The organism is Desulfosediminicola flagellatus (assembly GCF_005116655.2).
Lineage (GTDB): Bacteria > Desulfobacterota > Desulfobulbia > Desulfobulbales > Desulfocapsaceae > Desulfopila > Desulfopila flagellata.
Genome location: NZ_CP050698.1, coordinates 1,757,843 through 1,873,185 on the forward strand (window position 1 = coordinate 1,757,843; position 115,343 = coordinate 1,873,185).

The following is a 115,343-nucleotide window of genomic DNA, read 5'->3' on the forward strand; positions in this document are numbered from 1 at the left end:
TGCTGCAAACACTCTACCTTTGCGTACTTCCTCTCATATTTACTGAACAACATTCCTAAGCGGGTAGGTATATTACGCAATAGATAGAAAATGAACGCTATAATCCCATTTTTGCTTCGAGGTTCCTGATTTCCTCTTCGATCCGTTTACGTTCTTCAGGGGTGAGGTTCGGCTGTTGAAGGCTTCGTTGTAATCCGACAAGAATCATCTCTTCGCGATATTCATTGCAGGTGTATTGTGATTTTTCGGGTTCTTTTGTCATAATAATGTCGATTTTACCTGAATAAATGTATTAATCCCGTTGTAAAAGAACCAGACGGAAAAAAACAGAAGAAATGAGCCACAACTACCGATAAGTATTTTGTAATGGGTATCATTAAAGAAATGCTTACCTCTGGCAATGCCGAAAGATACGAGAGCATACCAGCTGAGATCAGCGAGAATATGGCCAATGAAGAACACTCCTACACCAATAAAGCCATACTCCAGGGTCTGTAGAATATAACCGAGTCCGATAGTGGCCCACCATAGCAGCCAGAACGGGTTGATCAGGCTGAGCAGGGCACCTGTAAAGACAAGATTCTTTTTTCTTTCGTTGCTTGCTTCGGTGATGAGTTTCATGGATGGCAGACTACGCAACATCGATATTGCCATCATCAGCAGAATAGCACCGCCAATGGTGGAGATCAGAATAAAGACGAGAGGAAGTTTTAGAAGCGGGGCCAGGCCGGCGGCAAGACCTATAACGAGAAAAAGTTCCAGCAGGCCATGACCAAATATCATCAGTGGACCTGTCCTGACTCCTCGATGGACTGTCTCACTAATAGTAACAGTTAGTAGTGGTCCAGGCATTAGGGCACCTGAAAGTGCAAGCAGAAAGGAAGAAAAGAAAATGGTAGTTAAGCTAATTATCATAAAAGAAGTTTTGTTAAATTCAAGAATGAGCGTACTATAATAAATGGATAGCATCACCTCAAGCTACGTTTCGATTTTGATTTAGCTGACTAATAGAACATGTGTAACAGTTTCGGACCTGTGATTATACATGTTTCTTAACCAGTTGGAATTGTTGGATGCAAATAAATATCTGTAAAATAGGGTTCTCCAGGTAATTCTCTTTGGCTGTTACATGTTGTGATGGTTGAATGGAATGCGTAAGAATCCGTCTGTAGGTAGTAACAAATTTTACCAGTCATACGATACGATTTCTCTGTTTTTGTTAAACTATTCCACGCAAGTGCCTGACTATTAAAAGCATTCGTTCGCTTTTCTGGATTATTGAGAAAAGCCTGGTCATGGTTATTTGCCAGTAATGCTGAATGCTCCTGAGTAAGTGTGGTAGCGAGCAAATACTAACGATCCGGCGGATTATTGCCAATACTATTGAATTTTTCACGCGCTGATTTCGAGCGGTAATATATTTTATTTATGTATTTTGATATCCGGATGTCTTTACGACCTTTTCTGTTTGTAATATCGCTGTGGGTGATTCAATTACCACAGGCAGCTGGCGCGGTGCAAGATCACGAGCTACTGAGTTTTGTTAATCTCGCCATGTTGCAGAGTGACGCAGCTTTTACTGTGCGCGATGAAAAAATTCTGGGTTCGCTTGATATTAAAGTTGCAGAACAGCAGTTTGTTACCCGTATAGTTCCGCTAACAACCGTAGGGTTTACCCAGGGTACAGGCTCTCAGCAACTTGGGGTTGAGTTTCAACGTGATATGGAGGCGGGTACAGAAGTCACCTATGGAGTTGTAGGTAACAGGGTTGAGGAAGATAGTGATTATGTAATAGAAAACAGCCACAGCGCTAAAGCATTTGTTCGGATATCCCAAGGGATCTTCAGAAGATGGGGGCAGGAATATAATCTTACCGGGCTTGATGTGGCGAGACTGCAAAATGGTCTTAATCAGATAAGTGCAGATCATGCTTTGCAAACAATTACACTTGAGACTGTCCGAAAATATTATGCACTTCTCCTGGAAGATCATTTGCTGCAGAAAAGTCATGAAGCACTTGAACGTAGCAAAGAGCATCTTGAATCTGCTAAATCCCGCCAGTCGGTTGGTCTTGTTTCCAAAGTTGATGTGTATCGGGCTGAGCTGGCGGCATTAGCAGCGGAAAATCTCCTGCACAATCAGAAGCGAAGCAGGCAACGTGCTCTGGATGACTTCAGGGAGCAGCTCGGGATGGAAGAAGATAGTGCACTGAATTGGCATGAATCCATACAGAAAATACTCCCTGTTTTACCTGAAGACTGGGAAAAAAATGTAATCGCTAACCATCTGGAATGGCGTAAGTATTTGACAAATGTGGAGATTGCAAAACGTGAGATGTATAAGGTGAAGCGTGATCTTTTACCTGATGTAGATGTAAGTCTTACGCTTGAGCAACGAGGCGATGGTGACAGTATTGAAGAGGCGATTGCGTTGGATGACACCAACTGGTCTTTTCAGGTTCAGATGAATTCGCCAATTAATTCTGTAATGGAAGAAGCAGCAGTAACTCGAAAATCTATGGAGCAGGCAAAACTTCGTCGTGAAGGCAAGGCATTGCGGCGCAAGATAGTACGTGAGGTCAGGGATGGCCTAGATGATCTCAAGACTGCGGAACTCCAGCATCAGCTTAACCGGCGACAGCTGGAACAGGCTGATCTGGCCCTGGACCTTGCAAAGATCAGGTATGAAAAGGGATTAAGCGATAACCTGGATATGTTGGATGCCGAGGCAGCATTTTCGGATGCGGAGCTGGCAATTTCGAGGTCACTGGTAGCATATAATAACGCTGCAGTGCACCTTGCCTATGTAATGGGAATTCTTGATACTGACTGGTTGCGGATGTCGGTGAGGTGAGTAGCACAGATGGATGTTGGAGCGCTGAAAAAGTATGTGTTTAACTGGTTGATTCTTGGCTTGCTGGTTACTGCAGGACTCTTTTTACTTGGTGTGAAAACGTGGGTGAATCATGGCAGATCTTCTGAGGCTGGAACATTTTTTGATGTTCAGAGGGCTTCATTTAACATGAGTATCACTGAGCGTGGTATTGTTCGTCCGGCTAAAATCTCAGCCATTATATCTGAAATATCAAGTAATCAAGCCAAAATAGTCTGGTTGGTCAAGGAAGGATCTGAGGTCAAAAAAGGGCAGACAGTGGCCTGGTTTGATACTAAACCTTTTCTTGATGAAGTAGCTCGTACAGAGCAGGATTATGGGGATGCACAGGCAAGCCTGGCTGCTGCAAAGAAATTATTGCTGTTACAGAAAGAAGAAGAAAAGGGACGTATCGAAGAGGCTGGCAGAAAAGTAGAGATAGCCAAAATTGAAGCACAGAACATTAACGAAGGTGCAGGGCCTCTGGAGAGAAAACAGGTGGAGCAGAAGCTCAAACAGGCACAGCGCAGCTTCAAACTTGCACAATCTAACGTCCGGGATATGGAGGTCTTACTCAATAAGGGCCATGCTAGTTTGCGGGAGTATGAAAAGGCTGGCGATGAATTTGAAACGGCACGTGAGCAACTCAATGTTGCAAGAGAAGAACTCAATAATTTCGATCAGTATAAATGGCCTAAAATGGTGAGAGAGGCAGAACTTCTTGTCAATGCAGCTGAAAGTGAATTTCAGCGTGTTAACCGGACATCTGATCTGCAAATCCAGACTCGTGTCGGACAGGTGGAAAAGAGTAGGCGAAACGTACAGAACAAAATAAAATTACTGGAACAGGCGAAGAACGACCTGGCTAACTGTACAGTTAAAGCACCAGCAGATGGAATTCTGCTTTACTCTGAACTGCCTCGGGAAAATGGTACGCGCAAGATTCAGATTGGTGATTCTGTCTGGGTTGGTCAGACCTTTTTAGAGGTTCCTGACACTACAGATCTCGTGGTTGAAACGCAGATACGTGAAATTGATGTTGCCAAAATTTCAGAAGGAATGGAAGCAACAATAGAGCTGGATGCATTACCCGGTACTGTGATCCGCGGCCGTGTTGAAAGTGTAGCTTCACTCGCCGAAGATGATAATAACAATAATAACATTCGTAGATTTTATGCCCGCATTCAAATTTTGGAAGGAGTTGACAAAGTGCATGTCGGCATGTCTGCCACCACAGAGATAATCCACAAAAGAATTACCGATGCCATAGTTATTCCGGCTGGAGCTGTAGTGTTTCATAATGATAAAACTATGGTTTACAAGGCTGAGGGAAATGCACTTGAACTTGTAGATGTCGATCTGGGTGCGCAGGGAGTGAGATGGGTGCAGGTGCTTAACGGGTTGGACGAAGGTGATCGCGTGAGTGGTGCTTTGTTTTAATTTTGGAACATCAAGGTATTTCAGTATTCCACATGCATCTGATCATCCCGATGCAACACATTCATTTAATGTTCTCATGAGAACTCATGTTTCTTAAAGCAACTGATATAAGCCGTAGCTACGCGCTAGGTGGAAGGCAGGTCCATGCACTTGAAAAGGTATCTCTTGAGGTTGCTGAAAGTGATTTCCTTATTGTGACTGGGCCGAGTGGTTCCGGGAAATCCACTTTGCTTAATATCCTCAGCGGCTTCGATCACCCAACAACCGGAGATGTCGAATATAAGGGCAATTCGTTATTTATTCCAGGCAAGCTTGATGTTGCCCGCGTCCGTAACAGTTCTTTCGGATTTATCTATCAGACGCCTCACTTGATTGCAGATAAGACTGTGTTGGAAAATGTTGCTTTGGCTTTTCATTACGGGGAGTGGGTCGAACGCAAAGAGGTTGAGCGACGGTGTAGTCAGTTGCTTGATTATGTCGGACTTGGGAATTTAATTGATAGGCATCCTGCAACATTGTCAGGTGGTGAGATGCAGCGGGTAGTTTTTGCCAGAGCACTTGCACGTGAGCCTGACATCATCTTTGCTGATGAGCCAACCGGAAGTCTGGATGAAAATAACTCAAAAAATATACTGGGTATGTTGAAACAACAGACGAGGCAGGGCAGGGCGGTAGTCATGGTGACACACGAAGCAGATGCAATCAGTTATGGTACATCATATCTGTCATTGCAGAAAGCCAGAGCCGGGGTGAGCGAGGTGTCTGGGTGAGTGTCGGTTTGTATCTGCTCGATATTATAGACGCCTTTGCAAGCATTCGCCGCAGACCGCTCAGGTCATTGTTAAGCAGCCTGGGAATTGGGATAGGTATAACGGCACTGATCGCCATGTTGTCAATTAGTGAAGGTGCTAAGCAAAAAACGCTGGCAAAAATCACATCGCTTGGGACAGATACTTTACGGGTGGAGGAATCAACAACGGCAGCACGTTCTGAAAAGGCTACTGTCGCTAATCTGTCATCGGGCCTGACCATGACAGATGTTGAGCAGCTGCGATTATGGCTTGGAGATAATGGCAGTGTCGGTGCCTATGAGCGAAGGGAAAACCGTGTTGTATCAACAGAAATATTATCCTCGAATGCTACCGTAGTAGGTGCTTCATGGCAGTGGTTTGCAGCTGAAAAACTTACTTTGAACTGGGGAAGGGTGTTTGATCCTATCGATGAGAAATCCGCCATGAATTACTGTGTGGTTGGTGATTCAATAGCCAGGGAACTGCATATTGCTCGTGGATCAATCTTGAAAGTTGATGGTATCGCCCTGACTGTGATCGGCGCGCTGAGCCCGAGGGGGAGTTTGTTGACTGAAGGTACAGGCTTGTCTGCACTTAATTTTGATCGGGCAGTTATATTGCCGATTACAGCCCTTGTGGATAATACATCTGTATACGGAGCCCGGAGGCTGGATGGTATGGTGGTGCTGCTGAACAGCAAACTTGAACAGCATATCCTGCAGACAGCAGAGCAGTTACAGCATATGTTGTTGCGCACTCATAGAGGGGTGCAGGATTTTAGAATGGTAGTTCCTTTTACTTTATTGAGTGAAGCACGGGAGAGTCAGCAGATATTCTCTCTGGTGATGGGGGCTATTGCGGGGCTTTCGCTCCTCGTCGGAGGCATTGGGGTTATGAATGTAATGCTCGCAAATATCTCGGAGCAGACACGGGAGATAGGTCTTCGAATGGCTCTGGGGGCAAGCCGGGGTCGTATTGTCTGGCTGTATTTGTGGAACTCGATGTTACTCACTCTGTCAGGAGGAGTCTGGGGAACATTAGGAGGAGTAGTGCTTGCGTATGCTATACAATTTTATGCGGGATGGGATATTGCTTTTTCAGTGTTTGCGATAGTAATGGCCCCGATGTCAGCATTGGTGACCGGGCTTATCTTTGGTCTTCATCCTGCCATGAGAGCGGCCGATCTTGATCCTGCAGTTGCCTTACGAGAGTCGTGACTCAGGAGCCTGGCAGGGAATGACTTTTCTACGAGGATTCGCTTTGCTTGCTTATCAACTAACCTCTTCATTATTTTCAAAAAATATTACTCACATAAGGCGTGTTTCGGGGACTCACCTGAGCTTTGAAATATCTATTTCTAACCTATCCTTTCATTCTGTTTGCCTTATTGGTCATCTCTTTTTTCAGTAGCAGAACCAGGCTGGCTGCTTTAGGGTGTCCTTCTTTCTGTGCCAGTTCCCACCAGTAGAGTGCTTTGTCAAGATCTTGTTGAACTCCTAAGCCTTGAGCATACAGGTGTCCGATACTTATATGTGCATCGAAATATCCCTGGCTGGCTGCAACTTTGTAGCATGTCATCGCTTTCTGGTAGCTTCGGTCAGTTCCCTTCCCTGTATTGTACATAATCCCAAGTAACAGGTTGGCATGGGCGACAATTTTTGCATCAGCATTTTCATGATCCACTATGCGCTGATACCAGTATTTCGCTTTTGAATAATCCTGTTTTACACCGTTACCAGTAGCATAGAGATGGGCTACGTAACTCTGTGCGTTTACATCACCGTGTTGGGCACGATCGAAAATCGGTTTACCGGATATTATGGAAGCGTGGACGGAATGAGTGGAGCACAGCAGGAAAATGAGAGCTACAAGGATATGTCGCAAAGCTGGAGATACCAAAATATAACCTCAAATTCAAATTTTTGGATTATTAACCAGAAGTGCCATTGTCTAGCTAATTTGAAAAATTACAAATGTCTGTAATTCCATAATAAGGTAACAACATATCAATGATCTATATAAGATCAGGAAAAAAACGCAAGGTTTGAGTGTGATTATGCGTATTAAAATACAACCCTGTGGTATCTGTTCTACTTGACAATGAAATTTTTGTATTGTGAGGATAGCATGGCATAACAATGAGATGTGTGATGTGCGACTATTTTCCCTGACTATTCTGGGATGCGGTTAAAAAAATAGTACGGAAATTGAATGGCACGCGATTATCTCATGATTTTGTTTCAATCAATCCTATTTGTCGAGATCAGTCGAACAGAATTAGACATCTGAGGCATGACAGAACTGTAGGACTTTTTAGGGTTAATATGACATCTCGTCTGTTTAGCAGGAATGGTTTTTCGAAGAATGAACAGGTGAAGAGTGAACATATATGGGTAAGATTTCCGGAAACTATATACAAAAGTAACTTTACCTGTCATGTAGTTTTTAACATACTGAAATGCCATACGATTGGCAGGTTGTGATGATGATCTGAAGTGTTCTTTTTGTAGTGTGTTGCGTATAGAAATATTTTCAGTGTCGATTACCTGAGTCTGACTGCTAATTGGTTGATACTCCCTGTGAGAAACTATGTATGTTATTGCATCTGTGCAGTCTGCTTTTGCCGGAGAAGGTTCGAAATTCATTAAGTGTTCAATTAAACAACCCTGTCAGGCGGATACCAAAAAAAATAGCGGGTAGGGTGGACTAGTGGTTTGTGGTGTTGCTATTAAATTGTTGGAGATTTAAATCCGCTGACAGGATGGAGACATTACATTTGAGTCGGTAAGGGACCGAGGAAGGTGGTGGGTGGCCCCTTACCGGGTACTGCGTGGGATCGCATAAGAGCGATATTTATTTTTAGGCTTTTGCCGCTTGCATTTGTTTTTCCTGAGCAGGTTGTGGATCAATCCAAGGCTTGCCAACAGGAAGAACGTCACGACCGAATATCTGCATGAAGATAACGTGTGCCATCATGTACCATGCATTCAGGGCGCAAAGGATAAGTACGTACGCTGCAACTTTGGTCATTGCCGGATATCCGAAATGTGCAAGGTCGAGCAGGATAAATCCGATAAGCAGCAAGGTGAAGGTCGATGCCATTGCACCGTGAATGCGAAGAGCTGCAAACCAGAGAATAGATGTATAGAGAGTCCAGACTACAAGGAACCAGCCTATATCGGTACCACTTGATTTGTAGATGCCGAAATGGTTGAGCATGAAAATAATTGAAAGTGAAATCCAGAATGCGCCGTAGGAAACAAAGGCGCTGTAGCCAAAGTTATTACCAACCTTAAATTCCTGAAAGCCGGCTATCATCTGTGCGAGTCCGCCAAACATGAAGCCAAGGGCTACAATAGGGCCGACGCCGCATAGGCCGAGGTTATGAAGCTGGAGGATCAGGGTGGTCAGGCCGAAACCAGCCAAGCCGACTACTGCAGGGTTTGCCATTGGGGTGCCTTTTGCGTCTGCCATGCTCTATTCTCCATAAAAAAGTTTGTGTGTTTCCTCTTCCCACATGCGTTGGGGATAGGCGCTTAATCATGTGAATTATAAAGCAAGAGTAATGCCAGTATTGATATTTTGTTAAGTGTTGTTAAAACAGGAAGTTAGGGCTGGTGTTCGTGTTGTTGGAGGTTACAACAAAAGTTGTTAGATATTTTTCATTCTGGTTTTTATGCTGATTTAGCACGGTTATACGACATTACAATAAATGTTGTGATTACAACAAAAGTTGTAAGGGGAATAGCGTTACCGGTATTGAGTGAAACACTATTTTTAAATGAAAACATATCGGAAAAGTATCTTTTAATCAGCATATTGGAGAGTAATTGAAGGTGCCGAAGGGGGGAGATGTGTGGTATGTAGAGAATGTGGTTACTCCTTCTTGACGCTGGCCAGGGCAAGGTAGTAGGTGCCTACAGTCAATTCGGCACAGTGATGATGGTCTGATGGCAGAGTTTCGAGATAATCAATAAGTTGAGATGGCGTTATATCCCATGATTTCTCGAGAGGTTTACCTTCAATCAATTGTGCCAGCGCATTGCAGCAGGCATTGGTATTTAAGCATCCCTCTAATTTGAACCTCAGTTGCTTGATGCAGCCGTTGTGTATTTGCAGGTAGATCGTGATTGTGTCCCCGCAATCACCCGTTTTACTGCCATATCCATCTGGTTTATCGATAACTTCCTGTCTATCATACAAGTATGCCATTGTGAGAAATGTGTCTGAATGGTCTTGCCAGAAATCGAATTCTTTTTTCATGTCGTAAGCAATGTGGTTCGTTGAATAGTTATTTGATTATGCTCTTTGTATCTGTTCGTGTTTGTTGAGACTGGGCAGCTGCGTTGCTCATGTAGGTATTTCTACAGATTCAGGGGTTCCGGAGTTGAAATGGATGGGTAACGAGTTACCAGTTGAACAGGTACGGATATCACAAATACGGTGATCCTGCCAGTGTTACATTGTGGATATGGTGTGGGCTTGCAAGATGTTTTGGCCAAATAACAGTGTGTTAGCAGGATGCTTTAAAAGTTGATTGTAATACGTATATTGTGGCTAGTGTCCTGTCATGCCTCAGATGTCTAATTCTGCTCGCCCTTTTCACTTCCTGACTTCGTTACTCCTTCTGTTACATAGCGCTACTATGCTCAATCAGTCGTGCCTTGCAGGAAGAGAAAAAGCTTCGCATTATTACGACATTTGACACATGACATGACACTAGAGTTGTCGGCGTCTACTTCTCCTCAGAAAAATTTTTAAGTCGTTTGCTGAGAGCCTGTTGGGATATGCCGAGAAGTGAGGCCGCGATAGATTGATTATTATTTGCTCTGGTCATCGCTTCTTTAATGAGCATACGGGTAGCTTGTTTGATGCTTGGTAATACATCGCTCTGGGTGAATGAAGGGGAGGTATTGAAGTTGACGGTGTTTTCCGCCATATCAAGTTTGCGCATTCGAGCCATATGTTCGCGAAATACCATGAGCGACAATATTCCGTTTTTGTTTTGCGCCATAGCATCAAAAATCATAGCCTGAAGTTCGCGAATGTTTCCCGGGAAGTTATAGGTTTCCAGTAATGTTATGAGCTCAGCAGGCATTTTAGGAATACTTTTATTTAAAGCGGTGGCGGCAAGCTGTAGAAAGTGAGCACTCAGTAATCCTAGATCTTCTTTACGCTCGCGCAATGGTGGTGCATGGATGCGATGGGTACGTATTCTGTAATGAAGGTCTTTTCTGAAGAGTTTCTTTCTTTGAATGTCCCATAAATCTACGTGAGTTGAAGCAATGACACGCGCGCTGCTTGTTCGGACGTTATCCTGGCCGAGAGGCATATATTCGTTTTCCTGCAAAAGCCTAAGAAGTTTTACCTGTGAAGCCTGGGTGAGGTCACCTATCTCATCAAGGAAAATAGTGCCGCCGTTTGCGCGTTCCAGCAGGCCGCGTCTATCAGCCTCTGCACCTGTGAATGCACCTTTGACATGGCCGAAAAGGGTGTCAGAGAAAACGTTATCGTCAAGGCCTGCAACATTAACCGCCACAAATTCGCCTGACCTCTGACTGAGGTTGTGTATAACGTGTGCGATAAGCTCTTTGCCGGTTCCTGTTTCACCTCGAACTAAAACCGGTTGGTCAGTAGTTGCAATGGATTCGATGTATTGAAAGATTTCAACCATTTTAAGGCTACGCGTTACAATGGTTTTGAACGCATCCGGGTGATCTAGTCGTTCGGTTATATTATCACACTCTTGCAACGTGTTTTGGATGGTTACCTGGCCTGATTGTAATGACTTTTTTACTGCTGAAAGCAAGCGTTCTTCATCCACCGGCTTGACTATATAGTCTGACGCACCTGATTTCATGCAATGAACTGCGGTTTCTGCATCAATTCTTCCTGTAATTATTATGACGGGTATTGACGGGTACAGTTCCGACAGTTTCTCAATAATAATTTCACCTTTTACATGCGGCATATTGAGGTCAAGCAGAACTACACTTGGTTTTCTCTGCTCAATAATCGCCATCGCCTGACGACTGTCGGCACAGGTAATGACATTATTCATGCCAGCCATGTTTAATATGGTGTCTACTGAAAGAAGTATTGCTTCTTCATCGTCAATAACGAGAATCGGGTCGTATGGGTTGAGTGTGCCAGTCATATCATTCTTCCTGCTACTTCGTCCATGTCATAACGTGGCAGTCGCGCCGTGGCGATAGTGCCTTTGTCAGGTTCTGATTTGAAATTCAGCCAGCCATGGTGGTTTCGAATAATTGTATCTGAAATAGAAAGACCGAGCCCTGTTCCGCTGATATCGCGTTTAGTTGTGAAGAACGGGTCTTTTATTCTATCGAGTAATTCCGGAGTCATGCCGACACCCTGGTCTGCTACTTCGAGAATGATTTCTTCTGATTCTTCAAGATAATGGGTGGTAACCCGTATTGGCTTGTCAGGTGAATCTGTGGCCTGGCAGGCGTTTACCAGCAGGTTAATGATAACCTGACCCAGGCGTTGACTATTACCGGGAAGTATAGGCAGATTTTCGTCATACGTCACCTTGAAATCCTGAGTAGCCTTTTTTATTACACTTGAGAGCAGGCCGATGGAAGTCTCAACAACCTGATTAAGGTTGACAGCTTCTTTGAGTTCTGATGGTGCCTGTCGTGAAAATTCTTTGAGTTCTCCTACAATACGCTGGACTCTGGAAACCCCATCCTGTGAGAAGTGAAGGAGTTTTGGCATGCGGTCGCGAAGCTGCATGTACGGCATACCGCCTATCTCAAAATCGGTGTTTTCAGAGTAGTGTAGATCGAGTATTGGTTGAGCAGCGTCCCAGAATCGTTCATATACCTTGAAATTCAACATAACTGAAGAGATGGGGTTGTTGATTTCATGCGCCACGCCTGCAACGAGTGTTCCCAATGCTTCCATTTTGTTGGTTTGCATGAGTTGCTCCTGGCGGAGCTTTGCTTCAACTTCTGCTCGCTTTTTATCTGTAATATCACGGGCAGTTAGAAGGAATGTCGGTGGTCCGCTTGAGCTGTCCATTATTGCAAATGTGGCTTCAATCGGCACGTGATGACTGTCAGCCGAGACAAATTCTGTTTCAAGCATAGAATCGTTGCTGTTGTCAGAATTTGTGCTGTCAATCTTGTGGAGAAATTCCTGTTGATGAGGGGGCGGCAAAATATCGAGAATAGATTTGCCGATAACTGAATCTATAGGATAACCGCAGATTTTACTAAACGACGTGTTAGCGTAGTTTATGCGAAGGTCACGGTCAAGAAGCAGAATCATTTCTTTTGCGGTTTCAGTAAGCAGCCGATAGCGAATTTCGCTTTTTCGCAAGGAAATCTCCATTTCCTGGCGCTTGGTTTCAACACTGGTTCCCTGCCAGATTATATATACAGAGAGTATGGAAATAATGAGGAGGATTCCAAGAAATATATATGTCATGTTTTGGGTTATAGCGGCAACCTGTGCGTGAACATCCTCAACATAGACACCTGTGCCGATGACCCACTGCCAGGGGAGATATTCCTGAACGTAGGAGATTTTCGAAAAAATTCTTGATGGATCATCCTGCCACTGCCAGTGGTAGTTCACATAGCCGGCCCCTTCTGATTTTACGGCGGCAAGAAAATCCTGAAACAGTCTTTGCCCTGCAGGATCAGTTTCGTCGGTGACATCCTTACCTTCGAGATCAGGCCGGTAGGGGTGCATGATCATGCGTGGATATGTATCGTTGATCCAGAAATAATCTTTGTTGTCAGGGCCGTACCGCAGATCACGTAAATGATTGATAGCCTGCTGTTTTGCTTCTTTTTCTGTTAAGGCACCATTCAGTGACATCTTTGCATAATGCTTGACTGAACTCATAGCTGAATTGGAGAGCGCATGGATCATTTCACGCTTTCTCTCCATGAGTTGGTCTTCCATTCTCGGGAGGATATACCCGAAGAAGGTCGCGATAAAGAGAAACATTGAGAGCAGCACAGGGAGAATGATTTTCACGGGGATGACCTGTGAAAATGATTTTTTTCCGTATTTTCCAGGTATTGGCAGGTCCATTCTGTTCTCTTCGTTCACGTATATATTGGTTGTAATACTTATAAAAAACCTACTTATCGTTGGAAGCCCGACACGTTATGCTCTCTATTAAAAAAATATGACTTGGGCATTCAATTGTTCATTTGTGCTTATGTGAAACAATATTTTTCCTGAGATAACATGAGCGGCAAACAGGTGTTCATTCAGGAAACGGGTTTGTACCATGTTGTTAAGCGCTTTTTTTTCATCTTTACAACGTTCTTATAGAAAAAATGCATAAATACATTGAGATAAAATTGACACATTTTGTCACTTTATTACAAAGTGTTTGCTCGGAAGAATAAGAAATTGTTGGATATTTCATAAATATGATTTGTTATAAAATGATTAGAGTAACAATGTTATTGTCATTATTATCCTATTGATATTTGTTGTCAATAAAATATCGTTAAAATAGATATATAGGATCTTTTTTTAAATAATAACACAATTTTTTTATTTGTTTTAAGCGTGTTTTGTCTTTTGAGCGTTAGTCTTTTATATACCTGAAAAAACGTATTTTTTTATCTTGGTGGATTTTGGAGGCGATTGCTGTAGTCTCTTAAAATGTAACAACGTTTAATAAAGTACTTGCCGTATCTATGCGATTGCTGTATACAGATGGAAGTGGTTAGGGTGGACCGGTGGACTAAAATCAGACCAAAAGGGGAGTGATTATGACTAGTTTTGATGCCGTTTTTCAAAGTAGTATCGACAACCCAGAAGAATTTTGGGCGGAAGCCGCAAAAGGTATTACTTGGTACAGATGGTGTGACTCTGTTCTGGATGCATCAAACCCTCCGTTCTACCGCTGGTTTCCCGGCGGTAAAATGAACACATGCTATAATGCCGTTGATCGTCATGTCGAAAGTGGACGTGCAGATCAGACGGCTATCATTTACGATAGTCCTGTAACAAACACCATCAGGAAAATCACCTACAAGGAACTGCAGGGTGAGGTCGCGCAATTTGCCGGGGGGTTGAAAGACCTTGGCGTAGTTAAAGGCGATACGGTTATTATTTATATGCCGATGATTCCTGAAGCAGCTGTTGCAATGCTTGCCTGTGCTAGAATTGGTGCAATTCACTCGGTGGTTTTTGGTGGTTTTGCAGCTCATGAACTTGCAATTCGTATCGATCACGCTCAACCAAAAGTAATTATTGCTGCTTCGGGCGCTATTGAAGGTAAGAAAACACTTGCCTACAAGCCTCTCATCGATGGCGCAATCGAGCAGTCTACCCATCAGGTAGAAAAAGTGGTCATGTTCCAGCGTGACATCATTAAGGCAGAAATGATTCCTGGTCGCGATTTTGACTGGACCGAAATTGCAGCAAAAGCACAGCCTGCAGATTGTGTTGAGCTTGAAGCAACTGATCCTCTCTATATCCTTTACACTTCCGGTACCACCGGAATGCCTAAAGGGGTTATCAGGGATAACGGCGGTCACGCGGTTGCTCTGAACTGGACCATGAAGAACCTGTATGATATCGATCCGGGTGAAGTCTGGTGGGCGGCATCTGACGTTGGTTGGGTTGTTGGTCACTCCTATATTGTATATGCACCGCTGATTCAAGGTTCTACTACTGTCCTGTACGAGGGTAAGCCGATTGGTACACCTGATGCCGGTGCTTTCTGGCGTGTAATATCTGAGCACAACGTCAAGTGCCTGTTTACTGCTCCGACAGCATTCAGAGCGATCAAGAAAGAAGATCCAAATGGTGAGCTTTACAAGAAATATGACATGTCCAAATTTGAATGTCTCTATCTTGCTGGCGAACGTACAGATCCTGATACGCTGCATTGGGCCGAAGATCTGCTGAAAGTACCGGTAATTGATCACTGGTGGCAGACTGAAACTGGTTGGGCCATTGCAGGTAACTGTCGTGGTATCGAAGAATTACCTGTTAAAGAAGGTTCTCCTACTAAGGCATTGCCGGGCTGGAACGTTCAGATTCTCGACAACGATAACAACGTCGTTGAACCGAATACTGAAGGTAACATAGTTGTAAAACTGCCTTTGCCTCCTGGAACACTCACCACCTTATGGCGCAACGAAGAACGTTTCATTAAATCGTATATGACTAACTTCCCTGGCTATTACGAGACCAGTGATGGTGGATATATTGATGAGGACGGCTACATTTATGTAATGGGTCGTATGGATGACGTTATCAATATAGCTGGTCACCGTCTGTCTACTGGTGCCATGGAAGAAGTAATCGCAGGACATCCGGATGTTGCTGAGTGTGCTGTATTCGGAACTCATGACCAGATGAAAGGTCAGTTGCCTGTCGGACTGTTTGTGCTGAAAGCTGGCGTAGACAGAAAAGAAGAAGATATCAAGAAAGAACTGGTGCAGATGGTTCGTGATAAGATCGGACCGATCGCATGTTTCCGCGATTCTGCTCAGGTTGCAAGGTTGCCGAAGACTCGTTCAGGCAAGATCCTGCGTGGTACCATGCGCTCGATAGCCAATAACAAGGAATACAGCATGCCTTCTACCATAGATGATCCAGTCATTCTCGACGAGATCACCGAAACCCTCAAATCCATAGGGTTTCCTAAGGCGTAGTTCAACGTTAGCAGCTACAAATCGTAGCTGAAATCTCACTTATTTCCATAGAAGCAGCCGGTCCCTTAAGGGGGCCGGTTGCCTCCCAAGGGGGTATTTATGAAAATTCATGAATATCAGGCCAAAGAACTGTTCCGCAAATACGATGTTCCGACACCCGAAGGTGGGGTAGCCGATGATGTGGCGCAAGTCGAGAGTATCGCAGAAAAACTCGGACTTCCGGTAGCTGTAAAAGCGCAGATTCATGCCGGTGGTAGAGGAAAAGGCGGAGGAGTTAAGCTGGCCCGAGCGGCTGAAGAAGTGTCCAGCGCTGCAAAAGATATTCTGGGCATGACACTGGTAACTAAGCAGACAGGTCCGGAAGGGCAACTGGTACGCAAAGTTCTGGTGGAGAAAGGCGTAAATATCAAGAAGGAACTGTATCTTTCGATAATTCCTGATCGGGATACTGCCTCAATTGCAATCGTCACCAGTCAGGATGGCGGTATGGATATCGAGGAAGTTGCTGCCAGTACACCTGAGCGTATCATTAAGGTCTTCGTTAATCCGTTGATTGGTATTCAGGGATATCATCTCCGTGAGGTCATGTTCGGCCTTGAGCTTGAAAAAGAGGTAATGAAACCCTTTGGGCAGATTCTGAAGAATCTCTATAACCTCTTTGTTGATTACGATTGTTCAATGGTAGAGATCAATCCATTGATCATTACAGAAGAGAACGGCGTTGTTGCACTGGATGCAAAGATGGATATCGATTCAAGCGCGGTCTATCGCCATCCTGACGTTAAAGCGATGCACGATCCATTTGAAGATGATCCTGCAGAGCTTGAAGCAGCCAAGTTTGACCTCAACTACATCAAGCTCGATGGTAATGTCGGCAATATGGTAAATGGCGCCGGTCTTGCTATGGCGACAATGGACATCATTAAGCAGGCGGGTGCTAATCCGGCAAACTTCCTTGATGTTGGTGGCGGTGCTAATGCTGAAATGGTTGAGAATGGATTCCGTATTATCCTGAGTGATCCTAATGTGAAGGGAATCCTGATTAATATCTTCGGCGGAATCCTGCGTTGTGATGTACTGGCACAGGGTGTTGTTCAGGCTGCAAAGAAAATCGATCTGAATGTACCTGTAGTGGTTCGCATGGAAGGAACAAACGTGGATGAAGGCAGGCGGATTCTTGCTGAATCAGGGCTTAGTCTTATCAACGCTGAAAACCTTGCAGATGCAGCTCAGAAGGTTGCGGATATAGTTGCCTGATTGGCTGGCACGAACAGGCAATCAGGAACCAGGAATCATTACACTGCTGCCGGGAGAACTGGCGTGCAGGATATCATAACCAGTTGAAGGTGCGATATGTCCATTTTTATAAATAACGAAACACGTGTACTTGTTCAGGGCATCACTGGCAAGGAAGGGCAGTTTCATACCCGGCAATGTATAGAATACGGCACCAACGTAGTTGCTGGTGTTACGCCCGGTAAGGGCGGCCAGATGATGGATGATGTACCTGTATTTAATACAGTTGCCTCAGCGCGAAAAAGCACTGGAGCCAATGCCTCCATGATTTTCGTACCACCTCCATTTGCTGCAGATGCAATTCTTGAAGCAGCGGATGCCGGTATTGAGTTGATCGTCTGTATTACCGAGGGTGTACCGGTAATGGATATGCTGAAGGTCAAGAATTACCTTGCCCAGTGCAGCAGCAGACTTATCGGGCCGAACTGCCCGGGTATCATCACTCCAGGTGAGTGCAAAATCGGCATTATGCCGGGACCAATTCATACAGCAGGCGGGCCGGTCGGTGTTGTTTCCCGTTCAGGAACCCTGACCTATGAGGTTGTTCATCAGTTGACTGCTGTTGGTTTAGGCCAAACTACCTGCGTAGGTATCGGTGGTGATCCTGTTAATGGTACAGGCTTTATCGATTGCCTTGAGGCGTTTAATGCAGATCCTGCCACAGAAGCGATTGTTATGGTTGGTGAGATCGGTGGTAGTGCTGAAGAAGATGCTGCAGCCTGGATTAAGGCGAATATGGAAAAACCAGTGGTTGGCTTTATCGCAGGTCTGACAGCTCCTCCGGGTAGACGAATGGGTCATGCCGGTGCAATCGTCAGTGGCGGTAAGGGAACTGCTTCAGCAAAGATTAAAGCGATGGAAGATGGCGGATTATATGTATGTAAGGATCTTGGTCATCTTGGAAGGTTGTGTAAAGAGGCTTTTTCTTAAGGCTGTTTACACTATGATGTCTCCCCGGTGCAAGGGTGGACACCGGTTGCCGGGTGAACAGATCGCAGTAAATCAATAAATAATAAATTCCTAATCGACAGTTGTGGTGTGTGTCTATTTAGCAGGAGATTTTATGTGGAATTTCAGTGCAAGGAGACAGCATGGATACAGGTGAACGGCTCAACCATCTGATGAAGCTGAGAGAAGAAGCTCGTCTTGGTGGTGGTCAGGAAAGAATTGAAAAGCAGCATGCCAAAGGAAGTATGACCGCAAGGGAGAGAATTGACGTACTGCTCGACCCCGGCACCTTTGAAGAATTTGACATGTTTAAATCTCACAGATGTCGTGAATTCGGCATGGAAAAGCAGGTTTTCCCGGGAGACGGTGTTGTCACAGGGTATGGCACAGTAAACGGCAGGATAGTGTACGTATTTGCTCAGGACTTTACAGTGCTTGGCGGCTCTTTGTCAGAAACATTTGCAGAAAAGATCTGTAAAATTATGGATCTGGCCATGAAAAACGGGGCGCCTGTCATCGGATTGAACGATTCGGGTGGCGCACGTATTCAGGAAGGTATTGAAAGTCTTGCCGGATATACTGAAATCTTTCAGCGAAATGTTATGTCTTCCGGCGTTATTCCACAAATCTCCGCAATATTTGGTCCATGTGCCGGTGGCGCTGTGTATTCTCCAGCCCTGACAGACTTTGTGACCATGGTGCAAAATCAGTCGTACATGTTTTTAACCGGACCCAAGGTTGTAAAATCAGTTACCCATGAAGACGTTACCGTCGAAGAACTCGGTGGTGCCAACATGCATGCAAGCAGGAGTGGCGTTTCAGATTACGCTGCGCCATCAGAGATTGAAGCCATCGAATACATCAAGGGCTTGCTCTCTTATATGCCGCAAAACAATATGGACAGCCCACCGCTTGTACCAACTGACGATCCTGCAACACGAAGGTCTGAGGAACTTAACGAGATTATCCCTGAGAATCCGAATGCTGCCTATGATATGAAAGAAGTCATTCTGCAGACTGTGGATAATAGGGAATTTCTTGAAGTTAAAGCCGACTTTGCTCCGAATATCCTTGTTGGTTTTGCACGATACAATGGCATGAGTGTTGGTATTGTAGCAAATCAGCCTGCCCATCTTTCAGGTGTGCTTGATATCGACTCATCTGTTAAAGCTGCCAGATTTGTTCGTTTCTGTGATTGCTTTAATATTCCTATAGTAACATTCGTTGATGTACCGGGATTTTTACCTGGCACAGTCCAGGAGTATGGTGGCGTAATCAGAAACGGAGCAAAAATCCTTTATGCTTTTGCTGAAGCAACCATTCCTAAGGTCACCGTTATTACCCGTAAGGCCTATGGTGGAGCGTACTGCGTAATGTCATCCAAGCATCTACGCGGTGATATCAACTATGCATGGCCTACTGCTGAGATTGCAGTTATGGGTGCTAAAGGCGCGGTTGGCGTTCTTTATGGCAGGCAGGCAAAAAGCGAAATTGATCCTAAAGGTTTTCTTGCAGATAAAGAGCAGGAATATCAGAATACCGTTGCAAACCCATATGTTGCCGCAGAACGCGGGTATATTGATGATATCATTGAGCCTGCGAAAACACGTGAGCGAATAGTTAAAGCACTTGGTTTGCTTCAGAATAAACGCGATACAAACCCGATGAAAAAGCATGGTAATATCCCATTATAGCGGATTCATTAATGTAGGGAGAAACGATATGGTCAAAGTGTTTATTAAACGAAAAGTTGCAGATGAGAGCCTTGTCCAGTTAGTGGGTTTGCTAAAAAAACTACGATCGCTAACGCTGAATCAACCGGGTTATGTCTCAGGCGAAACGCTTAAGCGAATGGATAAAGATGGCGAATGTATGGTCATTAGCACCTGGCGCTCAATTCAGGATTGGAACGACTGGGTACGAAATGGTGAACGGGTGGCTGTGCAGGGTGAGATTGACAAACTGCTCGGTATGGAAACGGAATATGAGGTGTATGGCTGAGCCGGACACGGTGATGTCTACAACTTAAATGAGATTATTGGCGGGTGACTTGATGGCAGATAAAAAAAAGAAAATGGCCGCGGCGTTGGCCGCAGTTAACGCCTATATGCAGCAGGAAGAAGCCGTTGCAGCCCAGCAGACCACTGAATTGCAAAGCGTATCCGCAGAAGTTGGAATGAGCCCTTGGAGTTTTAGCGGCAGGCAGGAAATGATGGCCATGCGGCGGCTGGTTCAGCTGAGAGTTTTTGATCGCTTAAGATAGTTTATATCCAAAAACTACCCTTTGGCTCAAGCTCAGCGTTACGCTTGAAATTTTTATCCTCAGAATATCAGTTATATGCCTGCGGTAAAAATCCCAAGCGTGCCTCGATCTTGAACCAAATGCTAAGTTTTAGGATTAAAACTAGATAGAATTGTCGGTCCCGTAAAACTCGAAAATATAAAAGAGCCTGAGTTAGACGTGTTGTAAAACACGTACCTCTTGCAGATAACCGGGCAATGTTTATAGCGAGTAATTTACGGGGTTGCAAAATTTCAATGTACTACGATCTGGTATAGGAGATAGCACCATGAGCGACAAGGTAAAATTAACCAAAATGAATTATGATGCCGACCGTCCGGCGGCGAAAAATCCAATCAAGATCATGGATCTTTCCCTGCGTGATGGACACCAGTCGCTCTTTGCGACCCGTGGGCGGACTGAAGATATGATCCCTGTAGCGGAAATGATGGATGAAGTTGGCTTCTGGGCCATTGAGACCTGGGGTGGCGCAACATTTGATACCATGCACAGGTTCTTAAATGAAGATCCGTGGGAGAGACTTCGCACATTAAAACGCTATATTAAGAAAACTCCATTTTCTATGTTGCTGCGCGCACAGAACCTGGTTGGTTACAGAAACTATGCTGATGATCTGGCATACGCTTTTGTTGATCGCGCTGCTGAAAATGGTATGGACGTATTTCGTACCTTTGACGCCTTAAACGATTACCGTAACTTTGAGACGGTTGTTAAGCAGATCAAGAAAAGCGGTAAACACTTTCAGGGCTGTATCTGTTACACACTGACAGAACCACGCCTTGGTGGTGAGGTGTATAATTCAGAGTATTATGTCAGAAAGGCTAAAGAACTTGAAGATATGGGCGCTGACTCTATCTGTTTAAAAGATATGGCTGGCTTGATGGCTCCGTATGATGCGTATGAACTTGTTAAGGAACTGAAAAAACAAGTTAAGGCTCCTATTCATCTGCATAGTCATTTCACTTCCGGTATGTCACCAATGACCCACCTGAAGGCGATTGAAGCAGGAGTTGATATTATCGACACATGTATGACTCCATATGCATATCGTACTTCACACGCTGCGGTAGAGCCTCTGGTTATGGCTTTACTTGGCACAAGCCGTGACACAGGTTTTGATATTAAAAAACTTGCGGCAATCAATGAGATTTTTGAGAAGCAGATTCTTCCAAAATATAAGCATCTGCTTGATGATTCCAAAGTTTCCATTATTGATATCAACGTGCTTCTTCATCAGACACCTGGCGGAATGCTCTCGAACCTTGTTAATCAGCTTCGTGAGATGGACGCGCTTGATAAGATTGATGAGGTATATAAAGAACTGCCACGTGTTCGTAAAGAGCTTGGCCAGATTCCTCTGGTTACACCTACCAGTCAGATCGTTGGCGTACAGACTGTAAACAACGTGCTCCATGATACACCTGAAGAGCGTTACAAGATGATTACAGGTCAGGTCAAAGATCTCTGCTACGGTCTTTATGGCAAGACTGCGGTACCTATTGATAAAGAACTGCAGAAAAAGGCGCTTAAAGGCTATCCGCGTGGTGAGACTCCGATCACTTCACGACCTGCTGAAGTACTTGAGCCTGAGCTTGAGAAAGCCATAAAAGAGGTCGGTGATCTGGCGGTCGATATCGATGATCAGATTCTGTATGCCATCTTCCCGGTAACCGGTAAGAAATTCCTTGAATGGAAATATGGCAAGGCAGAAGCACCTGACAGTGTGAAGCCTATAACTATGGAGAAAGTTAAGGCCCGTGAAGCACTGGTGAAAAAAGCTTTGGCTGGTGAACTCATCGAAAAGAAAGAGGGTACACCAGAGAAGACAGATGCTGTCCGTACGTTTAATGTGTTTGTTGATAATGAGTATTTTGCTGTAGATGTTGATCCTGTTGGCGGTGCTCCTGTCTTTGCAGCAGCGCAACCAGCTGTTGTATCCAGACCAGCTGCCCGCGCAGCTGCCGCACCTGCACCTGTAGCTAAGGCTGAGCCAGTTGCCGCACCTGCACAGCCAGTTAGCGGTACTCTTCTTGTTGCTCCAATGCCTGGCATGGTTGTTCGTTTTGAGAAAAAAGTGGGAGACAAGGTCAAGCAGGGTGACACTGTAATGATCCTCGAAGCTATGAAGATGGAGAATGCCCTTGTTGCTCCATGTGATGGCAGCCTTAACGCCTTGAATTTCAGTGTTGGCGACAGTGTTGTAAAAGGCGCACCACTTGCAGTTATTGCTTAGTATTAGTAAATTAGTGAAGTATAGCTAGCTGATATGGCAAATATAACGGGCATGAGATAACCTCTCTTGCCCGTTATCTATTGAGTTTATATCCGAAAACTATTTAACTCTTAGATCAAGTGAAAACTATGCTGATACGCGAACTCAACGGGAAAACACCACAGTTTGGAGAAGACTGTTTTTTTGCGGAGAATGCCACCGTTATAGGTGACGTGGTGATGGGGGATAACTGCTCGGTCTGGTACAACGCCGTCATTCGTGGCGATGTGCATTATATACGCATGGGTAATAAGGTAAATGTCCAGGATGGTGCGGTAATACATGCCACGTATCAAAAATCGCCGACCAATATCGGTAATAACGTCTCAATTGCTCATAACGCCATAGTGCATGGTTGCACAGTAAAAGACAATGTCCTGATCGGTATGGGAGCAATTGTTATGGATGACTGTGTTGTTGAGTCAAATTCGATTATTGCGGCTGGTGCTGTGGTTTCCAAAGGTACGCACGTTGAGTCTGGTTCTATTTATGCTGGAGTTCCAGCTAAAAAGATTAAGGATATCAGTGAAGAACTTATATCTGGTGAGATTGAACGTATCGCGAATAGTTATGTGAAATACTCTGGTTGGTATAAAGAACCTGAAGGTGAATAAAGTGTTTTGAGTATTAGGTTTGGTTGTCTTGTTTGACTGCTATTACTACTTTACCTTTGAAACGTCCTTCTCCAAAATACTTGAAAGCTTCAGCAGTATCGCTTAGCGGGAAACATCTGTCTATAACGGGTCTTACTTTTCCAGATTCAATCAGCGCGTTAAGGCTGTGTATATCTTTGTTTGGTTTATGCATAATTATAGCCAGCTTTTTTCTACTCATCCTGGAGATCAATAATCCAGGAAATACGAGTTGTAAGATTCTGGAAGATTTGCCTCCGACGGTGACATAATTTCCATCAGAGCTTAAAGCGCGCCTGTAATCGAAAATAGAGCGGTCTGTTTTTACATCAAGGATCAGATCATAACATTTCCCATTCTTAGTGAAATCTTCTTTGGTGTAATCAATAAGATGGTCTGCACCCAGAGATTTCATCATATCAAGTTTACCAGTGCAATCCACGCCGGTCACCTCAGCACCAAATGATTTGGCAATTTGGATTGCAAAGGTACCTACACCGCCGCAAGCACCATTAATCAAAACTCTCTGTCCCGGTTTGATCTCTGTTTTATCGCAAAGCCCATGCAGCGCGAGAAGTCCAGCCTGGGGTATTGCCGCTGCTTCTTCAAATGAGATTCCAGGCGGTTTCAGCGTTAATTCATTTTCACAAGCACATACATATTCGGCAAAGCCTCCCCAATGACCTTCACAAAGATCTCCAAACACCTCATCACCAGGATGAAACTGTTGAATATTTGTTCCAACCGCTTCAATTACACCTGCTACATCACATCCAAGGATTCTGGTCTTTTTCGGCCTTAGAATTCCGCTAAAAAGGCGATACTCTAACGGCCTGCCTGTCAACATTTCCCAGTCCCATGAATTAATGGAAGCTGAATGAACTTTTATCAAGACTTCATCGTCTTTGGGCTCAGGCTTTTCCACCTCATTTAATTCAAGAACATCCGGCGTTCCGTATTGTGTATATACAATTGCTTTCATAGTCCTTGTGACTTTCCCACTGAGATTATGACAGGCCCTAATCGTTGTTCAGTCTCAACTCTTTGATGAGCTTCGGCAGCTTTCTCAAGCGGGTAGATTTTGTCTACGATTGGATGTATTTTACCTTTCTCAATCATTTCTTTGAGTATGTGTAATTCTTCTTTCCTTTCTTCGGCAAAAACAAAAATCGCTGTCTTATTTGTAAACATAGATGTCAGAACAGATCTCAGCATGTCGGATATGCGGGGATTTGCAATGAGATAACGCCCGCTGTGGCTGAGTGATTTAATACAACTAGAATAGGAGATTTTAGAAACCATGTTAAAAATGACGTCATAGGTTTTGTCGCTTTTGGTGAAATCTTCCTTGGTATAGTCGATGAAATGATCCGCACCGATTCGGCGGATCATTTCCTCCTTGATAGCACTGTCAACTCCTGTAACTTCAGCACCCATTGCTTTGGCAATCTGTACTCCAAAAGTACCGATGCTACCGCCTGCACCATTGACCAACACTGTTTCCCCATCACGGATATGTGCTTTTCTCAAAAAATGGAGCGCATTCAAGCCACCGAGCGGTACCGCAGCTGATTCGACAAAGTTAAGATTAGATGGTTTGGAAACCAGTGTGTAGCTGGCTGGCACACAAACGTATTCTGCATATGCTCCCAACCGGAACCTGGTAGTACCGAAAACCGCATCTCCCTTTTTAAACTTTACAACGTGTCTGCCAGCGGATTCAATTTCTCCGGCAAAATACATTCCTAAAATGTGCTTTTTGGGCTTTAGTAAACCCATTGCAATTCGCAGCGGCAGCCAAAACCATATTACCGGAAAGCTGAAACTCCTCATTTCACAATCAGACTTTGTTGCCTCTGCCGCATGAACTTTTATCAAAACTTCATCGTCTGCGGGAATCGGCTTCTCGACTTCTTGAAGCTGGAGAACATCCGGTGATCCGTATCTTTTATATATAATAGCCTTCATGAATCATCTTCCATCATTGTCAAGATTATGACGACCTTATTTTGCATTCTGGAGTCTTGTGTAAGCGTGTATAATTTGATGTATTGAGACCGGCTTGTGTGGACAATTGAGTATTGATTTGCGTATCAATACTGCGCAGCACGTGTCTCATGCGAGCGACCCCTGGCTGCCAGATTCATAAGCTGAATAATGCGATCGTAATCGACTGACACTATTCCCAGAGTTCCTGAATCAACTCTCGGCTTAGATTCAGATATTTGTGTTGCATATTCGGATCATTGCAGAAAACTTCCAATGTAATTGTACTGTTGTAGCCGGTTGCCTTTAATGATTTTACTGCACTTTGCCAATTCACGGTTCCTACACCCAGGGGCATATGATCATCGGATCTGGATCGGTTGTCAGAAAAGTGAACATGTTGGATGTGTTCTCCCAGTTCACCACAAAAGACCTCATGATTATCGAAACCGAAGTTTGAGTGTCCGAAATCGAGATGCAGTTTTAAACCCGGTACTTCAGTCAGTAAATTTTTAAAGGTGGAAACTCGGTCAAAAGGGGTTCTGAAATTTTCAAATACCATTGTGAGACCATATGATGCAGCCATTTCGACAATGGGTGCTAATGCTTCAATATGGAATGAAATTAAATCCTTTCTCATAGCTGGCGGACAAAAATAACAGGGATGGATATTCATGACCTTCGCCCCCAAGGCGGAAAATATGCCTGCACATCGCTCCAGTTCGTTAAAGCAAGCTTCTCGCACTCCCTGTATCGGATAGGTATATGGGAGACAGGGATCAGTGTGTCCTGTGATAGATAAACCATAGGTATCAAGTGTTAGACTCAATTTACTACTATCAACATTGCTGGCGTTAGGACCTTCAATGGTTAAATCCAAAAAATCGAACCCGGCTTTTCCACAGAACGTTGCCTCATCGTAGACTGATTTTGACGGGTTGTTCATTATTCCTATTTTCATTTCGCTTTCCATTGGTTGGTGGGCAATAAATTAAGCCAAATAATCATATTTCAGCAAATCTATCTCAGGTTGTTATTAGTATAATGAATCTTCCAATGAGAAGAGGACCAGCTTCAGAACGAAGACAATTTCATTCATTGTGTTCAGGTCAATCACACCCTACTTCTCTCTTGTAACAGAAAAAATTTTCCTCAAAACGCTGCTATAGTTGTTTAGGTGGTTTGAGCGGTTAGCCGTGTTCAAATAGCACGATGGTATGCGCACAGGTCAGAGCTTCTGTAAAATTACTGCTTTGCTAAAAAGTACTTTAGGTCTTTCAATGGCTACAAAACCATAGTCCAAAGCTGTTTTGATAGTTTCTTCAAACGCATTTTTAGAAACATGGAAGGGCGGTTCTACAATAAGGACTTGTCCGTGTGGTTTTAATAACGCACAGATCTCGCTGAAAAACGTTTTTTGATTCGGGATCTCGTGAATCATGTAGAACGCGAGAATAAAATCGACATTTCCTGAGAAACCTATTCTGGTTTGCTGGCATTGATGCAATATGATACGCTTTTCAAGTTCCGTTCCATGAATTTTGGATCGTAATTTTTGAAGCATCCCTTCTTGCAAATCACAAGCAATAACCTGTCCGGATTCACCAACCAATTGGGCGATATCGATAGAGAAAAAACCTGGACCGCACCCGAAATCCAAGACTGTCATTCCTTCCTTGATGTAAGGCCCAAGTATTTTTCCAGGATTTTGTATCCATCTGCGAAATTTGTTATCAAGAGTACCTGCTCTCTCAACTGGACATACACGATTCTTTGTATCACTCACTGGGTTTTTTTTTCTCCAATCGAAGACTAGCACCTTAATCAGCGGAGCTGTCTTCTTCGTCCGCAGAAACACAATTTTGGTGAAGGTATTGTATTACCTCACGATCCAGTGGGAATTGGCCTTGCCATTTCTGAATTTTTGGTCGTTCTTTTGATAGTTCTTCACCAGGTACCATTACGTTCAGACCGAAGGGAGTTTGCACTTCAACGGATTTTTCGGTGGCCACCTCGTGGGAGCCGTCAAGCTTTAAAGCGGCAGTGCCGGAATTGACAATCAGCTTTCGGTTGGCAAGCCGCTCTTCCCGGCGGGGCGAACAGACACTGCGACAGAAACCGCATACAGTGTAGTAGAACCAGTCAGGGTCGAAGACCGCCTGCCGATAGTCGTTAAAGCTATTGTCGCCGGTTTGCATCTGAGGGTCCGCCTTCTGGAGGCTGATGCACAGTGAATCAAGTTCTTGCTTATCTTCGGGTAGTGGACGGCCGAGACGGTAGGGGCTCCAGTTGGACCAAGTCCCGGATAATGCCAAACCTTCATAGCCGGTGCAGCTTATCCAGCAACAGGTGTTTGGCCGCTTGCGGGATATGGTTTCGGTGACGCCGGCGACCATAACTTGCGTCGATGTATTGGGTTGAATCATTTCCACGGGACAGACGAGGCTGCATATTTTGCATTTGTCGCAAGGATGTTCTTCATCAGGTATGGGGGAGTCAGGCGTCAAGTTAGCCGAAGTTAAAACGCTCCCGAGCTCTACCAGCGCACCGTATTCCCTGGTTAGCAAATTACCACTCCACCCCAATCGCCCGACACCGGCAGCAAGGGCTGCATAGCGATGAGAAAAGTCTGGATGAAACTCGGTCATCTCTGTTATATCGGCGGCGTCTTTTTCAGGTCGATAGTTGTTGTTGAGGTCTACGTTGACGGCTTCGTATCCTTCCGAGCGGAGTTGTTCGGTGAGTGCATCACCAATTGTATAAAGCGTCTGAGCGATGACTTTTCGGTTGTCGCAGTGGGGGCGCCATGTCTTTTTGCTAATGAAGTGCTGCACGAGATCAATATCTAATGACAGCGCAAATGAAATAACCGATTTTGCAGTTGGCAAGATATAGCGCGGGTCGGCGGAGGGTGGTCCGTCGGCAAGGAGGTCTGTAGTGGTTATACCAACCAGATCGGCACCGAGGCTCATTGTCAGGGATTTAAGTCTCGTTTCCGTAGAGTCCATAGGATTCTCTCCTTAGATTTACTGTTCACTTCAGCATTTACAACTATGTCATTACATCGGTTACAGATAGTTTCTCTTTAGATGAGCACGTTCACCTTATGTTGATTACCCTATGTAATAATATTTTCTTTAGTTTATCACGGGTCACTAATCTAATACCATATTTATGGGCATGACCCTACCGTGTATGTTCTGAACATCAGGATGGTCTCATGGCGAATTTGGCCCAGGCGCTTTCTCTGGTTGCGTAAGAGAAATGTTGAAGATTGTGATTATTGGTTCAAATTGATTGCCTGCTTGGACGCAATACGGTAATAGAGACCTTCCTTTTGTTCCTGCGACTCATCATTCTTCGGAGTAGGTGATTAGACGCATTTTATGAAGAAGTACTTTCCCTTGAAAAAAAAGGGAATGAGTTTGGAGATAGCATATGACAGATATGAAATGGACTACGGTCAAAAGAAAAAGGAAAGATCCCGGTTCTGAAGAGCAGAGAGTCTCTTCAATGGGAGATCTCTCAGGCGGCAATTCAGGTGTCGGAAAAGTGACTGCGGGGAGTGTTCCGGAAGATAGCGGTTATGTGCGACGGCAGAAACCCAAATCCTCTATGAATCCTAAAGCGGTAACCGCAGAGCAGCAGCAACTGATTCAGAGGTTGTATGTGAATCTGGAGACGATTGCAAAACAGGTGATGACGACAAAACGATCCGACAAGGAGGCACATGAGCATGCCCTTCTGGAGATACGTTCACTCCTCGACAGGATCATCATCATCGACCCTTCACGGTTTGAGAGGCCCTTGGGGGATACTCTTGAGAATGCTATTACCAAAATCTACACGGTTGTAGCCTAGTGTCCTGTCATGCCTCAGGTGTCTAATTCTGCTTGCCCTTTTCACTTCCTGACTTTCTTGTCTGGAGTCTTCGCGATGCTCCGCTTACCTGCAATTTTAGTGCACTGCGATGCACGGATGAAGGAGCATAGCAGCGATATGTAACTGAATGAGAAACGAAGTCAGTGTGCTAAAAGGGCGAACAAGATCCGGTAGGTAAAGGTGTACAGAGTACTAGTGTAACTTAAATAAGTTATTGTTACTAATTTACCTGTCTGGCTAAGATTTCAATGGTAAAAACATTTTACCAACCCGTCAGATACTATCTCAACAGACAACGTGGAGCAAAAAGGGTTTAAGCATTGAGTTACGATTGACTTGCTTCATTGAAATGGGAACAGCTGTATAAATGCCTACCGGGTTGATAGTGAAACGTATAGATGTGTTAGTCCAAGTGGACGATTTTACTAATATACCTTTCAATAGCAATGGCTGCGAGTTGATTGCCCGCTATATTCCAATGTGTATCCCTAGGTCTATAAAGTTGCTGGGGTGAGTTTGAAAAATAATCATACAGGTCGATATTGTTAATATTCAGCTTGTCGAGCTCGTTCGATAGTAATGTGTTAGGACGTGTCATCTCTAATTTGTCGATATCTATATCTGGATAGTAGGCCTCCTTAACATCCCGTAATAATTTGTTATTAATTTGCAATTCGTCTGGAATAATTGCAACGACAAGCTTAATGTTATGTTGTTCACATATTTTTCTGATTTGTTTTAAGTAATATAGAGCGTTATCCAGTCTCTGGAGCAAGTCTTTGTTCTCGGGCAAATAGATAGAACTCCGATCGAATTCTATTTTCAGGTACTGTTCATGATCGAAACTCGGACAATGGTCACAATATCTGGCATTTCCATGAATGTTTTCGTCTTGGTATTTATGGCGCAAGTTAATCATATAATGAAAAAAAGAGGCCACAAATGAAGATTCGTAAGGTTTTCTCTTTTTGCTTTCATAAAAATCATTTCCTATGAAAAATGATAACAAAACCATATCAGGTTGAAGCTCTAAGCCCTCGTTTACAAACACTGAAAAATAATCTTTAGGGCCAATGGAAGGAATACCCATATTCAATAGCTCGATGTTGCTATTGATCAGTTTTAATTTGGATTCAACAAGAGTTAGATAATTGTATTCATATGGTACAACTCCAAATGAGAACGAATCGCCAATACCAATAAGTCGGTATTCGTCTTCTTTTTTTTCAAGGAATTCTTTGTCTTTAAAGCCACGAGAGTTAAGTGTAAAACCCCAGTCATCTGCGAAAGGTTTTCCTCGGAACCTGTCATACGATCCACTATAGAAAATATGCGATGGGTAGAAATGATTATATATACGTAGAGCAATTTCCCCCATAAATGCTGTGATCAGCAGTATCACAACAGATTGAAGAATAATGAATCCTATTTTTTTATAAATGTGTTGAATATTCAGAACAAATTGCCTCTTTTCACTAACGGTTTATGATTACCGGCGGCGACGCAAAGTGTTGGTCACCACCGCAAATTTAGATTGTTGCTTTTCAAATTTGCATAAACGTACTTTGTGGAGGCGCATTAGCGTGTTAGGTTTATGCGGTTCTGTCTCGTAATACAGTGTGTTTTCTTCCAGGTTACGTTCTTATCACAATTGTTGTCTGCACCATTAGCCCTTTATCTATTGTTCTGATATCAATTGATTTTCTTCAATAGCGGGTTCGGGTTGAGCAATGGTAGATATGAGTTTTTAAGGGGAGTTCGAGTCTGCTGAACCGATGCCAGGTGATTTCTAAACGTGCGGGCGAGTTTACCTCCCCGCCATGAAGTGAGGGGAAGAGCACCATACGTATGTTGATAAAGTGTCAGGATTTCGGCATGTAATTCAGGTTTGGGTTTAAAGGTTGGTTCCTGGTACTTTCTCCATGATTGCCATGCAACTACTGCGGCCTCAGCATTGTTTTGTTTACAGGCTCGAAGCAAATTTCGTTCGGCCACTCGTTCTGGTGGGTGCAATAATTTCCAGCGTTCTCGTGCCCAACCTGCAAGACGATCTCTCTGCCAAACGACCAGGCTAATAGTAATAGTCAATGCTGCCGTCAGTACAAATAGCAGGAAGTGGCTGGGGACAGACGATTTCCTGCCCCCTGAGGTTACCGAAGACGGTGCTACATCGACGGCTATAGCGGGCAGGGTTTTTGACTGCAGTGTGCTGGTAACAGGATTCCACCAAACATACGTGAGAGCAGGGAGAGACACTGTACCTGGTTCAGTTAGTAGATACGTAAGAGTATCTTCTCGTTTTCCAAGAAAATCACCTCGCTCCAGTTGGTCCGCTGTTGCCGAGTCACTGAGATAGACTCGTACTCCTTCTGGTGCAGTGGTTGACGGAGGCATGAAGGCCATACCGGGAATCTGCGGTGCCTGCTGAGAAATGGAGCGTTTGAAAATATCTCCAACCTGAGCAGGACCGGGTTGTGGCTCCCATGACTCTGTTATGTCAAGGGATTCGGTGGTGATGAGGTATTCAGCAGGATCACTACCAGGCGGGCGTTGTATTTCCACTTTCCAGCCGGACACCTCTGCCTGGACATCTACGGTCGGACCGGTAAAGCCTTCCTTGTGAGAAAACTGGACACCAAAGGCGGGAATGTCGAGCACTCCTGTTTTCTGAGAAAATAATGCAAATTCATGTTTTTGCACAAACCAGCTTTTACCATCGATTTCTTCAGATTCGACGATCGGATTACCGATCTTCATTACCAGGGTAGCTGGAAGTTCGGGCAAAGCAAAATAGGCTGTACCATCAAATGAACCTGGAGCCCGCAATTCGACATAAAACTGTAGCCGCTGTCCAACCCAGGCCTTGGGAGTCGGTACGGTCAGGGCTACCGGTATACCTGTCGCTCCAGTAGTTGTCGCCCATACCAGACAACCCATTATCAGCCAAAGAACGTGTTTCATTTGACTCCCTCTGCCGATTGGGCTGTATGTTGAAAAGCGAATTTTGCCTTAAGAAAATCAGCTGGTTTGGTTTGCACACGTCGTAGCCATAGGGCCTGTATTTCGATGTCGGAAAGTGGTTTGTCTCCTTCTATTTGCGTGTCCTGTCCAAGATTTTCTGCTTTTTTGTCGAAAACGACCTTGTCTGCTCCTATCTTCTGGTCACCCATATCACCGCCTTCTGATGTGGTCATAGCCTTTCTGGCAATTGCGAGAGCTCTATTTTCACTTGCGGCAAGTAAATCAGGTCGTTTTTTTAAAGCCTCATCGTAGCGGGCAATGGCAGTTTCGTAATCTCCATGCATCAGCAGCGAATTCCCTTCATTGTATTGCGCCTCGGCAGTGTTGATACGGGAAAAGACCTTGGCGGCCTCCTGAAAATCACCTCCACGGTATAAGGCAACTCCCTGACGGAAAGGATCTTGGAAATATTCAGCTGCCTTGTTGAATTCTCCATGTTCATAGTATCGCTGGCCCAGTTGATCGGGTGTAAACCACAGACTGTTCCAGGTAGCTGCGAGGATGATAAAAAATTCTTTCATAGGGCTTCACCCCCGCTTTCCTCTCGCTGAAATAATAGCAGTGCTGCTGCAGCCAGCAACGGCACAAGCCAGTAACCAGCCTCCTGCCATCGCTCGCCTTGATTTCCAGTTTTCCCAACATGAACCTTGGCAGCACGGCGGATAATGGTTGCGACATCCTTACCGGTGACATCAAATGGTTCGACATGAGCCTTGAGTGTTTTTGCGGCAGTACGCAGAGCACTATCTTGTGAAGAGTCGGGACTATTGATAGCAAGAATCTGGAGCGGAAATGTAACTTTCTGCTGGACAGATTGCAGAAGAGCAGAGTCGGTAGTTATAGAATCGGCCAGGATAACGACACTTCCTCCCTGCTGTCCATCGGTAAGCACGCGGACAGCCTCTATGAGTGCGAGGTCAAGACGGTCGCCGGGTACCGGCATTATTTCAGGACCTATTTCAGCAGCCATGGTAGCAACTACACCTGTATCACGAGTAGGTGGAAGCACGAGATGTGCAGAACCGGAATAGGCGATCAGGCCGAGCAGCTTGCCTTTGCCGGCCTCTGCCAGATCAGCGATTTTCAATTGGGCCCGTTCCAAACGGGAAGGTGCTGGATCGGGCTGCATCATGCTGTTATCGGCTTTCAGGATAATCATCAACGGTGTTGCGTCATCGGTGAAGGGACTTGGCGCAAGGCGCCAAGTCGGTCCGGCAATGGCGATGACAGCAACTAGCCAGACTGTCAGCAATCCCAGAGCATCATAACGTTTTTTCGATCCGCGTTCGACGATCAGTGCGTTGAGTAAATCCGGGGCAATCTGGGCGCGCCAGCCGCGAAGTGGATCAGCGTATCGCAACCACATCCACCACACGCCAACAGCAAGAGGTATGAGCAACAACCAGACAGGTCGAATAAAATGAAAATTGGCTAAATCAGCTGTCATTGTAGCACCTCCAGTCGTCCTGTCCGGGGATCAACGTGAACCGTGCCCGGGGCGGCAGTTGCAGGCGTGCTGAGCCTTGCAGTACGCGTAATCACCGAGAACTTCAACGCCAGAGAAATCAGCAATGCGGCTAACACGGGCCAGTAATACAGATCGCTGCGTGGCCGATAGCTGACAACATTTACTTCCCTGGTCTCAATCGTGTCGAGTTCGTCATAAATCCCTTTGAGCTGTTCCCGGTCAGCGGCAAAAAAGTAGGAACCGCCGCTGGTCTGGGCGACTGAACGAAGAGTCGCCTCATCGAGCTTTTCTTCACCTACTGTGCTCGGATCACCGATTGCCACGGTGTGAATGCGGATACTCTCTCCCTTCGCAACCCGTGCTGCCTCGACCGGGGGCACAAGACTGGCAGTGTCATTACCATCAGTTAAGGCAATGATGGTCTTGGCGGGCATCTCACTCTTTGCAAAAAGTGTTACGCCAAGACCAATGGCGTCTCCAAAGGCGGTACGCGGCCCTGCCATGCCAATGGCAGTTTCATCGAGCAGTCTCCTGGCAAGGCTGAGATCGGTAGAGAACGGTACCTGCAGGAACGGTGCATCGCCAAAAACGACCAACCCTACGCGGTCCCCCTTTCGATGGGTGAGGAAATCACCAAGCACTTCCTTGACCGCGCTGAGGCGATCTATCTTTTCCCCTGCACTATTGCTGAAATCCTCCTGGCGCATTGACCCTGAAAGATCGACGACAAGAAGTAAATCACGGGTCGGTTGCTCACTGATCACTGGCGGCTCCAACCACTGTGGATGTGCCAAAGCGGTGAGTACCAGCAACCAGATCAGCGAGGGTATCAGAAGACTATGCCAGTTCTGCCGGATTGTGCGTGGAAGTGACGTTCCTGCAGCCGCTTGCCGTATACGGTCTCCGAACGGTACCCGTACGGCGATCTGTCGTGTCCGTCGGGGCGGCAGGAGCAGTCGCACAAGCCATGGTAATGGCAGGAGCACGAAAACCCACAGTGAGGAGAAAATCAGCATATCGGGTACACGCTAATATTATTTTGGGAATACTACGTTCCAGTCATTTTTCATGTTTACAACCGTCCAGCCCCTGGCTCTGGCTTCATCAAGCCCCTTATCCAGACGGCCGATATGACTTTTTCGATCATAGGCCCACTCGCGTTCGGCGTCGGTATGGTGAACATACAGACAGAAGTTCGGCCCTTTGCCGGCTGCGGTCCATTGCAGCATTTGCAGGTCACCATCGGAGTTACCGAATGCGGCAATGGGTCGCCGGCCGATATGCTGATGAATGCCAACGGGCTTACCTGCTTTGTCATCGATGAAATTGATTTCCGGCAGCCGTACAAGCGCAGGTTTGTCGTCAAGAAACTCAAACTTGGTCTTGATACTTGAACCAATGACCTGCTCTGGCGGGATACCGTAGACCTTCTCCGTCCAGGGGCGCATAAATTCAATACCGCCGCCTGAAACGATGAAGGTCTTGAAACCTTCCTCCCGCAGATAACTGAGCAGCTCAAGCATGGGCTGGTAAACCATCCCGGTCAAAGGCTGCTTCGATACGGGGTGTCTGGCGGTTGTCAGCCAATCCTTAACAAGCTGTTCGAATTCTTCGGTGGTCATGCCGGCATGGGTGGCCATGACCATTTCCAGCAAATCATGCTCTCCGCCCGCAAGAGCTTTTTTCATGTCGCCTTGAAGTACCGAGGCAAACGGTTCTTTCGTTTGCCATTCCGGATGTTGCGGGGCAAGTGCTTTGATCCGGTCAAAGACAAAAAATGCCTGGAAATACATCGGCTGTTCAGCCCAGAGCGTACCGTCATTGTCAAAGGTGGCAATACGCTCCGCGACCGGAACGAAGTCATCAGAACCTGCCGTGCTTACTCTGGTAACGAAGTCAATAATGGCCTCTTTAGCCTTGCCGTCGTTCCAGGAAGGTAAAGGATCAGCACCATACGTAATTGAGGTGCTGAAAATCACCATGAAGGTAACTACACTGAAAAAACGTAACGTTCGTTTCATGAAATGTTCTCTTTGGGGCATGGGTTTGCGGTTGTCGTTGATTCGGCTTCATAAACAGGTACATGATGACTGGTAAGCCAGCGGGTGGCATATAAGCGCAACAATTCCAGATCAGTATCAGCAGCAGATGGTGTATATATCCCGAGACTCAGTTGATTCCGCACGGTATCCGGCATAGGCTCAGAACATTGTGCTGCCAGCCAGTCGGGCCAGTCCGGACCGCTCTTGGCAGCGATCAGTCGACGCGGCGCAAAAGCCAGAGCGGTACGGCGGAGAACTTCGGCAATCTCGTCAGTATGCTCACAGGATTGAAGCAGGTGCAGGGCTTCACGTCGGTAACCATTGGCGTTCCATCGTTTCCAGGAATGCCGGCAAATCCAGAGAAGTGCCAGGATCAGCAGGGCTGACACAATGTACCAACCGGGAGCCGGTGGCCAAAACGGTACTGAAGAGGGGGGTATGAGATCATGAAGGTTTTCGAGACTTGTCGGATCGGCTTTCATATGCTGCGTGACCTTTGTTGAAGATGGGCGCCAAAAAGGTCACGCAATTGATCAACTGGTGATAATGCGGCCGAAATAGGAATGACAGGCACACGCAGGTTACGAAAGATCTCCATCCACAGGTCGAGACGGTCAGTAAAGGCCTTCTGGAAAGAATCAGTAAAGGCCGATCCCGTGGGAAGTTCGTAGGTCACATCACGATCAACCGCGGTCATCCCGGGATGTATATGAAGATCTGCCCCGAGCGGATCATATATGCCTACAACCAGAACATCATTGTGGGCTGCCAGCCCTGTAGCCAGTTTCTTTGTTGTCTCGTCAGCCCCGTCGAGATCGCTGATGATTACTACCAGATGATCATGGGTGGCGCGTCGCAGAGCTGCATTAAGGGCATCATTGAGTGTAACAGTTACAGCTGCAGGTTCGTCTGGTTGATCTACGAGTAGCGTATTCAGTCGAACGACTTCGTGTAGCAGGCGTAGAACCCTGCTCTGGCTGCGATGGGGAACCAGCTCAATTATTTCATTATCGTTAAATACAATTCCACCAACCCGATCGTTTACTGCCAGAGTGCGCCAGGCCGCAAGTGCGGCAATCTCGGCAGCTACCACAGACTTCATGGCACGTTGACTACCGAAAAACATCGAACGACGCTGATCCACTACGACAATCACCGGACGTTCACGCTCCTCGGTATAAACCCGCACATGTGGCGAACGTAAGCGCGCAGTAGCCCGCCAGTCGATGGTGCGTATGTCATCGCCCTGCTGGTACTGTCGGAGTTCCTCAAAGGCCAGACCACGTCCTCGCAAGCGGGATGCATGACGCCCGGAGAGCAGTGAGGTTATGGGCTGGCGGGGCAGAAAGCTGAACCCTCTGGCCTGGCCACGCAGCAGCATCAGTTCTTCCAGTGAGGTTTGCACCCCTGGCCTGTGTATTACGGAGGTCTGTTCGATGGTACGTTTCATTGGATCACTTTACTTCAGATGGGCACTACAGCCTTCAGCATGGCCTCAATTACGTCTGTTCGGGTTTTGCCGGCAGCCTCCGCTTCATAGGAGAGGTGGATGCGATGGGCCAGACAGGCCGGTGCAACAGCACGAATGTTCTCCGGCGAAACAAAGTCCTGCCCCTGCAACCATGCATGGGCACGGGCAGCTGCGTCGAGAGCGAGTGTGCCACGTGGACTGGCTCCAAGGCGGATCCAACGGGGGAGGTTGCCCTGATAGCGCTGAGGTTCGCGGGTGGCGATAACCAGATCTACGATATAGCGCTCTGCTGGTTCGGCAACATGAATAGCGTTCACTTCCTTCCTTGCGGCGAAGATGACGTCTTCGGATATCTTTGTCCCTGTCTCGGCGGCATCTCCAGCCCTTTCGCCGCGCACCAGTCGAAGGATAGCTGCTTCGTTTTCCGCAGGGGGGTAAGGCACGTTTACATAGAGAAGAAAACGATCCATCTGGGCCTCAGGCAGCGGATAGGTGCCTTCCTGTTCGATAGGGTTCTGGGTGGCAAGAACCAGAAAGAGTCTGGGTAATTTGTGGGTGGTGCCGGCGACTGTGACCTGACGTTCTTCCATCGCTTCGAGAAGAGCTGCCTGGACCTTGGCCGGGGCACGGTTGATCTCGTCCGCAAGCACAAGATTGCCGAAAATCGGGCCTGGTTGGAAATCAAAACTGCTATTTTGTTCCCTGTAGATTTCCGAGCCGGTCACATCAGAAGGCAGGAGATCCGGCGTAAACTGTACCCGGCGGAATTCGCTTTCCACCAGCTTACCGAGTGTCTTGATCGATCGGGTTTTGGCTACCCCGGGCAACCCCTCCATAAGGACATGCCCATCAGCGAGAAAGGCTATGAGCAGACGTTCGACGACGGTTTCCTGGCCGATAATGGCCGCGTTCATTGCAGTTGCTATCTGTTTAAATGCTTCACGAGGATTCATTGGGCATCTTGAAAGAGGTTATGCCATTGAGACGTGAGGTCCACACCCGTTTAAACACGGGTGTGGACAGGATGACTGAGATTTTTTTCCAGGCGCGAGGCTACCTGTCGCCAGCACCTTTGGTTACCGCCTCCATAACCTGATCGAGGTTGAAACTGCCAGGTTTTTGGCGTGGAGGGAACTCTTTAAAGCTCTGTAGCCACTGGCCGACATATGCTGCAGCAGGGGCGAAGACGAACATATGTTCGACAAACCACCTGTCATATCCCATGCCGATCTCGTGAGCGTGTTCGAAGGGATCCATACGCAGATTCGTCAGCATAGGGGCGCGCAGTTTGGTGAAAGGCTCTTGCCAGACTTTTAGGCCATCGGAGTCCTGGCGCAGGAACGTGACCTTCCATGCATCATAACGCAAGGCTGCTGCACTGCCGTCATCGGTCCAATAGATGAATTCTTTTCGCGGCCATTGCTCTTCACCCTTGATTGCCGGCATCAGGTTGTAACCATCGATATGGACTTTATAGTTCATATCCCCGGCTTTTCTGCCTTTCAACAGATCGTCCTTAACAGTCGTATCTCCCACAGCGGCCAGCAATGTCGGGAGCATATCCTCGTGCGCACCGATATCGTTTATGATGGTACCTGGTTTGATAACCCCGGGCCAGCGGATCATACATGGCACCCGGTAGCCACCTTCCCATTGCATATTTTTTTCGCCGCGGAACATGGTTGTACCGCCGTCTGGCCACGAGAAAGACTCAGCCCCATTGTCGGTGGAATACATAACAATGGTGTTGTCTTCGATGCCTAATTCTTTCAGCTTATCGAGCACCTCTCCCACCATTGCATCGTGTTCAACCATACCATCGGCATAAACACCCAGGCCCGTCTTGCCTTGCGACTCTTTTTTGAGGTGAGTAAATATGTGCATACGAGTGGAATTCCACCACAAAAAGAACGGCTTGTCAGCTTTTACGGCTCGGTCCATGAAGTCCAATGCTTTTGCATTCATTTCTTCATCTACCGTCTCCATACGTTTTTTGGTCAGGGGACCGGTGTCCTCTATCTTGCCATCGGCTGTCGAGCTGATGACACCCCGAGGACCAAAGCGTTTCTTAAATTCCGGACTTTTCGGGTAATCTGGATTCTCAGGTTCTTCTTCCGCATTGAGATGATAAAGGTTACCGAAGAATTCATCAAAACCGTGGGCCGTAGGCAGCATCTCGTCACGGTCACCGAGGTGGTTTTTGCCGAACTGGCCTGTCATGTATCCTTGAGCCTTGAGCAGTGTGGCGATGGTCGGATCTTCCTTCTTCATGCCCTCGGGGGCACCAGGCAGACCGACCTTGGTGAGGCCGGTGCGGATAGGCGACTGACCAGTGATGAAGGCTGCACGTCCGGCGGTACAGCTTTGCTGGCCATACCAGTCGGTAAATAACGCGCCCTCCTGGGCAATGCGGTCGATGTTCGGTGTTTTGAAACCCATCATGCCCTGGTTGTAGGCGCTGACATTGAACTGGCCGATGTCATCACCCCAGATTACGACAATATTTGGTTTTTTCATTGTGGCAGGGGCTGCTGCCTCTGCCCAAGTCGGTAAGACACCGGCAGACAGTGCAATGCTCCCAGCCATACAGCAACCCACAAGCGCACTTTTCGTGGCGTGTGACCTGAAGATTTTGTGCAACGAGAATTTTTGAATCCTACTCATTCTGTCCTCCTTCTATGTGTGGGGGGAAGGGATGCTTTAGAACATCTTTTCTTCGTTGTTACAGGTAGTAGCGAAATCGATTTGATATGTATTTACTTTTGATATTACGAGTAATAGTCGGTATGTCCCGCTGTATGTCGGGATCTAATCAATGTATGCTGCGGCAGAGACAGGTCAGGCGTTTTTGCCGACTAAGGTTCAGATCAATCTATTTTTCTGACATTTTCACCAGCAGAGGTTCAATTGTGAACAGTGGAAACATTGGTGTGGAAACGTCCATTTTAAACGAAGGTGGACTGCTTTTGTGTGTCAGATTAGACCATCAGTTGAGATTGCATCTCCTTATCTAATTGTACAAAAACTGTTTCCAATGTAAGCCTGACATGTAAATGTATCACTCGAATATAGGTAAAGACAAGAAAAAGTGTTATCGAGCAGGTAGGTAGATAATCTACAAATCTCTCATTGAATTGTTTGCTGTCGATTGGGGTCGGTCTACAGTAAATTGCATGAATTAGAACAAAGAGCTGTAGGAAGAGGGTTGAGTTTTTCCTTAGATTGTCTTGGTGGAAAACACCCGTTTTATACACATAATTATTGTAATTCAATCATGTTAACATGGTGAGTTCTCAAGCAGAACAAGCATTGTTCAATACAATGAAAGGATCTTACAACAGGCAAAGAGGACACTCAGCAAATAGCTATACACCTCCAGCGGAATTGGAAGCGGAATTAACGTGAAATGTGGTTTAACCTCGCGACCACCATTTTAGGGAAACATCAAATTAAGATTTCTCATCAATATAGTGGGCCAAAAAGATCAAGTTGGGTCAGGTAGAGACGCATATCGAAATCTAATTGATGGTAATCAGGTTCCATATGTTTGCAGAGTTTGTAAAAGGCTTTGTTATGATCCTTTTCTTTGAGATGGGCGAGTTCGTGAACGACAATCATTCGAAGGAAAGGTTCCGGTGCATTTCTGAAGGTTGAGGCGATACGGATCTCGTTTTTTGCCTTTAACTTGCCTCCCTGTACCCGTGATATAAATTTATGTACACCGAGAGCCTGGTGCTGCATCTTGATTTTAGGATCAAAAAGCACCTTACTGAGTGGCTGTGATTTCTGCATAGAGATATTTTTTATCGCTATAACGTATTCGTAGAGCGCTTTGTCTGTACGAATCTCATGGGGGGAAGGATACTTCTTGAGCAATAGCTTGTGTAATGTATTCTCTGCAATCAGGCGTTGCACCTGATCTGTGAGATGGTCTGGGTATCCTAATAAATATTGTAATTCCTTCACTTCTTCACCTGGCTGAAAGTCTGTTTTGCAATGGTTGTGAACGGCTGAATGCATTCTGAGTCTCACTGCCCAAAGTAAACATTTTGTCAGAAAATAGAAATACAGAACCTGCATTTATCCCGGTGGTTGAGGGAATGCGTTATGGGTTTACATATATTCTACTAATCCAGTGAGAGACGAACAGCGTATAAGATCATCAGCTTGTTCAGTTGGATTCTCGATGCTACACAATCCGTGATACCTATTGCATGAGTAAATTCATCTCAAGTTTTCTGCTATTTCACATCTTCTTAATACCTTAATAGAGGTATTACTTTACTTACTAAAATAGTAATAATTATCAATGATCTGCCTGCTGGTTTTAGGCTTCTGAAAAAAGATTAGGCTCAGCTAAAAAAACACATTGACCTATTTTTTTACTGAAGGTATAAACTGTCGCAAGATTAGGGGTGCCTAAAAAGCAAACTAAGAAAAGAGAGAGGCAATTTTATGGGCAATGATATAACCGGGCGGAAGAAGGATTGTGTAGTTCCCGGGCATAAGTACATATGGGATATACCGGAAAAGTTTCATGTCACAATTCTGGCTGTTTGCCTTAGCGAAAATGAGCTAACTCGTTTAGGAGTTATTTCCGGTGGCCGAAATGCAATGAACTCCTGCAAGCTCGAGAGTCTTATGCTGAGCGCAGAGGGAGTGCATGTGCATTCAGCAAAAAGTGAGAATATCCAGCAGGTGCTTGATGCCAAGTTCAAGCTGAGTCTGCTTCGTTTTGGTAGTGCTGCTTCTACGCATGATTTGGAAAAATTATGGCAAGCTTCTATGATCGCAGGTGAATTTCGAGGGGCATACTGGGCAGTTATGACTCACCATCGTACTTCATTGAAAATGCAGGAAAGCATTAGTCAGCAAGTCAGTGTTTTCTCTATTTTGAATTGTTGTATGCATCAGCAACAAAAACGAAAATCGTGCGATTTACAGAGAAAGATGAATGTCATGGGAGCAACGCTTCTTGAGCATCAACGGCAGTATCGGACTACCGTTTGTCGTTAATGCTCACAAATAGCAAATCTGAAGAATGAACTATCGGCGGCAGTGTACAGAGCTGATCGACTTGAGCGACATCTTGAGCTTGTGCGCTATAGAAGTAATCTCCTCGAAAAAGATGATTCACAGCATAGAGATTCTCAAATAACTCCATGAACGATACCGGAGAAGATATTGAATGGATACATATGTACTTTTGTAAGATTCTAAGCACGATAGGGGGCAGACAATATATAGATTTCGGCAGATTTTCTGATATTGGCGGCGTAATGATAAATGATTCAGCATAACGGACAGCAGGAAAATGAGTATAAAGCTTCGAATGATTCTGGTTTTAACCGCAACTATCAGTATCCCTGAGGGGTATGCCCTTTACCTGCTTGAGAGTGGCCGGGTTGATATGCTTAAATCATTTCTTTCTGTGCATCTCGCATTGTCACTTGCCTTTCTTGGACCCATTTCAAGATTTTGCAGTTACCTGATCGTTGGCCGGGAAATTTCAGCGATGTTTATGTTTTGTCACAATATAAAAATGGGACATTACGATATGGCATTTTCTCTTGCGAACGAAGAAGAGGACGAGCCGGAAATAGTAAAGCTTAAACGTTTGTTGAACTGGATGGCGCATAGTCTATCGGTTCGTGAGAATACGCGACAGCAGCAACTAGGCAAAAACGAAGAGTTGAAAAAACATTTCCAGAAGTTGTCGATGAAAGATGAGTTGACTCAATTGTATAACAGGAGATTCTTCAACTCAAATATGCAACTTCTTGTGAAAGAATCGCTTAATTCCGGAAAGAGCCTCAGCCTGATGTTGATAGATGTAGATAATTTCAAGAAGGTCAATGACACTCTTGGCCACCAGAAGGGCGATGAGCTATTGATCATGCTGGCTGATACGATGTTTACCTCTATTCGTTCTGAAAATGATATTCCGTTCAGATATGGAGGGGATGAATTTGGAATCATACTTCCAGGGATAAGCGGTGCAGAAGGAATCACCATTGCAAGCAGAATTAAGGCGGGTTATGGCGAGTCAGCTCCGGAAATCACCTCACTCAGTATTGGTGTCGCCACTCTGTGTCATGACCTTAAAGATGTCGAGAGCGGGATGAAAGAATTGATCCAGCGAGCGGATGAGTGTGTATATATGGCGAAGAGCAAAGGGCGCGATAGCATAGTGATTGATGGTAGGGAGATGGAGGGATTGCAACAGTTTGCATTAGAAAATGCCTGATTTGGTTGTCAGGTGTCGGTAGGTATATAGTATAAAAATTAAACCTTTTACGTATTGTAGGAATCAGCACCATGCAGAATACCATGGTAGATCGAGTAACCCAGGATGAACATTCAGGTATCAAACTTGAGTCATCGTATATTTTTGCGGAGCAATTGACCGCAGGCTTCAGTGATGAATTGCCTGAAATCAGAATGGATGAGCTTATTGAAGTTATCCTGACCGTGCTTGATGCCCGTGACCCATATACCTTCAGTCATTCCCTCAGAGTGACAGAGATAGCAGTACTTATTGCAAGAGACATGGGGCTCCATGAAGATCGTGTACGCATGATCCACGAGGCTGCGTATCTTCACGATATAGGTAAGGTTGGTATTCCGGACCGGGTGCTTAACAAAGCGGGTCGTCTTACCCGGGAAGAGATGCGGTATATGCAGGCGCATCCGCGCATCGGTTATAATGTGCTTTCTAGGTTACCGTTATTTAAAGATATTGCAGAAATTGTACTTTGCCACCATGAACGGTGGGATGGGTTGGGGTACCCGGCCGGAATGCAGGGCGAAGAGATTCCTCTGGAGTCGAGAATTATTGCGGTTGCTGATGCCTTTGATGCTATCACCTCTGATCGTCCTTATCGAAAGGGACAGTCGCTTGAATTTGGTATTCAGGAGATTCAGCGGCACCGGGAAGATCAATTTGGACCGAGAGTTGTTGATCATTTTATGAACATCTCCAAAAAAATTCCAAAGGTGATAGATACGCTCTCAGACTCCACATGCCCAAATGCCTTTGACGGTCATGATGACCTCATGCATTCACGAAGGCTTTTGTAAAAGAAAATGTAACTATTCAGCAGCACCCCACCTGCCCCCGATCGGGACGCTTCGCATAGGCATACTATAGCCAATCGTCCCGCTTGAGGCCATCTGGAGCACTGCTAAACAGTTACGGCCTACAGAAAAGGGTACGTATGAGGTCTTGACTGAATAGTTACAAGGAAATCATGATTAATTGTCAGGATATTGCAGCATATTGGTTGTGATGCCCTGACAATTTTATTGTATCAAATTTACCTATTAAGTTGCAGAATCAACCATACATTTCCATACACAAATCAAAAATGGTGAGAACATAATCGGATCAATCGAAATTGCATATGTATAGATAATTACGATGATTTGCTAGCTCTATATATTTCTCCATCAACACCTGTTTCTCCCTTACTTTCTACTTTCACATTTCGTTCATATTTCCTGCTCAATTGACGGTTACTTTTTACAGTATCGAGGCAGCAGGTGCCTGAAAAAATTTTATCTTCATATGTATATTTAGGGGCAATACCCTGAAAGGAGACACATATCATGAACAACTTCGGACAAGTGAAAGTAACCGTAATTTTAGCATTACTTGTATTAATGCCGCTTACCGCATGCGCAGAAAACAACAGTCGTGACCGTAAAGGCCCGCAGGGACCACCACCCGAGGCGATTCAAGCCTGCGAAGGAAAGCAGGAAGGTGACGCCGTTTCATTCAAAGGCCGGCGCGGAGAGACGCTCAATGCTACCTGTAGCATGGTTAAAGAACAACTTGTAGCTGTTCCGGAAGGACATGGTAGTCGCGAGTAAAACAGGAAAATCCTGAGTTGACCGATTACACATTTTTCTCCCTCCCCCTAAAAAAGAAATGTGTAGTTGGTCGGTATTTAATGGAGCATGCGGAGTAGAAAAAAAATGAAACCGTTAGCACAGGTGATAACCAAAGCGGAAAGGCAGCCGGAAGATTGGATCAACGCAAAACAGACGTTGTGTAATGAAGATAATCTGTCACTGACTGGTGAAACCAAATTAAAAATTCTGGTAGTTGATGACTGTGATAACGTCAGGGCAATGATTGAATCATTTCTTCGATATCTGGGTCATAAAGTGGTGAGTGCACATGATGGTTTGATGGCATTAGAGCGCTTTCACCATGATAGCGACTCATTCGATCTTGTAATGACAGATATCAATATACCTGGAATAAACGGCAATGTCCTGGCAAGGCATATACAAAATATCAATGACAGTGTGCCTGTTATTGCTGTGACAGGTGACATTGAAAGTATCGGAATGGGTTTCGATAGCGTTGTCATCAAGCCTTTTCAGCTGGCAGATATAGAAACTGTGATTGAACTTGTTATACCTGACTTCCCCTTAAAAACGCCTGCGCTTTTAGGCTAATTAGTTCAACTTACTTATATAACGATTATGGCAATTGAAAATATACAAGGGTGCATTGGTTGCGGTACCTGTGTTGCGACTTGTCCGACAGATGTCATTAGACAGGACTCCAGGACTGGAAAAGCGCGCATACAATATCCGCAAGACTGCCAGATATGTCATCTCTGCAGGATGTACTGTCCTGTTGATGCAATCACAATCACGCCGGAAAAATCAATTCCGGTCATTGTTTCATGGGGCTGAAAATGATGAGAAAGACGTCATATGGTTTTGTTATGCGATCTCTGTTGCTTTATGCAGGGATGCCATTGCTTATACTAATTCTAGGAAACTACCCGGATAGAGCGCTCTACAAGGAGATAATCTCAGTTATAAATATTCTTGCCTTCTGCCTGCTGACGGGACAGATTTACTGGTCGAGAGTCAATGATTTTGCCGTAGAGTCTCTGCGGGCTCGAAACCTGATATCTTTGCACAATATCGTTGGTTACATCTGTGTTGGTGTACTTTTTCTGCATCCCTTTTTACTTGTGCTGCCCCGTTTTTTCGAGAAGGGCATTAGTCCTGGCGAAGCTTTGTTTACACTACTATCGACGTTCTCAAGTAAAGGTGTGGTTCTCGGCATCATCGCCTGGCTACTTATGCTGGTAATTGGAACAACCTCAGTTTTTCGCAGAAAATTACCTCTGCGGTATAAAGACTGGCGGGCATTTCACGGGCTGCTCTCGGTACTCTTTATCATCGTAGGGACCTGGCATGCTATCGACTTAGGCCGTCATGCCGGAGTTGCCATGTCCTGCCTGTTTATCATTTTTACAGGCGGAGGCGTTGTGTTACTCCTTATTACAGAATACGCAGCAGGAAAACTCAAGAAACCGGAATTGAACAATGAATCATGTTGATAAAGTAACTAACCTGTCCCGAAGACATTTTATGTCAGTAGCCGGGGGCGCTGCTGGTCTTGCTGCATTATCAGCTTTTGGACTCTCTGCAGCGAGAGTAGAAAGCAGTCCCAACATTTCTACAATCGATATTGACGCTATCAAATCCAAAAACACTGATACAGATGTGCTGGTCGTCGGCAGCGGTATGGCAGGGCTGTTTGCTGCAGTAAAAGCCCATGATGCTGGTGCCAGGGTTGTGATGGTTTCAAAGGGCAGGCTGGGTACTTCCGGTCAGACCCCTTTTGCCAGGGGGATTTTTGCCTATGATCACCAAAAAGAGAAGATGAGTATTGATCAGTTTGTAGCTGGCGTTTCGCATTCAGCTATCGGCACAAATAATCCGGTATTTACCAGGCAACTGGCAGCCCATTCACTGGATCGTGTTAATGAGTTGAGGGAGTGGGGGTTTTTCGATTCTCCCCTCTACCATAACTCGTTTTCAAAGCCGATTGTTGAACGTGAAATCCCGATAATTGAACGGGTGATGCTGACACATCTCATAGAAAAGAACGGTAGAATTAACGGAGCCGCAGGGTTTAGTCTTGATGAGGGCACCATACATTTCTTTTCGGCCAAAAGTGTCATTCTCTGTACTGGAGCGGGTGGTTTTAAACCTAACGGATTTCCTATATGTGATCTTACCCATGACGGAACAACGATGGCATATAAAATCGGGGCCAAAGTAACAGGTAAAGAATGGAATGACGGGCATCCGTCAAATCGAAAAAATCCGGCTTCGGTCTTCAGTCAATGGGGTGGCATGCTTGAACGACCGCCTGGAACAACTGAGATTAGCATACGCCATGATTTAGGTGTTGACCTCAATTATGGCGTATACAAGAACGGTCCGCAGACGAAAGAATCGGGTCGACCAATGTTTATACAGGAAAAAGTTGCTGGAGGGCCATACAGGCCTGAAGGATTTGATAAGCCTGCAGGCCCTCCTGGGCCACCTCCAGGGCAGGATAACGACCGGAGACCACCGGGCCCGGGTGGCGGTAAAAGTGGAAAACCACCGGGAATGGGCGGTGTCCCATCCGGAGGTGCATCTGCAGGAATGTCGATTCACAAAGCTGAAGGCCTTGTACCTATTAATGCCAGTGGAGAATCGAACATTCAAGGTTTGTATGCAGCAGGTGACGCACTTGGCTCGCATATGGCAGGTGGGATTTATACACAGATTGGTTCATCACTTGCAGGGTCTGCTGTTCAGGGTGCTATTGCCGGTGAGGCCGCTGCCAGTGCAGTTCGAGATATGGGATTGCCGCTTATTTCAACTGCTAAACGACGTCAGGTTGAGGCTGAGATTATTGCTCCCTTAAAACGGGAAAGGGGTTATAGCCCGGCGTGGGTTACGCAGACACTTCAGTCCACAATGATTCCTAATTTTGTTCTCTATGTGAAAAAGGAACGACTGCTTACTGCAGCTCTTGCCTACATAGAAGAACTACGGGATAGCCATCAGCCGATGCTGATCGCCTCTGATATGCATGAATTGAGGCTGGCCCACGAAACTGAAAGTATGATCCTGAATGCGGAGATGAAGTTGCGCGCTTCGATAATGCGTAAAGAAAGCAGATGCAGTCATTATCGCCTGGATTATCCTGATGTGGACAGAAAAGAATGGGATTGCTGGATTAACCTTTTCAAAGATTCAGACGGGAATATGGCACTTGAAAAACAATTTTTTGATCAATGGCCTTCATAATTTCTTTCTGTCTTAAGAATGCAGTTTCGGGTTAACACGGATTTCAGGTTGCCTGTCACTCTTTAGCTGCAGGACGTTCCGCATTAAACATTAGTATGCCAGAGTCTGTTAGTATGAAGGCTCTGGTTGTATCATTTCTGCACAATTCATATTCAACAATAACAACATACTCCTGGCTGCAACCGGATATTCCATACTTATGTCTGCAGGTAATGACCCGTTACTCAGATTGTCATCGCACATTTTAATAATCATATTTTTAATTACCACCGAAACTCAGCCACATGATGTTAGGCGTAAGGCGATAGGAGTGAGGAGTCAGCAACATCATTCGGCAAATCATCTCAAATATGTTGTAAAATAAGATAATTACTATGTATGGACGTTTTCCTGTTTATTACGCCTCACGCCTCACGCCTCTCTCCTCACCGTTCGAAGCTGAGGATTAGTGGTAATCAGAATAATATTTATACATAATTCCAAACGCTTGTGTTTGCGGACACATTCACCATGAAAATGGTTTGGTTATTGGCGGGCAGATATCAGGGGGGATGAGAAAATGATGTCCAACTGTGCTTGATCTATGGTTATCAGTATGTCAGGCATGTGGTATACTTGTAGACGGGTGAGTGCTGTTTACCAATGTTACACAATCGATATGTAAGCCTTCTTGATATATAAATCCCGATGTTCTGAACTGGGGTGATGCCATGCATGCTATTCTTTGTGGTGACTATTTTTTGCGGTGTTTGAAGTATGGATGGATTGTGCTGGTAATCCTGTCGGCTGTATTTTGCTATAACCCGGGTGCAGCAGAAGAATCAGTGAAGATTGGGGTGCTGGCACAACGGGGTGAAGAGCAGTGTATGAAAAACTGGCAGCCGACTGCAGATTACCTGAGTAGTCGTATCCCAGGTCATAGGTTTGAAATTGTTCCTCTCGGATATTCGATTATTGCTACGACTGTCGCTAGTGGAAAAGTTGATTTTATTTTGACCAATTCTGCTATGTACATTGAACTTGAGCAGAAATATGGTGTCAACAGGATTGTCACGCTCAAGGAGCGGCGGCAGAACAGACTCTATTCCAGTTATGGCAGTGTAATTTTTACCCGAGCCTCAAAAAAGGATATTCGTTCGTTCAATGATCTGAAGGGCAGGTCAATAATGGGTGTCTCGGAAGATTCACTTGGCGGATGGATGATGGCCTGGCGTGAGTTGAAGGAAAATGGCATCCGACCATCGCGGGACTTTACCTCGCTCTCTTATGGAGAAACCCATGACGATGTTGTCTATGCGGTGCGGGACGGTGTTGTTGAAGTGGGGATTGTTCGCACCAACAGCCTTGAAGTTATGGCTGAAGAGGGCTCAATTGTTTTAAGCGATTTTTTTGTGCTTCCGCCACCGCTAACAGTCCCCAGACCGCTTCCTTCATATCTTACTACTACACGTGAGTATCCAAATTGGCCTATGGCAGAGGTACGTGGCACAATTGATAGTCTGGCAGAAAAGGTCGCGGTTGCTCTTCTTGCAATGCCTATGGAGTCCCAGGCAGCAATGGCCGCCGGGTCGGGAGGCTGGACGATTCCTCTCAACTATCAGCCTGTGATGGATTGTATGATGGCGCTGCATGTAGGGCCATATGCTGATCTTGGAAATGTTACCATCTCGGATATGCTGCGTAGTTATGGTCCCTGGTTTGTCGTGGCGGCGTTAGCATTCAGTTCTCTGGTAGCTTTCTCTGGCGTGGTATTGAAATACAATCGCAGGCTTCGAGGGGCTCATATCTCACTGGTGCGGGAGATGGAGATGCACAAAAAGCTAGATAAAGAGCTTGAAGAGGCCAAGGATCAGGCGGAGGCTGCGACACAAGCAAAGAGCCGTTTCCTGGCAAATATGAGCCACGAAATCCGTACCCCGATGAACGGAATTATTGCTGCCACTGATCTGGCACTGGCCGAAGAGGTCTCACCTGAGGTGGGCCAATATCTTCAGATCGTTCAGAATTCATCTGGGGCGTTGCTTGGAATCATCAACGATATTCTTGATTATTCAAAAATAGAGGAGGGCCAGCTGGAACTGAAAGAGCGAGTCTTCCGACTTGATGAGATGTTTGACAGGGTAATGGATCTGTTTGTGAATCAGGCAGCTGATAAGGGGCTCGAGTTGCTGGTCGATATAGACAGGAACACTCCAAGAATACTTCTCGGAGATTCTCTTCGTCTCCAGCAGATCCTCACGAACCTGATCAGCAATTCCATTAAATTTACAGGATCAGGCGGTATCATCCTGGTAAGTGTTAAAGGAATAGAAATTGCGGAGAAGCCTTTGGGAGCAGATGCGGTCATGCTCAGCTTTTCAGTAAAGGACACCGGTACAGGAATTTCTCCCGATTATATGCCCCTGCTTTTCACCCCGTTTTCTCAAGGAGATTCTTCTTCAACCAGGCAGTACGAAGGCACAGGGCTGGGGCTGTCAATCTGTCAGCGTTTCGTTAAAATGATGCACGGGGAGATCTGGGTTGAGTCTGTGCTCGGGCAAGGGAGTACATTCTCGTTTACAGTCAGGCTGGTGCAGGCCGGGACAGTACCTGAGGGAAGTTTTGCGCTACCAGCAGATATAAGTGGCCTCAATGTGCTTGTGGTGGATGACTGTGCTGATAGTCGGGAAATTTTGAATCGAATGCTTACTTCGCTGGGTTTTCTCGTTGAGACTCTGTCGTCTGGAATAGAGGCATTGGATCGACTGAAAGATGACACGAAGGGTGGAAAGGTTGATCTGGTACTTATGGATTGGAAGATGGCAAAGATGGATGGAATTGAAACATCGAGGAAAATACGACAGGATTTAGGGCTGTCGCTGCCAATTATCATGATGACTGCCTTTGCCAGGGAGGTACATAAAACTGAGGCGGAACGGGCTGGTACTAATGGCTTTCTCACAAAACCTATCTTCCAGTCAACCCTGTTTGATGCGATTATGGACGCTTTTGGCAAAGAAGGAAAGCGCAAACGCGGAGGCAAACGGGATTTTACTACCCGAGCCTCGATGTATAAAAAACATCTGAAAGGCTATCGCATGCTGGTGGTCGAGGATAATCTTACCAACCGTCAGGTGGCTCAGGCGATTCTTGGCGGAGCGGGTATAGAGGTCAGCATGGTATTCAATGGCAAAGAGGCGGTGAAGGAAGTTGGGCGTGAACCCTATGATGCTGTGCTTATGGACGTACAGATGCCGGTAATGGATGGATATGAAGCTACACGAGCTATCCGCGCAATGCCGGGATTTGAGCAGTTGCCAATTGTCGCTATGACAGCGCATGCAATGAAGGGAGATGAAGAAAAATGTTTCGAGGCGGGGATGGATGGCTATGTGGCTAAACCGATTAATCAGGATCGGCTTTTTCATACGCTCTGGCATCTTTTACGAAACAGAAAGAAGGTGGCAGAGACTAGCCTGGAGAACGCGGCATTACTACAGTCGACTGACCTGCATGAGTTTGCCGAAAGGAAAGCAAAAGCTGTTGACGGTATTGTTCCGCTCATGTCTCCTGATGACCTGCCGGGAATAGATGTCGCTTCTATTCTGGAGGCAACGGGCCTGACCTGGCAGGCATTCAGTATGATTCTTGCCGGCTTTTACGGCGATAATCTGACAACAGCTGGAGGAATACGGAAATTACAGGAGCAGGATGATGTCGAAAATTTGGCGCTAATAGCTCATAGCCTGAAGGGGAGTGCTGCAAATATTGGTGCTAAGGAAATACAACAGACCGCGGCGCTGCTTGAGCAGGCCTGTAGTGGAGAGATTGTAGCGGATATTACTGGCGATCTCAGTTCGCGTCTTGCTACTCAGCTGGAAGGATTGCTGGCCCTGCTAGAACCTCTGGCGGGGCAGGCGGTAATTGAGCCGGTTGCAGGGTCTGCAGAGCTTGAGAATAGTGACCCTGAACCACTTATTGATGCGCTTTCCGAGGCAATTGAGCGGGCAGACCCTGAAGATATCAGCAGTTTCACAACTGAAATCCTTCACAGACTTCGCGGGCACGAGGAGGTCGAGCCGGAGCTTTTGAAGATGCTTGACAACCAGACCCGGCGCTATGATTATGATCTGGCAAACGAAACGATTCAACAGATTCGGGAATCCCTGGAGAGAGTGTAATGACAGCAACAGAGCCGCTTGTTCTGATCGTTGACGATAACGCTACGAATATAGACCTGCTTGTAAGCACCCTGAAAGATGACTATCGGTTAGGGATCGCAAAGAATGGGGAGAAAGCACTTGCCTATGTACAGAAATACAAACCGCAGCTCATTCTGCTCGATATCATGATGCCGCAGATGGATGGCTACGAAGTATGCAGGCGACTCAAAAGCAATCCGAAAACTGCATCGATCCCCCTTATTTTCATTACCGCCAGGAGTGAGACGGAAGACAAGACCAGAGCCTTTGAGATGGGAGCGGTAGATTATATCACTAAACCTTTTCATGCGGCAGAGGTGAGGGCCAGGGTACAGACACATATAGCTCTTGAAGAGATGAAATCGAGGCTTCGATCCCAAAACGAGATGCTTGAACATGCGGTAGAACAGAAGACCCTGGAGATAAAAGAAATGCTCTTTGGCTCTATATACTCAATGGGGCTGATGGTTGAGATTCGTGATCCCTACACCGCTGGTCATCAGCAGCGAGTTGCACAATTGGCCTGTGCAATCGCTGCCAAAATGGGCTTGTCGCAACGAGTTACAGAAGGAATTCATATTGCAGGTCTTCTACATGATGTAGGGAAAATCAGGGTGCCTGTGTCTATTCTTAACAGGACCGGCCAGTTGCTTGATGCAGAGATGGAGGTGATAAAGACCCATCCGCAGATTAGCTTTGAGATTCTTAAAAACATCCCATTTCCATGGCCTTGTGCTCAGATGGTTTTTCAACACCATGAGCGAATGGATGGTTCGGGCTATCCGCTTGGGCTGCGTGGAGACGAGATGCTGCTTGAATCACGTGTTCTCTCGGTTGCAGATGTTGCAGAAGCGACCATCTCCTATCGACCCTACCGACCGGCTCAAGGAATAGATACGGCCTTAAACGAACTGCGTGAGCATCGCGGCAGCAGGTATGATTCGGAAGTGGTTGACAGTTGTCTGGAGCTGTTTGAAAAGGATGGTTTTCAATTTGATCTAGGTGCGGAGAAATCGTTTCCTATCCTCTGTGTTGCGTCAAAGGAGACGATAAAGTCAAGTATGCCTTCAACGTATAAATCATAAAATACACTCTTTCGAATTGGCACAGGTTACTGATTTGCAATCGTAAAAAGATCAGATACAGATCTCAACCGGTTCCAGCAATAATCTGCACCCGTTTTATACACCTCAATTACCTGAGACGCGATGTTTTCAGGTAATTGTTGCCTTTCTACGCTTCACCTGCTGACATCACAGCGACTCCCGAAGCACGATTCATCTATTTTCCAAATTTGTGCTATACTTTTACAGTCCCCATCATTCACATGGAACGTCCATGTGAGTGGTAAGCATAGATGTAAGGAGCACGGGAGATGTTGAGCGTAGTAGTCCCTATTTCCCTATTTCCACTTACATCAACCAACCTGCAGGGTGAAGATGATTGATGTGTGTTGATATACGATTACGACACGACATCACTCCTCAATTACGTATCACTGCAGACTGAAGATTTGTCAAAATATCTATAAATATTCAATGCATATCATGACTCTTGTTTCCTCGATACCACGTCGTATCTTGATGTTTTTGATCACAGTTTTCCTTTTTCAGGCACAGTTCAACTCGTATGCCGAGGCAGTTGTAAGGGTTGGCCTGAATTATCCAGAGACCGGGCCGTATTCTGTACAGGGGCTCGATCAACTCAGGGCTGCTACTCTCGCTATAGATGAAATCAATGCAGCGGGCGGTATTCTCGGTAGACAAATCGAACTTGTCACCAGAGACTCAAGGTCAATGGTTGATGAGACCTATAAAAATGTCGCAGAGCTCATCGACGATGAGAAGGTTTCTATGGTGTTCGGAGGATCGGCAAGCAATGTGGCGATTGCTGCAGGTGATGTAGCCAAAAAAAAGCGTACGCTTTTTTTCGGAACTCTAACCTATTCAAATGCAACTACAGGTTCTGAAGGGAACAGATATACCTTTAGGGAATGCTATAACTCCTGGATGGGAGCGAAAGTGGTTGCTAACTATCTGAATAGCAACTTCCCGGCAGATTCAAAGAAATATTTCTATATAACAGCGGATTACACGTGGGGACATACCACGGAAGAGTCGATGCGTCATTTCACAGGCACTACTGACAATGCTGTTCATAAAGGAATACGTACCCCTTTTCCCGATGCAACCGATAAAGATTTTAGAAAAGCAATCGCATTTGCAAAGATTATCAATCCCGATGTTCTGGTACTCGTACTTTTCGGTCAAGATATGAGTAAAGCCATTCGACAGGCAACCATAGAGGGGCTTAAAGCAAAAACTCAGATTGTCGTCCCCAACCTGACCCTTGGTATGGCGGAAAACGGCGGCCCTAAGGTAATGGAAGGTGTCATCGGTGCCCTGCCATGGAGTTGGGCCATTCCTTACCTGTATGATTACGAGGGAGGAAAACGATTCGTCGAGAACTTTGTTCAGCGTTACAGCAGGTATCCAGGTACCTCGGGTGCGTCCGCCTATACCATCCTATATGAGTACAGGGATGCAGTTGAGCGAGCCGGTACCTTCGCAACGGCGAATGTGATACGCGCCCTTGAAGGCCATAGTTATCAGCTTTTGAAAGATAAACAAACATGGCGTGATTTTGACCACCAGTCGATCCAGACTGTGTATGCGGTGAGATGTAAACCTGAACCTCAGGTGCTCAAAGATACATTCAAACTCGATTATTTTGAGGTAATTGACTCTCTTCCAGGCGAACAGGCTGCTCAGACCAGGGAGCAATGGAACGCTGAAAGAATAAAAGCAGGCAGGCCGACGCAACTTGAAAAGCTTGATGATTGATAAGGTAGTAAGGTGCTATAAATGATAGGTTATGGTTTTAGCGACATCTATTCCGCAAGTCTGAAGTATAAAATCCTGTTCGGGTTTCTGTTCTCAATGCTGCCTTTGCTGGCTATCGTCGTTATTACACATTTCCCGGCCAGAAACAGCACAACTTCCAGTAGCAATCGCCAAATCACCTTAATTAGCAACAGCGGGGCGGAAAAGCTGGATGTCCTTTTCCGATCGGGTTCAAACACTTTTTCAGAATGGGTGGAAGAGGATGTGTTCGGTATGGCCATAGAGTTTAATGCCCTTGATGAACTCGGCAACCATTTTGCAACACTGCAGGCAAGCCGCCCCGAATTTCTCAGACTTGTTTTGACCGACGCCAAAGGTGTTGTTATTTCGGAAAATCACAGTGCTCGAAGCAGGCAGAGTGCGAAATCAACACAGATTGGTCAACTGATCCCCGAATTCGAATACATTCGCAATAGTCGAAAAGCGTACGCTCACATTGTCCCTTCTGTTGATAATGATAATACCGGGACTAGGGGGCAATTTAGTATTCTGTACAGTTTTCGAACACAAAACTCATCAGGTGAGCATAACGGTTTTTTTCTGGCTTACCGGGATATGGCCGACTTCCAGGAGACCACTGACAGTATTTACTCTGAATTAAAAAAAAGTGGTTTTACTACGAGTCGTGTCGCAATAATGGCTCCCCAAAAAGATGAATTCATAGAATATTCGGCTAAACTTTCACCACAGGAACAACCAATCGCTACCCCGATTGAAACCGTTATTCGTAAGTCTATTGGCGGTGAGATCGGGGTATACACAACAGGTAAACACATAGAGCACATAGTTTACATCCCCCTGAAGCTCAACCCCGGCTTAATAGATTCTGCCGATTTTAGTAGAAACGACCCCGGCCTCTGTATGATTACAGCGGTGGATGAAGGGGAGATCATGTCTAAAGTCAAAGAGACCCTGCTGATGTCTGTAATTATCGGGAGTCTCGGGGTCTTGGCGATCATCACCATCAGCTATTTTACTATCAGATCGATTATCGGACCTATCGGAAACCTCGTAAATGTTCTTCAGCGCTACGGGAGCGGCGATTCTGAGGTACGTGCAGAAGTGAGAAGCCATGATGAGATAGGGTATCTCACCAGGGAATTCAATGCTATGCTGGAGCAGATCAATAGCTCCGGTACAGCTCTTCAGGAGAGTGAATCGCGTTACAGGGTTCTATTTGATGGTCTCAGGCATGCAATCAACAAAAAAAATTACACGTTCAGGTTTCCGGAACAGTCAAGGGATGACGAACTTGCTATATCTCTTAACCGGATGCTGGAAACGCTTGAGAGAGCCGATAACAGGACGCAGGATGAAGATTGGCTGAAAACCGGGCTCACACATCTGAACGAAAAAATTAGTGGAGAACATAAGCTCGAGGACCTGTGTGACAATGCAATCAGGTTCATTGCAGAGTACACCGGGGCAAAAGTTGGTACCTTCTTTGTGCGGAGTGGAGAAGGGAATTATTATGAACTTCTTGCCAGTTATGCATTTCGCTTGAGAAAGGGACTCTCAAACCGGTGTTATCCAGGGGAAGGACTTACGGGGCAGGCAGCTCTTGAAAAGAAGGTGATTGTTTTTAATGATATACCTGAAGATTATATCTGGATAGAATCATCTGTAGGCTCCAGCCCTCCCGTAAACCTCCTGGTTATTCCTCTTATTTACGAAGGGGTAGTCCAGGGGTTGATTGAGCTTGGGACAAGCCATCCCTTCAGCCGAAGAGATCTCAATTTTGCAGAACAGGTTAGTAGTGTCGTGGCAGTAGCTATCAATGGTGCAATCGCCAATGATCGGCTCAAAGAACTGCTTGGTCAGACGCGGGAACAGTCAGAAACCCTGCGCCAGCAGCAGGAGAAGCTGCAAAAAGCCAATGACGAGTTGCAGGACCAGACACAAATTCTTAAGGAATCTGAAGCCCGATTGCAGGTTCAGCAGGAAGAACTGCAAACCTCCAACGAGGAGATGGAGGAAAAGAACCAGCTGCTTGAGGAACAGAAAAAAGAAAACGAGATAACGAATAGAAATTTAATAGAAAAGCAGATGGAGATTGAGGAAAATGCAAGACAACTCCAGATTGCGACCAAGTACAAATCTGAGTTCTTGTCGAACATGTCCCATGAACTCAGAACTCCTCTTAACTCGATTCTGCTCCTTGCCAAGATGCTTTCAGAAAATGACGAGAAGAACCTGACTGAAGATCAGATTGAATCAGCCGCATCAATTCATCGGGGCGGCCAAACCCTGTTGCATCTGATAAACGATATACTGGATCTATCGAAAATTGAAGCCGGCAAGGTGGAGTTGAGCCTCTCTCAAACCAGCCCGGAAACAATAACCACCAATTTTCAGATGGAGTTCAACCATCTTGCCAAGAGCAAGGGGCTGACATTTATCACTGAAGTAGGTGAAGGAGCACCTAACACATTTATCACTGATGTGCATCGCCTCGACCAGATCCTCAGAAATCTATTGGGTAACGCCTTCAAGTTCACGGAGCATGGGACGGTAACGCTGCGCATAGCACGACCGGATGCCGACATCTCTATAAGTAGGGAAGATCTAGATATTAATGAGGCAATTGCCATCACTGTGTCAGACACCGGTCTTGGCATCCCCAAGGAAAAACGAGATGTCATTTTTGAAGCCTTTCGTCAGGTAGATGGCTCGATAACCAGGCGACACGGTGGTACCGGTCTTGGGCTTTCAATCTCCAGAGAGCTTGCCAACCTCATCGGCGGTGAAATTTTCGTAAAGAGTACACCTCAGCAGGGAACGGTTTTTACTCTCTGCATTCCAACTACATTGGAGTCGCCTGATCACTCTGAATCCTTACCTGCCAGTGAACCACATACCCCCGAAGGAGAAGTGATCAGGCAGCCCACCGTCCCCGCTATTTCTGATAATGCTAAAGTCGATAACGATATGCCGATTCCGACAAGAAAGGATAAAGACACACAGATCCCTGATGGTAGGCGGATGCTGATTATAGAGGATGATCGGGAGTTTGCCTCGATCCTCTCAGGTTTTTTTGAGAAAAACGGTTATGAAACGATTATAGCCTCAAACGGTGAGCTCGGAATGAAATACGCTATTGAGCAGATGCCCACCGCTATTATTCTTGATATCGGGCTGCCCGGCATTGATGGCTGGACAGTGCTGAACGAACTCAAGAACAACCTTGATACCAGACATATCCCTGTGCATATAATGTCAGGCCATGACGAATCGTCCGAAGGTCTAAAAAAAGGTGCTGTCGGTTACCTGACCAAACCTGTTGATACCGACGGCCTGAAATCAGCTTTGGGCAAGATAGAGCAAGTCCTTGATGCTTCCGTAAAAGAGTTGCTGGTCGTTGAGGACGACGACGACCTGCGCTCAAGCATCCTTAAGGTGATGAACACTAAAGATGTCCATGCAACGACTGCAGAAACAGGCAAGGATGCCATTCGACTTTTGAAGGAAAATCGTTTCGACTGTATGATACTGGACCTTGGACTCCCTGATATATCAGGTTTTACCCTGCTGGATAATATCGAAAATGATACAACAATATCAAAGCTGCCTATAATCATCTACACCGGTAGAGACCTGACCCGGGATGAGACAGAAAGACTTGATAAATATTCTAATTCCATCGTTTTAAAGAGTGCATTCTCTATGGAAAGATTGCTGGATGAAACCTCACTCTTTATGCATAGAGTTGAGCAGGATATGCCCGAATCGCATCGAAAAATCATTCAGGAGATCAGAGACAAGGACAGTGGCCTGAAAGATAAGCAGGTACTGCTTGTGGATGATGATATGCGAAATGCCTTTGCTCTGAGTAAATTCTTAAAGAGCAAAGGTCTCAGTGTAACCATCGCTGACAACGGGAAAAAAGCATTGGAACTACTTGAAACTGAAGTGCTTCCAAACATCGTACTGATGGATGTTATGATGCCTGTGATGGATGGATATGAGGCAATGAAAGAGATTCGAAAAAGGGGCGAATGGAGGGATCTGCCTATAATTGCCCTGACAGCAAAGGCCATGGATACGGACCGTGAGGAATGCATCCGTTGTGGAGCAAACGATTATCTGTCAAAACCAATTGATACGAAAAAGCTCCTCTCAATGCTGCGAATATGGATGTATTAAACAGATGCAACCTGCAGGCGAATATACAAGAAACTGCTGACCGTGATGATGGATAATCAAGAGATTGAAATAACGCTGCTGCTAGATGCAATGCGACTTCGGTATGGATATGATTTTACCGGTTATGCAAGGGCTTCCCTTACACGCAGGATCAACAAGGGCCTTGAAGAGAGTGGCTTTTCAACTATATCAGAGCTAATCCCAAGGATCATTTACGATAAGGATTTTTTTACAAATTTTGTGAAACACCTTTCTGTACATTTCACTGAAATGTTCCGCGACCCGGAGTTTTATAAAACTCTGCGGGAAAATGTTATTCCATACCTCAACACCTATCCGTTTGTAAAGATCTGGTCGGCCGGCATCTCAACAGGTGAGGAGGTCTATTCGCTAGCAATTCTGCTTAAAGAAGAAGGCCTTTATGACAAGGTGCAGATCTACGCAACAGATTTTAGTGATATTGTTCTGGAGAAGGCAAAAAAGGCAATCTATCCGAAAGATCTGATTAAACGATCAACATCGAATTATCAGGAAGCTGGGGGGAAACGATCATTTGCAGATTATTATCATGCTGACTATGAATCGGCAATTTTTGATCGGTCTCTTAAGGACAATATCGTTTTTGCCAACCATAATCTTGTCACCGACAGCGTCTTTGGGGAGATGAATCTTATTCTCTGTCGGAATGTGATGATCTATTTTGGCATGGATCTGCAGGGACGTGTGGTGAAACTGTTTTCTGATAGTTTGAGGAATAACGGTTTTCTCTGCCTCGGAACCAAAGAGACTCTTGATTTTTCGGAAGTCAAAAAAAATTTCGTCACTCTGGTTAGCGGACAGAAAATATACCAGAAAAAGAGGTTGGATGAGTGTCGTGATGCGGAATGAATTCAAAGCTGTGGTAATCGGGGTCTCTGCAGGTGGTCTTAAAGCGCTTCCCGTAATTCTGGGCGGGCTTCCTGAGTATTTTCCGCTGCCTGTTGTCATCGTTCAGCACCGTATGGCTTCTTCTGACAACTATATAATCAGGTATCTGGGAGACCGCTGTAGTTTGACGGTAAAAGAAGCTGAAGAAAAAGAGAAGATGAGTGCAGGTAATGTCTATTTAGCACCTGCCGGTTACCATCTTCTCATTGAGAAAAATACAACCTTCTCTCTGTCGCTCGATGATCTCGTCAGTTTTTCACGGCCATCAATTGATGTACTCTTTGAATCGGCGGCTGCAGCTTTCGGGCCGAAACTTATCGGTGTCATTCTTACAGGAGCAAATACGGATGGAAAGGCTGGAATACATTGCATTAAATCCTGCGGAGGGATGACGATTGCACAAGATCCTGAAACTGCAGAGGTTAGCATTATGCCGCTTGCAGCCATATCAACGAAGTCGGTTGATTTTATTCTGACACTGGACGACATTCCGCTATTTTTGAAAGAAGTACTGGAGGGAAGAAATGACGTCACTCGATGAGAGGCACAGAATACTCATTGTTGATGATATTCCGGAAAACCTCACTGTCCTTGAGAAAATACTCAGCGAACTCGAAGTGGATATAGTTCGGGCAGGGTCAGGAAATGAAGCCTTGAAGGCTACGCTTTACAATGATTTTTCCATGATCATACTGGATCTTATGATGCCTGGAATGAACGGAGTAGAGGTTGCTGAGATGCTCAAGCAGGAGCCTGGAACATCCGATATTCCAATAATTTTCGTAACCGCCATGGACCGGGATGAGGCATTTGAGCTTAAGGCTTACGGCAAGGGAGCTGTTGATTTCATCTACAAACCTTTCAATAAATTTGTACTGATCAGCAAGGTAAGGGTTCTGCTTGATCTGTACTCAATGAAAAGAAATCTTGAATCGGCGTTTAGCAGACAGGAGACGGAACAACCCAAGATTCTTGTGGTTGATGACACCCCAGATAATATTCTGGTGTTCAAGAAACTCCTCACCAAGCTCGATGTGGAAGTCGTCGCAGCCCGTTCAGGCAATGAGGCGCTGGCCGAGACTCTGTATAATGATTTTGCGGTTATTTTTCTTGATGTGCAGATGCCTGAGATGGACGGCTATGAAGTTGCCGAGATATTAAAGTCTGATGAAAAAACTGCAAATATTCCTATTATCTTTGTTACTGCCATTGATCGTGAGGATGCCAAAGAAATACAGGGATATGATACGGGAGCTGTCGATTTTATATTCAAACCGTTCAATGAATATATTCTGCTCAGCAAGGCACGGGTATTTCTCGATATTTATAAATTACGAGCGGGGCTTGAGTCTCTTGTGCAGGAGCGAACTACAGCCCTTAGAATGAGTAACAGAAAACTGCGGAAGGAGATACTCGAAAAAGAGGCCACGGAAAAAACGCTGCTCCATACTCAATCATACCTTAGCAGTATTTTGAACTCGATTCATTCCGTGCTTATTGGTGCGGATTCCAGCGGTGTTATTATCGACATGAACAAAACCGCAGCAAAAATTTCAGGTGCAAGCATCAGGTATGCAAAAGGGAAAAACATCTCCGAGATCTTCCCCTTTTACTCGACAATAATAGATGAACTGCTGCTCCAGGTAAGAACTGATGAACCTGTTGAGAAGACAGGTGTTACTGTGATGATAGGTGACTCTGAAAGGGTTAATAATTTTGCCGTTTATCCATCAGTTGGTGAGCTTAGCGATCATGTGGTTATCAGGGTAGATGATGTCACTGAGGCAAAGCAGATGGAGGTAGAATTGCAGCAGCGACGTCATATTGACTCGCTTGGGCAACTCGCTGGCGGTATAGCTCATGATTTTAACAATATGCTCAGTGCCATCATGGGAGCAGCCGAACTGTTACGGATAAAGATTGGTGATAATCCCGACTTATCTAAACAGATCGGTAGTATAGTGGCTTCGGTCGAACGTTCTGCCGATCTGACCGGGAAACTCCTTAGCTTTGCCAGAAAGACCGGCAGTGAGAAAACCTCACTTGATATACATCGGTTGATCAAGGACACCGTGATTATTTTGCAGAGGAGTATAGACAAGCGGATCAATATTGTTGTTGAACCCAAAGCTGTCTGCAGCATTATTGATGGAGATGATTCAGAGCTCTCAAACGCTCTGCTTAATCTAGGGATCAATGCCCGGGATGCTATGCCCGACGGTGGAACACTCACTATTTCAACTGAGAATCGGATTATTAAAAGTATCAAGGATAGTAAGGATTTTCAATTGAAGAGAGGGAAATATGTTGAGCTGAAAGTTAGCGATACCGGTACAGGAATGACTGAAGATGTAAGGAAGAAGGCCTTTGAACCATTCTTTACCACCAAACCACAGGGCAAAGGAACCGGGCTTGGTCTTGCAAGCGTCTACGGTACCATCAAGTCCCATCATGGAACCATAAGCCTTAGGAGCAGACCTGAGAGCGGAACGGCTTTCACTGTTCTTTTGCCGGTTAATGAACGGGCAGAAATCGTCAACGATCTGGGCAGCAGTGAAACCGATATTGAAAAGATCAACGGCACAGTGCTGTTGGTTGATGACGAGGATATTGTTCGAACTGTAGGTACTGAGCTGCTTCAGGAGTTGGGACTGGATGTCATCACGGCCAATAACGGTCGTCGGGCAATCGATATCGTCAAAGAAAAGGGGGATTCGATTGTTTTGATCCTGCTTGATATGATTATGCCGGAACTCAATGGTCGTGATTGTTACAGGGAAATCCGAAAGATCCTGCCTGATGTCAACGTTATTATATGCAGTGGATATGCTCCGGAAGAAATGATCTCAGATCTTTACATGGAAGGCATACGCGGGTTCATTAGAAAGCCCTTCAGATTATCGGAGCTCAGTAAAGTTATAAAAACCAGTCTTTCTTCCCCCTCAACCTGATACATATCTTTTATCGTATCTGGAAATATACCAGTTTCAGGAAGAACGTTTCACATTATGTTGCTGAATCATTCGAGCAATACGTATGATTACACCAACTGATTCCATTCATCCCAGCAAACATTCCACACTATTATAGCCTGCAACCACCTACTGCTGATCATGTTCAATGGGTAATGTAACCATCTGGTATATCTTCCTGAAGTAATTGTAGTTAACGATTAACGCCTCATCTCTCTTGGCACTGTTGCAACTAAGCTTCTTGGATTGATTGTGGGACAATGCATGCCGACGAATTAAACACATATGAGAATAATGTAATAAAGCGTATCAAAATTTACATTTTTGTAAATTTTCGCTTTTAAAATTACGTAAATGTAAAATCCCCTTTCGGGAGAATGGGTGAGAGCCGTCGTGATCAACGTTTTAAAACTTCCAGGAATTGTTTTAATTGTTTGAATTTATATGATTAATTTCGTGGTTGCTATCGTGTTGTATATTTTGGAGTCTCGGTTCTCGCTTGCCTGCGAATTAAAATTTGGGCAGTAACGCTGATACAGTGCAGAAGGCTAATTTTAGGATGGGACCTAACTCACTTTGCTGAGTACTGTTGCAATTAAGCACGTGGATTGACTTATGGGAGATTGTGTGTCGGTGAATAAGTGGATTTGAGGATTGAGTAATTGAGAGTGTTGAAAATTTCGTTAACAGTAATTAGCTCAACAATTATTGCGTAAATGTAAAATAATCTACAATGGAAAATGCGCGGAGATTTCATGAACAACATCTGAAATTATCTGGGAATTTTTTAAGTGTTTGAAATACGGTGATTAATGGTGGGGTGGTTGCGCGGATCTCTCCGGTAATAATCAATATGGCATATAAATTGATATACATGGTTCAGCTTGTAGGAATTCTGCACAGCATGTGTGTCCGGGATCGTTCAGGCTGAATTGAAAACGATTATTACACGAAGGGTTAGGGCGTATACGTTACTAATTTACCATTAAAAATTACTACCCGGAGTTGCAAAGTTATGTTTGAGTCACCGTATTTACTTTTCCTGGGAGATGCTCCCGATAGTCTTGCAGCCAAAGTCGCGCAGGGAATATACGACTGGAGACCGGAATCTGTTGTTGGCCAGTTTCGGATGGAAGGCTGTAAAGCCGATCTCGGAATTACAGATATGTCGATTAAGGATGCTGTTGAAGCCGGAGCGAAAACTCTGGTCATAGGTGTTGTGAATCGTGGTGGCATAATTTCCGAGACATGGAAATCGGTTTTAGTCGAGGCATTGGAAGAGGGCATGGATATAGCATCCGGTCTGCATAACCTGCTCCGGGATGAAAAAGATCTGGTCAAAGCAGCAGAAAATTACGGACGAACATTGTATGATGTGCGTATTCCGACACTCCAATATCCTATTGCAAACGGTAAAAAGCGCTCAGGTAAAAGGTGTCTCGCTGTCGGTACGGACTGCTCTGTAGGTAAAATGTACACAGCTCTTGCAATGAACCGGGAAATGCAGAAACAGGGACTCAAATCAACCTTCAGAGCCACTGGACAGACGGGCATTCTGATTGAGGGGGAAGGTGTTCCGCTTGATGCAGTTATTGCTGATTTCATGGCCGGAGCTATTGAATGGCTGACTCCTGATAATGACCCGGATCATTGGGATTTAATTGAAGGGCAGGGCAGTTTGTTTCATGCCTCCTATTCCGGTGTCACGATGGCCCTTGTTCATGGAGGACAGCCGGATGCACTTATACTCTGTCATGAACCAACTCGTGAGCATATGCGTGGCTTGCCTGATTATCAGCAGCCAGCATTGGAGGATCTGCGTGATGTAGCTTTACGATTGGCGCAGGTTGTGAATCGTGACTGCAAGGTCGTGGCAATTTCAGTAAATACACAACATATGGATGAAGAAAAATCGTTGGCATATCTTGCTGAAGTTGAGCAAAAGATGGGCATCCCTACAGTAGATCCATTCAGGCAGGGGGCTACCCGTCTTGTTGAGGCACTTATATGAAAATTTCGGTTTACAAAGATGTGTTCAAGCTTGCCCGAGTTTTCACTATTTCCCGTGGTTCACGCACTGAGGCCGTGGTTGTTCGGGTCGAGGTTGAGCTGAATGGCTTTACCGGCCGTGGTGAATGTGTTCCTTATGCGCGTTATGGTGAGACTGTCGAGAGTGTGATGGCTCAGATAAACAGTGTGCCGCTTCCGGTTACCCGAGAGGCACTTCAAGGCGCACTGTCGCCTGGAGCAGCAAGAAATGCGGTAGATTGTGCACTGTGGGACCTGGAATCCAAAACAACCGGAATACCGGTCTGGCGTCTTGCCGGACTTGATGAGCCGGGACCTGAAATTACTGCGTATACACTCTCTCTTGATTCACCCGAAAATATGCGTGAACAGGCTGCTGTTAATAAAGAGCGGCCGCTGCTTAAAATCAAGCTTGGTGGTGAAGGTGATATTGCGCGCATAGAAGCTGTACGCGAAGGTGCACCGGATGCCCGCATAATTGTCGATGCAAACGAGGGCTGGACAGCTGATATCTATCATCAGCTGGCACCTGTGCTGGTACGCCTCGGAGTAGAGATGGTTGAACAGCCTTTTCCGGCAGGTGATGATGAAGCGCTGCGTGATATTGATCGTATCCTGCCGGTGTGTGCCGACGAATCCTGTCATGACAGGGCGTCATTGCCAACTCTTAATGGCAAATATGACATGATCAATATCAAGCTCGACAAGACCGGTGGTCTTACTGAAGCCCTGGAACTGAAAAAATCAGCGATGGCTGCAGGCTATCAGATTATGACAGGATGCATGGTGGGCTCCTCGCTTGCAATGGCGCCGGCAGTTCTTGTAGCCCAGTCTGTAGCGGTAACCGATCTTGATGGGCCGTTATTGCTCGCCGAAGACAGGCTCCATGCGTTGCAGTATGACGAAAAAGGTGTTTATCCCTCAACAAATGCATTATGGGGATAGAAGGGCTATTAATACATTAATGTCCTGACTTGTCAGGACAAAATTTGCTGATAAAGGATGATTATGAGCCGCACAGTATATGTTAACGGTAAGTATGTAGCGGAAGAAAATGCACAGGTTTCGGTCTTTGATCGTGGCTTTTTATTTGCAGATGGTGTGTATGAGGTAACCGCAGTTGTCGGTGGTAAGCTGGTCGATTTTCAGGGCCATGTCGTACGGTTGGAACGATCATTGGGTGAGCTCGGTATGGGCATGCCGTTGACAGGTGAGGAACTGCTTGGAATTCACCGGGAGTTATTGAGTCGTAACAATGTGGATGAAGGGCTGGTGTATATCCAGATTACCCGTGGGGTGGCTGATCGTGATTTTGCTTTTCCTGAAAATGTTCCGCAGAGCGTTGTACTTTTTACCCAGAATAAATCGCTCACCTCAGAAAAACCTGGTCTACGCGTAATCTCCGTACCGGATATCCGTTGGGGGCGTCGTGATATCAAGACAGTGCAACTGCTTGCACCCTCTATGGCCAAGATGATGGCAAAGAAGGCAGGTAAAGACGATGCCTGGATGGTGGAGGATGGCTACGTAACCGAGGGAACTTCGAACAACGCCTATATTGTGACGAAAGAGGGTGCTATCATAACCCGCAACCTTTCGACCTCTATTTTGCATGGAATTACCCGTGCTGCTGTATTGAAACTTGCAGCCGAGCTGGAAATGAAAATTGAGGAACGTCCATTCACCATTACAGAGGCCCAGGAAGCAAAGGAAGCGTTTGTGACAGCGGCTACAGCTTTTGTCTGCCCGGTTGTCGAAATTGATGGAGTTGAGCTTTCTGGTGGGATTGCAGGCCCTATCGTGAAACGATTAAACGAACTGTATATTGAAGAAAGCAGGAAGTCTTCGATATAGTTTATGCGAAGGAAATCCCCAGTGCCCCTGGAGGCTGTCCGAGGATAGGGGTTTTGGTCAAAATCGAGACATTTTCAAAAAATAAGCACAACCATATAGATGATATGGTGAGCATTATTTTTTGAAAATTCGGAAGAGTTTGAGCAGATAGCGTAGACTTCGAAAGGACACTCTCCGACAGCCTCCTAGGCGTCTTCGTACTCTTCGTCGTCCAGTGGAAAGAGGAAGCCGCACTCTTCACAATTGACGCGGTTCTCTATGGTTTCAACCACATCACCTGGAAGAATAGTGGTATGATCACACTCCGGGCACTCGAAATGGGTCTCGGTAATCTCTATCTCTTCGGCAGCAGCGCATGCTGCACACAGCACATCCTCATCATCAAATTCCCCGTCATGGTTAAACATGATAGGAACACCGCATTGTGGACATTCAATCATTGACATCAGACTAACTCCTCTATGTAGAATTGTATTCTCATCCTGTTTGGCGAGGCAGGAATGTACAGGTTTCGGCTGATTTGTGCAATGATCTTAAAATCCCCATTCTTTAGCGTGGTATTTCCCCAGATACTCAATGTGTTAATAGGTGCATCAGCGATCTTTGAGGAAAGGTAATCTTTTCAAGGGGTATCCTGCTAAAAGATTATTGTTTGCCTCCCGTATTTCGCCCTATGTTCAAGTTTTTTCACATTGCTGATAAATCATGCTAAACTGTTTTTATCGTTAAATTCTCTATTGTTTATCAAAAAACAGATATACAGAGCCAGCAAAAAAGCACACGCGTTTGTCAATTTAGTCGTGCTTCCGATGATCTCCCCCTGACAGGAGATAGAGATCGCCGAGAATCAACTTATGATGAAAATCCAAACCTATATAAGAGTATGTAAAGGAGTTGTTTTTACCCTGTTGGTTCTTATTGCCTCAGTAACGCATATCTCTGCAGAACAGTTCGAGCTATCGGACAAAGAACGTGAGTGGCTCGATAATCATCCTGAGATTCGTTTGGCAGTTGATATTAACTGGGCACCATTCGAGTATGTGGATAAGAATAACACCTATCTCGGTATGGCAGCCGATTACATCTCGCTCGTAGAAGAGAAAACTGGCATTACTTTCAAGATCGACAAAAATCGAAAATGGCCGCAGATGGTTGAGGCGGTTAAAAATAAGGATCTTGATGTGTTCTCCTGTGTGGTAAGAACGCCGGAAAGAGAGCGTTATGCAACGTTTACATATCCCTATCTTTCATTTCCTATGGTGATCATATCTCGCGATAGCGAAGGATTTATCGATGGGCTCCAAAGCCTGGTCAACCAGGAAAAGCGCGTTGCGGTTGTTGAGAGCTATGCCTCTCATGATCTTATAAAGAATAACCATCCGGATCTGGAACTGATGCCGGTGGATAGTGTCAAGGCAGGACTTGATGCCGTTTCGCAGGGAACCGCATATGCGTTTGTTGGTAACCTTGCTGCGGTAAGTCATGTTATGCGTGAAAAGGGCATAACGAATTTAAAGGTTTCTGGACAGACAGCATATAGATTTGATCTATCGATGGCTGTACGCAACGATTGGCCAGAACTCGCATCAATTATACAGAAAGCGTTGTATGACATTGAACCGAGTGTGAGGGATGAAATCTTTAATCGCTGGATTCGGCTGAAGTATGATGAACAGATTGATTATCACATGATCATGTATGTCATCGCCGGATCATTGTCATTATTGGCAGCAATATTGCTATGGAACAGAAGGCTTCAGTATGAAATTCAGGCAAGAAAAGCACTGGAAGAAACACTTAATCAAAATAAAGAAAGTTTATCTAGAGCGCAGGAAATTGCACATATAGGTAATTGGGATTGGGATATTGTTACCGGAAATCTCTTTTGGTCCGATGAGATATTCAGAATTTTCGGCTTGCAGCCACAGGAAGTTAAGCCGACATATGAAGCATTCATTTCAGCAATTCATCCAGCTGATCGGGAAAAAGTTAAGAAAGAGTTTAAAGAATCGTTAAATGATACCGGATATAAATATGTTATAGAGCATCGGGTAGTGCAGCCTAACGGGGAAAAACGGTTCGTTCGTGAAATTACCACGGTCAGACGCGATCAGAATGGTAAACCGGTAATGATGCGGGGAACAGTTCAGGATATTACTGAGGCTCGTGAGGTTGAGGAAAAACTACATCTTTCTCACCTGGTTATTAAGAATGCAAGCGAGTGTGTTTTTATTACTGACAGGCATAACAAAATTATTGATGTTAATCCGGCTTTTGAAGCGACCACAGGCTATACCCTTGATGAGGTGCTTGGGCAGGACCCGAGTATTAATCAATCAGGACGTCATGATGAGGCGTTCTACATAAAGATGTGGGTTACCATAAATAGTGAAGGATGCTGGTCAGGGGAAATATGGGATCGACGTAAAGATGGGGAGATTTATCCCAAGTGGTTGAATATAAATACCATCAGGAATCTTGAGGGTAAGGTAATTCACTATGTTGGTATTTTTACAGATATCAGTCGCCAGAAAACAACGGAGGATGCACTTGAGAAACTTGCCTTTTTCGATCATTTAACCAAGCTTCCCAATCGTGCTCTGTTCAGGGATCGTCTGAATCATGAAATGTCTTTGGCTGAGCGTAATTCAACCCGGTTGGCAGTCTTCTTTATAGATCTGGACCGGTTTAAGTATGTCAATGATACATTCGGTCATGATATGGGTGATGAGTTGCTCATAGAGGTAGCTGGCCGTATCGTGAGTTGTGTCAGAAAGAGCGATACAGTAGGTCGTCTTGGTGGCGATGAGTTTACAATTATTGTACCGCACTTCAAGGATATCGAATCTGTAGGAGGTGTAGCGTTACATGTCATTAACAGTCTTCAAAAACCGTTTCCGGTAAAAGGAAACGATTTGTTTGTCGGGGCAAGTATTGGTATCGCTATTTATCCTGAAGATGGCAGTGATTATGAAAACCTCACTAAAAATGCTGATCTGGCCATGTATCAGGCCAAAGAAGAGGGGCGAGGGATATATCGTTTTTATTCAGAAGAGATGAATACGCGTAATGCGGTGAAGCATGCCTTAGAGATGGATCTCAGGCAGGCGTTGATCGAAGATCAGTTTCTTCTCTATTATCAGCCAAAGATTAATCTTGAAAACGGTAAAATTTCAGGTATGGAGGCGCTGATTCGCTGGAATCATCCCAAAAGAGGTCTTGTACCTCCATTTGAATTTATCCCTCTTGCCGAGGAGTCCGGCCTGATAGTCAGTATGGGCGAGTGGGTTATGGAAGAAGCGTGTCGGCAGACACGTGAGTGGTTGAATCAGCTTGATGATAGCCTGCGGGTGGCAGTAAATCTTTCTGCAAAACAATTTCAGGATCCTGAACTTTTCAATAATGTGTCTGATATCTTACTCAATACAGGCTTGCCTGCCAATTGCCTTGAGTTCGAAATAACTGAAAGCACCATTATGGATAACCCGAATCTTGCAATTGATACGATGAAGAAAATCCGAGATATCGGTATCCATATATCTATTGATGATTTTGGGACAGGGTATTCATCGCTCAGTTACCTTAAACGTTTTCCGCTTCACTCACTCAAAATTGATCAATCCTTTGTGCGAGACCTGACACTTGATTCGGATGATGCAGCAATTATTGAGGCGATAATCTCAATGTCGCATGCGCTTAAGTTGAGTGTTGTTGCTGAAGGCGTGGAGACTAAAGAACAGCTTAACTTTTTAAAAAGTAAAAACTGTAACAGTGTACAGGGATATTATTTCAGTAAACCGCTTGATCCTGAAACGTTTATTGAATATCTCGAAAAGTACATGAGCGAGACTAAAGCACATGATTTGCCTGTTGGGGAAAAATGACAGTGTCGCGCTAAACGCTATTATATGAGCAAAAGAATGACGATGCGCAAAGCACTGCAGTATTATGATGTAAGTTAGTTTCTATGCCTATCACATGCTCTGAGCTTTTTGGCAGTTGTTTTGGGAGACAATATCAATATCTGCGATAGTGATAATCCCCGGAGTGAGCAATAGTAGTTTGTTCAATCAGCACGAGCGTCTGTAATATCTAAAATAAAATTTCCGAAATACCTTGAGTGCTTTAGAGAAAACAGCATGATTGTGCGTTGATATATGTGCAGTCACTTCTTGACTGGAGTACTACATTTATGGATAATTAAATAAAGTGGTTACATCCCGGTAGCATTATCAGCCGAACATGGATACGCGTGAAGTAGTCTCTCTGCTTCACCGGGAGGACAACCAATGGCAGGGCCCTTACCGGAAAAGTACTCGGAAGAGTTGACATTCTTCCAGCATCATAATCAGTTGCTGACGGCTATCAGGGAACACAGTTTGTGGGATCCTGAAGTGCAGAACCCTTCTTTCATATTTCAACATTGCTGCAATACGATAAAGAGTGCATTTGAATGCAGTTTTGTCTGGGCTGGTGATATTACGGACGAGCAATGTCGGCTTTCAATTATCGCCTCATCACCGGCGGCTACCCCTCAGGATTCTTCAATTCAGCATTATATTGCAGGGCTGCTTATTAGGAAATTTAACTGCGATTTCAGTGCTTTTACAGAACCGTTATATCTCTATCTCGATGCGGAAGAAGTCGAGCAGTTTACCGCTGACAATCACTATTGCCTTGCCTGGCCGGTAGCGTACAGGCACCGCACATATGGTTTCGTGGTTATGCATTGCCAGCAGAAAGAGATCATTTGTGAGCTGAAAACCGAATTGATCAGCCCGGTGATTGACGATATAGCACTTGCCCTCTACTCACGGGACACGGCTCTTAAGCTAAAAATAGAGAGGGATTATAATAAGGAAATAATCGATACTATTCAGGCGCTTATGGTGACTATATCGCCATGCGGTACAATTATTTCGTTTAACAGGATAGCAGAAAAAATCACTGGATATACCGAACGGGAAACGGTTGGTAAGTACTGGGTAGATATCCTCAGTGATCCTGATAACCGTCAGGAGTTTCAACAGCGGTTTTCAGATACTTTAAAAGGTGACCAACCGGACATTAATTTTAAGGCACCGTTACTCAGCAAGGATGGCTCTGCACGGTATATAAACTGGCATGGTTCGATCCGTCATAATATTGAAACCGGTAAAGTCGGGCTGGTTATGCTTGGTATTGACGAGACGGGCAATATGGCTGCAGATCAGCAACTTCAAATGCTTACGGCACGTTGGGAGAAGATATTCAACTCGATCCAGGATCCGGTACTGGTGGTGTCGCGCGAGAACATTATTCTTGATGCAAACCCTGCAACCTGTGCAGCAACCAAAAAGCATCGTGATGAGGTTGTCGGCAAAAATGTGTGTGACATCCTGCATGGTGGTCATGGCGGCGGGGCCGGGTGCCCGCTTGAGGAGAGTATAGGCAACCAGAAAACCAGGATTTCTGAAACGGAGCTACATGGTTTTCATGGGAGTTATATGCTGACCGTCACTCCCTTGTTTGAGGAAAATGGTGAGATCAACGCAACATTGCTGGTTGCGCGTAATTTAACCCAGGAAGAGGTTGTGAGAGCCGAGGCAATCAGGGTATCCCAGCTGGCTGCGATCGGTGAACTTGCTTCCGGGGTAGCGCATGAAATCAATAACCCGATAAACACCATTATCAACTACGCACAGATAATCTTAGATGATCCGCAGGACGGAAGTGTGGATAAAAGCCTCGGCAATATAATAGATGAGAGTAAACGAATTGCCGGGATCGTCTCAAATCTGCTCGATTTCGCCAGATGCAGGGAAGAGATGGTTGGACCTTCTGATGTCTGCAGAATTATTGCAAACAGTCTGCAATTGGTGGCACATCTTCTTAAAAAAGACGGGATAACCTGTTCGGTTACACTCCCAGATTCATTACCACAACTTCTTTGTAATGAGCAGCAGCTACAGCAGGTTATATTAAATCTGATAAGCAATGCACGCTACGCGCTTAATAGTCGCTATCCGAAGCCATGTCCCGAAAAACGTCTCGAGATAGCTGCCGGGATTGTTGTTCAGAATGAGGGCTCCTGTATTCAGATAACGATTACCGATCATGGCAGTGGAATAGCTGATGAAATACAGGACAGGCTATTTGATCCATTTTTTTCTACTAAACCTAAAGGAGAAGGAACGGGGCTCGGACTCAGCATCAGTCATGGACTGATTCGAGAGCATGGCGGTTCTATCAGGGTGCAGAGTAACCCGGGCAAGTGGACACGGTTCATAGTTGAACTGCCTGTGAGATCTGATTGAAATACGAGGTGAAAAGAATGACCCTTGAGAAAAATACAGATGCAGCAATTCTTATTGTTGATGATGAAGTTAGCCTGAGAAATACCTTTCGTATTTTTCTCCAGCGAGCAGGGTATGAAAAGGTAGTTACTGTTGGATCGTTTGATGAGGGCGTCGAGGCTGTTTCCAGCCAATTCTTTGATTGTATTATCTGTGATATTGTCCTTGAGCGTCACTCAGGAATTGACCTGTTGAAGCGTTTTCGTGAGCTTGGTGTGAAATGCCCGGTGGTTATTATTACAGGATATCCTCATATTGAGACTGCATCTGAAGCGGTTCGCCTCGGCGCATTCGATTATCTGCCAAAACCAGTGGATAAAGAAGCTCTGTTAAGAACTACCAGGCTTGCGATTCAGCAATATCGGCTGGAACAGGGAAAGCAGGAAGCAGAACTTTCTCGCGAAAAGTACCGACGTTTTCTGGAGACGCTTTTTAGAAGCGTCTCAGACAGTATCCTTTCTGTCGATTTACAACTCCGGGTGCTTAACGTAAATCAGGCAGCATTAAATCTCTTTAGTAAAATGCAACGAAGGGTGCATGAGGGGGACAGGCTGACAGACCTCCTCTCCGGCAGTGCTATGCAGCGATTACTGTTACAGGTGAAAGAGGTTCTGGCAAGTGGTATAGAACTCTCCGACCACCGGATGGAGTGTATGCTGGAGGGTTGCTGCATCGTGTTGAGCGTCTGCATCTCTCCGCTTGAAAGTGGTACTGGCGAGATGGTCGGATGTGTAGTGGTGTTTCGGGATATATCCGCTGAAAAACGGTGCGTTCATAGCGAACGTGATAGGTTTCATAGATTGATTGGTGCCAGCTCTGTAATGCAGAATGTTTATCTGATGATTGAAAATATCGGCAGGGTTGATACTTCAGTCCTGATAACGGGAGCAAGCGGCACGGGTAAGGAACTCGTGGTACACGCGCTGCATCAGCAGAGCCCCAGGCGCGACAAACCTTTGGTTATGGTCGATTGTACGACGATCCCGGATAACCTTATGGAGAGCGAACTGTTCGGCCATAAAAAAGGTGCATTCACCGGTGCTGGTGAAAATCGGATCGGTCGAATTCTACAGGCGGACGGGGGGACACTTTTTCTTGATGAGATAGGCGATATCTCTATGACCATGCAGTTGCGTCTGCTCCGCTTTTTGCAGGAGAAAACGTTTTATCCTGTTGGTCGTGACAAGCAGATACATGTTGATGTACGTGTTATTGCAGCGACTAACGCTGACCTTGCTGAGAAGGTGGCTAGTGGGAAATTCCGTGAAGATCTCTATTACCGGTTATTGATTATAGAGATAAAGCTACCCCTGTTAAAGGAGCGGGAAGGAGATATTCCTCTATTGGCGCATGCCTTTTTGAACACGTTTTCCGCGCAGATGGATAAACGCATAACAGGAATATCCGAACAGGCGATGGTGCTTCTCTGCAATTATCCCTGGCCCGGAAATGTACGGCAGTTAGAACATGTGATAGAACGTGCCTGTGTGCTGTGTACGGGGGCAACGATCTCTTTGCAACATTTGCCTGGCGAGATTACGGAGAGCAGTGTCCTGCTGGATGCAAGCGAAGCCGCGAGTCGTGCGGGAGCCGAAATCCCCGACCTGAGACAGTCGCCGGTAGTAATCTGTAACTATACACTTTCACGCCAGGAACAGTTGCTCATGGAGAGAATTGTAATTGCATTAAAGAAGACAGGGGGGAACAAAGCAAAGGCAGCACGAAGACTGAATATCGACCGTTCCACTCTATACCGAAAAATTCGTGAACTGCATATAGATGAAGAGATGTTTACCTGTTAAAACGTGACGATTTTGCCTGAGAATTCCTATTCTCGGGCAACCTCCACATATGTCTCCTGAGCTTAACTCTTCTATTTAGCCGGATATGTTTCTTATATTGCGTATATCCTACATAAGTGTTGCCACACAACTGTTGTAGAATCCTCTACTTCTGTTGCAAACTCCTATCTTTGTAGTATTTCTCCTTTCTTATCTGCTCGTTACATATGTTATGATATCGAATGCTTGCGACGTGTTTTGAGGCTCTTTGAAATGTTGGCATAGCATATGCTATTTAATAATTCATCAGGATAGGTAGGTTGTCGACAGCTATTTAATTTGGCTATGGATTCTGAATATGAGTGGATTGCAACAGCAGAAATTTAAAACACTCTTTACACATGAGCATGCTTGCATTGCTTATCTGTTCGCCAAGCGCTGGCCTGCTGGATTTATCTGTCCGTTTTGTGGTCAGCTGCAGAGAGAGATCGCTCCGGCCTATACAGTAGTCTGTAGATATTGTCGTAAACACACCTCGATTACCGCTCATACCCTGATGCATGGCAGTAAGAAAAACCTTGTCTCCTGGATGCGGGTTGTCTGGCAGTTCTGCTCCCGGGATGAGGGTATAAGTGCCAGAGAGATCCAGCACCTTATGGCTCTTACCAGTTATCAAACTGCCTGGCGCTGGTTGCAGAAAATCCGCAGAGCGGCTGCAATTGCAGATAAAAGAACATGTCATGGTTTGGTGCTTTTTTGCATTGCAGATGTGGCTGTTACAGATCAGCAAGAGAACTCATTTGCTAAGATTGGTCTGGCGCTAGAGTTTAACGCTTTGGTTAGAACTGTTGGGAGAATTCGCTTTGTGGTCCTTGATTCGAATTTGGCGTTATCCGCATGGGATGCATTCAATTTGATTATTGATAAGGATGCCACGGTAATGGTGGCAGATGGTTTATTTCCAAACGATGAGAACGGTGCAAAATCATATGATTGCATTGAACCAACGGTCTGGCAACTTGAACAGGGACGGAAGATATTTCGCCATACATCTCTATGGTTGAGCAGGCTATATCGTGGAGCTGTTGAACGCAGATATCTGCAGGACTATCTGGCTGAGTTTAGTTTTCGTTATAACACCGCATCCTGGTCTGACAGGGCAATGGTTATGGATCATTTGTTGACCGGGTTGGTGACGCCGTTAAGGAGCCTGTCCGAGGAGGAACTGGTATGGATAAAATGAGCGTGATTATAGTCGTGTTGAGTTTCTCGGTTACTATTTTTCCGTTGTTCCCTGCACGCGATGCTCAGGGCTATGAGCCTCCAGAAACAGTGGTGATTGATATACTCTCAGAACTCTATGAGGCAGTTGTTTTTGATCATGGAATGCATGTGGAAAGCTACTCGTGCGGCTCATGTCATCACCATACTGCCGGCGATCAGGTAGAGCATGAAAATTGCAAAAAATGCCATAGTGCCTCCGTAATGCTTGATGATGTATCCTGCATCGGATGTCATCAGCAGTATACATTCCCTGCGAAAGCAGAAACATATGTCTATCATATCGATAAACTAGGATTGCAAGGTGCATTGCATCTACAATGTGTCGGTTGCCACACTGACGAGGGTGGTCCGGTTGGTTGTACTGAATGTCATGCGTACACTTTGGCGGGGCGAAAACGTTTTGTTGAAGAGAAGTAGTTTTTGAAATTGTTGAATTAATTTTGACCGCGTAGGCTGGTTGTCGTTTTTAAGACGACGCTACCGGGGGAGGTTAACATGTCAGGTAACACAACCCGAAGGTCACTACTCAAAAATAGTCTTGTTGCAACAGTGGCAGCATGGCTGTGCAAACCAAAGAGGGGGGAATCACATCAGGTAAAAAAATACCCTGACACCCTCGGGGTGCTGGTCGACTTGACGCGTTGTGTCGGTTGCAGAAGTTGTGAAGCGGCCTGTAACGCAGAACAACATCTTCCAATACCTGAGCTGCCATTTTCCGATACAACGGTATTCGAAGATAGAGAGCATGGCAGGCAGCGCCGCACAGATGACACCTGCTATACCGTGGTCAACCGTTACGAGGTTGCAGGGCTTGAGCATCCGTTGTTTCGTAAGGTGCAGTGTAATCATTGTCAGGAGCCGGCTTGTGTTTCATCCTGTTTTGTTAATGCCTACACAAAGACACCTGAAGGAGCAGTTATCTATAATCCTGATGTTTGTGTGGGTTGCAGGACCTGTATGATTGCATGTCCGTTTTACATTCCTACGTTTAAATATTCCAGTGCCTTTGAACCACAGATTATGAAATGTCTGTTCTGCTATGACACGCGACTACAATATGGTAGGCAGCCCGCTTGCGTTGAAGCGTGTCCGCAGGAAGCCCTGACCTTTGGCAGGCGTGACGACCTGATTCGCCGGGGGCGACGCAGAATAGAAGAACATGGTGATAAATATATACATCACATCTATGGCGAATATGAAGCTGGTGGCACCTCCTGGTTATATCTCTCGAGTGTTCCCTTTGATCAGGTTGGTTTTTCAAATGAAATTCCCGATGAGCCGATTCTTGATTCGGTGAAAAACTTTCTCGGTATTGTCCCTATGGTGCTTACGATATGGCCTGCATTGTTTGCCGGATTTCATCTGCTTGCAACTCGTAAAGAGTACAACGCTGGCAGTAGCAGAAAACATACAGATGGGCGGGAGGATAATGCATGAAGATTCTTACTGCTGAACAGTTGAGTTTGCCTGTCACGAGTTCAAATAAAACTGCTGACACGCTCTGGAGTGTGAAGGAAAGACTGTTGCTTGGACTGAGCGTAAAGCACTATTTGCAACAGTTGTTCCGCAACCCGGTTAACTGGTTGCTGCTGGTGATTTTTGCTGTTGGATTTCCGTTGCTCTGTCAACGGTATTTATATGGTCTTGGGGCGGTAACCCATGGCTCGAACGACTATCCGTGGGGACTGTTTCTGGGATTTGGACTGTTTGGCATGGTTCCGCTTTCCGCCTCCGGCTTTTTACTTGGCACAACGGTGAACCTTTTTGGTCGGGAGGATTTTCATCCTATTGAGCGTTTGGCATTGTTGAATGGTTTGCTCGGGTATTTTTTTGCCGTTGTCTATCTTGAGGTCGATTTGGGAATGCCATGGCGGCTTGCCTATCCAATGTTTATGTCTTTTGGCCCTGCTGCGGTACTGTTTCTTGTGGCCTGGCATGTGGCGACTTATCTGTCGGTACAGGTCGCAGAGGTGCTGCCCGCTCTATTTGAGTGGCTTGGCAGACCTACCTGGAAAATCTCTATTAAGCGAATGACACTTGGGTTGACGATCGCAGGAATTATTCTTTCAACCTTGCATCAGGGTGCGCTTGGAGCGCTTTTTACCTATGCACCGACGAAGCTGCATCCTCTCTGGCTTTCTACAGAATTTATGTGGATACATTTCCTGTGCTCCGCAATATTTGGTGGATTGGCAATGGTTATTGTGAGTTCAACTCTCATCATTCGATTTATGCGCTGGCGTTGTGGCAGGGCATTTACAGAAAATATCGATCAACTCACATTAGGAATGGCAAAGGGGGCGTCTTTGGCGATGATCACCTATCTGGTGATTAAACTGGTGGGGGTAGCCCATGATAACGAGTGGGAACTCCTGCTTACAGGTTGGGGTGGATATTATCTGCTGGAGATTGTTATCGGAGTTGTTCTGCCTTTGTTTATGTTTGCCAGAGGTGTTCGGGAATCTCAGGTTGGTATTGTTCGGGTAGCGGCTTTTCTTACAGTCTTCGGTGTGGTTTGGAATCGGTTGAATGTTGCAATCGTCTGCTTTAACTACCAGCTGTATCAGGACATTCCGCATTGGAAGGAGATCTGGCTTACCATAACCCTCTATGCGCTCTATTTTGTAGTATATCGATGCATTGTATACCGGTTACCGATAGTCTTTGAATGGGGGGAATAAGCTTTCCTGTAGTGGGCTTAAAAGAAGGGAAGGTTGGCGGGCTTGAAAATACACCTGTGTTTTCAGGCCTGTTTTACTTTGCAGCTACCGTACCTATCCTGAAGGGTATGCCACACTAGTGTAGACAGTTGTAGTGGTGTTGCAATGGTGGGCAACACTTGTGTTATCGCAGAATTTGAGTTGAGATTAAATCGTAAAGTATTTTGCGCGTAATATATAGTTATAACAATGGTATGCTGTTGATTTTAGGCGTCGGTAATGTAGAGGGTTACAATAAAAATGAGGGAGCGATCTGGCATGTTTGATGCAATCTAGTAGGTATGTGATGAGGTAGCAGGAAGCACCTAATAATCACAGGACCTAACTGGAGGCTATTATGGACACCCCTATTATTGCCAAAGAAATGGTTGAGGTAAATGTAGATTTCTCTGAAGAGGTTACGAGTTTTGGAATGATGTCTGGTGCTGTTGCCGGAGTGTTTATCGCTGTCCTGGCTGGTATCTGTTTGATCTCGGCCTTGATAAGTAGCGGGCCGGTTGAAATGTTAAGAGGCTATATAACTGCCCTAACCGGTTATTGAATTGATGAAATTCTGTAGCGGGAGGATACGATGACCCTACATAAAAAAAGTCCTGTAGGATTGCTGATGATAGTTGGAGTTGGTTGTCTCTTCGAGTTATGGGCAATCGCTGCGTTGATTGGTGGACTGTACAGAGTGAACTGGCAGGTAACTGAACTGGTACATCAGTATTTGCTGGCAAGCGGTATGATACGGCCGATACATACGGTCGTGGATTATTATACGCATATAAAGGGGATTGAATATATTATCTGTGTTCTGTTCTTTGTCGCGTTCGTAATGTTTTTTCGCTATATCCAAAAGACGTCTGCACCTATGACCGCGTCTGCTGCAAACATAATGCAGGAATAGTTTCTGTTATGACATTAGGCTAGGAGGCTGTCCGCGAATAGAAATTTTCGTTCCAATTGAGGCAAACTCGAAAAAATTACCGCAGGCATATATTTAATATCTCGGAGTCTCGTCCCTCGCTTACCGGAGGATAATTTTTCGAGTTTAACGAAGATATCGGCGAAAAGGGCATTGTCGGACAGCCTTCTGGTTGGTTGATAAGCAAAAGTATTGTCAGGGACTGTTAATACCGTTGGTGAAGAACCCAGAGTAAAAATTGGGAATACACCCGCCAGACCTCGTCTCCGTAGCCTCCGGCCATCAGGAAAACAGCAGGTATTTTACGTTCAATTAGCCAACTGTAGAGTAATTTGTCGCGTTCAAACATCTGTTCTAAAGAGAGTTTGAGCGGGGCTGTTGAGGGTAACTCATCTTTTTCATACGGATCGGCTCCGCAGACAACGATAGCCAAGTCGGCAGTGCCTTCCTCTTCCAGTTTCTGCAGACCACTATGCAGCCTTTCCACGTAATACTGTTCTTCACCACTTTCGATAGGGATGTCGATATCACTTGGGACAAAAGATGGATGTGGGGTACCGTCGGCAAGCACTGGCAAAGAGTCGAGTGGCCATCCGCTCGCCATATGTACGCTCAAGGTTTTGATTGACTCGTCATCGGCAGTAAGAGCGGCGGTACCATCACCTTTGTGGGCATCGACATCAATTATCCAGACTTTATCGACCAATTTTTCATGCTGTAGTTTCCGTGGAGCAATCACAACATCATTAATTACACAAAAGCCATTGCCGAAATCATACTGAGCATGATGCGCTCCACCAGTAAATGAAAAACAAAAGCCATGTTGCAGTGCGAGTCGTGATGCCTGTACAGTGCCGGCTGCTTTTATCAGGAGGCGGTCAAAGAGCTCGGTGAGCGGGCGAGTGGCTGTTTCTGGGGTATATCTATAATATTTACCTTCAGCATCTATCAATTCAAAGGTCGAAATGATTTCCTGTTCAAGTGCTGCAGAGTAAAGCCGCTCAACATAGCCAGCTGAATGGACCCGCAACAGATCATCTCGGGTCAGCGTAAGGTTAATGCGATCCTGATGCCAGTGCTTTTGAAGCGATTTTAATTTTGGATCATCCAGGAGAGCCTGAAATGTATTTATGGCTCGACTGTCCCGTATGGGAATCTGGATGCCAAATTCGGTAATGCTGGCAGGAATACTTGGGTCGTAGAGAATCATTGGCGATATTCTATGTGTAGAAGTAGTTGGGTGATTGATTCTAATGGCTCTTGATCATGCCTGTTATCCAGAATATAGCATTAGCAGTCAGCGGCCTGTGGTGTCTTGTATAAAGAATTCCGGATAAGAAGAGAGTAATGCACGGATACAGCGGATGCGAAATATTTTTAGTGAGTTTCTGATATCGGTAATACAGCCAGTGCTTGAAAATTTCAGTATCATTCACATTGTGTCATGACTGTCCTCTATGTAATTACACAGTTTTTTCAAATTTAAGGTATTCATGAGAAACCTCAGATCTTCTGCTGCTAGAATTATTCAATCCTCTCGTATTGCAAAATGGAAAACAGCACTGGCATCCTACTTCTGGCGTAGCCCGGATCGTTTGATGGCTGCCAAATCTTCATGCATAATAACAATGCTCATCGTTCCTTTTATCCTGATGGGCGAACCTTTTCTGGCAATTACCCTGGCTCTGGGCGCACTTGCAGGTGCTTTGTCAGAAACAGATGATCATCCAAGAGGGCGGGTGAAGTCACTGGCACTTAAGGTTATTATTTTTGGGATCTCAAGTCTTTCTGTAGAGCTTCTTTTACAGTATCCCGTTGTGCTGGGGATTGGACTTTTCTTTTCTACCATTTTTTATCTGCTTGTTGGCGGTATAAGCGAACGATATAGGGGTGTTACTTTTGGCGCTCAACTCGCCGGGTTGTATACCATGCTCAGTGCTTCAATGAGTCCGGCCTGGTATTGGCAACCACTGTTACTGTCCAGCGGTGCATTGTTCTATGGCGTTTGCTCACTGTACCTGCTGAACCGCTATCCCCTTCGTCCTCTTGATGAGCATCTTGCACGTGGATTTGTTGCTCTGTCAAGTTACCTTGAGACAAAGGCAAATCTCTTTCCGAGCAAAAAGAATAATCCGCGGGATATACGTAACCGTCTTGCCCTGCAGAATGTTCAGGTGGTTAATGCTCTTGACTGCTGCCGAGATGTCTTGAATACCTATGGCGATGCAATGACAGACAGTTCTGCCCTAAAACCGTACCTGCGATATTTCATGGTGTTGCAGAATATGCATGAAAAAGCCGCATCCAGTCATGAGCGATATCATCTCCTTAGCAGTGACCCGATAAACACCGATCTGCTTGAAGGGATCGGCCAGACACTTCGCCAATTATCGCTTGCTACAGGTCAATTTGCCGATAGTCTGCTTGCATCAACGCCGTATCAGCATCCTATATCGCTTGGCTGGATGGTCGATGTACTTAATGAAAAACTGCAAAAGCATGAACGGAATGCGAATCACCCGCTGAGTCTTGTTGTAGGTACTATTTCAGATTCCCACCTCTCATTACAGAACATACATGAAGAGACGCAATATACCTTTGCACCGCGCTTAAGAAAAGATAGTCGCACGGTAGTCAAGCGGTTTACAGACCAACTGCATTGGCATAATCCACGTTTACGTCATGCTATCCGGCTAGCGCTTTGCTTTGTGATAGGTTTTGCCATTTCAGAAACGTTTAATCTGCCAAAAGGTGAGTGGATAATTCTGACAAGTCTTTTTGTTTGTCAGCCGACATATGGTGAGACCAGGAGGAAATTGAATCAACGTATTCTCGGTACAATTGTTGGTGTAATTGGTGGCATTCTGATAATCCAAATTTTGCCTACAGTGGGCGGCAAGCTGCTTTTATTATTCATTTCAACGTACATATTTTTTGTCTGGCAGCGTAAGAACTATGCAGTTTCTGTTGGATTTGTGACGATTTTTGTCCTGTGTGCATTCGATTTGCTAGTCAATAAAGGCGTGGCGATAATGTTTCCTCGAGTTATTGATACACTTATCGGGTCCGGTCTGGCGTTTGCTTCAGTCAGACTTCTCTGGCCCAACTGGCAGTATGAGAGGTTACCGGTATTGCTTAGCGAAGCAATTGGCAGGAATGTGGATTATCTACGGGCAATTCTGCATGCGTACCGTGAGCGGCCAACTGATGATGATCTCTCCTATCGAATCGCACGTCGTGCAGCGCATCGTGCTGATAACGCACTTGTTTTGGCCTGGCAGGATATGCAGGTCGAACCCGAAAAACGGCAACTTTTCAGAGATCAGGCTTTTGCGCTCACGTACCTCAATCATGCCCTGATATCGTACCTGTCTGCTTTTGGCTCTAAACGGGAAAAACATAATACACTCCATCCTGATATCAGCGCATTGGCGGATGAGATTGTAACCGCTCTTCAAAACGTCAGTGAATCAATTGAGTCAGGCCCGACAGCAATGAATTTCAGGCTCATTGATACAATGGAGAAGTTGCGCCAGAATATATTGGATTATGATCAGTCAATTCCTCAGGAACTCCTCACTATCCTCTATAATATCTCTCAGGTTACCAGAAAACTTCTTGAAGCAGCGTGTGAGTTAGGTGGCACATCTTCGGGAAAAGTGTCTCATGACAATGAGTAACAAAAACGATGAAGATCAAGCCTGTCCAGGTTTGAATCAGTCTCAACGTGTGTGCTACAGTGATTAAAAGGACTGTTTTGCTGCTCTTTCCATTAACGACCATCCAGGAAATCGAGAAAAGAGGCTGAATGAATGAAGTTAATGATTCTCTTTCACTGTGTCACAGCGCTTCTTGCTCTATTGACTCCCTGGAATCTATATGCAGTCGATGATGGAGATTGTGTAAGTCTGAATAGAGGAACATCAACCTATAATCTTGAGGGATTGGTGAGTTATTATGAGGATAAGAGTACCAACAGGACAATTGATGAAATCCTTAATGATACGTCAGTTTCCTGGAATCGATTAGCAGAAGTTGTGCCGAGTTTTGGTTTTAGCAACTCAGCCTATTGGTTGAAAATTGATGTCTGTCAGCCATGGAAAGAAGGTGAGAGGACTGTTCTTGAGGTGTCTTATCCGTTACTCGATTCAATAGATGTGTTTGGTGTTGTGGAAAATACTATTGTTTATAGAGTCCATACTGGTGATGGGATTCCCTATAGTCAACGACCGGAACAACACCGGAATTTTATATTTTCTCTGCCGATTTTTCAGTCAGAGGCTACCATCTATTTACGTATTCAGACAGAGAGTGCTGTTCAGGTGCCTATGGCATTTTTCACAGCAACGCAATTTTTTGAACATAATCAGAAAATTATTTTTATTCAGGGCTGTTATTTCGGAATCATTCTGGCAATGATCTTTTATAACGTGTTTCTGTTCTTTTCCCTGCGTGAATGGCCCTATCTTTTATATGTTGTTTTCACGTGTTTCTATTTCAGTTTCCAGGGCGTTTTACAGGGCTTTTTTCAACAGTTTTTGCTTGATTCTGTCTGGTGGCAACAGCATGCGTTGCTGATATTTGGCTATTTTACAATGGTATTTGCCAATTTGTTTGCGGTATCGTTTTTGAATCTCACAAGAAAAATACCTGTTATTGCAAAACTGCTGCATGGTATCGCGTTTCTTGCTGTATTGGCGGCAATGTTGGCTCCGGTCATGTCGTATGGGCCGATGGTTAAACTGATGCTGGCCATTGCAATACCCAGTGCTTCGCTGATTATGATATCAGGGGTTCAGTTATGGTGGTCAGGCCATTTGCCTGCACGAATATTTACGTTGGCGTGGTTTACCCTACTTTTCTCATTTGTTTTAGCTTCGCTAAGCAAGTTTGGGATCTTACCGAGAGCGTTCTGGACAGACAATAGTATGCAGATCGGAGGAGTTCTTGAAGTTCTACTTTTGTCGATTGCTCTCGGTGAACGGATTAACGAAGAAAAGCGTCAGCGTATTCTCGTAGAACAGAATCTCTCAAGTTCACTGGAACAAATGGTAGAGGAAAGGACATCCGAATTGAATCATGCTCTGGAGCAGTTGGAAGAAGCCAATATCATTTTAGATAAAATGAGCCTGACGGATAGTCTTACCCAAATTCCGAATCGCAGAGCATTCGATAAGCATATAGAACGTGAATACAGCAGTGCAAAGCGTGAGGGGGCCCCAATAGGCCTTGTTATGATCGATATAGATTATTTTAAGAATTTTAATGACACCTACGGTCATCAGGTTGGTGATGAGGTATTGCAAAATGTTGCCAAGACTCTTAGAGCATTGGCTACCCGACCAAGCGATGAGGCCTTTCGGTATGGTGGTGAGGAATTTGCTGTACTGTTAAGTAATACCAATCTTGAAGGTGTGATCATCGTTGCTGAGAAAATGAGAAAGGCAATTGAAAAGCTTCCGCTAAATATCGATGGAGAAACCTGTGTAATAACAATTAGTGCAGGTATCAGCGTTTATGATCAATCTGTGCCTGGTATCGATATATATGATCTGGAACTATTTATAAGTGAGGCTGACGCACAATTGTATAGGGCAAAAGAGATGGGGCGTAATTGCGTATCTTCTCCGCAGTGCGGTTAGTGTAGATGTAGTGACTTGAATGGGGGGAGTATCAGAGAGCGTTGATAAGGTATCAGTTTACGTAATCTGAATTTGCAGACGTATGAGTTTTTTGTCAGTGTTTATTGTTTAAACGAAGCTGTACCTCTTTTTCTAACTGCTCAATAACACGTCGTAATGGTTCTGATTTGCGAATGGGGCCGGAGTTGTTCCATCCATCTTTGAGCGTTTGAGTGGTTTTTTGTCTGAACTGTTCAAGAGAATCTGCAAATTCCCTCCAGCCAAACAGCTTTTGTATCACATGCCGCTCTTCCGAATTAAGGTCATTGTCCGTATCAATCTCTGTTTTATCGTCTAATTTAATTATCATAAAAATACTCATTCATCCAATAATGCCAAGCGTTTTAAGCTGATTAGCAGCTAACGGCCGCTGGGGTGTATTGTTCTTCTCTGTTTTCAATTAACGCAATTATACTCGGATTACAATATCAAGGATCGTATAGGCGCTATCTCAATGAAATTGTCTACATAGTAATAATCAGATTTTCTTATCATTTCCCCAGAAATATTTTGTTAGAGGGGTGCCATGTGATCGGTTGTGCTAGTTTGGGGTAGGCTGAGCGGTTTTGCCGATTAAATTGATAGGTAATAACGATGTGATGAGCGCGATTTATCGTATCTAACAATTTGACTTATCTATTCGGATTGTTTTTAAAACTCTGAATTGAATTGCTGCATATTAGCGTTGTCCTGAAGGGTGATTCAAAAAATATTTTGCGTCGCATATTCGAACGTACCCAATATGATCATTATTTACACATGGAGAAAATACGATGGAGCAGATGTCATCTATGGAGAGGGTCCTGGCAACCATACGCGGTGAAGAGACCGATAGGGTTCCTGTTTGCAGTTTAGCCGTTGGGGTAGCGCGTAAGGTGAGTGGATGCAGTTTTCCTGAATTTTCTATGAGTAGTGAGTCAGCGGCTGAAGCTATGATCCTGACCAATCAATTGGTTGGTGACGATATTATTCTTTGTTTCACAGACCTTTCAGTAGAGGCAGCTGATTTCGGCCAGGAAATGATTTATCCGGATCAGACTACAGCCCATCCTAATTACGATAATCTTCTTGTCAAAACACCTGGAGACTACAGCAGACTGAAACGTTTTAAGGCAGATCAAGGCAGAAGAATGAGCACATATCTCGATCTTTGCGGTCAACTGGTTTCGAGAGTGGGGCAGGATGTTCCGATATTGGGATTTATTTATGGGCCGCTTGGAGTTCTCGGGATGCTGCGCGGAATGGAAAACCTCTACAGGGATATTCTTGAATGCCCGGAAAATGTAAAAGAGGGGCTTGAGATTGTAACTGACGTTCTGGTCGATTTTGTGCGTGGTCAGTTTGGTCGGGGAGTGGCAGGGGTCTGTATTGATACACTTCCAGCATCACGGTCAGGAGTTATGCCCAATGTGTGGGAAGAATTCGAGGGTGTTTATGCCAAGAGAATTAAAGATGAGATTGTAACTCATGGTGTGCTCAATGCTCATCATGGTTGCGGCTTTTCACCATATTTTAAGGAAGTTCGTAAATGGCTTGAACCTGCTGTTCTCAGTTTTGCAGATGTACCGGAAGATTGTTCGACCATGGCTGAAGCTAAAGAAAAATATGGGCGTGAATCAATCCTGATGGGTTGCGTGCCTACTGAACTTTTGTATAGCGGAACGCCGGCAGATGTTGTGCGCGAATCGGTCCGGCAGATTGATTTGCTTGGTTCGGGGGGCAACTTCATTCTGGCACCTACCTGTGAATTTCCGCCAAACGGAGATTTGTTGAATGCACGAGCAATGGTGACAGCGGCTGAGCAGTATTCGTCTATTCGGGCACGTCAGGAAGAACTGGCTGCTGTGTGATTCAGGGACAAAAAAATCATTTGAAAGAGGAACGAAAAACATGGACCAAACGTTTGTCGAACTAAAAGAAGCAATTATTCAGGCAGATAGCGCCAAAGTTGATAATTTACTTGAAGTATTGAAAGGCGACCTGGATTTTGAGTCTCTTTGTAGTAAATGCATAGACCCGGCTCTTGATACGTTGTGTGCAAACATCATAAACAGGAATGGAGCGGTACCTGAACTGTTGATGGGGTTAAAGCAGGTGCAACGGATTTCGGATGTAGCCGGGCCTCAGGTTGCGGGAAGACGCGGTGAAAAAATCCTGATGGGGGTTGTGGAAGGGGATATCCATGATATGGGTAAGAACGTTATCCGGGATGTATGCACAGGCTATGGTTATGAAGTTATTGATCTCGGAAAAAATGTAACTCCAGATCAGTTTACCAGCACAGCTCTTGCTCAGAAAACGGATATTGCCTGTCTCTCAACTATGATGAGTACAACTATAGAGGCTATGGAGAGAACAATAGTCCAGCTTAAGAATTCCCGCCCGGGAATTAGGGTTTTGATTGGTGGGGCGTTTATGGACAATGAACTTGCCGTTAAATTACAGGCCGATGGCTATGCTGAAAATGCATCGGTAATAATGAATGAGATAGAGCGGATACTCCATTGAAAGAGTGTATATTTGTAATTGACGAGATAGACCGTAAACAGGTTCTGGCTGCACTGGGGTATTCGGCCAGCAACCTGCCTTCAGAGCAATTGCTATCTCGGTTTGATGAACTCCTGGATACGGTTGCCAGAGAGGTTAAGGGCCTTTATGTGCGGAAAAATATTATAGGCCGTGATAATGATCTTGTGCTTACAGATGCAGGAGTTATAGACAGTCAGAGTTTTGGAGAACTTGCTGCCAGTGCAGATAGCGTAGCTTTTGCGTTGGTCACTGCTGGTCATGAAATGGATGAGTTACTTCACGGTTGCAACGACATGGTGGATGCAATGCTATTGGATGCCCTGGGTTCAGTCATTGTTGAACAGGGTGTTGAACTCTTACGGAATGAACTTTCTCATGTGTTAGGGAAGTATGTCTCATTACCTTTTAGCCCGGGCTATTGTGATTATCCGCTGGCTGAACAGGAATGTATATTTACGCAACTGGGAGATTCTCCATTAGGGGTTAATTATCATCCTGTTTCATTTATGATGAGTCCGGTTAAAACAATCAGCTGTATTCTAGCGGTAGGAGATCTCCCTCTGGAAACAAATCCGTGTTCCTTGTGCCGACTTGAAATGTGTCAGATGCGTAGAATGACAGGTAAGAACATCGCCGAGGTTGTCGCGTAATAGAAATATGGAGGTTTGCGATGGTGGTGGAGACCTTCTTGTGTAAGAAATATTGGTGAGTGTATCAACGATACATTTTATATATGGTCTTGTGGTGTAGTTAGACGTTGTGTTGGGGTAGGCAGTAAAGGAGGAAAAAATGTTCAGAGTCAGGAAAAGATAATTGTGTTTACGTGTTCACTGTAACATCATTATGCGCGAATCCTCGGAATAATACTATTGCTAATTAGCTAAATAGACCACGATCAACGTATAGTGATGCTGAATGTTAATATACTCCTGGTTTGCCATCTTGAAATTAATCGCTTCTTTGCAGAAAGCACTGCATAAATCAAAACTTCACAGAGGTATTTTACTTATATGTTCACATTGCAGGAAGGTTCGCGATGAAGAAGGTCCATGGAGCCTGATGGAATAGTATGTCAGGCTCCATTCTGACGCAAAGTTCGTCATAGCCTTTGACTGGACTGTATTGAGGAACCCTATCCTGAAATTGCAAGGAGGCATTGAATAAAGTTTAAACGTTTATAAAACTGAAATGTATACACCTTGATATTTCTTACTGCTTTTTCTGGTTTCACCATCTATTGGGATATGTGAAAATATTGGCTATGAAGAAGCCTTCCTGTCTAAATCCCTTGATACCTCTGCTGTAATAATCGATTATTCTTTACTGATTTCGTGTTTGCTCGCTGAAAAAGCAAGCGAATCATCTATTCCCCTGTCATTTAGCGAAGTTTTCTCTGGTTGTTTTCAGGATATATTCTCTTCTAACTCAGCATTTCTCATCAATAGAAGTTTTTCATTTGATGATCATTGATGGTGCTTTAATTCCTGTCGTAATCCTGCGGTAAATACCAATTTCAAAAAAGCACTGTTAGAATTGATCGGTATCAATAACGACGTGTCGAAACAAAAAGATGGTGATGAAACATTTTGATATCGCATAAAAAGTTGTGGTTCGTGGATAAATACTATATGTTAGCGGAAGATGAAAAGCCCTGTAATATTAACTGCTTCAACTAATCAACAGGAAAGGGGGGCGACAGCTTGAGAAGGGATACTCCATCAATTATGCAGGAAAAAACCCGTTCAAATTTATGGGTACTCACTTTTTTTAATTTCTTAAGTGTTTGATATGAAAAATTATAAAGGCAATTCATTTTTTAGAAAAAAACAGCAAGTAATTGCTGGGTTTTCGCTAGTGGAATTAGCAGTAGTTATGGCTTTAATTGGTATCCTTTCAGCGATCGCAATACCGAATATTATGGGATGGATGCCCGGGATTCGTTTACGGGATTCTTCTCATCAATTGCTTTCAGATTTTTACATGGCAAAATCTGAGGCAATTAAACGAAACAGAAATGTAGTTGTAGCTTTTACATCAGTGAATTGTGTGCCTGATGTGCCCGATGGCGCCGGTAGTTATCGTGTGTTTATAGATGATGGCAAAGATGGTGGAACAGCAAAGAATAATATTCTGGATGGTGGGGAGATTATCCTGCTGAATAAAACGATGCAGAAAGATTGTGCATTATGCTCTGAAACTTTCGGAGGAGAAATAGGGTTTCAGCCAACGGGCGTACCTGTTGGCTTAGAAAATGGAACAGCAAAACTTTCGAATACACGATCTCGTTCATATTCAATTGCGGTAAATGCAGCGGGCAATATTTCACTCAATTAATGAAAGTGACACTATGAAAGACCTGGATTTTCATAATATGCAGCACAGAACGGCAGAGCAAGGGTTTACACTCATTGAGGTACTTATAACGTTGGTTATTTCAATGTTTATTATGGCTGCTGTCTATTCCGCATACATAGCCCAACAGCATCAATATACTAACCAGACCCAGGTAATTAAAATGCAGCAAAATATTCGGGCTGTGGTCAGCTTTATGAAAGATGAGCTGCGAATGGTTGGCTATGACCCTACAGGTTCTGCCAATGCAGGATTTGTTTCAGCTGCAATTAATCGCGTTCAGTTCACCAAAGATATAACAAATAGCACCGGGACTGCAGATGATGGTGACAGTGCATTGGACGGTCCTTTTGAGAATATTGTATTAGGTTTCAGGGACGCTGATGATGCCAATAACGACGGAATTGCTGATAGCGGTGCAGCTTCTATCTTTGTAAGAACTGACCCGGGAGCTACTTTTTCAGAAATAGCGGATGATATTCATGCTATTGAGTTTAGTTATATTCTTAATAATTCGCCACCCACCACTACAACCTCACCAGCAGTTCCATATCAAATAGATTCTGTAACAATTTCTATCCTTGCTAGGGCGTCTAAGCCGGATCACAATTTTACAAACAATCTGGTTTATACAACCGGTGCTGGCAACTCCTGGGGACCATTTGGGGATAATTATCGCCGACGATTGATTGTGGCCAACGTAAAATGCAGAAATCTTGGACTTTAATTATGACGCGTGAAATTCATTTGTACAAAACCAGGGAGTGTCAGGGGTTTACACTCATTGAAACTGTTGTGGCTATGGTCATTTTGACCATTGGTATTCTTGCCCTCTATTCAATGCAAACAACGTCTGTGAGATTTAATGCAACTGCAAGCGCTTTGACGACATCGGCGAGTTGGGCAAGTGACCGAATTGAACGTTTGCTCGCTTTAGATTTCGATGATCAGCAGTTGAAGGATGACAATGATGCGACAGACCTGGCGCCTGCCATAAATGGTAATGGTGCAGCAGGATTGGATGACACCTCAGCCACTGTTGATGGTCGAGATCTTTCACCTGACGGGAAGTATGTGATTTACTGGAATGTTGCTGATTACATAACGCCAAACCCAAATTTGTTATCAGAGTCTACGCTAAAAGCTATTCGGGTCATAGTGCAGAGGAGTGATTCTGGTAGAACCAGGGAAGTTGTTCTGAATTATTACAAACAAAAGGTTTTTTGAATCTATGAAGCGTAATTGGTTTGGCAGGAAGAAATTAAAGCAGAATTCCAGCGGATTCATTCTGGTTGTTTCACTCTTAATATTGCTGGTGTTGACATTTATAGGTATCGCCATCAATCGCTACACAACCACTGAGCTCAAGATTACCGCAAACGATAAACTTCATCTGCAGTCATTTTATCAGGCTGACGGTGGCAGTGAGTTTGGCGCGGAGGCTCTTGAACAAAATATTGCCTGTATTTTGTTCAGCAATAATGGTGATGGCGTTGAATGGTTGGATACTGCAGCAAATGGCGACATGGTGTTGGATGGCAATATTGCTGTCGAAAAGGGGGCTGAGATGTTGTGGCTGAATTCGATAGGGAAATGGACAGGAACCGGAATGGATTTTCCCACTGATGATAATCGAGACATGTGGTTTCCACCGGTTTATGGAGCAGGTGAGCCACATACCAATATCACTGTAGAAGGAATTGTAGATTTAATACCAGGTGCGTCCATCATTCAGGCTGCGGGTTACGTTGGGCTGGGTCGAAGTTCTGCAGTTGCAGGGGTAGCAATGGATTACGAAATCCATTCTCGACATCTTGGTTTGGGAGAGAGTGAGAGCCAAATCAGGATTGAGTGGCGCCACATTGTTGGCAGGGAAGAAAACTATTGCAGATACGACTGATGAAGTTGACGAAACATTACGATGCATCACTCGACTGGAGAATTTTAATGAAGTTTTTAAAGCAATCAGCGTTTATTGTCAGTCGTTTGTTTTTGTTTGCGACACTAACTTTTATACCTCTTGGAGCCAAGGCCAATGTCTGTCAGGATGGGCTTGGTCTTCCACCGTTCCTCTCAGCTGGCGCTGACCCTAATCTTCTGCTTGTTCTAGATAACTCCGGTAGTATGCTTGATTTGGCTTACGTTGATGAGAGCAACATCGGTGAATGTGTAGATAAAGGTTATAGTGCGTCCAAACAATATGCCGGACTGTTTGACCCAGATAGGTGGTATAAATGGGTCGATAGTGACAGGCAGTGGTTGAGTGGTACAAAATATGAGATTGGAGATATAGTTTATAGTAATGGTGTCTTTTATCGCGCCGAATCAGTTACATCAACTTTCTCAACCGGTGCAGATATAGAATCAGACACTTCGGTCATTTGGGAGGAGGTTCATTACATTAGGACCTGGACCAATGGTGAGAGTTATCCTGAGAACAGTTTCGTCAGGTATGAGGATCAGCTTTACTATAGTAGTTCTGGTGGTATTGCAAATGATTCCGATACAACAGACGGTGTTACCATTCAAGGTGATACTCTTAAGTGGGTGGCTGTCGAATCTACCTGGCTGAATGCTTTTGCATATGTTGCAGGCGACATCGTCAGCGATAAAGGTATGCTCTATATTGCTGCCACGGCAGGTATTTCTTCAGGAACCGGTGTCGCCGATGATGCAGAAGTCACATGGGTGAGGTTAAGTGAAGGATATTTTCAGCAGGAAGAATATCAAACTGTCACAGATGCAGCAAGTGCTCTAAGTGGGTTTGCCGGGTCACCTTACAGGAATGATGATATTTATCTTCATATACAATCCGTAGATGGAACTCCTGCATCTGTACCTGCGTTCGCGGCAAAAGGTAATTTATTGAATTGGGCAGCTGCGTCTAAATTTGACATTCAAAAGGAGATCCTGACAGGCGGTAAGTATGATGATAATCAGGACTTACTTATAAGTGAAGGGCGTGGTTGCTCTTCGCGCGGGTTTGTTAAAGAAATTCAAGTCACTGGTGGAACAGGAACTTCAGTGATCACCTTCTCAATACGCGGCTTCAATGAAGATGATTGGGTTGATAGTACCGACAATACCACTCGAATAGAGATATTGGGCGTTTCCAGCGGAGGTTTTATCGGATCAACTAGGCAGGAAGCATGTCAAACTGCAATTGATGAGGTTGCAAAAGGTGCTGCTGCTATCCAAGGCACAATAAAAAACAGCGTAAAAACTTGTCTGGCCTATGATGGAGCAAACAATGTCTTGGCCGATTCCAACGCTGCATATAATCATTCAATTCACACATGCTGGTCAATTGTTAAAAAGGGATATACTACTCCCGCTCAACTTGGAAATGTCAGCGAGATCTACAATGCCTGTGAAAAAATATATGAAAACGGAATTGAGCCTGCAACAATAGACCCGCAAGACAGCGGTTATATGTGCTACGGTGTATATAATCAATCAATTCCTGACGCTGACTCACCGACAGGGGGCGGAAGCTCAAGACTAGGCTATATTGGACGCTGCTGGGAGACTGGTGAGTTTTCGGAGGAGGCGGAGTGTCTTCCTGTAACATGTACAAGCAGTGACAATGACCTTACAGCCGACCCGGCAGTAAAATGTTTTGAAGACAAACTGCTGTATGAGTGTAGCGGTAATTATAACACCAACAGCAACAATTGTAACAAGCCCTGGGTCAAAAAGCTAACAGGATCTGGAGTAGGAAGTGATGGACTTTGTGATGATTCAACGATTATCACGAATGGAAAGTGGACAGACGATGTAAATCCCAGCGATGCGGATCAATGTGTTCGAGAAGCAATGTGGGATTATTGTGGTTCACTACAAATCCCTGAAGTAATTGATCCCTCAGATCAGATTTTTAATACCGGTGAAACTTGGGGTATGGTCGGTTCCATGATCGACTCTGGAATTGTAGCGGAGTTCGGTACTGATCGCCCGCTTATTGTCATGAAAGGCTATATCAGTCAATCTTCTACTCCAGAAGGGCTACTTCATGAGGTTGCAGGAGATATTCGCCTGGGTGCAATGGCGTTCAACGCAAATGGCGCTTATACCGAATGTCAGGAGCAGGTTGTTAACGATACTATCGTAAAGTATTGCCCTGATTTCAACCGGGATGGTGCAAAGGTTATAGCGCCAATTAACGCTGGAGATGCGGTGGTTGGTACCACGACACACATTACTGCGCTTACAGGTGCAATTAATGATATTCGTGCTACTGCATGGACGCCATTGGCAGAGGCGCTATACAATGCCCTTGGTTACTATGGCCAGAACACATCCATGCGACTGGATAGCGGTGATTTTCAAACCGCACTTGAGAACAGTGACTGGGCAGACCCTGTGCAATACTCGTGTCAGGAAAACTACATACTTGCCATTACTGAAGGTGCATCCACTGCTGATATACATCCAGACGTAAAAGCGTTGATCACCTCAATGGGGTTGGAAGACGGTACTGTTGCTGCCGCTGATGAAGGGGAGTGTAAAAATACAAATGGGAAGAGTGATCTTTTTGGCTCAACCTATTTGGATGATCTCACCTTCTATGGCCAAAATGCATCTGTTAGCAATCTGTTTACCACTCCATCAGAAAATCCAGGTCAAATGGTGAGTGATGATGGTACGTTTAATGATAAGCAGAACATAACGACCTATATGGTTGTCGCAGGTAACCCCCGCGACAATAAAACGTTAAGTGAATGCAACCCTGCAACGCTCATGAAAAATGCCGCTGAAAACGGTGGCACCACGTTGCTTACAGGGGAAGATCCTGCTGCACTTGAATCTAATCTTCGAACAGCACTTTCAGATATTCTTTTTCGTGCTTCTGCGGGATCTGCAGCCTCAGTCATTTCGAGTTCCAGAAGTGGTGAGGGCGGTGTATATCAGGCTATCTTCTGGCCTAAAGTTGACCGGGGGATCGGCAAAGAACCACTGACCTGGATTGGTGACGTACATGCCTTCTTTATTGATGAACGTGGATATCTCTGGGATGATTACAGTGGAAATGCCAATGATACCTTTGGAGAACTCTGGACAGAAGACACCAACGGTAACGGGATTCTAGACGAAGGTGAAGATGTTTATCCTGTTGATGCAGATGGGAACGCAGTACCAAATGGTAAGCTGGATGGTGATAGAAGGGTAATTACCTATTACAACGAGACGAGTAATTCAACACAGGTTTGTCTTAATCAATCAGTGATTGATATAGGTGTCTGCAACCAATCCGATTATTTCAATACAACTGAAACCTCAATTGATCTGAAGGATTTTGACGCATATCTCTGGTCGGTAAAAGAGCGATTGGCGGAGATTGGAGATAGCGATATCCTGGAAAATCGTACGATAACCAATGGGAAGTGGAATTTTTCAGGCGGTTATCCTAAGCGATATATTTTTACCTGGAATGATCTTAACAATGACGGAATCGTTGATGCGGATTTCGATGGAGATGGTTCTGTTGATGGTGATTCTAGCGTTAATGAGGTTCTTGAATTTTTAGCAGGTCAATATGCAAGCGAATTAGATACCTATACTTCCAATAATAATCGGAGTTCAATTTTACAGGATTTCAACGTTGAGACAGCTGGTGAACTCGACAAGCTTATAAAATGGGTGCGCGGATACGATGAGTTTGAACCGGCGGAAGATGGAAGTTTTACACCCAACGATCTTACTGAAGATATAAACGATAATGGTATTCGTGACACAATCTTACGTTGCCGCCAGTATCCTGATTGCGATTATACGACATTAAACCGGGAAACATGGAGATTAGGTGATGTTATTCACTCCACTCCAACTCTGGTTTCAAGACCGTCAGAAGGGTATCATTATATTTACAAAGATCTTGATTATGCAAGATTTTATAAGAAATATCTTAATCGTCGCCATGTAATCTATTTTGGTGGCAATGATGGGATGCTTCATGCCGTAAATGGTGGTTTTTATCAGGCTGGAGTCAGTAAATTTATGCCATGCCGTGATGATCAACGTGACTCGTCCACAGGGGAATGTGCGGTAAGCCGACCTTATGAAGGTACATCGGAGCAGGCGTATCCTCAACTGGGAGATGAATTGTGGGCTTATGTTCCCTACAATTTACAGCCGCATCTGAAATGTCTTGCTGATCCATCATACGAACATAAATATTTCGTTGATGCACCCCCAAGGATTTTTGATGTTCGTATTTTCCCAGATGATGAAATACATCCCGGAGGCTGGGGAACTATCCTTGTCGGCTATATGGGATTTGGAGGGGCTCCACACGAAGCGGAGGATCCAGGCGGTGTAGGAGAAAATCGTAAGTTTGTTTCATCCTATTTCGTTTTGGATGTCACTGATCCAGAGAGAGCACCGAAACTTATTGCTGAAATGACTACCACCACTCAACTTGAGGATTATGATGGTGATGGTGTGTCAGAAGATAAATATGCAAGGATGGGATATACAACATCGATGCCATCGGTTGTTGTGATGAGAAATGATTTAGGTTTCTCAGAATGGTTTCTGGTTCTCGGAAATGGACCTACAACTATTGAAGGTGAAAATGACCAGCAGGGAAAAATTGGTATTGTACCTTTGAATTCACTTACAGGGGTGAACTGGAAGGTAAATCAGGATGGTTCATATGATCCTACCTCACGCACACCGTTTCGAATTCCAAATGAAGAGCCGACAACAGCATCTACTATTGCAAACATGGGGCGAAAGCTCATCCCAGGAACACGATACGGGATCGAAAGCTTTATTGGTGACATTGTAACAGTTGATTTCGACATCAGAAACGCAAGTGCGACTGCTACAGGTGTTGCTTACAAATCTGATGTGGTCTATTTCGGAACAACTGATGGAACGGGTTTTGATCTTGCAGATGGTGATTGGGGCGGGGATGGTCGTCTCTACAGATTGCTAACCCAGAAACTGGACGTAGCCACCGGAAAGCAAGTATATGCATATCCCGAAGACTGGGAATTGAAAAAAATGATTGATGCCAAAGGGCCAATCACAGCTGCACCAAATGTGGGTTTTGATAATACGGATTACTGGGTGTATTTTGGAACAGGCCGTTTTTATGCGCCAGAAGACAAAAGAGATGATTCAACCCAATATTTCTTTGGTATCAAAGAGCCACGCGACGAAAACTGCAATTTAACCTGGGATACTATCGATTGGTTATACAAAAATCTATTTCTGGATGAACTGGTTAAGTTATACCCTGATTATAATTGGGATGAGTTTAGTTGGTCCTCATGGAATTATCCGATTGACACTACTCCTGCTGCAGCCGAAGGCAACCGTGGACTTCTCAGGGCTGACCGCATCCGTGTTGTCGAAAATGGGACGTCAGGATTGTTTTCGTCAGCCGGTGATTATGTCTATTGTGAAGATCAATCTGGTGATAAGTGTTACCTCCCATTTTCACCGCTTAACCCTGATGATGGTGTCTCTTTACGGACATACTATTCATTTTCAGACTTAGTACAGTATGTGAAAGGAGAAGCTTGTGGTAGCACTGATAATAACACTATTGGTGTCGATGGTTGGTACAGAGAACTCAATGATTCGCGGGAAAGATCTCTTGGTATGCCAACCCTTCTCGGTGGTTTGGTAACTTTTACTACATATCAGCCTTTTGCAGATATATGCCAGGCTGAAGGTCTGAGTTCATTGTACGGTGTTTATTTCCTGACGGGAACCGCGTGGTATGAAGATGTTATCGGTACGTATAGCAATCCTGAGGGGAAATCTATTGTGAAGGATAAGCTTGACCTTGGAAAAGGGCAGGCTATGACTCCCAGTCTTCAGGTTGGAACCGGTCCTAATGAGGTCAATGCATTTATTCAGACGAGTACCGGTGAGATTGTTCAGGTGGGGCAAAAAAATAAGCCAACAGGGAGTTTCAAAAGTAAAAAGATAAGCTGGAAAAATAAATAATCCAGAATGATTACTACATCCCGATCTCCTGCGAGGAAGATCGGGATGTAATGTTGTCGCTGCTGTGTCAGGTTTGTGATTAAAATATTTCAACCATTTAATCTGTACATCTGTAGCGCTATGTATTGAAAAAGCTAATCGTTTAGCTGAATATCCTTACCTTCGCGAACCAGTTTCATGTTACGGACTGCACACATTTTTCCACACATGGTACATGAATCCTCATGCTCAGGCATTGAAGATTCCCGATATTTTTTAGGTTTAACCGGATCCATTGCCAGGTCAAACATTCTGCTCCAGTCGAGATCGCGTCTTGCTTCACTCATTTTGTAGTCCCAGTCGCGGGCACCTGGAATACCTTTAGAGATATCTGCTGCGTGCGCTGCGATTCTTGCAGCGATGATTCCTTCTTTCATATCATCTCTGTCAGGGAGGCGAAGGTGTTCAGCTGGAGTTACATAACATAAGAAATCAGCCCCATTAGCGGCAGCTATCGCACCACCGATTGCGCTGGTGATGTGATCATATCCAGGAGCAACGTCTGTTACCAATGGACCAAGCACGTAAAACGGTGCGCCGTGGCAGAGGCGTTTTTCCAGCATCATGTTGCCTGCGATCTCATTCATTGCCATATGGCCCGGACCTTCAATCATAACCTGAACATTTCTCTCCCATGCTCGCTTGGTAAGTTCACCGAGAACAATCAGTTCTTCTACCTGTGCAGCATCAGTTGAGTCATGAATACTGCCAGGTCTGCAGCCGTCACCAAGGCTAAGGGTAACATCGTATTTTTCACAGATATCAAGCAGTCTGTCGAAATGTTCATAGAACGGGTTTTCCGCATCGTTTAACATCATCCATGTGTACAGCAGCGAGCCGCCGCGTGAAACGATACTGGTGAGTCTGTCGTTACGCTTAATTTTTTCTGCGGTGGCGCGGTTGAGTCCTGCATGAATGGTAAGAAAGTCGACACCATCTTTTGAGTGGGTTTCAACAACTTCAAAAAATTCATCAACAGAGATATCTTTCAGGTTTTTGTCATAAAAACCGACAGCATCATACATTGGAACGGTACCAATCATGGCTGGCGATATTTCTAAAAGTTTTGTTCTGAACTCCTGGGTTTTACCGAAACAGCTTAGATCCATAATGGCTTCTGCTTTAAGTTCCAGCGCGTAGCGTACCTTGTCCATCTCCATATCTACATCATCACAGTCTTTTGAGATTCCAAGGTTTACATTAATCTTAGTTCTAAGGCCGGTACCAACACCTTCAGGATCAAGATTCTTGTGGTTTTTATTTGCAGGGATAATCACCTCACCTTTAGCCATCAGCTTCATGAGAAGCTTTATGTCCATCTGCTCTTTTTGGGCGACAACTTCCATTTCTCGGGTGACAATGCCTTTTCTGGCAGCGTCCATCTGGGTAGTGAAATCCATATCTGTGATCCTGTAATGTATTGGTAATTTGAAGTTATCTGATTGAAATCAGTTCTTCTGATTAACGTCTCTGCGATTGTCTAGGAGGTTGTCTGAGAATAGAAATTGGGGACAAAGAGCATTCTCGGACTGCCTCCTAATCAGTTTGCATAACGAGATTGATTGCATGCGATAAAATGACATCGGCCTGCTTGGCTGCTGCGATGGTGACACAGGGAGAGTAGGGTGGGAGCTGCTCTGAAGATTCAGAAACAAAGTCACCAATGATGTAGAGCCTCGAATTGATCTTTCTGGTTTTTATGCGATCAGTATTTCCGCAACCGGCGATACCTGATGCCGCAACAACAAGTTTTGTAGAATTGCTGAAATGCTCGATCAAAAGTTTTTTGGCTTGGGCATCATCGAAGGCTTCAACAATGCAGTCGCATTCGCCAAAGATTTGCTCAAGGTTATTTACGGTAATGCGTTCTTTTATCGTAGTTAAAGAGAGAGACGGGTTGATTTTGAGTAGGTTCTGCTTGAGTGCATCGACTTTCAAAAAGCCTCTTTGGTTAGAAAAATAGAATTGCCTGTTGAGGTTTGAGCCATCGATTGTGTCGAAATCGGCAATGACGAAATTTTGAAATCCCGATCGAACCAGATTCATTGCGCAATTTGAACCAAGTCCACCAGCACCGGCTATACCGATTTTTATGGACTTGATCATCTCCAGTTCTGCAGGCTTGAAGTAACGGGATATCCCGTCATAAAAACTAGTCATGAAATCTCGTCCCAATCTTTATAAACCGGCTGGAAATTCCTCTCCTTTAACATTGCGGATATTTCGGCAACGGATCTGGAATCTGAAATTTCAAATTGCTCGGTTTTGTCTTCTTCTTTTGTATGACCGCCCACCGCTGTTGAAACACCTGCAGACATTCTGGTTACTCCCAGGCGCAGGATATTTTCGCGAAAATCAGGGTGTTCGCGAGTCGAGATATTAATCCCGCATCGAGGCATAAATATCCTGAGTGCTGTCATTATCTGGACCATATCACGATCGCTGATCACTGCTCCCGGTTGAAATTCACCTTCATGGGGACGCATACGTGGAAGAGAAATGTTAACTTCTACTTCGGGATATTTTTTCTGCAGCCAGGCAGCGTGCATTGCTGTTACAAAAATATCTCTTCGCCAGTCACGATCTAGACCAAGCAGGCAACCTATATTGACGTTGCGCATTCCGGCTATGCATCCGCGCTCGGGTGCGTCCAGCCTGTAGCGGTAATCCTTTTTCGGCCCTTTGGGATGGAGATGTTTATACAGTTCCTGATTGTAGGTCTCCTGATAGATGGTCAAGCCATCAACACCAGACTCTATAAGCGAAGCGTATTGGTCAGTATCGAGAGCATAAATCTCTATTGAAATTGAGCTGAAATATTCACGAAGAACCGCACAACACTCTTTAAGATAGTCTACAGTGGCAATACGGGGAGCATCGCCTGTAAGGATGAGCAGATGCTTTAAACCGCTTTTGGCAATTGCTTCAGCTTCTGTTCTGACTTCATCGAGCGTGAGTTGCGTTCTAGGGATGTCATTTCTGCAATTGAATCCGCAGTATACACAGTGATTTGCACAATGGTTTGAGAGGTACATTGGGGTATATAACCCAATGGCTCTACCGAATTGTCTCCGTGTAATTTCGCTTGCTCTTTGAGCCATTTTTTCAAGATAAGGAGTAGCCTTATCAGATATGAGTGTTAAAAAATCAGTCTCTGATAGGTGCTCTTTACCGATCGCACGACTGATATCTGAATCTGATATTGAGGAGAGTGCTGAACTCAGATCAAATTCTTCAATACGGGTGAGCGTGGTATAAAAACTCATAGTATCCTCTTTGATCAGCCCAGAAATCCGGTGAGTGGTGAAGATGCAGAGGCGTCAAGCTTTTCTGCAGCTTTGCCTGCCAGAAAAGCAGCTCTGCCAGCTTTTACAGCATCACCGAAAGCGCGGCCCATAAGTATAGGGTCAGTTGCCCCTGCGATTGCAGTGTTGACCAGACAGGCGGCTGCTCCCATCTCCATAGCTTCGCATGCCTGGGATGGAGTGCCTATGCCTGCATCGACGATGATAGGTAAGGAGATCTCTTCAATGAGGATGCGTATCATCTCTTGAGTTCTAAGCCCGCGGTTAGTCCCGATAGGGGCACCCAGAGGCATTACCGCAGCGGCTCCTGCGTTAACAAGATCACGCGCGACATAGAGATCAGGATTCATGTACGGCAGCACAACAAAACCCTCTTTAGCGAGAATCTCAGTTGCTTTGGCTGTTTCATATCCATCCGGCAGCAGATAACGATTGTCTGAGATAACCTCAATCTTAATCCAGTCTCCGCATCCTGCTGCCCGCGCAAGTCGTGCTATCCTCACAGCCTCTGTATGGTTTCTGGCACCAGATGTGTTTGGCAGGAGCTGCATTGATTTCGGGATGTAGTCCATTACATTTTCGGTTGTTGCATTCAAATCAACACGTCGAAGTGCCACAGTAATGACCTCTGATCCCGAAGACTCACATACTTCAGGAATTATTGCGTCACTTGCATATTTGCCGGTCCCGGTAAAGAGACGACTGCGGAGTTTTTTGCCTCCGATTTCAAAAAGGTCATCATCCTGCTTAGGTATATGTGTCATGTCATCCGCCTCCAACAAAGCGTAATATTTCAATATGATCCTTGTTGTTCAGCATTGTTTCAGCATAGTTGGAACCTTTTACGATTTCCTGATTATGCTCAATGATAACTGTACCGGGATCAATGCCTTTTTCCTGGAGGAAGTCGGCAATGGTTAGAGTTTTTTCAAGTGATTGGACGTCGCCATTAACAATAATTTCCATCTATTAGTCCTCATACGGGATGATGGTCTTCGGGTATAATTGTTTGGCGGGTGAAGAGCTTTGGGGCAGGAATGAAAAAAGCCGACCACAAAGGGTCGGCTTTTTTAAACATCATGCATGATCTAATTCTGGAATTTTATCATGCTGGATATGTTTTAAGCTTCCCTACGGCAGTGTTAACTGCATCAGGTTCAAAGGGTTTGAATAGAATTCATCTCAGCCGGTCAAGGCTCCCCCGCAAAACAATGTAATTTTGACGATGTCTATTTGAACACTGGATATTTGTCAAGTGTTAATTCTGCCAGATTGAATAAGTACCTGAAAAGATGTTGATATTAATTGGGAGAATTATTTGTCACGGTGCATGTGATGTCAGGAGATTGGTTTTCTCTTTTTTCGAGGTTGAACTCCCGCTCGTTTGCATTTTCGTTTACACATTATGCATATTGCGGGGGATTTGAGAGGTAAACCTGATTTGGTGCAGAGGGGGGAAACTGGTTTGTTCGATGCTTTTTTGCGTGTACTTTCCATTTTGTGTCCAGATTGTGCAGTTATTACTTTTTAACGTGTTGTTCTTCAAAGTGCGAGGTTACTAGGAGGCTGTCCGAGAATAGAAATTTTCGCTCAGATCGAGGCAAAATCGAAAAATTACCGCAGGCATATGGTTAATATTCCGAGGATAATTGTTCGATTTTAACGAAGATATGAGCGGAAAGAGCATTGTCGGACAGCCTCCTAGTCGGTAACACGACTTGTCGTATATTATTACTGAATTGAAACGGCGCTAAATTAACAGGATGGCCTGGCTGTGATTATACAAAAGAAGTTAATCACCCAATTCCCATCTAGCAATATTCATACCGTTATGGCGTGATAGTCTTAGGGGAAAATGATGTAAAATATCATTTGAATGGTAGTGTTGAATTCATCAGTAAAGCCGGTTTTTATAGCTGAAAAAAATGTTTAGTGCAAACTTTTTATTGAGGTCAATTATGGTGGAAGTAGAGTTAGATACAGAATTCGGGATTGCAATTTTACGCCCTATGGGCGTTTTATCAAAAAATGATTTTGCAGCAACAGCGTGTACGATTGACCCATATATTGAGAAATATGGAAAACTTGCAGGTCTAATTGTTCATACAAAAACATTTCCAGGGTGGGAGCATTTTGGGGCCCTGATGGGGCATATGAAATTCATCAAGAATCACCACAAACAGATTTCACATGTCGCAATTGTAACAGATTCTGTAATGGGGGCACTTGCTGAGATGATCACATCTCACTTTGTTTCGGCAGAAATTCGCCATTTCGCCTTTAACGATATAGAAAGCGCACGTACCTGGATTCTCACGGCTGAGCAAGTGTGAAAATGAGTGTTGATCAACCAGTTGCCTTGTCAGTATAGAAAGATTGGTTGATCACGTTGTTTCTCTGTGTGTACAGCTATTAAAATCTCATCATTGCCTGCAGGATGATTGAATTGTCGGATATATCTTCAGAGTAAGAACCATCATAGTTTATAGAGAACAGGTAATTATTATAATTAAATTCAAGTCCTGCAGAGATATCGAGAGATGTGTCGTTACCTGTATATTGAACTGTTTTTGACGCTGCTCCGGCGGTCATTGTGTTCTTCAACTCACCATCGGTCAGAACCTGTTCTAAAGCAATCTTCATCATTGGAGTGATTTGCCACTCACCAGGATTGTAATTGCCATACCAGCTCATGCCAGCATGTGCATATATTTCATGCTCATCCATACCTCCATAGGTAGTATCAGCATTATCTAGATTGTCAGTTGTGAATTGGTCTGTATGTTGCCAAAGGTGAGTTAGGCCAACTTCAGGGATTATGCGCTGATTTCCTTGGGTGAAAATATAACCAAGATCAAAACTGGTTTTCAATCCATTGATATCGTATTCAGCAGTTTCCCGGTTTGTTGTACGTTGGTCCATATATTCATTGGTTGTGCTAAACAGGGTGGAGGTTGCTGTTGTAAGCCAGTTCGACGGAGTTCTGTAGATTCCCTGAATACCTATTGAATATGTATCTATATTTTCACTTCTTTGATCGTATCCTCTACCGGTAAAATCTATATCCGCTTTGCCATAACCTGCGTGAGCACCAATGACGAGTCTGTTGTTTACGTGATAATTATACCCCCCACTTATGCCCTTAATATCGGCTTCATATCCCATTGGAGTAGAACTGTTACTGGTATCTGTAAAATACGGCTGTATAAAGATGGAATTCTTTTTCCGATGATTTCCAAAAACAACAGAAGATGTATCTTGAGGGTTGGTGTTGGATGCGAGAAGTATACCGTCATACTCGATAGTGGTTGGATCACTTGCAAGCATATGACTTATGATGGAGTTCGTGATAGTGCTTTTGACAATGCGGGTTCCCTGGCCCGTTATGACATTGTTGACACTGGCGGCTAATAGTGGTGATGAAGTTTGTGGGTCATAGGTTATTGAGATATTTTGTAATTCAGAATCATTTTTCTCAGATAATCTTGCAAGAATATACTCTGGACTTGTCGTTTCTATCTGGAGGTTTGAAAAATACCCTTTCTTCACATTATTTTGTTTGTCACTTTCGATCAATGCCGGGATTGTGTAGGTGTTTTCACCATTATGAATATGATTATTTGTATAAACATAGAGCGTTGCATCCTCACTGAATGCTATTTTAGAACCCTTCTGCGTTGCTACCCCGAGTGAGCTTTCATAGCGTGTGTTTAATGCTTCCTGACTATCACCGAATTCCATCGCAAAACCGGTAACTGTTACTTCGTTATTCCAGCCATCTCCATAGATTTGATATGTGTTAAGTATACCACCACCGATATCCTGGTTGTTGTTATCCCTTGCACGATTGACAGAAACATCAATGAGTCCGCTCGAATGTATTTCACCTCCACCATTCATATAGATGCCAATAGCCACAGCATCAGAGCTGTTCAGTGTTGAATCCGAATCAATATAGGTTCCTGCGTGGCCTGATACTATTAGTTTTCCAGCATTGAACACTTTGTTGTTGGTGCCCCGGTACGACACTATTCCATAAGTAGCGACATCACTATTGTAAAAGTTATTGTATCCTGAGCAAGCGTCGATGATGATATCACCGTAATTGTTGATTTCACCATTTGAAGAAATGCCTATAGCATTTGTTTCAGCACCGTTGGTTGATGAGGCCAGACCGTTTATATCTCGTGATTCATCTCCACCAATTGCTATGATGTCAATTGAGCCATGGTTTTCTATTATGCCGTTACCTGAAGAATAGGTGTCTATTCCGGTTACCCAGGATTGAGATAAACCTGATATATTGCTCCCCCCAAGACTGCGCAACTGAATGTCTCCATAGTTACTGATATTACTGTCGTTGAAGAATCCTCCAGAGGAATCACCAAAGTTGGAAAATCTTGAGATTCTTGAGATACCTGTAACATCAATTCGAGAATTACCACCACTGCTGTCTTGATTAGCGTTACCACCAAGCCCAGTTATGGCGATAATACCTTGATTGAGCACATCATTTTTAGAGCTTATTCCTACTGCTGCTAATTGTGTTGAATGAGTAGCATAATCAGACCCCAACGCCTCAATAGAAATAGTATTACTATTAATAACGCTGCTTGATGAATTGATGCCAACTGTGATATTTTGCTGGCTGTTTCCACCAAAGTAATCACCTCCTTTGGTGTTCATCAGGATTTCACCATGGTTGGTGACATTGCCTTGGTGATTATCAATACCGTCCGCGTAGAGATTTGCAGATGTACCTATGTAATCTCCACCTGTTGCTTTTAATAATATCTTCCCGGTGTTGGTAATTGTTTCTAAGGAATAAATTCCATTAGCATATATGTCAGACTGCTCAGTAACAAAATTTCCGGATTGTAAAGTAACAGAAATACTTCCTTCGTTTATTACTTCTCCGTCTGAGTAGATACCATCTGCTGTTGTGCTGAAAGCAGTATTTGCATAATCACCGCCAAAAGAGGAAACCTCAATATTTCCGTAATTTGTTGTAATATACGATGAGTGGTTATGAATTCCTTGAGCAACGGCTTCTCCACGGTCTGTTGCGTTTTTACCTGCGCGGGAGGTTGCTGTGATATTGCCATGATTTACTGTCGATCGCCCATATGTCTGGATTCCATGAGATGTGGCTATTGCATCATCACTTGAATCATCTCCTCCTGTTGCTGAAACCGTTATCTCTCCGTGGTTTTCTACTTCAGCTTGAGAAAGTATGCCTGTGCTGGAACTGGAACTGCCCCCATTCGAATTGTTTCCACCTGCTGTTGTAACAGATAAGGTTCCGTGGTTGATAGTATTCTTAGTTGAGAAGATTCCATACGCTTCGGAATTTGACCTGAGTCCCCAGCTTTCAGTAGAGTTTGTCCCGCCAGCAATAGTGGAAATCGTTATGTTACCGGTGTTAGTCACAGTCCCATAACTTCTGATACCCTGGCTGAAAAAACTGCTGTCAACAAACGAATTTTCACCGGAGGTGTTGATGATTATATTCCCCTTGTTTAACACGTCTGATTGCGCTTTAATTCCTGTTGCATGATGTATGTTTGTAGCAGAACTGATTTCCCCTGGTGTTGAAGAGATTGAGATATTTCCGTAATTAGTTATAATTCCGCGATAACTGCCTAACCCGACGCCTGAAATGCTGGGTAATTCGTGGGAGTGCAAAGTTGACGGTAAAAGCTTTGAGTCAATATTGATATCACCATGATTGGTGATATCATATTCGGCATTGATTCCAAAATGGTAGATGGAACCGTACATGTTCTCATGTATGTTTGAACTTATTGTAATGTTACCAGAATTACATACGTTTTGGTTGCTTGCAATACCAGATGCTCCCAGGTATATGCGTGAATATGCGGTGGGGGTTACTTCATGAGAGCCGGTTGCCACTAGACTGATAGATCCACTGTTTTCTAAATGAAGATCTTGAACAGAGATGCCAAATAATTGCAAAGGAGAAGAGTTTCTTTCTTGAATATACGAAAGGTTTACTGCCCCACTATGTAAAAACGTGTCGTTGCTATCTGTTGTGTCCAGTATAATTAATCCAGAGGTTATCCCGTTTCCATACAAGGGTGAGTTTGCAGTACCAAGTGTGATATCAATAGTTTGGGGTGAATCTGACATGTTCAGGCGCGATACTGAAGGATAATCGTATGGAAAGTATGGAATTGTAAAAAGGACAGGCTCAACGATTTCGCTCGAAAAGGTAACCGATGATGATGCGTATGTTGGGTAGGCACAAATGAATAGGGAGTACAGTGCAATATTAACGTATTTACAATGGATTGATGAGGGCGATACGTTTTTTTTCTTTGCTGAAGTCTCTAAAAAACGGAGTGCTGGAATTTTGCTGTTAAATTGAACAGAACGCTTAAACATATTTCACCATCAATAGCAGTGTGATTTGGTTTTTTATAACGTCGAGAAGAAAAAAAATTGTTAGGCAAGATAATAGCAATGTACCTGCAAATTGCACTATAATAGTGCTGCTAATGGTTTGATATCTTTCTGTATTGTTCTGTGATATTTGGTTTGCAGGCTGGAGGGGTTGAAACTATTAGCCTCAAGAAGAAGAGGCTAATGAAATCTGGAAATATTGTTCTGACGTCTGGTTGTTGGTGAATTGATGAAATGTCAGAAGAAGCGTTTTATGCGTTGTCTTTAGAGGTTATTAATTTCAACAATTCGTTGGCTGCGGCAGTAGGGGATATTTTCTCAGCTTCAACCATTTGGCGCATTTTGGGGAGTAAATTCTTTACTTGATCTAAATGATAAAACCACTCACTCAAACCTTCATTTAGAAGGAAGCTCATCCAGTCAAGTGATTGGCTTTTTCTGATTTCAGCAAGTTCACCGCAGTCTGTAAGTTTGGTTCTGTGTTCCTGGACTGTATCCCATATATTATCGAGCCCTATGGCTCTTAAGGAGCTGCAGGTGAGCACCGGTGGATTCCAGTGTGGGCTTCGTGGCATGAGCAGATGTAAGGCTGCCTGGTATTCTTTCTGAGCCGCTTCAGCTCTTACGATATTATCGCCGTCCGATTTGTTGATGACTATTGCATCAGCTACTTCAAGTACACCTTTTTTGATTCCCTGGAGTTCATCGCCAGCTCCTGCAATCATCAGGACCATAAAGAAATCGACCATTGAGGCGACAGTTGTCTCTGACTGACCTACGCCAACAGTTTCCACGATAATAACGTCAAAACCAGCTGCTTCGCAGGCAAGCATTGCCTCACGTGTCTTGCGGGCTACCCCACCAAGATTGCCACCTGAAGGGGAAGGGCGAATAAACGCGTTCGGGTCTACAGAGAGCTTTTCCATACGGGTTTTGTCGCCAAGAATTGAGCCACCGCTTCTGGTAGAACTTGGATCAATTGCCAGTACAGCTACTTTATGGCCCATAGCGGTGAGCATTGTTCCAAAAGACTCGATAAAGGTCGATTTACCGGCTCCAGGCACACCAGTGATACCCAGACGTACACTGTTGCCTGTTTTAGGCAGTATCTTGTCTATGATAGTCCTGGCTGCCTCCTGATGTACGGGGAGGATAGACTCAATCAGAGTAATTGTACGGGCAAGCATTAATCTGTTGCCGTCAAGAATGCCGTCTATGTAGCTGTCGATATCAATCTGCATAGCTCATTTTCAGAGAATAAATAAAATGTTGGTTGGGGAAAACGTTTGATCAGCAATTCTACCACTGTGAAGAAAAAAGGCACGTACGAATACGTGCCTTTGTAAATCATGAGTGTGCAGATCGGTTAAGCGTCATCATACTACAGGATGTACTTTTTCTCGATGAGCTCAAGTGTTCTGCTTGCCGAGTCAGGAATCGGTGTACCTGGTCCAAAGACTGCCTTGATTCCTCTCTCATAGAGATATTCGTAGTCTTTAGGAGGAATGACGCCCCCGGCAACAACGATAATATCTTTAGCACCAAGCTTTTCGAGTTCCTGTACAAGCTCAGGAACCAGAGTTTTGTGACCAGCTGCAAGACTGGATGCGCCAACAATATGCACATCGTTTTCAACGGCCATTTTAGCAGCTTCCTGAGGAGTCTGAAACATCGGGCTGATATCTACATCAAAGCCGAGATCGGCATACGAACTGGCGATGACTTTAATGCCGCGATCATGTCCATCCTGTCCCATCTTGGTAACGAGCATTCTAGGTCGGCGCCCTGTCTTCTCAAGGAAGGTGGCAGTACGCTTCTGAATCGCTTCAATAACTGATTTATTGGCTTCGCTGTACTCTGAGCTGTAGGCACCAGAGATGCAGCGGGTGGTTGCGGTAAAGCGACCAAATACTGATTCCATTGCGTCTGAAATCTCTCCTAAGGTGGCGCGGGCACGTACGGCGGGCAGAGCAGCAGCAAGAAGGTTTCCACCATTTTTAGCAGCGTCTGTAAGATCGGCGAGTGCTTTTTCAACAGCAGCGCTATCACGGCTGGCTTTAATTTCTACTAAGCGTGCGACCTGTTCATCACGAACTGTTGAAGGTACTTCACGTACTTCAAAGTCGATCTGCTCATTGGCAAGTTTATATTTGTTGACTCCAACGATTACGTCAAGACCCTGATCAATTCGTGCCTGCTTACGGGCAGCAGATTCTTCGATGCGCATCTTCGGCATGCCGGATTCGATGGCTTTAGCCATACCGCCAAGCTCTTCAACTTCATCGATAATCTTCTGTGCTTCTTCAACAATAGAGTTGGTCAGTGACTCAATATAATATGAGCCGCCCAATGGATCTACAACCTTGGTGACCATAGACTCTTCCTGCACGATGATCTGGGTGTTACGTGCAATTCGTGCTGAGAAGTCGGTTGGCAGTCCAATAGCTTCATCAAAAGAGTTGGTATGAAGGGATTGGGTTCCACCAAGAACTGCTGACATTGCTTCTAAGGTAGTTCGGATAACATTATTGTACGGGTCCTGCTCGGTGAGACTCCAGCCTGAGGTCTGGCAATGGGTACGCAGCATTGAAGACTTAGGATTTTTCGGATTGAACTGGCTCATGTTGCGATGCCACAGGAGGCGTGCAGCACGCAGCATGGCTATATCCATGAAGAAGTTCATGCCGATACCAAAGAAAAACGACAAGCGAGGAGCAAATGTGTCTACATCCATACCTGATTTCAGGGCAGCCTTTACATACTCGATACCGTCAGCAAGAGTAAAAGCGGTCTGCAGGACACTGTTAGCGCCTGCTTCCATCATGTGGTAACCACTGATACTGATGGTGTTGTACCGCGGCATTTCTTTCGAGCAGTACTCCATGATATCAGAAATAATCCGCATGGATGGCTCGGGCGGATAAATATAGGTGTTTCTGGTCAGGTACTCTTTTAGAATATCGTTCTGGATAGTTCCTGAGAGTTGTTCATGCTTAACTCCCTGCTCCTCGGCAGCTACGATGTAACCGGCAAGAATAGGAATAACGGCGCCATTCATGGTCATGGATACAGACATCTGGTCGAGCGGAATACCGTCGAAAAGAATCTTCATGTCTTCAACGGAATCGATGGCAACACCTGCTTTACCGATGTCACCAGAAACACGAGAGTGGTCTGAGTCGTAACCGCGATGAGTTGCGAGGTCAAAAGCAACAGAAAGACCTTTCTGACCGGCATCAAGCGCCTTGCGATAAAAGTCATTAGACTCTTTAGCGGTAGAAAAACCGGCATACTGACGAATTGTCCAGGGACGACCGGCATACATGGTTGCCATTGGTCCACGAACATATGGAGCCATACCCGGTAGAGTGTTAGCTGATTCCATACCCTCGATGTCTTCAGCGGTATAAAGCGGCTTTACCGTGATTCCTTCAGGGGTTTTCCAGTTAAGGCTATCCGTAGATTTCCCCTTCAGCAGCTTTGAAGCAGCTTCTTCCCATTTGGCTTTATCGGGATGTTCTGACATGACGCACTCCTAATTTTTCCGGTTCTTTCCGGTAATATTTTCTCTTAAATACTCATCATCCTGAAACCGGATATGCGAGGCGGGTGGGATTGGCAGCAGCAACAGCAGTTTCAGGAATTCTAATCGGGCTTTGAGGAAGCGAGAGATTTTAGTTGAGATCGAGGCACAGGAAGAATGTAACCGTAGACGTATAATAAATACGTCGAGGATTACATTCTGAGTGTAACGCTGATATCAGCTAAAAGATCCGCTTCTTACCTAGTCTCGTTGGCAGAGCTCAACGAGCACTCCGCCCGTCGCCTTCGGATGCAAAAATGCAATTTTCGCACCACCGGCACCGATTCGAGGAACCTGATCGATAAGCTTGACATCTTTTGCTTTTAGTTCTTCAAGGGCTTCTTCGATATTTTCTACGCGGAAAGCAACATGTTGGAACCCCGTGCCCTTTTTCTCAATAAATTTTGCAACTGGGCCGTCAGGCGCTGTTGACTCAAGGAGTTCGACTTCACTGTCTCCTACTGGGAAGAAGGCGGTGGTTACTTTCTGTTCTTGAACAGTTTCCGCTCCCTCAAACTCAAGGCCGAGAATGTCGGACCAGAATGTTTTCCCAGCATCGATAGAGTTGACTGCGATTCCAAGATGGTCAATTTTCAAGATTTTCATTGTGCGCCTCCAAAAGAGTGTTCAGTGATGCTGCCCAGGCGGGCAACCCGATCATTGCTTGTCATAAGAGAGGGCGATGAACCAGCAGAGTATTGAAAAATTTGCTTTTTCAAAAATCTGAGTCTACTTTATTTTTTCAATATCTGGATTCGCCATTCCGCGCCAAACCATTTCAAACATAACGTTGGCTTGTCCTGCCAGGCTGTCTTTTTTGCCGCGAAGTATCCACATGAAAAAACTGCGCTGTACAAAACCCATCAGGAAATCGAGTAAGGTACCTGCCCGAACATCATTGTTCAGAACGCCTTCCTTCTGTCCTTCCTGCAGCACATTGATTAGGAGGTTCATCATCCTCCGCTGTTCAAATGTTTCATCCGCCATCCAGGTTTTCATTGGCAAAGTCATAAAGACAATGCGTCCAAGCCCTTCGTGGCGTTCGTAGTAATCAAGCTGCAGCCAGAATACTTTTCGCAGCTTTTCTTTTAGGTCTTCGATCCCCTGAAGATGATCGACGATCCTGTCCGTCAGTTTGCCCATCCAGATATCAACAAACGCGAAAACAAGCCGTTCTTTGCTTTCGTAGTGTTTGTAGATCGTGGTAAAGCTGACACCGGCTTTATCCGCTATGTCCCGGATACTTGCCTTGTGGAAATCGGAGTGTGAAAACACTTCCAATACAGCTTTTTCAAGTCTTCGTTGGATGTCAGGGTTGAGTTCGTCTGCCATTGTTACTGCCGTCCTTTTTCTTTGATTTGCCCTGTAGTTCAAGTGGAAAACCTGGTTATACACTCAGGCTGGATGTCTGCCGAACATCTTGCTTGCAAAGGCATTGTGTAAAGAAATGTTGTTACTTTAACTTGCTGTTTTTCTAACCAATCCCGTCTTGTACATCGTGTAAGGCCTTAACATAATGAGCCAAAGTTCTGCCAGCTTGTAATGTAAATGCTTTTGATCTGCAAGAAAAAAGAACGACCTGTTGTGGGCCAGGATCCGTTACGGTTGTTACTTAACCTCCAAATAATGAAAGAAGTACACCGGCTGAGACTGCGGAGCCGATAACTCCGGCAACGTTTGGTCCCATAGCGTGCATCAGTAAGAAGTTTGATGGCTCCTCCTGCTGTCCGACAACCTGTGAAACCCGAGCCGCCATAGGTACTGCAGAAACTCCTGCTGAGCCAATGAGCGGGTTGATCTCGACATCAAGCAGCTTGTTCATCAATTTTGCAATCAGGACGCCAGCTGCAGTACCGATTGCAAAGGCGGTTATACCAAGAGCGAGAATAACCAGGGTCTCAACTCGCAGAAAGCCTTCAGCGGTAGCGGTAGCGCCGACAGTGACCCCTAGAAATATGGTTATTATATTGATCATTGCGTTCTTGGCTGTGTCTTCAAGCCTTGCAACAACTCCGCATTCCCTGAATAGATTGCCGAGCATCAACATACCGATAAGGGTTGCTGCGGGAGGCACGATCAGCGAGACCACGATAGTTACAATAATTGGAAAAAGGATTTTCTCTTTTTTCGAGACTTCTCGAAGCTGAGTCATCTTGATTGAACGTTCTTTCTTGGTGGTCAGAAAACGCATAATTGGTGGCTGGATGATCGGTACAAGCGCCATATATGAATAGGCTGCAATTGCGATCGCTCCAAGAAGATGGGGTGCAAGTTTTGATGACAAAAATATTGCTGTCGGTCCGTCTGCACCGCCGATAATTCCTATAGATGCTGCTTCCTGAGCAGTAAACAGGCCGGATGCGATTGCGCCCATAAAAGTCACAAAGATTCCGAACTGGGCAGCAGCGCCAAGTAATAACGATTTAGGATTGGCGATAAGGGGCCCGAAGTCGGTCATTGCTCCGACGCCAAGGAAAATAAGCGGTGGGAAAATTCCCAGATGATCTCCCTGGAACAGATAGTAGAGTAATCCACCAGGTTCAACAGTATGGATCATGTGCTCTTTTATCTCCATTACCGGTGGGGCCATAAGGCCGGCAAATGGCAGATTTGTAAGTAAGACGCCAAATGCGATGGGTACCAGCAATAATGGCTCGAACCCTTTGACTATCGCAAGATAGAGAAGAAGAAATGAGATAAGTATCATCAGGACTGCACCAAAAGTGAGTCCGTAAAATCCTGTGCTGTGGAAAAAGTTCAGTATAGCGTTCAGCATGGCAGGTCCCTCATAATATTAGGCAAGCACTAACAGCGCCATCCCGGCATTGACAGATGCACCTTTATCAACCTGAATGGCAGAAACAATGCCGTCTCTGTGGGCTTTGATTTCATTTTCCATTTTCATGGCTTCAAGAATAAGAAGTGTATCACCGCGTTTTACCTGGTCACCCTGATTTACTTTGACGTCGGTAATAGTTCCCGGCATAGCAGCCAGAATTGTACCATCTGCATCATCGGCTTTAGGTGCTGATTTGGGTGCGGCAGGAGTCGCCTTGCGTGCTACTGGAGCAGCTGCTGGCTTTGGTACAGACGGGCTTGCATTTGCAACGGGTGCAGTTGCTTTCTCTGTAATTTCCTCTATCGCAACTTCATACTCGTTTCCACTAACCACTACTCTAAAGGTTCTCATCACTGGGGCCTCCCTAGCTACGAATTGTTTGTCATCTGCTCAG

90 protein-coding genes and 1 riboswitch (1 of these 91 cut by a window edge) are annotated in these 115,343 nt (G+C 44.9%); of the genes, 51 read left to right on the forward strand and 39 right to left on the reverse strand.

From position 1 onward, the window contains the following. Positions 1-97: 97 nt before the first annotated feature. Complete coding sequence (locus tag FCL46_RS07340) at positions 98-262, reverse strand: hypothetical protein (protein WP_167505848.1); 165 nt, start codon at positions 260-262, stop codon at positions 98-100. Continuing rightward, complete coding sequence (locus FCL46_RS07345; RefSeq protein WP_267313718.1) at positions 259-852, reverse strand: LysE family transporter; 594 nt, start codon at positions 850-852, stop codon at positions 259-261. Before FCL46_RS07345 ends, FCL46_RS07340 begins: the two co-directional genes overlap by 4 nt. A gap of 594 nt (positions 853-1,446) precedes the next feature. Here FCL46_RS07345 and FCL46_RS07350 point away from each other — a divergent pair. The 4 genes from FCL46_RS07350 (at position 1,447) to FCL46_RS07365 (ending at position 6,319) form a co-directional block, all read left to right on the forward strand. Further along, positions 1,447-2,853 (forward strand): TolC family protein, encoded by a 1,407-nt coding sequence (locus tag FCL46_RS07350; protein WP_167505849.1) that lies wholly within the window; start codon positions 1,447-1,449, stop codon positions 2,851-2,853. 9 nt (positions 2,854-2,862) lie between these two features. Beyond that, the gene (locus FCL46_RS07355) at positions 2,863-4,311 is read left to right on the forward strand and encodes an HlyD family secretion protein (RefSeq protein WP_136806985.1); all 1,449 of its coding nucleotides are present in this window, start codon (positions 2,863-2,865) and stop codon (positions 4,309-4,311) included. A gap of 86 nt (positions 4,312-4,397) precedes the next feature. After that, positions 4,398-5,081 carry an ABC transporter ATP-binding protein gene (locus tag FCL46_RS07360; RefSeq protein ID WP_136806986.1) on the forward strand — a complete coding sequence of 228 codons (684 nt, stop codon included), beginning with the start codon at positions 4,398-4,400 and terminating at the stop codon, positions 5,079-5,081. Continuing rightward, a complete protein-coding gene (locus FCL46_RS07365) occupies positions 5,078-6,319 on the forward strand; it encodes an ABC transporter permease (RefSeq protein ID WP_136806987.1) in 1,242 nt (413 codons plus the stop codon). Before FCL46_RS07360 ends, FCL46_RS07365 begins: the two co-directional genes overlap by 4 nt. A gap of 145 nt (positions 6,320-6,464) precedes the next feature. Here FCL46_RS07365 and FCL46_RS07370 read toward each other — a convergent pair whose 3' ends face one another. The 5 genes from FCL46_RS07370 to FCL46_RS07390 form a co-directional block, all read right to left on the reverse strand. Further along, the gene (locus FCL46_RS07370; RefSeq protein ID WP_136806988.1) at positions 6,465-7,001 is read right to left on the reverse strand and encodes a tetratricopeptide repeat protein; all 537 of its coding nucleotides are present in this window, start codon (positions 6,999-7,001) and stop codon (positions 6,465-6,467) included. A gap of 960 nt (positions 7,002-7,961) precedes the next feature. Beyond that, entirely contained in the window at positions 7,962-8,576 is a 615-nt protein-coding gene (locus FCL46_RS07375) for an acetate uptake transporter (protein ID WP_136806989.1), read from the reverse strand. Positions 8,577-8,978: 402 nt separating this feature from the next. Next, positions 8,979-9,365 carry an iron-sulfur cluster assembly scaffold protein gene (locus tag FCL46_RS07380; RefSeq protein ID WP_136806990.1) on the reverse strand — a complete coding sequence of 129 codons (387 nt, stop codon included), beginning with the start codon at positions 9,363-9,365 and terminating at the stop codon, positions 8,979-8,981. A 472-nt stretch (positions 9,366-9,837) separates the two neighbouring features. Continuing rightward, entirely contained in the window at positions 9,838-11,259 is a 1,422-nt protein-coding gene (locus FCL46_RS07385; RefSeq protein ID WP_136806991.1) for a sigma-54-dependent transcriptional regulator, read from the reverse strand. After that, the gene (locus FCL46_RS07390; RefSeq protein WP_136806992.1) at positions 11,256-13,169 is read right to left on the reverse strand and encodes a cache domain-containing protein; all 1,914 of its coding nucleotides are present in this window, start codon (positions 13,167-13,169) and stop codon (positions 11,256-11,258) included. Before FCL46_RS07390 ends, FCL46_RS07385 begins: the two co-directional genes overlap by 4 nt. A gap of 695 nt (positions 13,170-13,864) precedes the next feature. Here FCL46_RS07390 and FCL46_RS07395 point away from each other — a divergent pair. From FCL46_RS07395 to FCL46_RS07430, 8 genes are all read left to right on the forward strand, one after another. Continuing rightward, positions 13,865-15,760, forward strand: a complete 1,896-nt coding sequence (locus FCL46_RS07395; protein ID WP_136806993.1) for a propionyl-CoA synthetase — start codon at positions 13,865-13,867, stop codon at positions 15,758-15,760. 99 nt (positions 15,761-15,859) lie between these two features. Next, entirely contained in the window at positions 15,860-17,017 is a 1,158-nt protein-coding gene (sucC, locus tag FCL46_RS07400; RefSeq protein WP_136806994.1) for an ADP-forming succinate--CoA ligase subunit beta, read from the forward strand. A 96-nt stretch (positions 17,018-17,113) separates the two neighbouring features. Continuing rightward, positions 17,114-17,986, forward strand: a complete 873-nt coding sequence (sucD, locus tag FCL46_RS07405) for a succinate--CoA ligase subunit alpha (RefSeq protein WP_136806995.1) — start codon at positions 17,114-17,116, stop codon at positions 17,984-17,986. A 161-nt stretch (positions 17,987-18,147) separates the two neighbouring features. Continuing rightward, positions 18,148-19,698, forward strand: a complete 1,551-nt coding sequence (locus tag FCL46_RS07410) for an acyl-CoA carboxylase subunit beta (protein ID WP_136806996.1) — start codon at positions 18,148-18,150, stop codon at positions 19,696-19,698. A gap of 28 nt (positions 19,699-19,726) precedes the next feature. Further along, the gene (locus tag FCL46_RS07415) at positions 19,727-20,005 is read left to right on the forward strand and encodes an antibiotic biosynthesis monooxygenase family protein (protein WP_136806997.1); all 279 of its coding nucleotides are present in this window, start codon (positions 19,727-19,729) and stop codon (positions 20,003-20,005) included. Between the two features lie 28 nt (positions 20,006-20,033). Continuing rightward, positions 20,034-20,267 carry a hypothetical protein gene (locus FCL46_RS07420; protein WP_228723346.1) on the forward strand — a complete coding sequence of 78 codons (234 nt, stop codon included), beginning with the start codon at positions 20,034-20,036 and terminating at the stop codon, positions 20,265-20,267. Between the two features lie 307 nt (positions 20,268-20,574). Next, positions 20,575-22,539, forward strand: coding sequence for a pyruvate carboxylase subunit B (locus FCL46_RS07425; RefSeq protein WP_136806998.1), 1,965 nt, complete (start codon positions 20,575-20,577; stop codon positions 22,537-22,539). A 128-nt stretch (positions 22,540-22,667) separates the two neighbouring features. After that, entirely contained in the window at positions 22,668-23,192 is a 525-nt protein-coding gene (locus FCL46_RS07430) for a gamma carbonic anhydrase family protein (RefSeq protein ID WP_136806999.1), read from the forward strand. A gap of 13 nt (positions 23,193-23,205) precedes the next feature. Here the strand turns inward: FCL46_RS07430 and FCL46_RS07435 are convergent, their stop codons facing one another. The 5 genes from FCL46_RS07435 to FCL46_RS07455 form a co-directional block, all read right to left on the reverse strand. Further along, entirely contained in the window at positions 23,206-24,192 is a 987-nt protein-coding gene (locus FCL46_RS07435) for an NAD(P)-dependent alcohol dehydrogenase (protein ID WP_136807000.1), read from the reverse strand. Further along, the gene (locus FCL46_RS07440) at positions 24,189-25,178 is read right to left on the reverse strand and encodes an NAD(P)-dependent alcohol dehydrogenase (protein ID WP_136807001.1); all 990 of its coding nucleotides are present in this window, start codon (positions 25,176-25,178) and stop codon (positions 24,189-24,191) included. Before FCL46_RS07440 ends, FCL46_RS07435 begins: the two co-directional genes overlap by 4 nt. Before the next feature lie 211 nt (positions 25,179-25,389). Continuing rightward, positions 25,390-26,157, reverse strand: coding sequence for a sugar phosphate isomerase/epimerase family protein (locus FCL46_RS07445; protein WP_136807002.1), 768 nt, complete (start codon positions 26,155-26,157; stop codon positions 25,390-25,392). A gap of 267 nt (positions 26,158-26,424) precedes the next feature. After that, entirely contained in the window at positions 26,425-26,982 is a 558-nt protein-coding gene (locus tag FCL46_RS07450) for a class I SAM-dependent methyltransferase (RefSeq protein ID WP_136807003.1), read from the reverse strand. Positions 26,983-27,016: 34 nt separating this feature from the next. Further along, entirely contained in the window at positions 27,017-28,204 is a 1,188-nt protein-coding gene (locus tag FCL46_RS07455; protein WP_136807004.1) for an epoxyqueuosine reductase, read from the reverse strand. A 430-nt stretch (positions 28,205-28,634) separates the two neighbouring features. Between FCL46_RS07455 and FCL46_RS07460 the strand changes: the two genes are divergently transcribed. Then, a complete protein-coding gene (locus tag FCL46_RS07460; RefSeq protein ID WP_136807005.1) occupies positions 28,635-29,057 on the forward strand; it encodes a hypothetical protein in 423 nt (140 codons plus the stop codon). A gap of 424 nt (positions 29,058-29,481) precedes the next feature. Here FCL46_RS07460 and FCL46_RS07465 read toward each other — a convergent pair whose 3' ends face one another. The 11 genes from FCL46_RS07465 to FCL46_RS07515 form a co-directional block, all read right to left on the reverse strand. Further along, on the reverse strand, positions 29,482-30,456 hold the full coding sequence (locus FCL46_RS07465; RefSeq protein ID WP_136807006.1) for an alginate O-acetyltransferase AlgX-related protein: 975 nt from the start codon (positions 30,454-30,456) through the stop codon (positions 29,482-29,484). 314 nt (positions 30,457-30,770) lie between these two features. Beyond that, positions 30,771-32,039 carry a BatD family protein gene (locus FCL46_RS07470; RefSeq protein WP_136807007.1) on the reverse strand — a complete coding sequence of 423 codons (1,269 nt, stop codon included), beginning with the start codon at positions 32,037-32,039 and terminating at the stop codon, positions 30,771-30,773. After that, a complete protein-coding gene (locus FCL46_RS07475; RefSeq protein ID WP_136807008.1) occupies positions 32,036-32,620 on the reverse strand; it encodes a tetratricopeptide repeat protein in 585 nt (194 codons plus the stop codon). The genes FCL46_RS07470 and FCL46_RS07475 overlap by 4 nt, the downstream gene beginning before the upstream one ends. Continuing rightward, on the reverse strand, positions 32,617-33,546 hold the full coding sequence (locus tag FCL46_RS07480; RefSeq protein ID WP_136807009.1) for a VWA domain-containing protein: 930 nt from the start codon (positions 33,544-33,546) through the stop codon (positions 32,617-32,619). Before FCL46_RS07480 ends, FCL46_RS07475 begins: the two co-directional genes overlap by 4 nt. After that, positions 33,543-34,583: a vWA domain-containing protein gene (locus FCL46_RS07485; protein WP_136807010.1), complete on the reverse strand. Its 1,041-nt coding sequence runs from the start codon at positions 34,581-34,583 to the stop codon at positions 33,543-33,545. The genes FCL46_RS07480 and FCL46_RS07485 overlap by 4 nt, the downstream gene beginning before the upstream one ends. Before the next feature lie 18 nt (positions 34,584-34,601). Next, on the reverse strand, positions 34,602-35,549 hold the full coding sequence (locus tag FCL46_RS07490; protein ID WP_420811269.1) for an HAD family hydrolase: 948 nt from the start codon (positions 35,547-35,549) through the stop codon (positions 34,602-34,604). A gap of 35 nt (positions 35,550-35,584) precedes the next feature. Then, entirely contained in the window at positions 35,585-36,091 is a 507-nt protein-coding gene (locus FCL46_RS07495) for a DUF4381 domain-containing protein (RefSeq protein WP_136807012.1), read from the reverse strand. Further along, entirely contained in the window at positions 36,088-37,059 is a 972-nt protein-coding gene (locus FCL46_RS07500) for a DUF58 domain-containing protein (protein ID WP_136807013.1), read from the reverse strand. The genes FCL46_RS07495 and FCL46_RS07500 overlap by 4 nt, the downstream gene beginning before the upstream one ends. Before the next feature lie 14 nt (positions 37,060-37,073). Beyond that, the gene (locus FCL46_RS07505; protein ID WP_136807014.1) at positions 37,074-38,033 is read right to left on the reverse strand and encodes an AAA family ATPase; all 960 of its coding nucleotides are present in this window, start codon (positions 38,031-38,033) and stop codon (positions 37,074-37,076) included. Positions 38,034-38,133: 100 nt separating this feature from the next. After that, positions 38,134-39,666 (reverse strand): arylsulfatase, encoded by a 1,533-nt coding sequence (locus tag FCL46_RS07510; RefSeq protein ID WP_136807416.1) that lies wholly within the window; start codon positions 39,664-39,666, stop codon positions 38,134-38,136. Between the two features lie 876 nt (positions 39,667-40,542). Then, positions 40,543-41,046 (reverse strand): M48 metallopeptidase family protein, encoded by a 504-nt coding sequence (locus FCL46_RS07515; RefSeq protein WP_136807015.1) that lies wholly within the window; start codon positions 41,044-41,046, stop codon positions 40,543-40,545. A 489-nt stretch (positions 41,047-41,535) separates the two neighbouring features. On the opposite strand from FCL46_RS07515, the gene FCL46_RS07520 reads away from it, so the two are divergent. From FCL46_RS07520 to FCL46_RS07605, 18 genes are all read left to right on the forward strand, one after another. Further along, the gene (locus FCL46_RS07520) at positions 41,536-42,096 is read left to right on the forward strand and encodes a hypothetical protein (protein ID WP_136807016.1); all 561 of its coding nucleotides are present in this window, start codon (positions 41,536-41,538) and stop codon (positions 42,094-42,096) included. 298 nt (positions 42,097-42,394) lie between these two features. Further along, positions 42,395-43,327, forward strand: a complete 933-nt coding sequence (locus FCL46_RS07525; RefSeq protein ID WP_136807017.1) for a GGDEF domain-containing protein — start codon at positions 42,395-42,397, stop codon at positions 43,325-43,327. 71 nt (positions 43,328-43,398) lie between these two features. Beyond that, positions 43,399-44,160, forward strand: coding sequence for an HD-GYP domain-containing protein (locus tag FCL46_RS07530; RefSeq protein WP_217909581.1), 762 nt, complete (start codon positions 43,399-43,401; stop codon positions 44,158-44,160). 528 nt (positions 44,161-44,688) lie between these two features. Then, a complete protein-coding gene (locus FCL46_RS07535; RefSeq protein WP_136807018.1) occupies positions 44,689-44,952 on the forward strand; it encodes a hypothetical protein in 264 nt (87 codons plus the stop codon). 105 nt (positions 44,953-45,057) lie between these two features. Beyond that, positions 45,058-45,546 carry a response regulator gene (locus FCL46_RS07540; protein ID WP_167505850.1) on the forward strand — a complete coding sequence of 163 codons (489 nt, stop codon included), beginning with the start codon at positions 45,058-45,060 and terminating at the stop codon, positions 45,544-45,546. Positions 45,547-45,573: 27 nt separating this feature from the next. Continuing rightward, positions 45,574-45,789: a 4Fe-4S dicluster domain-containing protein gene (locus tag FCL46_RS28750; protein ID WP_136807020.1), complete on the forward strand. Its 216-nt coding sequence runs from the start codon at positions 45,574-45,576 to the stop codon at positions 45,787-45,789. A gap of 2 nt (positions 45,790-45,791) precedes the next feature. Then, on the forward strand, positions 45,792-46,448 hold the full coding sequence (locus FCL46_RS07550) for a ferric reductase-like transmembrane domain-containing protein (protein ID WP_136807021.1): 657 nt from the start codon (positions 45,792-45,794) through the stop codon (positions 46,446-46,448). Further along, positions 46,435-48,198 carry an FAD-dependent oxidoreductase gene (locus FCL46_RS07555; protein WP_136807022.1) on the forward strand — a complete coding sequence of 588 codons (1,764 nt, stop codon included), beginning with the start codon at positions 46,435-46,437 and terminating at the stop codon, positions 48,196-48,198. Before FCL46_RS07550 ends, FCL46_RS07555 begins: the two co-directional genes overlap by 14 nt. A 710-nt stretch (positions 48,199-48,908) precedes the next feature. After that, positions 48,909-52,358 (forward strand): response regulator, encoded by a 3,450-nt coding sequence (locus FCL46_RS07560; RefSeq protein WP_136807023.1) that lies wholly within the window; start codon positions 48,909-48,911, stop codon positions 52,356-52,358. Next, on the forward strand, positions 52,358-53,464 hold the full coding sequence (locus FCL46_RS07565; protein WP_136807024.1) for an HD-GYP domain-containing protein: 1,107 nt from the start codon (positions 52,358-52,360) through the stop codon (positions 53,462-53,464). The genes FCL46_RS07560 and FCL46_RS07565 overlap by 1 nt, the downstream gene beginning before the upstream one ends. A gap of 498 nt (positions 53,465-53,962) precedes the next feature. After that, positions 53,963-55,222, forward strand: coding sequence for a substrate-binding protein (locus tag FCL46_RS07570; RefSeq protein ID WP_136807026.1), 1,260 nt, complete (start codon positions 53,963-53,965; stop codon positions 55,220-55,222). A 21-nt stretch (positions 55,223-55,243) separates the two neighbouring features. Beyond that, complete coding sequence (locus tag FCL46_RS07575) at positions 55,244-59,425, forward strand: response regulator (protein ID WP_136807028.1); 4,182 nt, start codon at positions 55,244-55,246, stop codon at positions 59,423-59,425. A 45-nt stretch (positions 59,426-59,470) separates the two neighbouring features. Beyond that, positions 59,471-60,313 carry a CheR family methyltransferase gene (locus tag FCL46_RS07580; protein WP_136807030.1) on the forward strand — a complete coding sequence of 281 codons (843 nt, stop codon included), beginning with the start codon at positions 59,471-59,473 and terminating at the stop codon, positions 60,311-60,313. After that, positions 60,303-60,893 carry a chemotaxis protein CheB gene (locus FCL46_RS07585; protein ID WP_136807032.1) on the forward strand — a complete coding sequence of 197 codons (591 nt, stop codon included), beginning with the start codon at positions 60,303-60,305 and terminating at the stop codon, positions 60,891-60,893. Before FCL46_RS07580 ends, FCL46_RS07585 begins: the two co-directional genes overlap by 11 nt. Further along, positions 60,877-63,303 (forward strand): ATP-binding response regulator, encoded by a 2,427-nt coding sequence (locus tag FCL46_RS07590; RefSeq protein ID WP_136807033.1) that lies wholly within the window; start codon positions 60,877-60,879, stop codon positions 63,301-63,303. The genes FCL46_RS07585 and FCL46_RS07590 overlap by 17 nt, the downstream gene beginning before the upstream one ends. 1,036 nt (positions 63,304-64,339) lie before the next feature. Continuing rightward, positions 64,340-65,335 (forward strand): N-acetyltransferase DgcN, encoded by a 996-nt coding sequence (gene dgcN, locus FCL46_RS07595; protein ID WP_136807035.1) that lies wholly within the window; start codon positions 64,340-64,342, stop codon positions 65,333-65,335. Further along, a complete protein-coding gene (gene dgcA / locus FCL46_RS07600; RefSeq protein WP_136807037.1) occupies positions 65,332-66,297 on the forward strand; it encodes an N-acetyl-D-Glu racemase DgcA in 966 nt (321 codons plus the stop codon). Before dgcN ends, dgcA begins: the two co-directional genes overlap by 4 nt. Positions 66,298-66,360: 63 nt before the next feature. Then, on the forward strand, positions 66,361-67,206 hold the full coding sequence (locus tag FCL46_RS07605; protein ID WP_136807039.1) for a D-amino-acid transaminase: 846 nt from the start codon (positions 66,361-66,363) through the stop codon (positions 67,204-67,206). A 185-nt stretch (positions 67,207-67,391) separates the two neighbouring features. Here FCL46_RS07605 and FCL46_RS07610 read toward each other — a convergent pair whose 3' ends face one another. After that, on the reverse strand, positions 67,392-67,652 hold the full coding sequence (locus FCL46_RS07610) for a hypothetical protein (protein ID WP_136807041.1): 261 nt from the start codon (positions 67,650-67,652) through the stop codon (positions 67,392-67,394). A 408-nt stretch (positions 67,653-68,060) separates the two neighbouring features. On the opposite strand from FCL46_RS07610, the gene FCL46_RS07615 reads away from it, so the two are divergent. The 9 genes from FCL46_RS07615 to FCL46_RS07655 all read left to right on the forward strand — a co-directional run bounded on the left by FCL46_RS07615 (position 68,061) and on the right by FCL46_RS07655 (position 80,218). Further along, positions 68,061-71,090: an EAL domain-containing protein gene (locus FCL46_RS07615; protein ID WP_136807043.1), complete on the forward strand. Its 3,030-nt coding sequence runs from the start codon at positions 68,061-68,063 to the stop codon at positions 71,088-71,090. A 405-nt stretch (positions 71,091-71,495) separates the two neighbouring features. Continuing rightward, positions 71,496-73,502 (forward strand): PAS domain-containing sensor histidine kinase, encoded by a 2,007-nt coding sequence (locus FCL46_RS07620; RefSeq protein ID WP_136807044.1) that lies wholly within the window; start codon positions 71,496-71,498, stop codon positions 73,500-73,502. A gap of 17 nt (positions 73,503-73,519) precedes the next feature. Next, positions 73,520-75,343: a sigma 54-interacting transcriptional regulator gene (locus FCL46_RS07625; RefSeq protein ID WP_136807046.1), complete on the forward strand. Its 1,824-nt coding sequence runs from the start codon at positions 73,520-73,522 to the stop codon at positions 75,341-75,343. 337 nt (positions 75,344-75,680) lie between these two features. Next, positions 75,681-76,565, forward strand: coding sequence for a transposase (locus FCL46_RS07630; protein WP_136807048.1), 885 nt, complete (start codon positions 75,681-75,683; stop codon positions 76,563-76,565). Next, positions 76,553-77,023, forward strand: coding sequence for a cytochrome c3 family protein (locus FCL46_RS07635; protein WP_136807050.1), 471 nt, complete (start codon positions 76,553-76,555; stop codon positions 77,021-77,023). The genes FCL46_RS07630 and FCL46_RS07635 overlap by 13 nt, the downstream gene beginning before the upstream one ends. 78 nt (positions 77,024-77,101) lie before the next feature. After that, positions 77,102-78,043 carry a 4Fe-4S dicluster domain-containing protein gene (locus FCL46_RS07640; RefSeq protein WP_136807052.1) on the forward strand — a complete coding sequence of 314 codons (942 nt, stop codon included), beginning with the start codon at positions 77,102-77,104 and terminating at the stop codon, positions 78,041-78,043. Then, positions 78,040-79,287, forward strand: a complete 1,248-nt coding sequence (locus FCL46_RS07645; RefSeq protein ID WP_136807054.1) for a polysulfide reductase NrfD family protein — start codon at positions 78,040-78,042, stop codon at positions 79,285-79,287. Before FCL46_RS07640 ends, FCL46_RS07645 begins: the two co-directional genes overlap by 4 nt. Positions 79,288-79,663: 376 nt before the next feature. After that, entirely contained in the window at positions 79,664-79,867 is a 204-nt protein-coding gene (locus FCL46_RS07650; protein ID WP_136807055.1) for a hypothetical protein, read from the forward strand. 30 nt (positions 79,868-79,897) lie between these two features. Next, positions 79,898-80,218 (forward strand): hypothetical protein, encoded by a 321-nt coding sequence (locus tag FCL46_RS07655; RefSeq protein ID WP_136807057.1) that lies wholly within the window; start codon positions 79,898-79,900, stop codon positions 80,216-80,218. A gap of 223 nt (positions 80,219-80,441) precedes the next feature. Here FCL46_RS07655 and FCL46_RS07660 read toward each other — a convergent pair whose 3' ends face one another. Further along, positions 80,442-81,446, reverse strand: a complete 1,005-nt coding sequence (locus FCL46_RS07660; RefSeq protein ID WP_136807058.1) for a histone deacetylase family protein — start codon at positions 81,444-81,446, stop codon at positions 80,442-80,444. Positions 81,447-81,729: 283 nt separating this feature from the next. Here FCL46_RS07660 and yccS point away from each other — a divergent pair, with 283 nt between their 5' ends. Together yccS and FCL46_RS07670 are read left to right on the forward strand one after the other, a co-directional pair. Continuing rightward, a complete protein-coding gene (yccS, locus tag FCL46_RS07665) occupies positions 81,730-83,916 on the forward strand; it encodes a YccS family putative transporter (RefSeq protein ID WP_136807059.1) in 2,187 nt (728 codons plus the stop codon). Positions 83,917-84,048: 132 nt separating this feature from the next. After that, entirely contained in the window at positions 84,049-85,878 is a 1,830-nt protein-coding gene (locus tag FCL46_RS07670) for a sensor domain-containing diguanylate cyclase (protein ID WP_136807061.1), read from the forward strand. A gap of 94 nt (positions 85,879-85,972) precedes the next feature. On the opposite strand, the gene FCL46_RS07675 is transcribed toward FCL46_RS07670, so the two are convergent. Further along, complete coding sequence (locus FCL46_RS07675; protein ID WP_136807063.1) at positions 85,973-86,227, reverse strand: hypothetical protein; 255 nt, start codon at positions 86,225-86,227, stop codon at positions 85,973-85,975. Between the two features lie 463 nt (positions 86,228-86,690). Here FCL46_RS07675 and FCL46_RS07680 point away from each other — a divergent pair, with 463 nt between their 5' ends. The 8 genes from FCL46_RS07680 (at position 86,691) to FCL46_RS07715 (ending at position 98,760) form a co-directional block, all read left to right on the forward strand. Next, on the forward strand, positions 86,691-87,767 hold the full coding sequence (locus FCL46_RS07680; RefSeq protein ID WP_136807065.1) for a uroporphyrinogen decarboxylase family protein: 1,077 nt from the start codon (positions 86,691-86,693) through the stop codon (positions 87,765-87,767). A gap of 40 nt (positions 87,768-87,807) precedes the next feature. Then, complete coding sequence (locus tag FCL46_RS07685) at positions 87,808-88,425, forward strand: cobalamin B12-binding domain-containing protein (protein ID WP_136807067.1); 618 nt, start codon at positions 87,808-87,810, stop codon at positions 88,423-88,425. Next, on the forward strand, positions 88,422-89,096 hold the full coding sequence (locus tag FCL46_RS07690; protein WP_136807068.1) for a hypothetical protein: 675 nt from the start codon (positions 88,422-88,424) through the stop codon (positions 89,094-89,096). The genes FCL46_RS07685 and FCL46_RS07690 overlap by 4 nt, the downstream gene beginning before the upstream one ends. Positions 89,097-90,234: 1,138 nt before the next feature. After that, positions 90,235-90,780, forward strand: a complete 546-nt coding sequence (locus FCL46_RS07695; protein WP_136807419.1) for a GspH/FimT family pseudopilin — start codon at positions 90,235-90,237, stop codon at positions 90,778-90,780. A 13-nt stretch (positions 90,781-90,793) separates the two neighbouring features. Next, positions 90,794-91,525: a PilW family protein gene (locus FCL46_RS07700; RefSeq protein WP_176371595.1), complete on the forward strand. Its 732-nt coding sequence runs from the start codon at positions 90,794-90,796 to the stop codon at positions 91,523-91,525. Positions 91,526-91,527: 2 nt separating this feature from the next. Further along, complete coding sequence (locus FCL46_RS07705) at positions 91,528-92,025, forward strand: type IV pilus modification PilV family protein (protein ID WP_167505852.1); 498 nt, start codon at positions 91,528-91,530, stop codon at positions 92,023-92,025. 4 nt (positions 92,026-92,029) lie between these two features. Continuing rightward, positions 92,030-92,698 carry a PilX N-terminal domain-containing pilus assembly protein gene (locus FCL46_RS07710; RefSeq protein WP_136807074.1) on the forward strand — a complete coding sequence of 223 codons (669 nt, stop codon included), beginning with the start codon at positions 92,030-92,032 and terminating at the stop codon, positions 92,696-92,698. A gap of 47 nt (positions 92,699-92,745) precedes the next feature. Further along, positions 92,746-98,760, forward strand: coding sequence for a pilus assembly protein (locus FCL46_RS07715; protein ID WP_136807076.1), 6,015 nt, complete (start codon positions 92,746-92,748; stop codon positions 98,758-98,760). A 134-nt stretch (positions 98,761-98,894) separates the two neighbouring features. On the opposite strand, the gene thiC is transcribed toward FCL46_RS07715, so the two are convergent. The 5 genes from thiC to thiS all read right to left on the reverse strand — a co-directional run bounded on the left by thiC (position 98,895) and on the right by thiS (position 103,070). Beyond that, entirely contained in the window at positions 98,895-100,199 is a 1,305-nt protein-coding gene (gene thiC / locus FCL46_RS07720; RefSeq protein ID WP_136807079.1) for a phosphomethylpyrimidine synthase ThiC, read from the reverse strand. Between the two features lie 136 nt (positions 100,200-100,335). After that, positions 100,336-100,959, reverse strand: coding sequence for a sulfur carrier protein ThiS adenylyltransferase ThiF (gene thiF / locus FCL46_RS07725; protein ID WP_136807081.1), 624 nt, complete (start codon positions 100,957-100,959; stop codon positions 100,336-100,338). Further along, the gene (gene thiH, locus FCL46_RS07730; protein WP_136807082.1) at positions 100,956-102,065 is read right to left on the reverse strand and encodes a 2-iminoacetate synthase ThiH; all 1,110 of its coding nucleotides are present in this window, start codon (positions 102,063-102,065) and stop codon (positions 100,956-100,958) included. The genes thiF and thiH overlap by 4 nt, the downstream gene beginning before the upstream one ends. A 14-nt stretch (positions 102,066-102,079) precedes the next feature. Continuing rightward, positions 102,080-102,868 (reverse strand): thiazole synthase, encoded by a 789-nt coding sequence (locus tag FCL46_RS07735; protein ID WP_136807084.1) that lies wholly within the window; start codon positions 102,866-102,868, stop codon positions 102,080-102,082. 1 nt (position 102,869) lies between these two features. Further along, positions 102,870-103,070 (reverse strand): sulfur carrier protein ThiS, encoded by a 201-nt coding sequence (thiS, locus tag FCL46_RS07740; RefSeq protein ID WP_136807086.1) that lies wholly within the window; start codon positions 103,068-103,070, stop codon positions 102,870-102,872. A gap of 144 nt (positions 103,071-103,214) precedes the next feature. After that, positions 103,215-103,317, reverse strand: a riboswitch (TPP riboswitch). A gap of 745 nt (positions 103,318-104,062) precedes the next feature. On the opposite strand from thiS, the gene FCL46_RS07745 reads away from it, so the two are divergent. Further along, positions 104,063-104,437, forward strand: coding sequence for a SpoIIAA family protein (locus tag FCL46_RS07745; protein WP_136807088.1), 375 nt, complete (start codon positions 104,063-104,065; stop codon positions 104,435-104,437). Positions 104,438-104,516: 79 nt separating this feature from the next. Here FCL46_RS07745 and FCL46_RS07750 read toward each other — a convergent pair whose 3' ends face one another. The 8 genes from FCL46_RS07750 to FCL46_RS07785 form a co-directional block, all read right to left on the reverse strand. Beyond that, entirely contained in the window at positions 104,517-107,885 is a 3,369-nt protein-coding gene (locus FCL46_RS07750; RefSeq protein WP_167505853.1) for an autotransporter domain-containing protein, read from the reverse strand. Positions 107,886-108,778: 893 nt separating this feature from the next. Beyond that, a complete protein-coding gene (gene meaB, locus FCL46_RS07755) occupies positions 108,779-109,768 on the reverse strand; it encodes a methylmalonyl Co-A mutase-associated GTPase MeaB (protein ID WP_136807092.1) in 990 nt (329 codons plus the stop codon). Positions 109,769-109,908: 140 nt separating this feature from the next. Beyond that, positions 109,909-112,053, reverse strand: a complete 2,145-nt coding sequence (gene scpA / locus FCL46_RS07760) for a methylmalonyl-CoA mutase (protein ID WP_136807094.1) — start codon at positions 112,051-112,053, stop codon at positions 109,909-109,911. Positions 112,054-112,311: 258 nt separating this feature from the next. Next, positions 112,312-112,716: a methylmalonyl-CoA epimerase gene (mce, locus tag FCL46_RS07765; RefSeq protein WP_136807096.1), complete on the reverse strand. Its 405-nt coding sequence runs from the start codon at positions 112,714-112,716 to the stop codon at positions 112,312-112,314. A 123-nt stretch (positions 112,717-112,839) separates the two neighbouring features. After that, on the reverse strand, positions 112,840-113,442 hold the full coding sequence (locus FCL46_RS07770; RefSeq protein WP_136807098.1) for a TetR/AcrR family transcriptional regulator: 603 nt from the start codon (positions 113,440-113,442) through the stop codon (positions 112,840-112,842). A gap of 280 nt (positions 113,443-113,722) precedes the next feature. After that, entirely contained in the window at positions 113,723-114,886 is a 1,164-nt protein-coding gene (locus FCL46_RS07775; RefSeq protein WP_136807100.1) for a sodium ion-translocating decarboxylase subunit beta, read from the reverse strand. Between the two features lie 18 nt (positions 114,887-114,904). After that, positions 114,905-115,300 (reverse strand): biotin/lipoyl-containing protein, encoded by a 396-nt coding sequence (locus FCL46_RS28165; protein ID WP_136807102.1) that lies wholly within the window; start codon positions 115,298-115,300, stop codon positions 114,905-114,907. Positions 115,301-115,317: 17 nt separating this feature from the next. Continuing rightward, positions 115,318-115,343, reverse strand: partial view of an OadG family protein gene (locus FCL46_RS07785; RefSeq protein ID WP_136807104.1) — the end only. It continues 385 nt past the right edge of the window; 26 of the gene's 411 nt are visible here — the last part of the coding sequence; the start codon falls outside the window, past its right edge; it ends in the stop codon at positions 115,318-115,320.

Bases quoted from the DNA above. Each gene is read 5' to 3' on its own strand.
- FCL46_RS07340 (WP_167505848.1), bottom strand. From the start codon at position 262: ATGACAAAAGAACCCGAAAAATCACAATACACCTGCAATGAATATCGC.
- FCL46_RS07345 (WP_267313718.1), bottom strand. From the start codon at position 852: ATGCCTGGACCACTACTAACTGTTACTATTAGTGAGACAGTCCATCGA.
- FCL46_RS07350 (WP_167505849.1), top strand. From the start codon at position 1,447: ATGTCTTTACGACCTTTTCTGTTTGTAATATCGCTGTGGGTGATTCAA.
- FCL46_RS07355 (WP_136806985.1), top strand. From the start codon at position 2,863: ATGGATGTTGGAGCGCTGAAAAAGTATGTGTTTAACTGGTTGATTCTT.
- FCL46_RS07360 (WP_136806986.1), top strand. From the start codon at position 4,398: ATGTTTCTTAAAGCAACTGATATAAGCCGTAGCTACGCGCTAGGTGGA.
- FCL46_RS07375 (WP_136806989.1), bottom strand. From the start codon at position 8,576: ATGGCAGACGCAAAAGGCACCCCAATGGCAAACCCTGCAGTAGTCGGC.
- FCL46_RS07380 (WP_136806990.1), bottom strand. From the start codon at position 9,365: ATGAAAAAAGAATTCGATTTCTGGCAAGACCATTCAGACACATTTCTC.
- FCL46_RS07385 (WP_136806991.1), bottom strand. From the start codon at position 11,259: ATGACTGGCACACTCAACCCATACGACCCGATTCTCGTTATTGACGAT.
- FCL46_RS07390 (WP_136806992.1), bottom strand. From the start codon at position 13,169: ATGGACCTGCCAATACCTGGAAAATACGGAAAAAAATCATTTTCACAG.
- FCL46_RS07395 (WP_136806993.1), top strand. From the start codon at position 13,865: ATGACTAGTTTTGATGCCGTTTTTCAAAGTAGTATCGACAACCCAGAA.
- sucC (WP_136806994.1), top strand. From the start codon at position 15,860: ATGAAAATTCATGAATATCAGGCCAAAGAACTGTTCCGCAAATACGAT.
- sucD (WP_136806995.1), top strand. From the start codon at position 17,114: ATGTCCATTTTTATAAATAACGAAACACGTGTACTTGTTCAGGGCATC.
- FCL46_RS07410 (WP_136806996.1), top strand. From the start codon at position 18,148: ATGGATACAGGTGAACGGCTCAACCATCTGATGAAGCTGAGAGAAGAA.
- FCL46_RS07415 (WP_136806997.1), top strand. From the start codon at position 19,727: ATGGTCAAAGTGTTTATTAAACGAAAAGTTGCAGATGAGAGCCTTGTC.
- FCL46_RS07420 (WP_228723346.1), top strand. From the start codon at position 20,034: ATGAGATTATTGGCGGGTGACTTGATGGCAGATAAAAAAAAGAAAATG.
- FCL46_RS07425 (WP_136806998.1), top strand. From the start codon at position 20,575: ATGAGCGACAAGGTAAAATTAACCAAAATGAATTATGATGCCGACCGT.
- FCL46_RS07430 (WP_136806999.1), top strand. From the start codon at position 22,668: ATGCTGATACGCGAACTCAACGGGAAAACACCACAGTTTGGAGAAGAC.
- FCL46_RS07435 (WP_136807000.1), bottom strand. From the start codon at position 24,192: ATGAAAGCAATTGTATATACACAATACGGAACGCCGGATGTTCTTGAA.
- FCL46_RS07440 (WP_136807001.1), bottom strand. From the start codon at position 25,178: ATGAAGGCTATTATATATAAAAGATACGGATCACCGGATGTTCTCCAG.
- FCL46_RS07445 (WP_136807002.1), bottom strand. From the start codon at position 26,157: ATGAAAATAGGAATAATGAACAACCCGTCAAAATCAGTCTACGATGAG.
- FCL46_RS07455 (WP_136807004.1), bottom strand. From the start codon at position 28,204: ATGGACTCTACGGAAACGAGACTTAAATCCCTGACAATGAGCCTCGGT.
- FCL46_RS07460 (WP_136807005.1), top strand. From the start codon at position 28,635: ATGACAGATATGAAATGGACTACGGTCAAAAGAAAAAGGAAAGATCCC.
- FCL46_RS07465 (WP_136807006.1), bottom strand. From the start codon at position 30,456: ATGGGGGAAATTGCTCTACGTATATATAATCATTTCTACCCATCGCAT.
- FCL46_RS07470 (WP_136807007.1), bottom strand. From the start codon at position 32,039: ATGAAACACGTTCTTTGGCTGATAATGGGTTGTCTGGTATGGGCGACA.
- FCL46_RS07475 (WP_136807008.1), bottom strand. From the start codon at position 32,620: ATGAAAGAATTTTTTATCATCCTCGCAGCTACCTGGAACAGTCTGTGG.
- FCL46_RS07480 (WP_136807009.1), bottom strand. From the start codon at position 33,546: ATGACAGCTGATTTAGCCAATTTTCATTTTATTCGACCTGTCTGGTTG.
- FCL46_RS07485 (WP_136807010.1), bottom strand. From the start codon at position 34,583: ATGCTGATTTTCTCCTCACTGTGGGTTTTCGTGCTCCTGCCATTACCA.
- FCL46_RS07490 (WP_420811269.1), bottom strand. From the start codon at position 35,549: ATGGTGATTTTCAGCACCTCAATTACGTATGGTGCTGATCCTTTACCT.
- FCL46_RS07495 (WP_136807012.1), bottom strand. From the start codon at position 36,091: ATGAAAGCCGATCCGACAAGTCTCGAAAACCTTCATGATCTCATACCC.
- FCL46_RS07500 (WP_136807013.1), bottom strand. From the start codon at position 37,059: ATGAAACGTACCATCGAACAGACCTCCGTAATACACAGGCCAGGGGTG.
- FCL46_RS07505 (WP_136807014.1), bottom strand. From the start codon at position 38,033: ATGAATCCTCGTGAAGCATTTAAACAGATAGCAACTGCAATGAACGCG.
- FCL46_RS07510 (WP_136807416.1), bottom strand. From the start codon at position 39,666: ATGGCTGGGAGCATTGCACTGTCTGCCGGTGTCTTACCGACTTGGGCA.
- FCL46_RS07520 (WP_136807016.1), top strand. From the start codon at position 41,536: ATGGGCAATGATATAACCGGGCGGAAGAAGGATTGTGTAGTTCCCGGG.
- FCL46_RS07525 (WP_136807017.1), top strand. From the start codon at position 42,395: ATGAGTATAAAGCTTCGAATGATTCTGGTTTTAACCGCAACTATCAGT.
- FCL46_RS07530 (WP_217909581.1), top strand. From the start codon at position 43,399: ATGCAGAATACCATGGTAGATCGAGTAACCCAGGATGAACATTCAGGT.
- FCL46_RS07535 (WP_136807018.1), top strand. From the start codon at position 44,689: ATGAACAACTTCGGACAAGTGAAAGTAACCGTAATTTTAGCATTACTT.
- FCL46_RS07540 (WP_167505850.1), top strand. From the start codon at position 45,058: ATGAAACCGTTAGCACAGGTGATAACCAAAGCGGAAAGGCAGCCGGAA.
- FCL46_RS28750 (WP_136807020.1), top strand. From the start codon at position 45,574: ATGGCAATTGAAAATATACAAGGGTGCATTGGTTGCGGTACCTGTGTT.
- FCL46_RS07550 (WP_136807021.1), top strand. From the start codon at position 45,792: ATGATGAGAAAGACGTCATATGGTTTTGTTATGCGATCTCTGTTGCTT.
- FCL46_RS07555 (WP_136807022.1), top strand. From the start codon at position 46,435: ATGAATCATGTTGATAAAGTAACTAACCTGTCCCGAAGACATTTTATG.
- FCL46_RS07560 (WP_136807023.1), top strand. From the start codon at position 48,909: ATGCATGCTATTCTTTGTGGTGACTATTTTTTGCGGTGTTTGAAGTAT.
- FCL46_RS07565 (WP_136807024.1), top strand. From the start codon at position 52,358: ATGACAGCAACAGAGCCGCTTGTTCTGATCGTTGACGATAACGCTACG.
- FCL46_RS07570 (WP_136807026.1), top strand. From the start codon at position 53,963: ATGTTTTTGATCACAGTTTTCCTTTTTCAGGCACAGTTCAACTCGTAT.
- FCL46_RS07575 (WP_136807028.1), top strand. From the start codon at position 55,244: ATGATAGGTTATGGTTTTAGCGACATCTATTCCGCAAGTCTGAAGTAT.
- FCL46_RS07580 (WP_136807030.1), top strand. From the start codon at position 59,471: ATGATGGATAATCAAGAGATTGAAATAACGCTGCTGCTAGATGCAATG.
- FCL46_RS07585 (WP_136807032.1), top strand. From the start codon at position 60,303: ATGCGGAATGAATTCAAAGCTGTGGTAATCGGGGTCTCTGCAGGTGGT.
- FCL46_RS07590 (WP_136807033.1), top strand. From the start codon at position 60,877: ATGACGTCACTCGATGAGAGGCACAGAATACTCATTGTTGATGATATT.
- dgcN (WP_136807035.1), top strand. From the start codon at position 64,340: ATGTTTGAGTCACCGTATTTACTTTTCCTGGGAGATGCTCCCGATAGT.
- dgcA (WP_136807037.1), top strand. From the start codon at position 65,332: ATGAAAATTTCGGTTTACAAAGATGTGTTCAAGCTTGCCCGAGTTTTC.
- FCL46_RS07605 (WP_136807039.1), top strand. From the start codon at position 66,361: ATGAGCCGCACAGTATATGTTAACGGTAAGTATGTAGCGGAAGAAAAT.
- FCL46_RS07610 (WP_136807041.1), bottom strand. From the start codon at position 67,652: ATGTCAATGATTGAATGTCCACAATGCGGTGTTCCTATCATGTTTAAC.
- FCL46_RS07615 (WP_136807043.1), top strand. From the start codon at position 68,061: ATGATGAAAATCCAAACCTATATAAGAGTATGTAAAGGAGTTGTTTTT.
- FCL46_RS07620 (WP_136807044.1), top strand. From the start codon at position 71,496: ATGGCAGGGCCCTTACCGGAAAAGTACTCGGAAGAGTTGACATTCTTC.
- FCL46_RS07625 (WP_136807046.1), top strand. From the start codon at position 73,520: ATGACCCTTGAGAAAAATACAGATGCAGCAATTCTTATTGTTGATGAT.
- FCL46_RS07630 (WP_136807048.1), top strand. From the start codon at position 75,681: ATGAGTGGATTGCAACAGCAGAAATTTAAAACACTCTTTACACATGAG.
- FCL46_RS07635 (WP_136807050.1), top strand. From the start codon at position 76,553: ATGGATAAAATGAGCGTGATTATAGTCGTGTTGAGTTTCTCGGTTACT.
- FCL46_RS07640 (WP_136807052.1), top strand. From the start codon at position 77,102: ATGTCAGGTAACACAACCCGAAGGTCACTACTCAAAAATAGTCTTGTT.
- FCL46_RS07645 (WP_136807054.1), top strand. From the start codon at position 78,040: ATGAAGATTCTTACTGCTGAACAGTTGAGTTTGCCTGTCACGAGTTCA.
- FCL46_RS07650 (WP_136807055.1), top strand. From the start codon at position 79,664: ATGGACACCCCTATTATTGCCAAAGAAATGGTTGAGGTAAATGTAGAT.
- FCL46_RS07655 (WP_136807057.1), top strand. From the start codon at position 79,898: ATGACCCTACATAAAAAAAGTCCTGTAGGATTGCTGATGATAGTTGGA.
- FCL46_RS07660 (WP_136807058.1), bottom strand. From the start codon at position 81,446: ATGATTCTCTACGACCCAAGTATTCCTGCCAGCATTACCGAATTTGGC.
- yccS (WP_136807059.1), top strand. From the start codon at position 81,730: ATGAGAAACCTCAGATCTTCTGCTGCTAGAATTATTCAATCCTCTCGT.
- FCL46_RS07670 (WP_136807061.1), top strand. From the start codon at position 84,049: ATGAAGTTAATGATTCTCTTTCACTGTGTCACAGCGCTTCTTGCTCTA.
- FCL46_RS07675 (WP_136807063.1), bottom strand. From the start codon at position 86,227: ATGATAATTAAATTAGACGATAAAACAGAGATTGATACGGACAATGAC.
- FCL46_RS07680 (WP_136807065.1), top strand. From the start codon at position 86,691: ATGGAGCAGATGTCATCTATGGAGAGGGTCCTGGCAACCATACGCGGT.
- FCL46_RS07685 (WP_136807067.1), top strand. From the start codon at position 87,808: ATGGACCAAACGTTTGTCGAACTAAAAGAAGCAATTATTCAGGCAGAT.
- FCL46_RS07695 (WP_136807419.1), top strand. From the start codon at position 90,235: ATGAAAAATTATAAAGGCAATTCATTTTTTAGAAAAAAACAGCAAGTA.
- FCL46_RS07700 (WP_176371595.1), top strand. From the start codon at position 90,794: ATGAAAGACCTGGATTTTCATAATATGCAGCACAGAACGGCAGAGCAA.
- FCL46_RS07705 (WP_167505852.1), top strand. From the start codon at position 91,528: ATGACGCGTGAAATTCATTTGTACAAAACCAGGGAGTGTCAGGGGTTT.
- FCL46_RS07710 (WP_136807074.1), top strand. From the start codon at position 92,030: ATGAAGCGTAATTGGTTTGGCAGGAAGAAATTAAAGCAGAATTCCAGC.
- FCL46_RS07715 (WP_136807076.1), top strand. From the start codon at position 92,746: ATGAAGTTTTTAAAGCAATCAGCGTTTATTGTCAGTCGTTTGTTTTTG.
- thiC (WP_136807079.1), bottom strand. From the start codon at position 100,199: ATGGATTTCACTACCCAGATGGACGCTGCCAGAAAAGGCATTGTCACC.
- thiF (WP_136807081.1), bottom strand. From the start codon at position 100,959: ATGACTAGTTTTTATGACGGGATATCCCGTTACTTCAAGCCTGCAGAA.
- thiH (WP_136807082.1), bottom strand. From the start codon at position 102,065: ATGAGTTTTTATACCACGCTCACCCGTATTGAAGAATTTGATCTGAGT.
- FCL46_RS07735 (WP_136807084.1), bottom strand. From the start codon at position 102,868: ATGACACATATACCTAAGCAGGATGATGACCTTTTTGAAATCGGAGGC.
- thiS (WP_136807086.1), bottom strand. From the start codon at position 103,070: ATGGAAATTATTGTTAATGGCGACGTCCAATCACTTGAAAAAACTCTA.
- FCL46_RS07745 (WP_136807088.1), top strand. From the start codon at position 104,063: ATGGTGGAAGTAGAGTTAGATACAGAATTCGGGATTGCAATTTTACGC.
- FCL46_RS07750 (WP_167505853.1), bottom strand. From the start codon at position 107,885: ATGTACGGTTCCATCTACCATTTTGGAATCAATGCCGAATATGATATC.
- meaB (WP_136807092.1), bottom strand. From the start codon at position 109,768: ATGCAGATTGATATCGACAGCTACATAGACGGCATTCTTGACGGCAAC.
- scpA (WP_136807094.1), bottom strand. From the start codon at position 112,053: ATGTCAGAACATCCCGATAAAGCCAAATGGGAAGAAGCTGCTTCAAAG.
- mce (WP_136807096.1), bottom strand. From the start codon at position 112,716: ATGAAAATCTTGAAAATTGACCATCTTGGAATCGCAGTCAACTCTATC.
- FCL46_RS07770 (WP_136807098.1), bottom strand. From the start codon at position 113,442: ATGGCAGACGAACTCAACCCTGACATCCAACGAAGACTTGAAAAAGCT.
- FCL46_RS07775 (WP_136807100.1), bottom strand. From the start codon at position 114,886: ATGCTGAACGCTATACTGAACTTTTTCCACAGCACAGGATTTTACGGA.
- FCL46_RS28165 (WP_136807102.1), bottom strand. From the start codon at position 115,300: ATGAGAACCTTTAGAGTAGTGGTTAGTGGAAACGAGTATGAAGTTGCG.